At 73.9% G+C, this 86,806-nt stretch carries 67 protein-coding genes and 1 pseudogene (1 of these 68 cut by a window edge); 34 read left to right on the forward strand and 34 right to left on the reverse strand.

The features are described 5' to 3' along the window. Nucleotides 1–1,380: the 5' portion of a condensation domain-containing protein gene (locus ABZ861_RS21410; protein ID WP_361632370.1), read on the reverse strand. Its footprint begins 15 nt before the window's first position; the window shows 1,380 of its 1,395 coding nt (coding positions 1–1,380); the start codon lies at nt 1,378–1,380; its stop codon lies off the left edge, out of view. A gap of 180 nt (nt 1,381–1,560) precedes the next feature. Between ABZ861_RS21410 and ABZ861_RS21415 the strand changes: the two genes are divergently transcribed. From ABZ861_RS21415 to ABZ861_RS21425, 3 genes are all read left to right on the forward strand, one after another. Continuing rightward, nucleotides 1,561–2,799, forward strand: coding sequence for an acyl-CoA dehydrogenase family protein (locus ABZ861_RS21415; protein WP_361632372.1), 1,239 nt, complete (start codon nt 1,561–1,563; stop codon nt 2,797–2,799). A gap of 24 nt (nt 2,800–2,823) precedes the next feature. Then, a complete protein-coding gene (locus ABZ861_RS21420) occupies nt 2,824–4,209 on the forward strand; it encodes an FAD-binding protein (protein WP_361632374.1) in 1,386 nt (461 codons plus the stop codon). 170 nt (nt 4,210–4,379) lie between these two features. After that, nucleotides 4,380–4,739, forward strand: coding sequence for a YciI family protein (locus ABZ861_RS21425; RefSeq protein ID WP_361632510.1), 360 nt, complete (start codon nt 4,380–4,382; stop codon nt 4,737–4,739). 34 nt (nt 4,740–4,773) lie between these two features. Here the strand turns inward: ABZ861_RS21425 and ABZ861_RS21430 are convergent, their stop codons facing one another. From ABZ861_RS21430 to ABZ861_RS21455, 6 genes are all read right to left on the reverse strand, one after another. Beyond that, on the reverse strand, nt 4,774–6,024 hold the full coding sequence (locus ABZ861_RS21430; protein WP_361632512.1) for a DUF6596 domain-containing protein: 1,251 nt from the start codon (nt 6,022–6,024) through the stop codon (nt 4,774–4,776). A 176-nt stretch (nt 6,025–6,200) separates the two neighbouring features. After that, nucleotides 6,201–6,632, reverse strand: coding sequence for an SDR family oxidoreductase (locus tag ABZ861_RS21435; protein ID WP_361632376.1), 432 nt, complete (start codon nt 6,630–6,632; stop codon nt 6,201–6,203). Between the two features lie 74 nt (nt 6,633–6,706). After that, complete coding sequence (locus ABZ861_RS21440) at nt 6,707–7,075, reverse strand: YciI family protein (RefSeq protein WP_361632378.1); 369 nt, start codon at nt 7,073–7,075, stop codon at nt 6,707–6,709. A gap of 191 nt (nt 7,076–7,266) precedes the next feature. Further along, nucleotides 7,267–8,283, reverse strand: coding sequence for an alcohol dehydrogenase catalytic domain-containing protein (locus tag ABZ861_RS21445; protein ID WP_361632380.1), 1,017 nt, complete (start codon nt 8,281–8,283; stop codon nt 7,267–7,269). Beyond that, entirely contained in the window at nt 8,280–9,518 is a 1,239-nt protein-coding gene (locus ABZ861_RS21450) for a cytochrome P450 (protein WP_361632382.1), read from the reverse strand. The genes ABZ861_RS21445 and ABZ861_RS21450 overlap by 4 nt, the downstream gene beginning before the upstream one ends. 36 nt (nt 9,519–9,554) lie before the next feature. Then, nucleotides 9,555–10,730: an acyl-CoA dehydrogenase family protein gene (locus tag ABZ861_RS21455; RefSeq protein WP_361632384.1), complete on the reverse strand. Its 1,176-nt coding sequence runs from the start codon at nt 10,728–10,730 to the stop codon at nt 9,555–9,557. A gap of 193 nt (nt 10,731–10,923) precedes the next feature. Here ABZ861_RS21455 and ABZ861_RS21460 point away from each other — a divergent pair, with 193 nt between their 5' ends. From ABZ861_RS21460 to ABZ861_RS21475, 4 genes are all read left to right on the forward strand, one after another. Beyond that, entirely contained in the window at nt 10,924–11,340 is a 417-nt protein-coding gene (locus ABZ861_RS21460; protein ID WP_361632386.1) for an SgcJ/EcaC family oxidoreductase, read from the forward strand. Between the two features lie 43 nt (nt 11,341–11,383). Then, a complete protein-coding gene (locus tag ABZ861_RS21465; RefSeq protein WP_361632388.1) occupies nt 11,384–12,778 on the forward strand; it encodes an FAD-dependent oxidoreductase in 1,395 nt (464 codons plus the stop codon). A gap of 11 nt (nt 12,779–12,789) precedes the next feature. Continuing rightward, nucleotides 12,790–13,947, forward strand: a complete 1,158-nt coding sequence (locus ABZ861_RS21470; RefSeq protein WP_361632390.1) for an epoxide hydrolase family protein — start codon at nt 12,790–12,792, stop codon at nt 13,945–13,947. Nucleotides 13,948–14,053: 106 nt separating this feature from the next. After that, nucleotides 14,054–15,637 (forward strand): PQQ-binding-like beta-propeller repeat protein, encoded by a 1,584-nt coding sequence (locus ABZ861_RS21475; RefSeq protein WP_361632392.1) that lies wholly within the window; start codon nt 14,054–14,056, stop codon nt 15,635–15,637. A gap of 76 nt (nt 15,638–15,713) precedes the next feature. Here the strand turns inward: ABZ861_RS21475 and ABZ861_RS21480 are convergent, their stop codons facing one another. From ABZ861_RS21480 to ABZ861_RS21525, 10 genes are all read right to left on the reverse strand, one after another. Beyond that, complete coding sequence (locus tag ABZ861_RS21480; RefSeq protein ID WP_361632394.1) at nt 15,714–17,294, reverse strand: MFS transporter; 1,581 nt, start codon at nt 17,292–17,294, stop codon at nt 15,714–15,716. Nucleotides 17,295–17,445: 151 nt separating this feature from the next. After that, the gene (locus tag ABZ861_RS21485; RefSeq protein WP_361632396.1) at nt 17,446–18,855 is read right to left on the reverse strand and encodes a nucleotide pyrophosphatase/phosphodiesterase family protein; all 1,410 of its coding nucleotides are present in this window, start codon (nt 18,853–18,855) and stop codon (nt 17,446–17,448) included. Next, entirely contained in the window at nt 18,852–19,955 is a 1,104-nt protein-coding gene (gene eboE / locus ABZ861_RS21490) for a metabolite traffic protein EboE (RefSeq protein WP_361632398.1), read from the reverse strand. Before eboE ends, ABZ861_RS21485 begins: the two co-directional genes overlap by 4 nt. Then, on the reverse strand, nt 19,952–20,812 hold the full coding sequence (locus ABZ861_RS21495; protein ID WP_361632400.1) for a TatD family hydrolase: 861 nt from the start codon (nt 20,810–20,812) through the stop codon (nt 19,952–19,954). The genes eboE and ABZ861_RS21495 overlap by 4 nt, the downstream gene beginning before the upstream one ends. After that, entirely contained in the window at nt 20,809–21,438 is a 630-nt protein-coding gene (locus ABZ861_RS21500) for an EboA domain-containing protein (protein WP_361632402.1), read from the reverse strand. Before ABZ861_RS21500 ends, ABZ861_RS21495 begins: the two co-directional genes overlap by 4 nt. A gap of 2 nt (nt 21,439–21,440) precedes the next feature. Beyond that, complete coding sequence (locus tag ABZ861_RS21505) at nt 21,441–22,337, reverse strand: sugar phosphate isomerase/epimerase family protein (protein WP_361632404.1); 897 nt, start codon at nt 22,335–22,337, stop codon at nt 21,441–21,443. Beyond that, on the reverse strand, nt 22,334–23,236 hold the full coding sequence (locus ABZ861_RS21510; RefSeq protein WP_361632406.1) for an SCO3242 family prenyltransferase: 903 nt from the start codon (nt 23,234–23,236) through the stop codon (nt 22,334–22,336). The genes ABZ861_RS21505 and ABZ861_RS21510 overlap by 4 nt, the downstream gene beginning before the upstream one ends. Then, nucleotides 23,233–24,396, reverse strand: a complete 1,164-nt coding sequence (locus ABZ861_RS21515) for an inositol-3-phosphate synthase (RefSeq protein ID WP_361632408.1) — start codon at nt 24,394–24,396, stop codon at nt 23,233–23,235. The genes ABZ861_RS21510 and ABZ861_RS21515 overlap by 4 nt, the downstream gene beginning before the upstream one ends. Before the next feature lie 106 nt (nt 24,397–24,502). Further along, the gene (locus tag ABZ861_RS21520) at nt 24,503–25,783 is read right to left on the reverse strand and encodes a hypothetical protein (RefSeq protein WP_361632410.1); all 1,281 of its coding nucleotides are present in this window, start codon (nt 25,781–25,783) and stop codon (nt 24,503–24,505) included. A 23-nt stretch (nt 25,784–25,806) separates the two neighbouring features. Further along, entirely contained in the window at nt 25,807–27,030 is a 1,224-nt protein-coding gene (locus tag ABZ861_RS21525) for an LLM class flavin-dependent oxidoreductase (protein ID WP_361632412.1), read from the reverse strand. Between the two features lie 271 nt (nt 27,031–27,301). Between ABZ861_RS21525 and ABZ861_RS21530 the strand changes: the two genes are divergently transcribed. The 5 genes from ABZ861_RS21530 to ABZ861_RS21550 are packed head-to-tail and all read left to right on the forward strand — an operon-like array spanning nt 27,302 to nt 37,304. Beyond that, nucleotides 27,302–29,278, forward strand: a complete 1,977-nt coding sequence (locus tag ABZ861_RS21530) for a CRTAC1 family protein (RefSeq protein ID WP_361632414.1) — start codon at nt 27,302–27,304, stop codon at nt 29,276–29,278. Further along, nucleotides 29,275–30,294 (forward strand): hypothetical protein, encoded by a 1,020-nt coding sequence (locus tag ABZ861_RS21535; protein ID WP_361632415.1) that lies wholly within the window; start codon nt 29,275–29,277, stop codon nt 30,292–30,294. The genes ABZ861_RS21530 and ABZ861_RS21535 overlap by 4 nt, the downstream gene beginning before the upstream one ends. Then, nucleotides 30,291–36,194: a type I polyketide synthase gene (locus ABZ861_RS21540; protein ID WP_361632417.1), complete on the forward strand. Its 5,904-nt coding sequence runs from the start codon at nt 30,291–30,293 to the stop codon at nt 36,192–36,194. Before ABZ861_RS21535 ends, ABZ861_RS21540 begins: the two co-directional genes overlap by 4 nt. Continuing rightward, a complete protein-coding gene (locus tag ABZ861_RS21545; RefSeq protein WP_361632419.1) occupies nt 36,191–36,706 on the forward strand; it encodes an acyl-CoA thioesterase in 516 nt (171 codons plus the stop codon). Before ABZ861_RS21540 ends, ABZ861_RS21545 begins: the two co-directional genes overlap by 4 nt. Before the next feature lie 4 nt (nt 36,707–36,710). Further along, nucleotides 36,711–37,304 carry a flavin reductase family protein gene (locus ABZ861_RS21550; protein WP_361632421.1) on the forward strand — a complete coding sequence of 198 codons (594 nt, stop codon included), beginning with the start codon at nt 36,711–36,713 and terminating at the stop codon, nt 37,302–37,304. Nucleotides 37,305–37,453: 149 nt separating this feature from the next. Here the strand turns inward: ABZ861_RS21550 and ABZ861_RS21555 are convergent, their stop codons facing one another. Then, on the reverse strand, nt 37,454–38,122 hold the full coding sequence (locus tag ABZ861_RS21555) for a dihydrofolate reductase family protein (RefSeq protein ID WP_361632423.1): 669 nt from the start codon (nt 38,120–38,122) through the stop codon (nt 37,454–37,456). A 234-nt stretch (nt 38,123–38,356) separates the two neighbouring features. Continuing rightward, nucleotides 38,357–39,004 (reverse strand): TetR/AcrR family transcriptional regulator, encoded by a 648-nt coding sequence (locus tag ABZ861_RS21560; protein ID WP_361632425.1) that lies wholly within the window; start codon nt 39,002–39,004, stop codon nt 38,357–38,359. 78 nt (nt 39,005–39,082) lie between these two features. Between ABZ861_RS21560 and ABZ861_RS21565 the strand changes: the two genes are divergently transcribed. Further along, the gene (locus ABZ861_RS21565; protein WP_361632427.1) at nt 39,083–40,477 is read left to right on the forward strand and encodes a carotenoid oxygenase family protein; all 1,395 of its coding nucleotides are present in this window, start codon (nt 39,083–39,085) and stop codon (nt 40,475–40,477) included. 390 nt (nt 40,478–40,867) lie between these two features. On the opposite strand, the gene ABZ861_RS21570 is transcribed toward ABZ861_RS21565, so the two are convergent. Further along, nucleotides 40,868–42,118 (reverse strand): putative PEP-binding protein, encoded by a 1,251-nt coding sequence (locus ABZ861_RS21570; protein WP_361632429.1) that lies wholly within the window; start codon nt 42,116–42,118, stop codon nt 40,868–40,870. After that, a complete protein-coding gene (locus ABZ861_RS21575; protein WP_361632431.1) occupies nt 42,119–44,020 on the reverse strand; it encodes an FAD/NAD(P)-binding protein in 1,902 nt (633 codons plus the stop codon). Nucleotides 44,021–44,445: 425 nt separating this feature from the next. Between ABZ861_RS21575 and ABZ861_RS21580 the strand changes: the two genes are divergently transcribed. Together ABZ861_RS21580 and ABZ861_RS21585 are read left to right on the forward strand one after the other, a co-directional pair. Beyond that, on the forward strand, nt 44,446–44,874 hold the full coding sequence (locus tag ABZ861_RS21580) for a hypothetical protein (protein ID WP_361632433.1): 429 nt from the start codon (nt 44,446–44,448) through the stop codon (nt 44,872–44,874). Continuing rightward, entirely contained in the window at nt 44,871–45,899 is a 1,029-nt protein-coding gene (locus ABZ861_RS21585) for a DUF4407 domain-containing protein (RefSeq protein ID WP_361632435.1), read from the forward strand. Before ABZ861_RS21580 ends, ABZ861_RS21585 begins: the two co-directional genes overlap by 4 nt. Nucleotides 45,900–46,020: 121 nt before the next feature. On the opposite strand, the gene ABZ861_RS21590 is transcribed toward ABZ861_RS21585, so the two are convergent. Then, entirely contained in the window at nt 46,021–47,883 is a 1,863-nt protein-coding gene (locus ABZ861_RS21590; protein ID WP_361632514.1) for an ABC transporter ATP-binding protein, read from the reverse strand. A 919-nt stretch (nt 47,884–48,802) separates the two neighbouring features. On the opposite strand from ABZ861_RS21590, the gene ABZ861_RS21595 reads away from it, so the two are divergent. Together ABZ861_RS21595 and panD are read left to right on the forward strand one after the other, a co-directional pair. Continuing rightward, nucleotides 48,803–49,450 carry a hypothetical protein gene (locus ABZ861_RS21595; protein ID WP_361632437.1) on the forward strand — a complete coding sequence of 216 codons (648 nt, stop codon included), beginning with the start codon at nt 48,803–48,805 and terminating at the stop codon, nt 49,448–49,450. A 398-nt stretch (nt 49,451–49,848) separates the two neighbouring features. Continuing rightward, a complete protein-coding gene (gene panD, locus ABZ861_RS21600) occupies nt 49,849–50,268 on the forward strand; it encodes an aspartate 1-decarboxylase (protein WP_361632439.1) in 420 nt (139 codons plus the stop codon). A gap of 1,029 nt (nt 50,269–51,297) precedes the next feature. Here panD and gndA read toward each other — a convergent pair. Then, nucleotides 51,298–52,737 carry an NADP-dependent phosphogluconate dehydrogenase gene (gene gndA / locus ABZ861_RS21605; protein ID WP_361632441.1) on the reverse strand — a complete coding sequence of 480 codons (1,440 nt, stop codon included), beginning with the start codon at nt 52,735–52,737 and terminating at the stop codon, nt 51,298–51,300. 298 nt (nt 52,738–53,035) lie between these two features. On the opposite strand from gndA, the gene ABZ861_RS21610 reads away from it, so the two are divergent. Then, a complete protein-coding gene (locus ABZ861_RS21610; protein ID WP_361632443.1) occupies nt 53,036–54,328 on the forward strand; it encodes a transglycosylase family protein in 1,293 nt (430 codons plus the stop codon). Here ABZ861_RS21610 and ABZ861_RS21615 read toward each other — a convergent pair. Further along, a complete protein-coding gene (locus ABZ861_RS21615; protein WP_361632445.1) occupies nt 54,318–55,832 on the reverse strand; it encodes a DMT family transporter in 1,515 nt (504 codons plus the stop codon). The genes ABZ861_RS21610 and ABZ861_RS21615 overlap by 11 nt on opposite strands. A gap of 264 nt (nt 55,833–56,096) precedes the next feature. Here ABZ861_RS21615 and ABZ861_RS21620 point away from each other — a divergent pair, with 264 nt between their 5' ends. The 6 genes from ABZ861_RS21620 (at nt 56,097) to ABZ861_RS21645 (ending at nt 65,593) form a co-directional block, all read left to right on the forward strand. Next, the gene (locus ABZ861_RS21620; RefSeq protein WP_361632447.1) at nt 56,097–56,996 is read left to right on the forward strand and encodes a (2Fe-2S)-binding protein; all 900 of its coding nucleotides are present in this window, start codon (nt 56,097–56,099) and stop codon (nt 56,994–56,996) included. A 57-nt stretch (nt 56,997–57,053) separates the two neighbouring features. Beyond that, nucleotides 57,054–58,217 carry a glycogen synthase gene (gene glgA / locus ABZ861_RS21625; protein ID WP_361632449.1) on the forward strand — a complete coding sequence of 388 codons (1,164 nt, stop codon included), beginning with the start codon at nt 57,054–57,056 and terminating at the stop codon, nt 58,215–58,217. A 49-nt stretch (nt 58,218–58,266) separates the two neighbouring features. Further along, complete coding sequence (glgC, locus tag ABZ861_RS21630) at nt 58,267–59,487, forward strand: glucose-1-phosphate adenylyltransferase (RefSeq protein WP_361632451.1); 1,221 nt, start codon at nt 58,267–58,269, stop codon at nt 59,485–59,487. A gap of 281 nt (nt 59,488–59,768) precedes the next feature. After that, nucleotides 59,769–62,381 (forward strand): PA14 domain-containing protein, encoded by a 2,613-nt coding sequence (locus ABZ861_RS21635; protein ID WP_361632453.1) that lies wholly within the window; start codon nt 59,769–59,771, stop codon nt 62,379–62,381. Between the two features lie 269 nt (nt 62,382–62,650). After that, nucleotides 62,651–63,991, forward strand: a complete 1,341-nt coding sequence (locus tag ABZ861_RS21640; RefSeq protein WP_361632455.1) for a wax ester/triacylglycerol synthase family O-acyltransferase — start codon at nt 62,651–62,653, stop codon at nt 63,989–63,991. Between the two features lie 135 nt (nt 63,992–64,126). Beyond that, on the forward strand, nt 64,127–65,593 hold the full coding sequence (locus ABZ861_RS21645) for an SDR family NAD(P)-dependent oxidoreductase (protein WP_361632516.1): 1,467 nt from the start codon (nt 64,127–64,129) through the stop codon (nt 65,591–65,593). Nucleotides 65,594–65,652: 59 nt separating this feature from the next. Here the strand turns inward: ABZ861_RS21645 and ABZ861_RS21650 are convergent, their stop codons facing one another. Then, complete coding sequence (locus ABZ861_RS21650; protein WP_361632457.1) at nt 65,653–66,207, reverse strand: hypothetical protein; 555 nt, start codon at nt 66,205–66,207, stop codon at nt 65,653–65,655. Nucleotides 66,208–66,644: 437 nt separating this feature from the next. On the opposite strand from ABZ861_RS21650, the gene ABZ861_RS21655 reads away from it, so the two are divergent. Beyond that, on the forward strand, nt 66,645–66,818 hold the full coding sequence (locus tag ABZ861_RS21655; protein WP_361632459.1) for a hypothetical protein: 174 nt from the start codon (nt 66,645–66,647) through the stop codon (nt 66,816–66,818). A gap of 194 nt (nt 66,819–67,012) precedes the next feature. Here ABZ861_RS21655 and ABZ861_RS21660 read toward each other — a convergent pair whose 3' ends face one another. Next, nucleotides 67,013–68,356 carry an amidase family protein gene (locus tag ABZ861_RS21660; RefSeq protein WP_361632461.1) on the reverse strand — a complete coding sequence of 448 codons (1,344 nt, stop codon included), beginning with the start codon at nt 68,354–68,356 and terminating at the stop codon, nt 67,013–67,015. 250 nt (nt 68,357–68,606) lie between these two features. Here ABZ861_RS21660 and ABZ861_RS21665 point away from each other — a divergent pair, with 250 nt between their 5' ends. The 3 genes and pseudogenes from ABZ861_RS21665 to ABZ861_RS21675 form a co-directional block, all read left to right on the forward strand. Further along, entirely contained in the window at nt 68,607–68,858 is a 252-nt protein-coding gene (locus ABZ861_RS21665) for a hypothetical protein (protein ID WP_361632463.1), read from the forward strand. A 14-nt stretch (nt 68,859–68,872) separates the two neighbouring features. Next, nucleotides 68,873–70,084 carry an SPFH domain-containing protein gene (locus ABZ861_RS21670; RefSeq protein WP_361632465.1) on the forward strand — a complete coding sequence of 404 codons (1,212 nt, stop codon included), beginning with the start codon at nt 68,873–68,875 and terminating at the stop codon, nt 70,082–70,084. A 56-nt stretch (nt 70,085–70,140) separates the two neighbouring features. Further along, nucleotides 70,141–70,310, forward strand: a pseudogene (locus ABZ861_RS21675) (glycosyl hydrolase-related protein); the annotation flags it as partial. Nucleotides 70,311–70,389: 79 nt separating this feature from the next. Here the strand turns inward: ABZ861_RS21675 and ABZ861_RS21680 are convergent. Together ABZ861_RS21680 and ABZ861_RS21685 are read right to left on the reverse strand one after the other, a co-directional pair. Further along, complete coding sequence (locus ABZ861_RS21680; protein WP_361632467.1) at nt 70,390–70,797, reverse strand: DUF3224 domain-containing protein; 408 nt, start codon at nt 70,795–70,797, stop codon at nt 70,390–70,392. 41 nt (nt 70,798–70,838) lie between these two features. Further along, complete coding sequence (locus tag ABZ861_RS21685) at nt 70,839–72,263, reverse strand: lipase maturation factor family protein (protein WP_361632469.1); 1,425 nt, start codon at nt 72,261–72,263, stop codon at nt 70,839–70,841. A gap of 97 nt (nt 72,264–72,360) precedes the next feature. Between ABZ861_RS21685 and ABZ861_RS21690 the strand changes: the two genes are divergently transcribed. Then, on the forward strand, nt 72,361–74,454 hold the full coding sequence (locus ABZ861_RS21690) for a SpoIIE family protein phosphatase (RefSeq protein ID WP_361632472.1): 2,094 nt from the start codon (nt 72,361–72,363) through the stop codon (nt 74,452–74,454). A 52-nt stretch (nt 74,455–74,506) separates the two neighbouring features. Then, nucleotides 74,507–75,370 (forward strand): DNA-formamidopyrimidine glycosylase family protein, encoded by an 864-nt coding sequence (locus ABZ861_RS21695; RefSeq protein WP_361632474.1) that lies wholly within the window; start codon nt 74,507–74,509, stop codon nt 75,368–75,370. A 33-nt stretch (nt 75,371–75,403) separates the two neighbouring features. Here the strand turns inward: ABZ861_RS21695 and ABZ861_RS21700 are convergent, their stop codons facing one another. The 3 genes from ABZ861_RS21700 to ABZ861_RS21710 all read right to left on the reverse strand — a co-directional run bounded on the left by ABZ861_RS21700 (nt 75,404) and on the right by ABZ861_RS21710 (nt 77,649). Continuing rightward, nucleotides 75,404–76,054 carry a zf-HC2 domain-containing protein gene (locus tag ABZ861_RS21700; RefSeq protein WP_361632476.1) on the reverse strand — a complete coding sequence of 217 codons (651 nt, stop codon included), beginning with the start codon at nt 76,052–76,054 and terminating at the stop codon, nt 75,404–75,406. 391 nt (nt 76,055–76,445) lie between these two features. Beyond that, the gene (locus tag ABZ861_RS21705; RefSeq protein WP_361632478.1) at nt 76,446–76,955 is read right to left on the reverse strand and encodes a hypothetical protein; all 510 of its coding nucleotides are present in this window, start codon (nt 76,953–76,955) and stop codon (nt 76,446–76,448) included. Nucleotides 76,956–77,100: 145 nt separating this feature from the next. Beyond that, complete coding sequence (locus ABZ861_RS21710; protein ID WP_361632480.1) at nt 77,101–77,649, reverse strand: sigma-70 family RNA polymerase sigma factor; 549 nt, start codon at nt 77,647–77,649, stop codon at nt 77,101–77,103. A gap of 280 nt (nt 77,650–77,929) precedes the next feature. Between ABZ861_RS21710 and ABZ861_RS21715 the strand changes: the two genes are divergently transcribed. After that, nucleotides 77,930–79,171, forward strand: a complete 1,242-nt coding sequence (locus ABZ861_RS21715) for a CapA family protein (RefSeq protein WP_361632482.1) — start codon at nt 77,930–77,932, stop codon at nt 79,169–79,171. A 153-nt stretch (nt 79,172–79,324) separates the two neighbouring features. On the opposite strand, the gene ABZ861_RS21720 is transcribed toward ABZ861_RS21715, so the two are convergent. Both ABZ861_RS21720 and ABZ861_RS21725 read right to left on the reverse strand, forming a co-directional pair. Then, complete coding sequence (locus ABZ861_RS21720) at nt 79,325–79,483, reverse strand: hypothetical protein (RefSeq protein WP_361632484.1); 159 nt, start codon at nt 79,481–79,483, stop codon at nt 79,325–79,327. A 220-nt stretch (nt 79,484–79,703) separates the two neighbouring features. Then, nucleotides 79,704–80,192: a universal stress protein gene (locus ABZ861_RS21725; protein ID WP_361632486.1), complete on the reverse strand. Its 489-nt coding sequence runs from the start codon at nt 80,190–80,192 to the stop codon at nt 79,704–79,706. Nucleotides 80,193–80,305: 113 nt separating this feature from the next. Between ABZ861_RS21725 and lysX the strand changes: the two genes are divergently transcribed. Then, nucleotides 80,306–83,599 (forward strand): bifunctional lysylphosphatidylglycerol synthetase/lysine--tRNA ligase LysX, encoded by a 3,294-nt coding sequence (lysX, locus tag ABZ861_RS21730; RefSeq protein ID WP_361632488.1) that lies wholly within the window; start codon nt 80,306–80,308, stop codon nt 83,597–83,599. 92 nt (nt 83,600–83,691) lie between these two features. Beyond that, nucleotides 83,692–84,531: a polysaccharide deacetylase family protein gene (locus ABZ861_RS21735; protein ID WP_361632490.1), complete on the forward strand. Its 840-nt coding sequence runs from the start codon at nt 83,692–83,694 to the stop codon at nt 84,529–84,531. Between the two features lie 96 nt (nt 84,532–84,627). Here the strand turns inward: ABZ861_RS21735 and ABZ861_RS21740 are convergent, their stop codons facing one another. Then, a complete protein-coding gene (locus tag ABZ861_RS21740) occupies nt 84,628–85,332 on the reverse strand; it encodes a class F sortase (protein WP_361632492.1) in 705 nt (234 codons plus the stop codon). Between the two features lie 355 nt (nt 85,333–85,687). Between ABZ861_RS21740 and ABZ861_RS21745 the strand changes: the two genes are divergently transcribed. Next, nucleotides 85,688–86,806, forward strand: a 1,119-nt coding sequence (locus tag ABZ861_RS21745) for a hypothetical protein (RefSeq protein ID WP_361632494.1), incomplete at its 3' end; no start/stop codon positions are given.

Below are 86,806 nucleotides of genomic sequence, written 5' to 3' on the forward strand. Positions count from 1 at the left end.
CTCGTCCAGCCCCACCGGCGCGTCCGGTGCGGCGACGGCCTCGCCGAGCACCGCGCGGTACTCCTCCACCATCCCGGCCACCGAACTCATGTCGTACAGGTTGCTGTTGTACTGGACGCCTGCGACCACGTCGCCCGCCGGGTCGAGGTTGAGGGTCCACAGGGCGCCGTTCGGCACGTCCGAGCCCACCGGCTGGGAGTCCAGCCGGCGCCGTATCTCGGTGAACACGAGGTCGCCGATCTCCTCCCCGTCCAGCACGAAGGGGAACGGGAACACCTGGAACACGCAGGCGGCGCGGTCGTCCTCCGTCACCGGCCGCATCAACTCCGGTTCCTGCGCCAGGATGTGGACGAACGGGATGTCGTGCGAGTAGGCCGCCAGGCAGGTGGCCCGGACGCGGCTCACCACGTCCCGGAAGCTGCGGCATCCGGCCAGTTCGGTGCGCAGCGGCAGCAGGTTGAGGAACGGCCCGACCGTGTGCCGGAACTCGTCCTGGAGGCGCCCGGGGGAGAAGGTCGGCACCACTGTGTCGGTGCTCCCGGTGGTCCGCTGGATCATGAGCGCGAACGCCCCCATCAGCACCATGAACGGCGTGCAGCGCATCGACCTGGCCAGCTCCGCCGCTCGCGACACCACGGGGGCGTCGAGGGTGAACCGGTAGACCGCCGTGGACTCCGGCAGCCCCGCCGACTTCGGCCGGTCGGTGGGAACGGAGACGATCCGCGCGCCCGCCAGCCGCTCCCGCCAGAACGCGCGGGCGCGCGCGGCGTCGTCGCCGGCCGTGAACGCGCGCTGCCACGCGACGAAGTCGCGGTAGGGCGGGGCCGGCGGCGGCTCGGGCACGGCGTGGCCGCGCCGCGCGGCGTAGCACAGGGCCAGGTCGCGGACGATTCTCCGAACCGACCAGCCGTCGGCCGCGCTGTGGTGGACGATCAGGGCCAGCACCGCGTGCTCCTCGTCGAAGCGGACCAGCGTGGCCTTGATCAGGGGCAGCCGGTGCGCGCTGATCGTGCCGGACTCCACCTCCGTCAGCAGCGCCTGCGCGGCCCGCTCGCGGGCGCCGTCGTCGGCGGCGGACGCCTCCCGCACCTCCAGCCGCGCCCGCATCGGCGGCCGGACCTCCTGGTGCCATTCACCGGAGGCGCCCCGGACGACGACCGTGCGCAGCGCCTCGTGTCGCGCCACGACGTCGTCCAGCGCCTTTCGCAGGGTGTCCGGGTGCGCTTTCCCGCGCAGCCACCAGCCGTGGACGATGTGAAACCGCGGGCCGAACGGCCCCTCGTCATCACCCCTGTCATATCCGTAGAGGAATTCCTGATTGCAGGAAAGGGGAATCCTGTCGGCGGACGTGCCGACCGGTTTTCTGTCCTCAGCGCCCATGGGGACGGTGTCCTTCCGTCGAAGCGGCCGAACTCGTCGGGGAACCCTAGTCCCGCGCATTTCCGAGGGCTTCTTCCCGCATGCGGGCAATCTGGGAGATCCGCCGTCGGCCCCCGCCCGTCAGCATCGACGGACAGCCCATTCGCGTGCACGGCAGAACGGGTAAGGAGCTGCGCAGGAATGACGTCCGCCACGACTCGCGCCAGTGGACCGCCGACCGCGGCCGAACCGGACCTGACACCCGCAGAGGTCATCGCCAGGGCGGAGGCCCTCGCGCCGACGCTCGTGGACCGCCAGGCCGAGACCGAGCAGCGCACGTACTACGCCCCGGACACGCACGCGGCGTTCGCCGAGGCGGGCTTCTACCGGATCCTGGGGCCCCGGCGCTACGGCGGCCACGAGTTCGGCGTCGAGACCTTCCTCCGGGTCTCGCAGATCCTCGCCCGGGGCTGCCCCTCGACCGCGTGGATGTTCTGCCTCGGCGCCACGCACGCGCTGCCCGCCGCCGGTCTGTTCGGCGAACGCGCGCAGGCCGAACTCTTCGCCGCGGGCGACTTCATCTGCCCGGCGACCATCGTGCCGAGCGGCTCGGCCTCGCGGGCCCCGGACGGGAGCTGGGTGCTCAACGGCACCTGGAGATACTGCTCGGGCGCCCCCTACGCGACGCACTTCCTCGGCCACGTCCTCGTGCCCGGCGCGGAGGGCGAGGCGCCGGCGCCGATGCTCTTCGTCGCCCCGCGCGCCGAGTTCCGCCGACTGGACGACTGGGGCGGCCAACTGGGCCTCAAAGGCAGCGGATCGCACAGCATCGTGATCGAGAACGGCCGGATCCCGGAGCACTTCGCGCTCCCGGGCACGCATATGAGCGAGGTCGACACCGCGCAGGGCACCCCCGGCAGCCGGCTGCACGGCAATCCGGAGTACGGCGGCGGCCCCCTCAGCTTCATGCTGCTGGAGGTCGCCTCGCTCGCCGTCGGGATGGCGCAAGGGGCCCTCGACGCCTACGAGGAGCTGATGCGCGCCCGCACCACCCTGCTGCCCCCGGTCGTCACCCGCGCCGAGGACCCGGACTACCAGTTCTGGTACGGCGAGGCGGCCGGTCTCGTCGCGACGGCGGAGGCCGCCCTGCACCACGCCGTCCAGCAGTGGAGCCGCCTGTGCGCCGACGGGCCGGGCGCCTTCACCCGGGAGCACGACCTGCGCCTGGCCACGGTCTGCCGCGAGGTCCTTCGGCTGTGCTGGAGCGCCGTGGAGGGGCAGCTCTTCCCCACGGCCGGCTCCAGCGCGGTCCGCGGCGGCGAGCGGATCGAACGGGTCTGGCGCGATCTGTCCACCCTGCACAGCCATGCCGGGGTCGGCGTCCTGCTGCGATCGGTCACCACCCGCGAGCTGGCCCGTGTCCGGTTCGGCGTCGCGTAGCGCCCTGGCGAAGGAGCACACCGTATGACCGGGACCGAGGCGCGGGCGGTGCGGATCGCGCGGCCCCCCGAGGCGGAATACGCCGCGGCGACCGCGGTGTTCAACCTCGCGGCGCCGGTGCGGCCGGCCGCGGCGGTCACCGTCCGCACCGCCGACGAGGTCCGGGCCGCCGTCCGCCGCGCACGCGCGGACCGGCTGTGGGTCAGGCCGCACACCAGCGGCCACGCCTCCTCCTCGGCCCGTCCCATGCACGGCTCGCTGCTGGTGCGCACCGAGCCGTCGGGACCGGTCGAGGTCGACGCGGCGGCACGCGTCGCCCGGGTTCCGGCGGGGACCCGCTGGGCGGCGGTCGTCGAGGCGGCCGCCGCACACGGACTGGCCGCCGCGCACGGCACGTCGCCGACGGTCGGGGTGGTCGGCTACCTGCTGCGCGGCGGCGTCAGCGTGTACGGCCGGCACACGGGACTGGCCGCCAACGCCCTGCGGGCCGTCGAACTCGTCACGGCGGACGGCCTCACCTGCCGGGCGGACGCCGCCGCGGACCCGGAGCTGTTCTGGGCGCTGCGCGGCGGCGGGGGCGGCTTCGGCGTCGTCACGGCGGTCGAGATCGGCCTGTTCCCGGCCGCCCGGGTGATCGCCGGCGCCGCCTTCTGGCCCGCGGCGCACGGCCGGGAGCTGACGGCGCGGTGGACGCGGTGGACCCGTGACGCGCCCGGGACCGTCACCACGGCGCTGCGGGTGATGAACCTGCCCGCCGTGCCAGGCATCCCGCCCGAGCTGACCGGAGGCCCGGTGCTGTGCCTGACGGGCACGGTGCTCAGCCCCGCCGAGGACGACCTGGGCGCCGCGCGGCTGCGCGCCGAGGACCTGCTCGCGCCCCTGCGCGCCGTCGCCGCGCCGCTTCTCGACACCTGGCGCGAGGGCGCGCCGACCGCGGTGCCCCAGGCGCACATGGATCCCACCGAACCGGTGCCGGTCCTCGGCGACCACCTGCTGCTCTCCCCGCTCGGCCCGGACGGCGCCGAGGTCTTCCTCCAGTTGCTCGGCGAGGGCTCGGGCTCGCCGCTGGTGAACGCCGAACTGCGGCAGCTCGGCGGCGCGTTGGCGGTCCCGGCGCCGGACGGCGGCGCGCTGAGCCGCCTCGACGCGGCCTTCGCCTTCACGGCCGGCGGCCTGGCCGTCGACCCCGCCGCGCGCGCGGCGATACAGGCGCACTGCGCCAAAGTCCGCTCGGCGCTGGCTCCTTGGGACACCGGATGGACCGCGCCCACGCTGGTCGAACGCCTCGACCAGCCTCAGCGGCATCTGCCGCCCGAGACGGTCGCGCGGGTGGACGGCGTGCGCCGCCGGATCGACCCGGACGGCCTCTTCCGGCACGACGTCACGCCGGGCAGCTCGGCCAGGTACTGAAATGCACCCTGCGTACTGAAGATCGCCCCGCGTACTGAAGACCACCCCGCGTACGGAAAAGCACCCCGCGCCGACGGCTCGATGTCGAACGGCGGGATTCGGCGCCGACATGCCTGTGAGAGGGGCCCACTTCGGGCGTCCGCGACGTCAGGAGCGCAGGCGTGAAGTACATGCTGGTTCTGCACATGGACCCCGACGCGTGGGACGCGCTGCCGGACGCGGTCCGCGAGGAGTTCGTGCAGGAGCACCGCGCCTTCCACAAGACCCTCTCGGAAGAAGGGGAACTGGTGGCCGCGCACACCCTGGCCCACGTCTCGCAGAGCACCGTGGTCCGTGTGGCGGACGGCGTCGCCTTCGTGTCCGAAGGCCCGCTGGTGCCTTCCCGGGTGCAGTTGTCCGGCTTCTACCTGATCGACTGCGAGACCGACGAACGCGCCCACGAGCTGGCCGCCCTCGTGCCGGAGGCCCGCATGGACGGGCTGGGCGTCGAGGTGCGGCCCGTGATGCTGCCGTCCGGCATCGAGATGTGAACCGGCGGGCGCGCGTGCGCGCGGCGGCGGAGCGTCACTCGCCCGGCTCGCTCAAGCGGTCCGCCCGCGACTCCAGGAAGCGCTTCTCGGGAAGGCTCGCCGTGCGCCGTGCGGCCTTCCGGTAGCTCTCGCACGCCGCCGCGCGGTCGCCGGCCATCTCCAGCAGGTGCGCGCGCACCGCGTGCAGCCGGTGGTGGTCGGCGACCCGGTCGTCCTCGTCGAGCGGGCTGAGCAGGGCGAGACCGGCCCGCGGGCCGTGCGCCATGGCCGCCGCCACCGCGTGGTTCAGCGTGACCATCGGGTTCGGGGACACCTGTTCGAGGAGGTGGTAGAGGATGACGATCTGCCGCCAGTCCGTCTCCTCGGCGCTGGGCGCCTCGGCGTGCACCGCGGCGATGGCCGCCTGCAACTGGTACAGGCCCGTCGGCCCGCGGGTGAGCGCGTCGGCGGTCAGCTCGACGCCCTCCTTGAGGGCGACGGCGTCCCACCGCGTACGGTCCTGTTCGGCGAGCGGGACCAGGTTCCCGCCCTCGTCGGTGCGCGCCGGCCGGCGGGCGTCGGTGAGCAGCATGAGCGCGAGCAGCCCCGTCACCTCCGGGGAGTCGGGCATGGCCCGGCGCAGCGCGCGCGTCAGCCGGATCGCCTCCCGCGTCAGCTCGACCTGGTGCAGGTTCGCCCCGGAGGTGCTGGTGTACCCCTCGTTGAAGATCAGGTAGAGCACGTGCAGGACCACGGCGAGACGCTGCGGCCGGTCCTCGGGCGGCGGCAGTTCGAAGGTCGCGCCGACCGCCCTGATGCGCTGCTTCGCCCGGCTGATGCGCTGCGCCATCGTCGCCTCGGGCACCAGGAAGGCGCCTGCCACCTGGCTGGTCGTCAGGCCGCCGCACGCCCGCAGGGTCAGCGCCAACTGGGACGAGGGGGAAAGGCTCGGATGGCAGCACAGGAAGAGCAGGATGAGGGAGTCGTCCTGGTCCGACGGCGGCAGTCCGGCCGGCGCCGGCGCCGGCTCGTCCGCCCGTGCCATGGCCGCCACGGTCGCCTCCCTGCGGCGGCGGGCGATGTCGCTGCGGGCGCGGTCGGTGAGCCGGCGGTGCGCGACCCTGGTCAGCCAGCCGAGCGGGTTGTCGGGGAGGCCGTCCTCGCGCCACTGCACGATCGCGTCGAGCAACGCGTCCTGGGTGGCGTCCTCGCACTCCTCGAACCGTCCGTAACGGCGCACCAGCGTGCCCACCACCTGCGGGATGAGGCTCCGCAGGTGGGCGACGACCTCGCTGTCGTCCTTCACCGGCAGCCCCGGCGGCGCCTGCGGGGTGAGGAGCGCGGGCGCGGTGCGACGCTCATGCGGACGCGGACCACCCTCTGTGTCGTGCGCGCCGCCGACGGACTCGGCAGCCGGTGCCGACACCGTACCGCAGGGCAGGGGGCCGCTCCCGTGCGACGACCGCGAGCGGGCCGCGGAGGTCAATGGCGGTATTCGCCGCAGTCGACGTCGAGACAGCGACCGGTCACGACGCGCGCCAGGTGCGAGGCGAGGAAGATCACCGCGTCCGCGGTCTCCTCCGTGTGCTGCTCACGGAGCCGCCGCACGCCGGACTGCGCGAGACCGGGATGGACGACGTGCGCCTCGGCATGGAGTCTGCCGAACGAGCCGAGCGCGGCGGCGGCGAGCGCCTCGGCGGCGGCCGGATCGGTGATGTCGGTCGGGACCGCGAGCGCGCGGCTTCCGGTGCTCTCGACGGCCTTCGCCACCTCGTCCAGGTACGCGGACGTCCGTGCCGCGAGCACCACGTCGGCCCCGGACTCGGCGCACCGGAGGGCGAGTGTCCGGCCCAGACCCGAGCCCACCCCCGACACGACGACCACCTCGTCCCCAAGCAGCTCCGGAGCCTTCACGCGCACCTCCTCTCGACCGCCGGGGCGGGTTCGCGCGAGGCGGCCCGGGGGCCTGACGGCCCCCGGGCGGGGTGTCACGCGGAGGCGTCCTCGCTGAAGACGATCGGCCGTACCTCGATGCCCAGGCCCTCGACCGCGGCGTCCGGGATCATCGCGGCGATCTCGTGGGCCCGGTCCCGGTCCTTGACCTCGATGACGTAGTAGCCGCCCACGACCTCCTTGGACTCGGCGTAGGGGCCGTCGGTCACCGCGGGGACTCCGCCGCGGACGCTGACGACGGAGGACTGGTCGGCCCCGCCCAGCGCCGCCGTGCCGACGAACTCGCCCGACTCCTTGATCTTGGTCATGAACTCGCCGTGGCCCTGGAAGACGGCGTTGCGCTCCTCCTCGGACAGGGCGTCCAGGACCTCGGCGTTCGGGTACATCATGATCAGGTACTTCACGGTGCTGCTCCTCACGGGCGTGCGAGGGACGTCCAAGGCGTCCCTTCGCCTCTTCGTCGGCGCCGACGCTCCGCTCTCGACATCGGCGCGGAAGTTTTTCACCGCCGCCGAGCGCCGGGCAACGCCGCGGGCCCGGGAACCTGCCGTCGCCTCCGGTCGCTCCCCGTCGCCCGCCGGCCCCCTGGCCCGGGTCAGTAGGTCACCACCGCCCGGAACCGGACGTCGCCTGCCGCCGTCCTCGACACCGCCTCGGCGACGTCCTCCTTGGCGAACACCTCGTGCACCGGGGTGACGGCTCCCCTCGCCACCAGGTCCAGAGCCTCGGTCAGATAGCGCAGGCCGTCGTGCGTGGCGCCGATGACCTGCTGGCGCATCGACCAGAACGCGGACGCCGGACCGACGGTGAACGAGTCGTTCGGGTCGATGGCGGCCAGGACGATCCGGCCCCCGGGCAGCAGCCCCTGGAGGGCGTCCGCGGCGGACCGGTAGGAGATGCCCGTCACCAGGACGACGTCGGCGCCGCCCGCCTCGCGCAGCTCGGTCCCGTTCGCGACGACGGCGCGGGCGCCGAGCCCGAGCGCCAGCTCGTGCTTGTCGGGCGAGCCGGTGATCGCCACCGTGTCGAATCCGCAGGCCCGCGAGTACTGGACGGCCATGTGCCCCAGCCCGCCGACGCCCAGCACGGCGACGCGTTCACCGGGCTGCGGCCGCGCCGCGCGCAGGGCGCTCCACGCGGTGTAGCCCGCGCACAGGACGGGAGCGGCCGTCGTGTAGTCCAGACCGTCCGGCAGCAGCACCGTGCTCGCCGCCTTGACGCACACGTACTCGGCGTGGCCGCCCTGGGTGTTCAGCCCGGTCATCACCGACTCGGCGCAGTTCATCCCCGACTGCCCGGTGAGCGGAAGGTTGCGCCGGCAGTAGCCGCACCGCCCGCAGGTCTCCTGCACCCAGGTCGTGCCCACCCGGTCCCCGACCCGCCGGCCCGTCACGCCGGGGCCCAGCGCCACGACCTCGCCGGCGGCCTCGTGCCCGGTGATCGCGGGGCTGAAGGACGGAAAGGGGAAGACGCCCTGCGCGGTCCACACGTCGTTGTGGCAGACGCCGCAGGCCCGCACCCGCACCAGGACCTCGCCCGGCCCTGGTTCGGGCGTCGGGACGTCACGGATCTCCCAGGGCGCCTTCGGCGCCGCGATGACGGCGGCCTTCATCCCCGGTCGTCCTTCGGCGCCAGGCGCACGGGCAGGCTCTCCACCCCGTTCATGATGAACGTGCTCTGCGGTTTGAGCTGCTCGGGGCGCACGGCCAGCGCCATCTCCGGGAAGCGCGCGAAGAGGGCGGGCAGCGCGATCCGCAGCTCGGCGCGGGCCAGCGGCATGCCGATGCAGCGGTAGACGCCGGACCCGAACGCGAGGTGGCTCTTGTCCTCCCGGGACAGCTCGAACCGGTCGGCGTCGGCGCCGTGCACCTCGGGGTCACGACCGGTGGCGGCAAACCCGATCAGCACCGGCTCGCCCCGCCGGACGGTCACGCCGCCGACCTCCACGTCCTCCGTGGCGAACCGGAACGGCAGGTGCGCCACCGGCGCCTCGGCGCGCAGCGTCTCCTCGATCACGTCGTCCCACCCGGCGTGTCCGGCCCGTACCCGCTCGTACTGCTCGGGGTGGGTCAGGAGGGCGAGGACCGCGTTGCCGATGAGGTTCATCACCGGTTCCGTGCCGGTCGCCAGCATCAGGTGCAGGGTGCCCACCAGCTCGGACGGGGTCAGCCTGCTTCCGTCCGTCTCCTGGGCGGCGACCAGGTCGCTGGTGAGGTCGTCGCCCGGCGTCCTGCGCTTGCGTTCGACGAAGTCGTGCATCTGCCGGTGCCAGCGTTCCACGTTCGCCGCCGCCTCCTCGGCGCCGGTGGTCGTGTCGACGTTCACCTCGCCGCCGCGCAGCAGGTCGGCGCGCTCCTCGGGCTCGACGCCGAAGAGGTCGCAGATGACCCGGGCCGGGAGGGGGTGGGCGAACCGCTTCTTGAGGTCCACCGCTTCGCCCGGCGCCGCGGCGGCCAGCTCGTCCAGCAGCTCCGCGGCGGCCTGTTCGATCACCGGGCGCATGGCCTCGACCCGGCGCGGGGTGAACGCCTTCGCCGTCAGCCGCCGCAGCCTGCTGTGGTCGGCGCCGTGCGCCGTGGTCAGGTTGTCCATCAGCACCCACCCGATGAGCGGGAAGTCCGCGCCGATCTCCCCGTCGACGAAGGCGGGCCAGTGCTTGCGGGGGTCCTTCGAGAACCGGGTGTCGCCCAGGACGCTCAGGGCGGCCTCGTAGCCGGTCACCGACCAGGCCCGCACCGAGCCGGGGAGTTCGATCCGGGACACGGGGCCGCGGCGGCGCAGCGCGGCGAGTTCGGCGTGGATGTCCGCGCCGGTGCGGTCGATGACGATCGGGGGTTGGTCTGTCACTAGGGCCTCCGGATGGGGGAGCGGGCCCCCGGCTGTCTACAGGTAGAGGGTGTTGGGCTCGAGGCCGCAGACGATGCGCCCGTACAGCTCGAAGTTGGTGTCGGGGTGCAGGATCGCGTGCAGGTTCAGCGTCTGCACGTCGCGTTCGATGCGCTGGATCGGGACGTCGGTGAACACCGAGGAGCCGCCGCTCGCGCCGTTGAGGACGTCCACGGCCTCCTTGGCGCGCACGCAGGTCGCGCCCAGGTCGAGCCGGACGCGGGCGCGCTCCTCCAGCGTCCACGGCGTGCCGTCCAGGGCGTGCGCGTCGATCAGGTCCGCGGCGCGCAGGGCGTGGAACTCGGCCTCGTCGATCCCGGTGACGGCCTTGGCCACCTGAAGGTGGGTGAGGGGCGCCTCGCTCTGGTTCTCGTAGGCGGTATAGGTGATCTTCCGGCCGGGCAGCCGCTCCAGGAAGGCGTCCTTCGCCGCCTTGGCCAGGCCGAGGGCCGGCGCGGAGATCGTGGCGCAGGCGGTGGGCATGAACGGGGCGTTGAAGACGGGGGAGTCGGCGTTCGCCCGGGAGCGGTGCACCCCTTGCAGGACCGGCCCCATCGGCAGCACGCGCGCCTCGGGCACGAACACGTCGCGGGCCACGGTGGAGACGCTCCCCGAGCCGCGCAGACCGGCCGTGTGCCAGTCGTCGACGATCTCCAGGTCCGCGGTCGGCACGGCTGCCATGACCGGCTGCGGACCGTCGGGGGACATCAATACCGCCGCGTTGGTGTCCCACGAGCTGTGCAGCACGCCGGAGTTGAATCCCCACTTGCCGTTGAGCAGCACACCGCCGTCGACCGGGACGGCGGTGGCGGTCGGGCTGAGGATCCCGGACACCCGGACGCCGGGCTGCGCGAACACCTCGTCCTGGACCTCGTCCGGGAACAGCCCGGCCATCCAGGTGCTGATCGCGAAGACCGACATGACCCAGGCGGTCGACCCGTCGCCCCGGCCCAGCTCGGCGATCACCTCGACCACCGTCCGCATGTCGCACTCGTAGCCGCCGTAGCGGGTGGGGACCCGCAGGTTCAGCAGCCCGGACTCGGTCAGCGCGTCGACGACCTCGTCCGGGAGGCGCCGGTTCTCCTCCTCCCAGAGGGCGTTCTTGCGCAGCAGCGGCGCCAGTTCCGACGCCCGGCCGACGAGTTCGCGACGGGACGGGATCTTGTGGGTCATCAGCTCTCCTCCGGTACGCGGCGGCCGGGTGATCGGCCTCGTCGAGGCTTGCACCGGACCGGGCCGCTTTCATCTCCGCGATTGCGGTGCGACGCGGGCGGTCGGCGGGCGCAATCGTGGAGATGCGACGCCGCGACGACGCGTGTGAGCCTGACCGACGTCAAGAGCCCGACCCGCTGGCGAAGGAGAGGCCATGCCTTCCACCCCGTCGTTGGACACCGACGAGACCGCGGCGCTGCGTGCCGTGCCGACGCGCATCGTCGAGGCGTGGGCACAGCACGACGCGGACCGGTTCGCGGAGACCTTCACCGAGCACGCGACGCTGATCCTGCCCGGCGACGTCTTCCTGACCAGCCGTGAGGAGATCCGGTCCTATATGAGCCGGGCCTTCACCGGCCCGCTCAAGGGGACCCGTGTGACCGGCGTGCCGCTGACGGTCAGGCCGCTCGCGGCCGATGTCGCCGCGGTCGTCACCAAGGGAGGAGTGCTGGCCCCCGGTGAGCGGGAGCCGAGCGGGGAGCGCGTGATCCGGGCCACCTGGATCCTGGTGCGGGAGGGGACCGACTGGCGCATCGCCTCCTACCAGAACACCCCGGTGGGCGCGGCGTGATCCGGCCCGCGGCGACGGCCGCACGCAGTGGAGGGCGCCGACGATGGGCCGTGTAGGCGAGCGCGCGATAGTGCTCGGCGGCAGCATGGCGGGGCTGCTGGCCGCCGCCGTGCTGGCCGAGTCGTACGCGGAGGTCCTGGTCGTCGACCGGGACGCACTCGACGGCGTCGCCACGGCACGCCGCGGCGTCCCGCACGGCCGCCACGCGCACGGACTGGTGGCCCGCGGACAGCAGATCTTCGAGGCGCTCTTCCCCGGCCTGACCGAGGAACTGCGCGCGGCGGGCGTCCGGCCCGGTGACTTCGGCAGCGCCATCCGCTGGTACTTCAACGGCCGCAGGCTCGCCACCGGCGACACGGGACTGCTGTCGGTCCCCGCGACGCGGCCGGTGCTGGAGTACCACGTCCGGCGCCGCGTGCAGGCCGTGCCCGGCGTGACCTTCCTGGAGCGGTACGACATCCTCGGCCTGGAGACCGACGGCGACCGCCGCCGGGTCACCGGCGTCCGCGTGCAGCCCCAGGACGGCGACGCCGCCCCGGAGGTCCTGGCCGCGGACCTGGTCGTCGACGTCACCGGACGCGGCTCGCGCACCCCGGTGTGGCTGGACGAACTCGGCTACCGGCGGCCGGAGGAGAGCCGGATCAAGATCGATCTGGCCTACACCACCCGGCACTTCGCGCTGGACGCCGACCCGTTCGGCGACGAACTGGCGATCATCCCGGTGGCGACCCCGTCGCATCCGCGCGGCGCCTTCTTCTACCGGCTGCCCGGCGACGACGGCCAGGTGCAGCTCTCGCTCACCGGCATCCTCGGCGACCATCCGCCGGCCGACCTCGACGGATTCCTCGCCTACACCCGGTCGTTGCCGGTGTCGGACGTCTACGAAGCCGTCCGGCGGGCTGCGCCGACGCTGGACTCGGGGACGTTCAAGTTCCCCGCCAGCGTGCGGCGCCACTACGAGCGGCTCACCGAGTTCCCGGCCGGCTACCTGGTGATGGGCGACGCCGTGTGCAGCTTCAACCCGGTCTACGGACAGGGGATGACGGTCGCCGCCCTCGAAGCCCTGGCGCTGCGGGAGCAGTTGAGGACCGGCGCCCCGCCGGACTTCCGGCGCTTCTTCCAGCGGGTCGCCGCCGCCGTCGACTCGCCCTGGGAGTTCGCCGCGGGCGCCGACCTCGGCTACCCGGGCGTCCAGGGACGTCGAACGCCCCAGGTCCGGATCGCCAACGCCTACGTGAACAAGCTGCACAAGGCCGCCACGCACGACCCCGAACTCACCTCCGCCTTCATCCGCGCCGCCGGCCTGATCGAGCCCCCCTCCTCGCTGATGAGGCCAGGCACGATGGCACGGGTGCTGCGGCACTCCTTCCGCCGCCCGGCCGGCGCCGTCGCCGCCGCCGGTTCCGAGCGGCCCGAGCCCGTGCGACGGCCCAGTTGAGAGGCATCGACATGCGTCCCTTCCGTATCGACGTCCCCCAGGAGGCCCTGGACGACCTGGAGCGCAGGCTCGCCGCCACCCGGTGGCCGGACGAGCTGCCGGGCGTCGGCTGGGACCGCGGAGTCCCCCTCGGCTACCTGAAGGAGCTGGCCGGCTACTGGCAGACCGGCTTCTCCTGGCGCCTGGTCGAGAAGCGCCTCAACTCGCTGCCCCAGTACCTCACCGAGGTCGACGGAGTGGACGTCCACTTCCTGCACGTCCGCTCGCCCGAGCCGGACGCCATGCCGATGGTCCTCACGCACGGCTGGCCCGGCTCGGTGGCCGAGTTCCTCGACGTGATCGCGCCGCTGACCGACCCCCGCGCGCACGGCGGGGACCCCGCCGACGCGTTCCACCTGGTCATCCCCTCATTGCCCGGCTACGGCTTCTCCGGTCACCCCGAGGAGACCGGCTGGGACACCGAACGGGTCGGCCGGGCCTGGGCGGAACTGATGCGCGGGCTCGGCTACCGGCGCTATCTCGTGCAGGGCGGGGACTGGGGCATGCCGGTGTCGCTGCGGACCGCGCTCGCCGACCCCGCACACGTCGCGGGCGTCCACCTCAACATGTTCGTCACCGTGCCGCCCCAGGACCCGGCCGAGCTGAGCCGGCTCGACGCCGCCGACCTGGCCCGGCTGGAGTTCGCGGCCGGGTTCGAGCAGGACGGCGCCGGCTGGCGGAAGATCCAGTCCACCCGCCCGCAGACCCTCGCCTACGCACTCACCGACTCGCCCGTCGGCCAACTCGCCTGGATCGCGGAGAAGTTCCGGGAGTGGACGGGCGGCGGCCCGCAGGCCGAGATCCCGGTGAGCCGTGACTGGCTGCTGACGAACGTCGCCCTCTACTGGTTCACTTCGTCCGCGGGCTCCAGCGCCCAGCTCTACTATGAGTCCAACCGGTTGGACGCCGAGTTCCTGCGGACCTGGACGGGACCGTGGCCCCTCGCCATGCCCGTCGGGGTGGCGTCCTTCCCGCACGACGCGGTACGGCCGGTGCGCCGCTGGGCGGAGCGGCTGCTGCCGACCCTGGCCCACTGGTCCGAGTTCGACAGGGGCGGCCACTTCGCCGCCCTGGAACAGCCCGATCTGTTCGTCGCGGACGTCAGGACGTTCGCGCGGACGCTGCGATGACCCAGACCGTCTGCCGGCGGCGCCGGCAGCCGGATCGAGCGGCCCGGATCCGCGAACCGCTGCCGGGCGACGACGAGATGAGGCCGGATTGACAGTCGACGCGACAGTGCGCTTACCGGCGGCCCGCCCCGGGAGGCGAAGAGTCCGGATCGCTCTGGCCGGGCTGGCCGCGCTCGGCATGCTCGCCGCCGGACGCGGCGAAGTGCACGCCTCCACGGCGGCGCCCGCGGACGCCGGGGCACGGGGACGGGCGGGGGCGACCGACTGGCCCAGCGCCAACGGCGACCTCCTCAACACCCGGGCCGCCACCCGGACGCCGATCGACGCGAAGACCGTCCACCGCCTGAAGGTCAAGTGGCGGCTGCCGTTGAAGGGCAAGCCGACCTTCGCGGGCGTCATGGCGTCCAACCCGATCGTGGTGGGTCCGACCGTCTACGTCATCGACCTGGACTCCCACGTCTACGCCGTGGACAAGGAGACCGGCGAGATCCGCTGGCAGCACGCGTTCGACGATCCCAGCGTGGGGCCGAACGGCATCTCGTACAGCCGCGGGAGGCTCTTCGGCACCACCTTCACCGGCGCCTTCGCCCTGGACGCCCGTACCGGCCGGACCCTGTGGTCCAGGCGACTGGTGGAGCCGGACAAGGGCGGAGTCGACGTCGCCCCGCAGATCTACGGGAGCACCGTCCTGGTGAGCACGGAGCCGTCGATCTTCGGCCAGTACGTGCCGGGGTCGATGGGCACCGTCTGGGCCCTGGACACCGCCACCGGAAAGCCCCGGTGGACGTTCAACACCGTCAAGGACGGCTATCTGTGGGGCCACCCGGAGATCAACTCCGGCGGCGGCCTCTGGTACCCGCCGGCCGTCGACGGCCGCGGCCGGGTCTTCCTGTCGGTGGCCAACCCGGCGCCCACGCCCGGCACCCCCGACTACCCCAACGGCAGCAGCCGGCCGGGCCCGAACCTCTACACCGGCTCCCTGGTCGCGCTGGACGGCAGGACCGGCAAGCTCCTCTGGTACCGGCAGGCCCTCCCGCACGACATACGGGACTACGACCTCCAGGACTCGGCGATCGTCACTGCCGTGCCGATCCACGGCGTGCGGACCGAGATCGTGATCGTGGCGGGCAAGATGGGCAAGGTCTTCGCCTACCGCGCCGACGACGGTCAGCCGCTGTGGACCCGCCCGGTCGGACGGCACCAGAACGACGAGGGCCCGCTGCCCGAGAAGCCGGTCACCATCTACCCGGGCGTGCTCGGAGGGGTGGAGACCCCGATGGCCGCCGCGCGGGGAACGGTCTTCGTGCCCTGGGTCGACCTCCCGTCCGAGATGAGCGCCAGCGGCGGGATGAGCTACCCCGGGACCGACCAGGGCAGGGGAGGTCTCGCGGCGATCGACACGCGGACCGGGGGAGTGCGCTGGCAGCGGCGACTGCCGCAGATGGCGCTCGGCGCCGCGACGGTGGCCAACGACACGGTGATCACCAGTAGTTTCGACGGCCGGCTCTTCGCCTTCGACACCCGCACGGGCAGAACCCTGTGGACGGCGACCGCACCGGCCGGCGTCAACGCGCCGCCCGCCGTCAGCGGCGACATGCTGCTGGTGGGCGCGGGCGTCGCCGGAGCCTCGGACGACTCCCAGCCCCAGCTCGTCGCCTACGAGCTGGCGGGCGGCGGCTCACACGGGTGACGAGGCCCGCGCGTCGCACGCGACGGCCCCGGACCGTGTCGCGGTCCGGGGCCGTCGCATGCGACGCGCGCGGGAGTCACACCGCCGCGGCGGCGCTCTCCTCCCCCTGCTCGGCGCCGGACTGCTGCTGCCCGGTCGGCGGAACGTGCCGCAGGAGGGCGGTCACCAGGATCGCCACGGCCGACAGCAGCACGGCCGCGATGGCGACCACGACGTGCAACTCCGTGGTGAACGCGGCACGGGCGGCGTGCAGGACGGCGTCGCCCGTCGCGCCGGGCAGGCGGCGCGCCGCCTGCCCGGCGCTCGCCAGCGAGTCCTTCGCGGACCGCGCGGCGGACCCGGGGAGCCCCGGCGCGAGGGAGATCGTGCCGCGGTAGACCGCCGTCCCGATGCTGCCGAGCGCCGCGATGCCCAGGGCGAACCCCAGTTGACCGCTGGTCTCGTTGAGGGCCGCCGCGGATCCGGCCTTCTCCTGCGGCGCGGAGCCGATCACCAGGCCGATGCCGAGGGTGACCATGGGACCCGCGCCGAGGTAGATCACGGCGAAGCCGATGGCCAGCAGCGCCGGGCTGCCGCCGGCCCGGACCTGGGTGATCAGGACCATGCCTGCGATGCACAGGAGCAGACCGCAGCCGATGAGGTACGCGGGACGGAAACGCTGCCCGAGCCGGGGGGAGAGGACGAAGCTGACGGTGTTGGCGGCGATCGCCGGCAGCATCCACACGCCGGCGCTCAGCGGACTGCGCCCGTAGAGGAGCTGGAGCGTCTGGGTGACGAAGTACATGACCGCTCCGGTGAGCATGGTGCCCAGGAACAGGCTGATCAGGGCGGCCGAGAACTGCCGCCTGGAGAACAGGCTGAGGTCCAGGAGCGGGTCGGTCAGCCGGTGCTGGCGCCGCACGAAGACGACGCCGAGGCCGACCCCGACCACCACGGCGGCCAGGGGCGCGAGGTGCCATCCCGTCCGGGCGAACTCCTTGACGCCCCAGATCGTCAGGAGGACGGCGGCCAGGGACTCCACCACACTGACGAAGTCGAGACGGCCGGGCTGCTCGGCGCGGTACTCCGGCAGCAGCAGCGGCCCGAGGAGCAGCAGCAGGACCAGCGCGGGAATGCCGACCAGGAAGGCCGAGCCCCACCAGAACCGGGCGAGCATGGCGCCGCCGACGAGCGGGCCGACGATGGCGCCGACGGAGAAGCACGCCCCCCAGATCCCGATCGCCGTGCCCCGCTGCCGGTCGTCCCGGAACATCGTGGAGATCAGGGACAGGGTCGACGGCGCCAGCGTGGCCCCGGCGACCCCCATCACGGCGCGGGCCACGATGAGCATCATCGGGCTGGTGGCGTAGGCGGCGCCCACGGACGCGCAGCCGAAGGCCGCGGCGCCGATCAGCAGCAGTCGGCGCCGGCCGAACCGGTCGCCCAGGTTGCCCATGGTGATGAGCATCCCGGCGAGGACGAAGGGATAGATGTCGCTGACCCAGAGCTGCTCGACGCTGTTCGCGTGCAGGGCGGACGACAGCCGGGGCAGGGCGAGCAGCATGACGTACACGTCGACCGAGACCAGAAGCGTCGGCAGCGCGAGCACGGCCAGGCCGGTCCATTCCCGTCGGCCGGCGCGCGCCGTCGGCTCGATCGGCGTCACGGCGGAGTTCATGAAGGTCCTTTCCGATGGATGACGGACGGCACTCGGACGCCCTCGGACCCGCTACGTCGGAACCGGTGGGCGGTTCTCGACATCCGCGGGCGTGTGCGGGCGATGCGCCGTGACCTGCCCGCGTCGCCCGGCCGGCGTCCGCCGGGCCGCCTCACGGTCTTGGGGCACGCCCGAGGCCCTCCGCACCGTGCAACCGCAGCAGCAGGTCCGGGACGGCGACGGCGCGCACGGCGCCGCCGGACGTGAGAGCGGGCCGCCAGTCGGCTTCGGAGCAGATCACCATCGGGCCGTCGGACGGCGCGTCCGGAAGCCGCCCGTGCGAGCCGCGCACGCACGACGGGTCGAGCGGTGCCGCGTCCATGACGTAGCGCAGACCGAGCTTCTTGCGGGCCAGCCCGAGCGCCGCCTTGGCCTTCGCCAGCCGGTCCGCGGGGTCGAAGAACAGCTCGGCCGGGTCGTATCCCGGCTTCCGGTGGATCTCGACCGAGCGGGCGAAGTCGGGCGCGCGGGCGTCGTCCAGCCAGTAGTAGTACGTGAACCAGGCGTCGGGCGCCGCCACCGCCACCAGCTCGCCGGAGCGGGGATGGTCGAGGCCGTACCGGGCCTGTTCCGCCCGGCCCAGCACCTCCGCCACGCCGGGCAGCTCCTTGACCAGGTCGCGCACCTTCGGCACGTCCGCCGGGTCGGCGACGTAGACGTGCGCGATCTGGTGGTCGGCGACGGCGAAGGCCCGCGAGGTCCACGGGTCCAGGTACTCCATCCCGGCCTGCTCGTACACCTCCAGCAGGCCGTCGCGGCGCAGCGCGCGGTTCAGGTCCACCGGGCGGTCGACCGGGGTGATGCCGTACTCGCTGAGCGCGACCACGGCCGCCCCGTCCTCCTCGGCCTGCTCCAGCAGCGGCGCCAGCTCCGCGTCGACGGCCCGTGCGGCGGTCCGGGCCTGCGGCGAGTCCGGGCCGAACCGCTGGAGGTCGTAGTCGAGATGCGGTACGTAGACGAGCAGCAGGTCGGGGCGCTCGGCGCGCAGGATGCGGCGGGCCGCCGCGATGATCCACCGGCTGGACGCCAGGCCGGCCGTCGGGCCCCAGTACTGGAACAGCGGGAAGGGGCCCAGCTCCGCAGAGAGCCGGTCGTGCAGGGCGGGCGGCCGGGTGTAGCAGTCGGGCGACTTGCGCCCGTCCGCGTGGTAGACCGGGCGCGGCGTCACCAGGACGTCGGTGGCGGCGCCCATGGCGTACCACCAGCACACGTTGGCGACGCGGTAGCCAGGGCGCCGGGCCCGCGCGGCGTCCCACACCTTCGGGCCCCGCACCAGCCGGTCGTGCTGGCGCCAGAAGTGGATCTCGCCCAGCTCGCGGAAGTACCAGCCGTTGCCGACGACGCCGTGGTGGACGGGCAGCCGCCCGGTCAGGAGGGTGGACTGCACGCTGCACGTCACCGCGGGAAGCACGGTGCTCAGCGGGGCGCAGCCGCCCCGTGCGGCGAGGCGGGACAGGTGCGGCATGAACGGCAGCAGACGGGGCGTCAGGCCGACCACGTCCACGAGCACCACGGGTCTCACGCCGCTCCCTCCTGGAGCGGCAGCTCGTTCTCCGCCCAGCGCAGTTCGGCGGCGATGCCGGCCACCGGATCGGCGGCCCGGGGCAGCACCTGCCACGTGTACGTCTCCACCTCGACCACGGGCCGGTCGCGCACGGCCGCCACGGCCCGGCGCAGCACGTCGGTGGTGGCGCGCAGGGGGCCCGCGGGCGCGGAGTGCAGCGGGACGTGGAAGTGCACCCGCCAGGGCCCGAGGCCCGGCAGCCGGTCGAGCGCTTCGGGAAGGTCGTCGGCCGCGAGCACCCGGCCGTCCGCGGTCCGCTCCCGTACCTGGTGCAGATAGCGGGGCTCGGCGTACGCGGCGAGCAGCCGGCGGGCGCGCGGGTCCCGGGGATCGTCGACGTGCAGCGCCGCGGACGCCTGGATCTTCACCACCGAGAGGCCGGCTCGCTCGACCGAGGCGACAGCCTCCTCCGGCTCGGCGAAGGAGACGGCCAGGTGCGCGGTGTCCAGACAGAGGCCGACGACCTCGGCGTCCACTCGCGGGGCCAGCCAGCGCACGGCGTCGGCGACGGTGTCCAGGACGCAGCCCGGTTCCGGCTCGACCGCCAGCCGCAGCGGGCGCCCCGCGCGCGCGGACGCCTCGCGCAGCGCGCCGGCGGTCCACCGCAAGGCCGACCGGGCGGCCTCGTCGTCGGCCGCCGACCAGGGGCTGCGCCAGCCGAGCGGCAGGGTCGACAGGCTTCCGCTGCCGGCGTCGTCGGGCAGCAGCCCGGCCAGCACGTGCGCGCAGTCGGCGGTGTAACGGGCTCGGGCCGGATCGGTCCAGTCCGGGCGGTACACCGCGTGCTTGACGACCTTCCGGTGGAAGCCGCCGTACGGGAAGGCGTTCAGGGTGAGCACGGACAGGCCGCGCGCGTCGAGTTCGCGGCGCAGACGGCGCAACGCCGCGGGGTCCGCGGCCAGTTCCGCGGCGGCTTCCGCGGCGAGCCACAGCCCGAGGCCGAGCGCGTCGCGCCCGAGCCGCTCGCGCACCGGGACCGCGTAGGCGTCGAGCTGGCCCAGCACGCCCGCCACGTCCTCCGCCGGGTGGACGTTGGTGCAGTAGCACAGCCCGTTCACGACTGGCCGCGCAGCACGGAGTTGCCCTGGAACACGGCGTCCTGCGCGTCGCTCCCGTGCTCCGCGTCGAGCATCAGACGCCCGCTGCGTCCGTAGAACGCCACCGGGTTGCGCCACAGCACCGTGTCGACGTCGGCCTCGCCGAATCCCGCCTCCAGCATCGCGAGCGCGACCCGCCGGGTCGCCAGCGGGTCCGAACGCCCCCAGTCGGCCGCCGAGTTGACCAGCATCCTTGCCGTTCCGTACTCCTTGAGCACGGCCACCGTCCGGTGGGCGTCCATCTTGGTGTCGGGATAGACGGAGAAGCCCGCCCAGCAGCCGGAGTCGGCGACCATCCGCACGGTCACCTCGTTCAGGTGGTCCACCAGCACGGCGCCGGGATCGATGCCGGACTCCCGGATCACGTCCAGGCTGCGGCGCGCGCCGGAGCGCTTGTCCCGGTGCGGGGTGTGCACCAGGGCGGGCAGGGAGTGCTCGACGGCCAGCTCCAACTGGCGGGCGAACGCCTCGTCCTCGGCCGCGGTCATCGCGTCGTACCCGATCTCCCCGACCGCGACCACGCCGTTCTTGCCCAGGTAGCGCGGCAGTACGTCCAGTGCCTCGGCGCAGCGCGGGTCGTTCGCCTCCTTCGGGTTCAGGGCGATCGCGCAGTTGTGGCTGACGCCGAACTGCGAGGCCCGGAAGCGCTCCCAGCCGATGAGACCGTCGAAGTAGTCGACGAAGGACGCCAGTCCGGTGCGGGGCTGACCGAGCCAGAAGGCCGGCTCGACCACGGCGCGGACACCGGCCGCGTGCATGTTCTGGTAGTCGTCCGTGGTGCGGGAGGTCATGTGGATATGGGGGTCGAAGATCCTCATCGGCGGTCGTCCTCTCCTCGGGAGGGCGCCGGTGCGGGGAGCGGGCCGGCGCCGAGCAGCGTGCGAAGGTCCGGGCCGATCTCCCGCCCCGCGGCGCGGCGCTCCTCGGCCAGGTCGCGGGCCATCCGCAGCAGTTCGGGATCGCGGCGCCGCTCCAGCCCCGCCACCGCCGCCAGCGGCACGCCCAGGAACAGGCACTTCAGCACCCCGTGCCGCCAGGCAGGCTGGTCCAGGCGGGCGGCGGAGAACGGGCCCATCGCCGCCGCCACCAGCCGCGGGTCGTTGCTCCGCAGACCGTCGGCGACCAGCGTGAGACCGAGCGGCGCCGAGGACGCGGGCAGCACGGTCAGCGCGCGCAGCACTCCGCGCCGTTCGGCGTCGTCGCCGTGCCGGTAGAGCCGCTCCGTCCCGGCCGCCAGCTCCGCTTCGGGCAGCATCTCGGCGAGGACCGCGAGCAGCCGGGCCCGGATCCGGTCGTCGGCGGTGCCGTGGATCAGCGCGTCGCGATCACTGCCGCGCCCCGCCGGCGGCCTTCCGGCCAGCGCGAACTCCTGGTGCACGGCCTGGGGACGTTCCCGCACGCGCTGTTCGGCGGCCGTGAGCCGGTCGTCCCGGTCGGGTGCCATGGCTAGCTGTCCCCCCTCACGGCCGGCGCGGGCGTGCCGCCGGGCGAGGCCGCCCGGCCTGACGGGACTCGCCGGGCGGCGTGCAGCGCCGCCAGAGCCTTCGCGGCGGTCCGCGGCGCCGCGTGGCTGTGCCGCGGCAGTTCCACGGCGGCGACGCCGCGGTATCCGCTCTCGTCGAGCGCGGCCAGCGTGCCGGGCAGGTCGAGCGCGCCCTGCCCGAACTCCAGGTGCTCGTGCACCCCCGGCAGCATGTCGTCGAGCTGCACGTTGAACAGCAGCCCCCCGGCCCGGCGCACGCACTGCGCGGCGTCGACCGGCTCCACGGCGACGCAGTGCCCCACGTCCAGGGTGACGCCCAGCGGCTCGGGCGCCCCGAGGAAACGGCGCAGGGCGAGCGCCTCGCCGAGACGCTGGACCGCCATGCCGGGCTCGGGCTCCAGGGCGAGCCGGACGCCGCGCCGTCCCGCCTCAGCCAGCACCGGGTCCAGATGGGCGGCGATCCGGTCGCGGTTGGTCCGGCCGGACACGCCCGGTTCGCCCACGCCGGACCAGAAGGACACGCAGGTGGCGCCGAGCGCCTCGGCCACCCGGACGGCGCGCAGGAGGAAGTCGGTCCGCGGCCGGGCCGACTCCGAGACCAGGGTGGGATGGTGCTTGCGGAACGGGTCGAGCAGATAGCGCGCGCCCGTCTCCACCGCGCAGCGCAGCCCCGAGGCGGCCAGCAGCGCGGCCAGGCCGTCCGTCCGCCGGACCAGGCCGGGTGCGAAGGGGTCGAGATGGCAGTGGTCGAGGGTGAGGCCGATCGCGGTGTACCCCAGGTCGGCGATGACCCGCAGCGCGTCCGGCAGCCGGTGGTCGGAGAACCCGTTGGTGCCGTAGCCCAGGTCGAAGGCGCTCATGTGGGACTCCGCTCGCTGGACAGCCGACGGATCAGCGGCAGCGCGCTCAGCACCAGCGCGGCCTCGGCGAGCCGTCCGGAGCGGGCGGCGAGCCCGGCCTGGAGCGGCGCCATCCCCTGGATCCCGGCCACGGTGGCCGCCCGGACGGCGTCCGGCGCCAGCAGCCCGGCCCCGGCGTCTCGCGCGGTGGCCGCGGTCAGTTGAGCCGCACCCGTGGCGCCCGCGTAGACCGCGGCACAGACGACGGCCCCCGTCCGATGCCGTCGGGAGGGCGTCGGACCGAGGCAGGTCAGGGCCGTGGCGACGGCGGTGGCGGCCAGCGCCGTCCCGGCGTCGGAGCGTCGCCCGCCCCTTACCTCGCCCCGGGACTGAGCCGTCACGCCGAAGGTGTGCACGGCCAGCGCCAGCGCCGGGGTCCGGGCCGACGCCGCCCGACCGGCGCCCGCGCCGAGCAGGACGTCGAGCCCGCGGCAGACCGCCATGCCCAGCGGCGCCGCCCGCGTCGGTTTCAGCACGGTGTCATACGCCCCGATCGCCCCGGCCAGCGCCGCCGCCACGGTCAGCGCGTCGCGTCCCCCGGCGTACGCGGCCAGCGCGAGCCCGGCGCCGCCGAGCGCCGCGGCCGCGGTCAGGGCCGCCCACGGCGCGATCCGGCCCGAGGGGACGGGACGCTCGGGGCGCTCCTCGGCGTCCGCCGTCCGGTCGGCCCAGTCGTTCAGGGCCATGCCCGCCCCGTACAGCGCGGCCGAGGCGAGCGGCAGCGCCGACCGCCGCCCCCGCAGCGGTCGCCCGGCGGCGGCCGCCCCGGCCACCGTGTCGCCGAGCACGGTCAGGACGGCGGGACCGCGGACGAGTTCCAGCCAGTCGCCCAGCCGTCGCCCCGGCCTGTGCGCGGTCACCGGGACACCGTCGTGCGCCGGGCCCAGGCGATCAGGTCCTGCTCCTGCTGGGCGAGCCGGTGCTCGTCGCTGCCGAGCGGGTCCTTGAAGAAGAAGGCGAGCGCGCCCAGCGGTCCGCGCTCGCCCGCGGCGTGCGCACCGGCCGTGAGACGCGCGAGGTCCAGGACCAGCGGCGCGGCCAGCGCGGAGTCGTGGCCCTGCCAGGTGAGCTGGAGGCTCATCCGGGCGCCGAGGAAGCCCTCGAACGACACGTGGTCCCAGGCCACCTTGCGCTCGCCGAGATCGGGCACGTAGTCGATGTGCAGCGGCGCGTCGGCCGTGCCGCCGAGCAGCGCCTGAAGCCCGCGGGACTTGGACGCCAGCTTGCTCTCCGCCCGGTCGCCCCGGCCGAGGTTGGCGCCGTCGCCGCCGCCGAGCAGATTAGTGCCCGCCCACGACCGCACCCGCAGTCCGCGGGCCACGAACATCGGCGCCAGCACACTGCGCAGAAGCGTCTCGCCGGTCTTGCCGTCGCTGCCTGCGTAGGGCAGCCCCCGGCGTCCGGCCAGCTCGGCGACGGCCGGGACGCGCAGACCGGGGGAGGGGGTGAAGTCGACGAAGGGGCAGCCGGCGAGGAAGGCCGCGTAGGCGGCCAGCGCGCCAGCCGGGAGGACCCGGCGCCCGGGGGAGCGCAGGGCACGGTCGAGGGCGTCGAGGTCCCCGTGCTCGGGAGACGGCTGGAGCGGGGGCTCGGTGCTGGAGACGTTGACGACCACGACCCGTTCCAGATCGCCCCGGGTCCGGAACTCCTCGATGTCCCCGGCCAGCCGCTCGACGGCGTCGATCTGCGCGACGGCGCCGTCCTCGGGATCGTGTCCGGGACGGATCGCGCGGTCCGCCGCGTCGAGTTCGTCGCCCACCGCCTGCGGAAGCCAGGGCGGCAGCACGCCGGCGGCGCTCAGCTCCTCGGCCCGTTTGCGCAGGGGGGTGCGGACGACGTCGTGGCCGCCGACCACCAGCTCCGGCCAGTCGGGGAACGTGGCCGGGTCCAGATCCAGGCGTTCGCTGACGCTGCCGGTGGACGGGGTCAGCCCCGCCCGGAGCGCGGCCAGACCGCAGACGGCCGTCGTGGCCACCGACCCCCTGCCGCCGATCAGCCATAGACCGGTTCTGCCTCGCATCGCGCGACTTCCTTTCCCCACCGGGTGCGTTCGACGTCCTACAGGTCGTGGCCTCGGGCCGTGCCGTGCGAGCGGCGCCGGGCGGACTGACGCGCCGTTCACCGCGCTAGTCGGCGCCGCCCCGGTCCCAGTCCTCCCAGCGCAGCAGGCGGCCGCTCCCGGCCTTCGCCTCGACGCCGTGGCCGGACATCTCGAACTCGCCGAAGTCCAGGACGTACAACGCCGGATCGCCGGGCGCGAACCCGACGTCGATGGGGCGGTGCAGGGGCGGTTCGCCGGGCAGGACGTGCGTGGTCCAGTCGGCCGGGTCGACCCTCAGCAGGCACCGGCCCAGGCACGGGCCGCCCGGCGGAAGCGTCATCGGAGCCTCGTCGCCGAACAGGGTGACCACCATCTGTCCGGCGAGCGGGGAACCGGCCGGGGCGACCGCGAACTTCGTCGCCGCGACATGGGCCTCGAAGTCCAGCACGGACCGCTCCGGCGGCGGCAGTTCGTCGTGGTTGGCCAGCAGGAACGTCGGCTGGGGGCCGCGCTCCGGCTTGAACGCCGGGTCGGTCACCGGGACGCCGCCGATGAAGTCCGGCCATCCGTACCAGGCGCCCTCGCGGACTTCGAAGAGCAGGTCGGGCGCGTTGCCGACCGGTCGGCTGCCCCGGTCGTCCGCCCCCTGGTCCACCGCGATCAGGCGGCCGTCGGGCAGGAACCCGAGCCCGAACGCGTTGCGCATCCCCCAGGCCACCAGCTCCAGGCCGCCGCCGTCCAGATCGCAGCGCATGACGGCCGCGGTGCAGGGCAGTTCGGCCCGGATCCGCTGGCCGGCCCGGGTGGCGGCGCCGAACGGGGCGAACGCGCCGGTGACGGCCCGCGCGTCCGGTGAACTGGACAGCGGGTCCCGGGTGGTGACGTTGACGCCGGTCAACTCCACGTCCAGGCCCGGCAGGTCGTACCGGTGCGGGAGCCGGCCCAGCCAGCCCAGCTCGTAGGAGTCCAGCCCGATGACGCCCAGGTTGGACATGGCGCCCTGAGCGAAGTACAGCTTGCCGTCGGGACCGGCCACCGCCATGTCGACGTGGTAGTTGCCGGGGCCGGGCAGGCCGTCGACGACGACGGCGCGCCGTCCGTCCGGACCGATCCTGGTGATGCGGCCCGCGCCGCCCTCGGACGCGTACAGGAAGCCCTGGTGCCACAGGAGCCCGGTCACCGGCCCCGCCAGGTCGTCGGCGACCAGCCGGCGGCCGGCGCCGTCCGTGCTCATGCGCCAGATCCGTCCGCGCGGGTCGGCGCCGCCGAACGGCAGCCCCGCCTCGGCCACGTACAGACCGTCGTCGTCGAAGGCCAGACTGGTCGGGAAGTCCAGCCCGTCGGCCACTGCGGTGGGTGAAGACACGGAAGCCCCCTCGGAGCACGGCCTCAGCGGGCGTCCGGCACGGTCGTCGCGGACCTCGCGGCGGAGAAGAGGTCGGGCGCGACGTCCTCGGCCATCGCCTTCGCCGTCTGCCAGCCGATCTCGTGCGTGTTGCCCACGCCGCCGCACAGCAGCACGAACCGCCGGAACCCGGCCGCGAGCAGCGCGTCCAGCTTGCCCCGGACCGTCTCGACCGACCCGACGAGGGCGAAGGGATTCTCCAGATAGGAATCCGCCGACGCCTCGAAAACACCCTGAACGCCGGTGTCCCCCTCCTTGGCGAGCGTTTCCAGCGAGCTTTCGTCCGGATGAGCCCCGGCGAGCCGCGCGAGATGCCCGGAAGCCGCTTCGACGTGTGACGCGAAACCGTCGCGCACCAATTCGGCGGCTTCCCGGTCGGTGTCCGCGACGACGGTGAAGCAGCTCGCCGCTGTATTGGCCATGGATAATTCGTGGCCGTTCTCCCGGCCGATCTCGATATACCGGTCGAGGCGCCCGACCATTTCGTTCACGCCGACTTTGGACATTCCGCCGGCGGCCGGATCCAGATTCAGCCCGGTGAACACGTTCCAGCCGCGGCGGGCCGCGGCGGCCAGGGATCCGTCCGTCTCCGCGGCCACCCACAGGGGCACGCGCCGCTGCACCGGACGGGGCCACACGGTGATCTTCGCGGTCTCGACGTCCTGCGCGAACGGCGCCGTCGCCGGCGTCAGATCGTCCTTCGCCACCGGGCAGTCGATCTCGTTGAGCGTGCCGTCGACCAGGTCCGCCGCGTGCTCGAAGGCGGCCCGGTCGCCGCGCCGGCCGAGCCCCACCTCCAGTCGGCCCCCGGAGAGCACGTCGATCATGGCGAACTGCTCGGCCAGATGCATCGGACGGTGCAGCAGAGCGAGGTTCACGCCGGAGACGATCCGGGCCCGCTTCGTCCGTGCGGCGAGCGCGGCCAGCATGATGTTGGGATGAGTGACCAGAGAGGACGGGCCGAAATGCTCCGGCATGCTGAGACCGGAGTAGCCGAGCCCCTCCGCCTCGACGCAGTGGTCGAGATAACTCTCGTAGATCTGGGCCCCGAGTTTCGCGTCCCATTTCTCCGGGTCCCGTGATCCCGGCGGCGCGTACGTGAGGTTGTCCCAGTAGATGAACTTGGCGAGGTCCGAGTCGTCGCTCAGGCTGCTCATGCCGTCGATGCCCCTCTGTTCACGGTAAGGCCCGTCCTGGACGACGCTCAACCTATCCGGGCGGTGCGGACGCGACATCTTCCGTATTGCCCAGGAGAACGCGCCGCCGGGGAAGACGCCGGGACGCCGGAAATCCGGACCGGGCACCTTCGAAGAACCGGACGGGTGCCGGAAATCCCACCATGGTTCGGCGCGCACTCGTCACCCGGAGGGCCCGGGGGCCGGCGTCCCGCGCTCCGCGCGGCCGGTCGGGTGAAGGGGTTCTGGAAGGCCATGCGCTCCAGTGCCCGCGACCACGCGCCGAGACGAGAGAGGGGACACCGTGGCATTTCGCAGGCGCATCCGCAGACTGGTGCCGGGGCTGGTGACGGTCCTGGTCGCCGGGGCGCTGTTCTTCGCCACCCGGGCCTCGGTCGCTGTCGCCGACGGGGCCGAGGTCGCCAAGGGCTATCGCTTCAAGGAGATGCCCATCGCCATGCCGCCGGGCTACGACGCGCTGCCCAAGAAGACCGTGCGCACCGTCAACCCGGCCTACCAGAAGATCCGTTCCTGGATCTCGTCGGTGGGCGCGAGCATCGCGGTCAACGACGTCACCGGACACGGGCTGGCCGACGGCATGTGCGTCGTCGACACCCGGACCAACCGGATCGTCGTCACCTACACCCCCACCGCCCGGACGGCGGACCGCTTCACGCCGTTCTCGCTCGACGCCGCCCCGCTGCCCGTCGACGACACCATGGCGCCGACCGGCTGCACCTTCGGCGACTTCAACGGCGACGGCGCCACCGACATCCTGGCCACGTACTGGGGGCGCACCCCGATCCTGTTCATGGCCCGCGCCGGCGCGAAGACGCCCTCGCCGGACGCCTACCGCCCCGCCGAGCTGCTGCCCTCGGAGTCGAAGGACGGCAAGTACCACGGCCCGCGCTGGAACACCGACGCGGCCTACGTCGGCGACCTCGACGGCGACGGCCACCCGGACATCGTCATCGGCGACTACTTCCCGGACTCCGACGTCCTCGACCCGCACGGGCTGAACAACGTCGTCATGAACAACTCCCTCTCCAACTCCCGCAACGCGGGCGGCGACCACGTACTGCGCTGGACCGGCTCCACCGGCGGGAACGACCCCACCGCCTCCTACACGGAGGAGAAGAAGGCGATCCCGTACGACGTCGCCACCGGCTGGACCCTCGCGATCTCGGGCGCCGACCTCACCGGCGACTCGCTGCCCGAGCTGTACGTCGCCAACGACTTCGGCCACGACCACCTGCTGTACAACCGCTCGACGCCCGGCACGATCCGGCTGACCGTGGCCACCGGCGAGCGCACCGCCACGACGCCCAAGTCCTTCGTCCTCGGAAACGGCTCGTTCAAGGGCATGGGCGCCGACTTCGGCGACCTGGACGGCAGCGGCAAGTACGACATCGTGGTCAGCAACATCACCGCCGCCTGGGGGCTGGAGGAGTCCAACTTCCTGTGGAAGAACCAGGCGAAGGACGAGACGGAGATGCGCTCCGCACTCGCCTCCGGCGTGGCCCCGTTCACCCAGAAGGCCCAGGAGTACGGGATGGCGTGGACCGGCTGGGACTGGGACGTCAAGATGGGCGACTTCCACAACGACGGCCACCAGGCGGTCGTGCAGACCGACGGCTTCGTCAAGGGGAAGACCGACCGCTGGCCCTGGCTGCAGGAGATGGCCATGACCAACGACGACCTGCTGTCCAACCCCGCCATGTGGCCGCACATCCAGCCCGGCGACGACGTCGCCGGCAGCGACGCCCTCGCCTTCTACGTCCGCACTCCGAGCGGCAAGTACACGAACATCAGCGAGCGGCTCGGCCTGGCCGTCAAGACGCCCACCCGGGCGGTGGCCACCGGCGACACCACCGGGACCGGGCGCCTCGACTTCGCCGTCGCACGGCAGTGGGGCCCGCCCGCCTTCTACGCCAACACCTCGCCCGACCTCGGCGCTCACCTGACCCTGCACCTGTTGCGGCCCGCCGCGCACGGCGCCAAGGGCGGCCTGAGCGCCGCCGGTTCCCCCGCCTACGACGCCTCCGTCCGCGCGACCACGCCCGACGGCGTGCAGGTCGCCCAGCTCGACGGCGGCGGAGGCCACGGAGGCTTCCGCAGTTTCGACGTCCGCTTCGGCCTCGGCCGCCACAGCGGCCCCGTGACGCTCGACCTGCGCTGGCGCGACGCCGACGGCGGCCCGCACCAGCAGACCCTGCGTCTCGACCCCGGCGCCCACACCCTGATGCTCGCCGGCGACGTCCAGGAGGTGACGAGCCGATGACCGCGACGGTCACCAACCCCGCGGCGGGTCAGGCGGCGCAGCCCGCCGCGACTCCCCCCGCAGGCAAACCCGACGCGCGCTACCTCGCGCTGCGCAACTTCGCGATCTCCATCAGCGTGCTCAACGTCTTCGGCTACACCCTGCTCGGCTTCGAGCAGCCGTGGCTGTGGCCCCTCGTCTGCGTGCTCACCGGCTACACCACGGAGATCGTCCTGGAGACGGTCAGCGCCTGGGCGCAGGAGCGGGCCCCCCGCTTCCTCGGCAGGGGCGCGCGGGGCGTCTACGAGTTCCTGCTCCCCTCGCACATCACCTCGCTCGCCGTCTCCATGCTCACCTACGGCAACGACCGGCTGTGGCCGATCCTGTTCGGCGTGGTCGTCGGCGTCGGCGGCAAACACGCCCTGCAAGCGCCGGTCAACGGCAGGATGCGGCACTTCATGAACCCGTCGAACCTGGGCATCACGGTGACCCTCCTGTGCTTCGGGTCGTGGTTCAGCATCGCGCCGCCCTACCAGTTCACGGAGAACGCCAACACCTTCTTCCGCGTGGGCATCCCCCTGATCATCGCCACCGCCGGCACCGTCATCAACGGCGTGCTGACCAAACGCGTGCTGCTGATCCTCGGCTGGCTCGGCGGATTCGTCATCCAGGCCGTGATCCGCCACTTCGTCTGGGGAGTCGCCGTCTTCTCGGCGCTCGGCCCGATGAGCGGAGTCGCCTTCGTGCTCTTCACCAACTACATGATCAGCGACCCGGGGACCACGCCCGCCAGGGGACGCAACCAGTTCATGTTCGGCGCGTCGGTGGCCACGACGTACGGCGTGCTGATGCTCTTCAACGTCGTCTACACCCTGTTCTTCGCGACGTCGATCGTGTGCGCCGTGCGCGGCGCGGGCTGGTGGGTCGCCCACCTGACCGCACGACGCAAGGAGCGGGCCGCGGCCGCGGAGGCCGACGCCGGGAGCCCGGCCGCGCACGGCGCCGGCCGGCAGGACCCGGGGGCGGTGACGGCATGAGCGAGCAGCGTCCGCGCATCGCCGTCGTCGGCATGGCCTGCCGCTATCCCGACGCCGACACCCCCGAACGGCTGTGGCAGAACGTCCTCGCCGGACGGCGCGCCTTCCGCCGCATACCGGACGAACGGCTGCGCGCCGAGGACTACTACTCGCCGGACCCCGCCGCTCCGGACCGCCACTACGCGCGCAAGGCCGCGGTCCTGGAAGGCTTCGCGTTCGACCGGGTCAAGCACCGGATCGCGGGCTCCACCTTCCGCGCCACGGACATGACGCACTGGCTGGCCCTGGACACCGTCTCCCGGGCGCTGGAGGACGCCGGGTTCCCCGACGGGAGCGGACTGCCCTTGGCCACCACCGGGGCGATCATCGGCAACAGCCTCACCGGCGAGTTCAGCCGCGCCAGCCTGATGCGCCTGCGCTGGCCCTACGTGCGCCGCACGGTCGGGACGGCGCTGCGCGAGCAGGGCTGGGAGGACTCCGCGCTGGCCTCGTTCCTCGGCGACCTGGAACAGCGCTTCAAGGCCCCCTTCGCGCCCGTCGACGAGGACAGCCTGGCGGGCGCCCTCGCCAACACCATCGCCGGCCGCATCTGCAACCACTTCGACCTGGGCGGCGGCGGGTTCACCGTGGACGGCGCCTGCTCGTCCTCGCTGCTGTCCGTGGCGACCGCGTGCAACGCGCTGGCGTCCGGCGAGCTGGACGTCGCCCTCGCGGGCGGCGTGGACCTCAGCATCGATCCGCTGGAGATGGTCGGCTTCGCCAAGACCGGCGCGCTGGCGACCGGCGAGATGCGCGTCTACGACAAGGGCTCCAACGGCTTCTGGCCCGGCGAGGGCTGCGGCGTCGTGGTGCTGATGCGGGACCGGGACGCCACCGCGCAGGGCCGCTTCCGCTACGCCACGGTGGCGGGCTGGGGCTGGTCCTCCGACGGCCGCGGCGGCATCACCCGCCCCGAGGCCGGCGGCCACCGCCTGGCCATCGAACGCGCCTACCGGGCCGCCGGATTCGGCATCGACACCGTGCCCTACCTGGAGGGCCACGGCACCGGGACAGCGGTCGGCGACGCCACCGAACTGCGCGCCTTCTCCGAGGCCCGCCGCGCCGCCGACCCGGACGCCCCGCCCGCGGCCATCTCCACGGTCAAGGGCAACTTCGGCCACACCAAGGCCGCGGCGGGCGTCGCGGGCCTGCTGAAGGCCGTGCTCGTGGTCCGCCACCAGATCGTCCCCCCGGCCACCGGCAACCGCGACCCGCACCCCCAGCTCACCGGCGAACGGCCGGCCTTGCGGATCCCCACCCAGGCCGAACCGTGGCCCGAGGGCGCGGCCGTACGGGCCGGGGTGTCCTCGATGGGCTTCGGCGGGATCAACGCGCACATCGTCGTCGAGCACGCCGACGGCGTCCGCCGCACGGCCGTGCCCCGGGCGGCCGTCCGCCTGGTGCGTTCCCGGCAGGACTGCGAGCTGCTGCTCGTCGACGCCGACGACGCCGTCGCGCTGGCGGAGCGCCTGACTCGGCTCGCGGCCCTGTCCGGCCGCCTCTCCTACGCCGAACTGGGCGATCTCGCCGCCGCCCTCGAATCCGACCTGGCGGGCCGCCAGGTCCGCGCCGCCGTCGTCGCCTCCTCCCCGGAGCAGGCCGAGAAGCGCTTCGCCGACCTGCTCCTGCGCGTCGACGGCGGCGCACGCTCCGTCCTCGACCCGGCGGCCGGCCTCTTCCTCGGCGCCCGGAGGAACGGGCCCCCGCCCCGCATCGGGTTCCTCTTCCCCGGCCAGGGCGCCGGCAGCCGCGCCGACGGAGGCGCCCTGCGGGCCCGCTTCGCGGCGGTGGACGAGCTGTACCGAAGCCAGGGGCTGCCGGTCGACGGCGACCAGACGGCGACCGAGGCGGCCCAGCCCCGGATCGTCACGGCCTCGGCCGCCGGACTGCGGACGTTGGAGGCGCTCGGCGTCGAAGCCGTGTCCGCGGCCGGCCACAGCCTGGGCGAGCTGACGGCGCTGCACTGGGCCGGGGCCATGGACGAGACGGGACTGCTGCGCACGGCCGCGCTGCGCGGCCGGGTGATGGCGACGGCGAGCGAGGGCGGCGGCGCCATGGCGGCCGTCGCCGCCGGACCCGCCGCGGTGACACCGCTGCTGGACGGCGAGCCGGTGTCGATCGCCGGATACAACAGTCCGCGCCAGACCGTCGTCACCGGACCGGCCGAGGCCGTCGACCGGGTCAGCTCGCGGGCCGCGGCCCAGGGGCTCGGCGCGCAGCGGATCAACGTCTCGCACGCCTTCCATTCCCCCGCCGTCGCACCGGCGGCGCGCGCCCTCGCCGACCGTCTCGCAGAGGAGCGGTTCGGCCCGCTCACCCGGCGGGTCGTCTCGACGGTCACCGGCGGCCCGCTCGAGAGGGACGCCGACGTGGCCGAGCTGCTGACCCGTCAGGTGCTGGCGCCCGTACGGTTCACCGAGGCGGTCGCCGGGGTGGCCGCCGAGAGCGACCTGCTGCTGGAGGTCGGCCCCGGGCGCGTGCTGAGCGGCCTCGCCGCGGAGACGGCCGACGTGCCGGCCATCGCTCTGGAGACCGGCGGCACGTCCCTGGCCGGGCTGTTCCACGGCGTGGCGGCGGCCTGGACGCTCGGCGCCCCGGTGCGCCACAGGGAGCTGTTCCGGGACCGCTTCACCCGGCCGCTGCCGCTGGACAAGCAGTTCCGCTTCCTGGCCAGCCCGTGCGAGTCCGCCCCGGTGACCGACCTGCCGTTCGCGGCGGGCGCCGACGCCCAGGCGGACGGCGCCGCAGCGGCGGACGGAGTCGCGGCGGCGCACCCCGCCGCGGCGCCGTCGGGCGCGGTCCCGGACGGCGGCAAGGACAGCCTCGACGTCCTGATGCGGCTCGCCGCGACCCGCGCCGAGCTGCCGCCCGGCGCCCTCACACCGGACACCAACCCGCTGGACGAACTCCACCTCAGCTCGATCACGGTCGGTCAGATCATGAACGAGGCGGCCCGGGAACTGGGCGTCGACGCCCCCGCCACGACCTCCGCGTTCGCCACCTCCACACTGGCCGAACTGGCCGGACTGCTGGACGAGCTGTCCGGCACGGCGCTGCCGTCCGACGCCGGGCGCCCGGCAGCGGCGGCGGGCGTGGCCCCGTGGGTGCGCGCGTTCGCGGTCGACCTGGTCGCAACCGAGACCCCGGCGGCCCCCGAGGGCGCCGCCGCGGCCGCGGACCGCGACGCGCACTGGTCTGTGTTCGCGTCCGACCGGCACGCGCTGGCCGATCCGCTCGCGGCGGCCCTGCGGGACGCCGGGCTCGGCGGCGGTGTGCTGCTCTGCCTGCCCGCCGACTGCGACGAGGAGCACGCCGCGCTGATGCTCTCCGCGGCCCGCGCCGCCCTGCACCCCACCGCCCCCGCCGCCCGGTTCGTCGCGGTCGGCGACCGGCGCGGCGCCGCCGGTCTGGCCAAGACGCTCCACCTGGAGGCGCCCGCCGTCGCTGCCACGGTCGTCACGGCGCCGCTCAACGGGGACGTCGAGGGGCTGATCCCCCGCATCGTCGCGGACGTCGCGGCGACCAGCGGGTTCAGCGAGGTGCACTACGGCGCCGACGGCGTGCGCCGGGTCCCCGTCCTGCGGGTCCTGCCCGCCGCCCCGCCCGACGCCGAGAAGACCGAACCCGGGGCCCCGCTGCCGCTGACGGCCGGCGACGTGATCGCGGTCACCGGCGGCGGCAAGGGCATCACCGCGGAATGCGCGCTCGTCCTGGCCCGCGAGTCCGGCTGCGCCGTCGGCCTGCTCGGCCGCGGGGACCCCGAGACCGACCGCGACCTCGCGGCCAACCTCGGCAGGATGGCCGCCGCGGGCGTCCGCTTCCACTACGCCCGCGCCGACGTCACCTCGCCCGGCGACGTCAAGGCCGCCGTACAGGAGATCCGCGACCGGCTCGGACCCGTCACCGCCGTGCTGCACGGCGCGGGCCGCAACGAGCCCCGCGCGCTGGCCGACCTCGACGAGGCGTCGTTCCGCCGCACCCTCGCCGTCAAGGTCGCCGGACTCGAAGCGGTCCTGGCCGCGGTCGACCCGGCCGAGCTGCGCCTCGTCGTCGCGTTCGGCAGCATCATCGGCCGTGCCGGACTGCGCGGCGAGGGCGACTACGCCACCGCCAACGACTGGCTGACGGAGCGCGTGCGACGGCTGCGTCAGGACCTGCCGGACTGCCGGTGCGTCGCGCTGGAGTGGTCGGTGTGGTCGGGCACCGGCATGGGCGCGCGGCTGGGCGTGCTGGAATCTCTCCTACGGGAGGGCATCGAGCCGATCCCCGTCGACGAGGGCGTCGCCATGCTCCGCCGCGTCCTGGCCGACCCCGGCGCCCCGGACACCCTGGTCGTGATGGGCCGCGCCGGCGGTCTGCCGACCCTCGCCCTGGAGGAGCGGGAACTGCCGCTGCTGCGCTTCGTGGAACGCGTACGGGCGCACTACCCGGGCGTCGAACTCGTCGCCGACGCGGAGCTGTCCGCCGTCAGCGACCCCTACCTCGCCGACCACCTCCTGGACGGCGCCCTGCTGCTGCCCGCGGTGCTCGGCATGGAGGCCATGGCGCAGGCAGCCGCCGCCCTCACCGGGCGCACGGGCGCCGACGCGGCGCCGGTCCTGGAGGACGCCGAGTTCCTGCGCCCGGTGGCCGTGCCCCCGGACGGCACGACCACCGTCCGGACAGCCGTGCTCGCGACCGGCCACGACACCGTCCGCGCGGTGATCCGCAGCAGCGAGACCGACTTCCGCGCCGACCACTTCCGCGCCGTCCTGCGCTACGCGCCCCGCTCCCGGACGCCGGACCGGTCCGCACCGCCCGCGGGCGTCGCCCCGGCGCTGGACCCGGCGCGCGACATGTACGGCCCGGTGCTGTTCCAGGGCGCCCGCTTCCAGCGCCTGACGGGCTACCGGCGGCTGGCCGCCAAGGAGTGCGTCGCGGACGTCACCACGTCCGCGACCGCGCCCTGGTTCGCGGGCTACCTGCCCGACGACCTGGTGCTGGCCGACCCGGGGACCCGCGACGCGCTGATGCACTCCATCCAGGCGTGCGTGCCGGACGCCACGCTGCTCCCGGTGGGCGTCGAGCGCCTGCACCTCGCCGACCCGTCCGCCGAGACCCGCGCCGACGGCGTCGTCCTGCACGCCGTCGAGCGCTCCCGCGACGGCGACTCATACGTCTACGACCTCGACGTGCGCGATGCGAGCGGCACGCTCGTCGAGCGCTGGACGGGCCTGGAACTGCGCGCGGTGCGCAAGCTGGACGGCTACGGGCCGTGGGAGCCCGCGCTGCTCGGCCCCTACCTGGAGCGGCGTGCCGAGGAGGTGCTGGCCGAGCCGGTGCGGATCGCCGTCCACCCGGACGGCCCGGACGCCGACGGCGCCCCGGGCGCCCGTCGCGCCCGGACCGCCCACGCCGTCGGACAGGCCCTCGGACGCCCGGTGACCCTCCGGCACCGGCCGGACGGCCGCCCCGAGGCAGACGGAGGCCCCTGCGTCTCCGCCTCGCACGGCGCCGGGGTGACCCTGGCCGTGGCCGGGCCGCGACCGGTCGCCTGCGATGTGCAGAGCGTCGCGGAACGCGCGCCGGACGAGTGGGAGGGACTGCTGGGCGCCGGCGGCGTCGCGCTCGCCCGGCTGATCGCCGCCGAGCACGGCGAGGAGCTGTCGCTCGCCGCGAGCCGTGTGTGGGGCGCCGCCGAGTGCCTGCGCAAGGCGGGCAGGGCACGCGTGGAACTGACGGCGGACGGCCGCCCAGGGGCCCCGGACCGGTGGGTGGTGCTGCGGCACGGCGACGACCGGATCGCCACCGTGCCGGCCCTGCTGCACGGCACGCCCCGGCCGGCGCTGTTCGCGGTGCTGGCACAGGAGGGAGAGAGGTGAGGGACGCGGGACGGCCGTACTACGAACTGCGCCATCTGGTCGGCTTCGAGGAGACCAACCTGGTGGGCAACGTCTACTACGTGAACTACGTGCGCTGGCAGGGTCGTTGCCGGGAGATGTTCCTGCGTGAGCACGCCCCGGCGGTGCTGGACGACATCCGGGCCGACCTGAAGCTGTTCACGCTCTCGGTGGGATGCGAGTTCTTCGCCGAGATCACCGCGTTCGACGAACTGTCCGTCCGCATGCGGCTGGAGGACCTCACGCAGACCCAGATCGGATTCGCCTTCGACTACGTGCGGCTGCGCCGCGCGGAAGGCGGGGACGGGCGCCCCGCGGCGGAGGATCTCGTGGCGCGAGGCCGGCAACGGGTGGCGTGCATGCGCGGGCCCAACAACGACACCCGGCCGACCCGGGTCCCCGAGGCGCTGCGCCGGGCGCTGGAGCCGTACGGGCTCGCGCGGCCGGGCGCCGGAGCCGCCGGGAAGCTCGCGGCGGCGAAGGGAGGGGAGTGACATCATGGCGGACAGCTCTGGGGGCGGCATGCGCCCGCCCGCGCTCGACACGGCGCCCGGCCTCGACACGGCGCCCGCGCTCGACGTGTCGCCGGGCCTGCTGAAGGACGACTGCCGCGCACTGCGCCGCGTGCTCGGGTCCTTCGCGACCGGCGTCACCGTCCTGACGGCCGGCCGGGAGACCCCGAGGGGGATGACGGCCAACTCGTTCGCCTCCGTCTCGCTCGACCCGCCGCTGGTGCTGGTGTGCGTGCTGCGCACCGCCGCGCTGCATCACCAGATGCTGGACGAGAAGGCGTTCGCGGTCTCCGTCCTCTCGGCGGACCAAGAGCCGCTGGCCCGCAGGTTCGCGAACCGTTCCCGGCCGCGCGGCCCGCGGGAGTTCGAGGCGGTCGACGTCGAGCCGGGCCGTTACACCGGCGCGCCGATCGTGTCGGGCGCGCTGGCCTGGCTGGAGTGCGGACTGCGGGCCGTGTACGACGGCGGAGACCACTCGATCATGGTGGGCGCGGTGCTCGACGCGGGCGGCGGGCCGGGCGGGGACGCCCTGCTGTTCTACGGAGGCGGCTTCCACGGGCTGACGCCCTCCACCGTCTGAGCCGGGGGCGACGGGAGGGAGGGGGAGCGGGGGACCCGGGGGAGCGGGGCCGGGGGCGCCGTCGACGGCGCCCCCAGCCCCGGTCGTGCCCGTCCCGTCCCGTCCCGGCGGGCGGTCTCGGCCGGGACGGCCGCTGTGCGGCGTGCGGGTCACCGCCTCCAGAACAGCAGGTGGGTGACGCCGCTGACACTGGGCGCCGACTCGATGTGGAAGCGGTCCTCCAGTTCCTCGGGAGTCTTCCAGAGCTGTTCGCCCCGGCCCAGATCGATGGGAGCGACGGCGATGTGCATCGTGTCGACCAGGTCGGCTTCGAGGAACTCCCGGACCGTGGCGACTCCGCCGCCGAGGCGCACGTCCTGGCCGTTCGCCGCCTCCTTGGCGAGGGCCAGCGCCTCGGCCGGCTTCGCCTCGATGAAGTGGAACGTGGTGTCGGCCAGGGTCAGGGACGGGCGCGGATAGTGGGTGAGCACGAAGACCGGGGTGTGGAACGGCGGGTTGTCGCCCCACCAGCCCTGCCACTCGTGGTCCTTCCACGGGCCGCGCTGCGGGCCGAACTTGTTGCGCCCCATGATCTCCGCCCCCCTGTTGCGGGCGTGGTCGCGGGTCAGGTAGTCGTCCAGTCCCCGGGTGCCGCCGGGGTCGGTGCGGTTGATCCAGCTAGCGGTGGCGCCCGCCCACGAGAAGAGGGAACCGGGGTCCGCGTGGCCGAACGGCCGCTCCAGGCTCTGGCCCTCGCCGGAGCCGAACCCGTCGCGTGACACGTTGAAGCACTGCACGCGCAGCAACTGCGGCCCGCCCGCCCCTCCGGCCGCCGTCACCGGCCCCGGCGCCCTCTCCGGACCGGCGGGGGCGGAGGCCGACGCGGACGGCCGCGAAGGCGAAGAATCGCTCAAAGTACCCATATCGGCACCAACGACTATATCTCGCTCAGGTAACTGCGGCGTTCGCGTGATTCCGCGCACCGGCCGGTCGCGGCGGCTGCCGGGCGGGGCATCCCCCTTCGGCCGCCTGACTATCCGGCGATACGGCTATCCGATCACCCGATCACCCGGTCATCCCGTTTCGAGAGGGACGCCAAGGCGCTCCAGTGAGCGCCGGGCTTCCGAGGGAGTGTCGCCGGCGCCCACCAGCAGCCCGTGCACCTGCGCGGCGAAGCAGCGCCCGGCGTCGTAGGGCGGGACGAGGAAACCGCCCAGTTCCAGGGTGACCGCCCCGTGCAGCGCGATCCACATCTGATGGGCGACCAGCCGTGCGTCGCCCTCGCGGAAGCGGCCCGCCGCCATGGCCGCCGTCACCGCTCGCACCACCGGCTCCAGGGTGTAACGCCCGTACTGCCGGTCCTCGTCGGTGAGGCTGAACCCGCCGAGTCCCGCCCCGCCGAACATGACCCCGTACAGATGGCGGTGCTCCAGCGCGTTGCCGTGGTAAGCGAGTCCCAGCGCCGCGACGTCGGTCACCGGGTCGCCGCTCGGGCTGACCGCGCTCATCCGCCGGTCGAGCAGGGCGAAGCCCTCGTGGACCATCGCCCGGACGAGATCGTCCATGCCGCCGAAGTGGGTGTAGACGGCGGTGGTCGAGGAGCCCACCGCCGAGGCGAGCCGACGGGTGGTCAGCGCCTGCGGCCCCTCCTCGGCCAGCAGCCGCGCGGCGGCCTCCACGAGATCGTCCCGGAGCCGGGGATTCGCCTGACGTGGGCTCACCCTTGACGTCCCTTCGGTCGTCCGTCACCCTGTAGGGAAACGATGTTACATAACATTGATACGCTTCATGAGGCGGACATGATGATCGCACCGAAATGCGCGTCGGCCACCCTCTCCGCCGGATCCCCGGTCACCCGCGAGACAGTCGTCCTCGCGCCCCCCGTGCGCGGCGCGCTCCCGCCCGAGCTGGACGGCACGTTCCTCCTCATCGGCCCCAACCGCCTCCCGCAACCGCCGACCCGGCGTCCGGCGGCCGATGCGCCGCCGTGGACCGGGCGCCCCCGGGACGAGCACTTCTTCGCCGGGGACGGCATGGTGCACGCGCTGCGCCTGCGCGAGGGCCGGTGCGAGGAGTACCGCAACCGGTGGCTGCGCACCGACCGGGCCGCCCGCATCCTCGGCGAACTGCCCGCCCCCGGCCCCCGGCACGGCCCGAACGACAACGCCAACGCCAACATCGTCCGGCACGCCGGCCGGACCCTCGCCCTCGGCGACGGCGGCCCACGCCCCCTGGAGATCGACGCCGCCCTCGACACCGTCGCCCGGGTGGACTTCGACGGCACGCTGCGCGGCGGCTTCGCGGCGCACCCGCAGCACGACCCCGTCACCGGCGAACTCCACGCGATCACCATGACCCCGGAACCGCCGTACGCCGCCTACCTCGTGGTCGACGTCGACGGACGGGTGCGCCGCTCGGTCCCGGTGCCGCTCAAGCAGCCGGTGATGCTGCACGCGTTCTCCCTGACCGAGCACTACGCCCTGGTCTACGACCTCCCGGTGGTGTTCAGCCCCGCCGCCGCGGCGGCGGGCTCGCGCGTCCCGTACGTCTGGGACGACGGCCACGGCGCCCGCCTCGGCCTGCTGCCGCGCGAAGGCGGCGCCGACGACATCCTGTGGGTCGAGGTGTCCCCGTGCTTCGTCTTCCATCCCGTCAACGCCTACGAGACGGGCCGTCACATCGTCGTGGACGTCGTCCGCCACCCCCGCGTCTTCGACCGGTACCCCTCCAGCCCCGGCGAGACGCCGCCCGCCCTGGTCCGCTGGACCGTGGACGCGGCCGCCGGAACCGTCCAGGAGGAGGAACTGTGCGACATAGTCCAGGAGTTCCCCGTGATCGACGACCGGGTGCGCGGCGCCCGGCACCGCTTCGCGTTCACCACGGCCCTCGACCCCGCGGGCGGAGAGCTGCTGGGCGGCCCGGCCCTGCTGCGCCACGACCTCGCCGCCGGCCGCACCGACGCGCACCGGCTGCCCCCCGGCCGGACCGCCGGGCAGGCCGTCTTCGTCCCCCGCGAGCCGCACGCGCCCGAAGGCGACGGCTGGCTGCTGAGCATGGTCGCCGACGAGCGGACCGGACACGGTGAGCTGACGGTCGTCGACACCGCCGACTTCACCGGCCCCCCGGCGGCCGCGGTGCCCCTGCCGGTCCGGGTCCCGCACGGCTTCCACGCGACGTGGACGGACGGCGCCTGACCGCTTCGGCGGCGCGAGGCCGTTCTCCGGTGCGGGTGCGGGTGCGGGTGCGGGTGCGGGTGCGGGTGGGGGCGCAGGCAGCCGTGCGCACCCGCCGTTGACCTTGCGGCCCGGCAGTCCCGGCGGCCCCGGACGCGCGGCGGGTGCGCCGCCCGCGCGGCAGGTCCATGCCGTACGGGCCCGGCGGCCCGGCGGCCCGTACCGCTCCGTCTCCGCCGCCCGGACCCGCGGCTTCCGCCGCACGGACTGCTGGCGCCGATCCGGGGGACGCCGTCCCGAAGGGCGTACGCGCCCACCTTCCTGAGCGCCGACAGACGAGGGACGTCCCGTGTGGCCGGACCCGCCTGGCGGCGCGGCGCGCCGGAGCGGCCCGTGCCAGACCAACCCGAGTCAGGGACCGGCCCCGCGTCGGCCCTCCGGAAGCGGCAGACGCGCAGTCGACAGAATGATCTGCTGGAGTTCGGCGGTGCACATCATGTAGCCGTCGGGGGCGGGGAGACGTTCCACGTAGTGGGCCAGGTCCGCCGCCAGCGAGAAGACCCGTACGGGAGTGCCCGCGGCGCGTGCGGACTCCACCACCCGGCGCACGCCGTCCAGGACGGCCGGGTGCCGGGTGCTGTAGGACCCGGCCACCAGGTGATTGCCCCGGTCCGCGGCGAGATAGAACTGCACCAGATCCTTGAGGCCGACGAACAACTCGCTGGCGCCCGCGGCGCACATCGCCGGCACGGAGTGCACCGCGGACGGCGTCTCGACGAACGCGGACAGCGGCGACGCGTGGGGCAGGCGGAGGTGGTCCCTGAGCCGGGTGAACTCGACCTCGTCGTTGACGAACGGCACCGACAGCTCGACCCGGCGGGCCGCGTCGCCCAGCCGCTCCCGCAGGAGCGCCAGCAGGGCGTGCAGGGCGTCGCGGTAGGCCGTCGAGCCGAGCAGCCAGCGAGCGCCGTGCAGTCCCATCTCGGGATTCGGCTCGGTCACGACGGGTGCCGACTCGGTCACCCCGGACGCGTGGTCGGACCGCAGATCGAGCAGCCGCAGCACGACCCGCTGGCCGGGCAGGAGCGCCTCCACGAAGCGGGCCAACCGGTCCGCGACGGCCCGCGCGTAGGCGGCGATGCCGTCCGGGCCGCCGGCGAGCGCGTCGAGCGGGCTCAGGCCCAGCGCCAGGCACAGGAACTCCTCGCGGATGAAGAACGACTCCACCCGCCCGGCCTCTGGACCGCAGGAGTTGATCGCGGTGATGTCCTGAAGGTCGGCGATGACCGCGCACGCCGAGCCGAGAGCGTCCAGCACGGTCCCGCCTCCGGCCTGCGCCGTGAAGCCGTCCGGCTCGATGACGATCGACGCGCTCTCCAGGTGCACGGTGACCTCGCCGACCAGAGCGGCGAGGTCCGCCTCGTCCACGCGGAGCACGGGGATTCCCCGCCCGCGGCACAGGGACTGCATGTGGCCGGTGAGGCCGCCCGCACCGCAGACGACCGCCCGCGAGGCCACGATCGCGTCGTAGAGACCCGCCTCCAGAGCGGGGGTGACGAGGATGGACCCCTCGCGTGGGCTCCTCGTGCGGTTGCACCGCCCTCGCAGGACGTTCTCGGCGCCGCCAGCCAGGAGGAATCCCTGGATCCGTCGTCCGTTCACCTAGCCCTCCGGATCGTCGGCCTTCGCCAGCCCCAGTCGCCGCCGCAACTCCCTCGGCGTCACCGAGACGTCGGTGAGGCGTCGTACCGCCGCCCTGGTGACGGCCGTCCTCAGCAGACGGTCGTACCGGGCGGCGTCCGCGGGAAGGGGCGGCCGGCCTGGCAGGGAGCGAAGACAGGCGTCCAGACGGGAGTCGAGCACCTCTCGTTCGCTCCGGGCGCGTGCGGCCAGCCTCCGCACCTCCAGGGCAACAGCCTCCTCCGTCCCGGGCCGGGCGGCTTCCTCCCCCTTGCTGACGTAGATCCCGCACGTGCCCTCCGCGTCCGAGACCTCCGCCAGATCGTCCGCCCGGGTCTCGCAGCGCTCGATCACATGGGCCGCGACCGCGACGGAGTGGTTCTTGATGGCGGCCAGATTGAACGTGAACGCGCCGGTCCGGCCGTTGCGCACGATCTCGTCGCCCTCCCGCAGCGCCCCGATCGCCGAGAGCGCCACGACCGGACGGCCCGCCGCGTCCAGCAGCGTGCCGTCGCCGTCGACTTCAAGGCCGCGCCCGGTGCGTCGGTGCGGCGCCGCGACACCCCGCCGCAGGAGGTTCCGCCACAGCGGCTGCCTCACCTTGGCGTAGTCCGACTCCCTGCCGAAGGGGGACACCACGAGATCGGCCTCGATGGCGGCCGTCCCCTCCCGGCCCTCGACCGACACGACCAGCCGACCGGACGGCGCGGGGGTGACCGCCGAGACCTTTCCGGTGACCAGCCGCACCGATCCGTCCCGCGCCCGTGACGCGCGTTCGATGACCGCCATCGTGTACTCCATGGCGCCCACCCGCAACGCGGCGATCGCCGTGCTGAACTCCGTGAGCAACGACCGTAGTTCCGGAGTGGGGATGCGTTCGATCACCGCGGGGGCGTAGGGCTCCCACGCCTTGGACACGCGCTCCGCGATCACCCCCGCACTGACGTCGGGATGCTCGCGCGCGACCTGTGCGCACGCGGTGTCCCACTCCGTCCTGAGCCTGGCCAGGAAGTCCTCGCGGTCGCGGAAGGGCGCCAACAGCGTGGCCGGGCAAGGGAGTCGCAGGACCCCGTGCTCATGCCCGCCGGGGTAGGTCCGGAAGACGGTCCCGGACCGGGATATCAGGTGGATCCTGCCGGTGTGCCCCCGGCGCAGCAGCAGGCCGGCCGAGTCGTACGCGCTCAGCACGGATCCCACGATCGCCACGGTCGCCTCGGACGGCAACTCCATGAGCCGGCGGACGCCGTCAGCGGAGTACGGGTGGCGCACGAAGCTCCGGTGGCCGGCGACCTCGGCGGAGAAGGCGGGGCGCGCGAGTTCCAGACCGGTGGCGAGGACGACGTGGTCGGCGCTGACCGTCGTCGTGCCCGGCAGCGGCCCCGGCCGCAGCCCGTCGAGACCGTGCGCGGACAGCCGCCGCACCGTCACCTCGGCGCCCGACGAGCCTGCTTCCACGTCGAGCGCCTCGCCGTCCGCCTCGACGAGATCGACGCCCGGATACGCCTGCTTGCGTGCCTCGGCCAGCCGCTCGGCGAGGTAGTCCTGGAAGATGCGCCGGGGCGCCGGACCGTGCTCGACGAACGTCGTCCCCGCCCACGGCTGCGGCCAGTCCCGGCGGTCGGCCTCCCGGTCGGCCCAGCGGACGAAGTCCAGCACGTCCTCCCGGAACAACGACATCCGGCCCGCCTGGATGTTGAACACGTGCTCCCACGGATTGCCGTCCCGGTGGTAGGCGACTCCGGCGGACCGGTAGTCGGCGCGCCGTTCGAGCAGCACGACTTCGAGCGGTCGGCGGGCGAAGCACAGCAACCGGATCGCCGTGGCGGTGCCCCCCAGACCCGCCCCGACGACGAGCACTCTGGGACGCGCGCCCGTTCGACTCATGTGTCCTCTCCGATGATCGACAGGCGCCGGGCGCCGCGGTGCCGCCTCCCGACGCACGGACGTGGCGCACACGGTCGGCGATACGCCGATCCGTCTGCCGCCTGGGCTGACGACACATCAGACTAATGCGACGGGAGTGCGCATCCACGAAGTTGACCGACCGACTGGAAACGTGACCGAAAAGCGGGACGCGGGACCGTAGGCGGCGGTTGAGGCGTCCGAGGCGGCTGGCGCCGCGGTGCGGTCGGCGAACTCGCTCGCGCGCTCGGCCGCCGTCGCCGTACGCAGGCCGGGCAGCCAGCCGTACGACGCGGTCGCTTGAGGTGCGGGAGACGGTGCTTTCCGCCAGAACGACCCTAGGTTTCCCCTATCGTTGGGATACTGGGCCGTCATCACGATCCGGTCAGCGCCTGGAAGCGAAGCACATGGACTGGTTGATCGCGGCAGCCTACGGCGCAGTCGGCGGTTTCTTGGTGGAGCTGATCGTGTCGTTCGGTCACCTGACCGACTGGCAGTCCGCGCGCCGCCGGGCCCGGCTCGCGGGCCGCCGTCAGATGCCGGCCCTCACCAAGTACGTCGATCCCGTGGCCGATCCGCTGGTGGCCGCGAGCCGGGTGATCCTCGGAGCGGGCGGCGGCTTCGTCTTCCACGCCCAGGTGACCGGGGCCGCCGCGGCGATCACCGTCGGGGCGTGCGCTCCAGCGCTGCTGCGGCAGATGTCGAGCGCCCGCACCGTGCAGCACATGCTGTCCGTGCAGAGCGCCGATCGGCAGGGCGCTCCGGCTCGGCCGCGTCCACAGCGTGCTGCGGCCCCCGCCCGGGGTCTCCTGGTGAGCGAGGAGGAGAACCTGTGAGGCACGCGGATCTCGCCGGGCGTTACTGGCGTTCGCTCACGGGTCGGGGGGTGCGGGACGCGGCGTCGCCGCGAGACTGGCAGGGGCATCCGCTCTGGCGGCGCTACCTCGCTTCGCTGGTCGACCTGCCCCTGGCGTCGTTCGAGGAAGAGCCTGGGCGCAGTGCGGTGGCGGTCAGCCCGCTGGCGGAGGGGGACACGGCCGGCGGCTCGCAGGCGTACGGGGACACGGCCGGCGGCTCGCGGGCCTACGGCCGTGGCTCGAGGGCGGCGCGCTGGCTCCGGAAGAGCGTGGGAGTCGACGAGGATCTGCTCAAGTGGGTCCCGGCGGAACGGCCGATGTTCACGCGCCTGGGCGCGGGCGTGCTGGCGACCGCCGCACTCGGCGGATGCGCGATCTGGGCCGGGCTGGGCGTGACGTCCGGGGTGAACGGCTGGCTGCGCGCGCTCCTCTCCGTGGCGTGGGCGGTGGTCGCCTTCAGCCTGGACTGCTGGCTCATGGCGCGGATCGCCTCTGGGGGCGTGCGCCGCAACCTCGGCCGCATCGCGTTGACGCTCTCTTTCGCGTCCGTCCAGGCGTTCTTTCTGAGCGGGATGCTTCTTCTGCGCGTCTTCGACACGAACATCAGTGTGCAGGCCGCGGATTTCCGGATGACGCGACGTCACCCGTTGGGTTTCATCGAGTCCATGGAGGCCCTCCGGGCGCTGTACAGCGGTGACCCCTCGGTGCATGCGGCGGCTTGGGCCGTCCAACTCCTCTTCGTCGTCGCCTCCTTCCTGCCCGTCCTGATCCGGCTGATCGGCGGCGAGTCCCCGTACGACCGGCTTGCGCGGCTGCGTGGGGAGCGTGCTGAAAAGCTGCTGCATCAGTCCACGCACATGGTCGACGCCGCTGGGGAGTTGAACAGACTGGCGGTGCAACTCCTAGAGGCACAGGAGGAGCTGGAGGCGACGAAGGCCAGGCTGCGGGAGACGGAGCGAAGGCTGGCCACGGCGACGACCGAGACCGGCAGACGCACATCATGAGGGACGTCTGACCGCTCCGGATCCCGCCGTGCCCGCACCTCTTGCGGATCATGCAGGCCCGGCGCCGTCACGCATACGAGGGCGACGGCGGGGGCGGTTCGAGCGGCGGCGCCGGGGCCGCTCATGCGGGCGTCTCGCGCATCGCGCCGCCGGGCTCGGAAGTGATCTGGTAGGACAGCAACTGCTGGAAGAGGCCCGGCTGTCGAGAGAGCTGGGCGTAGGTGCCCTCCTGGACGATCCTGCCGTCGTCGAGCACCACGACGCGGTCGGCGATGGCGACGTTGGCGATGCGGTGGGTCACCAGCAGCACCGCCCGGTCCTGGGCGAGGGTCCGCAGCCGCTGGAAGATCCGGTACTCGGCGCGGGGATCCAGGTTCGCCGTCGGCTCGTCGAGGACCAGCAGACCGGCCTGGCGGAAGAACGCCCTCGCCAGAGCGACGCGCTGCCACTGCCCGCCGCTGAGCTCCTCCCCGTTGAGCCACTCACGGGCCAGGAGGGTGTCCAGACCGGCGCCGAGCTTGTCGACGACTTCGTCGGCGTCGGCCGCCTCGCACGCCTCGCGGACCGCCGCGTCGCCGCGCGCGGAGGGCTGTCCCTGGGTCACGTTCTCGCGCACGGTCAGCGGCCAGTGCGCGTAGTCCTGCGGCACGAGGGCGACCTGCTGCCACAGCGCCTGCGGGTCGCAGTCGCCGGTGGGGACGCCGTCCCACAGCACCTGCCCGCCCGTGGGCAGGTAGAGGCCGCTGACCAGCTTCGACAGCGTCGACTTGCCCGAGCCGTTGAAGCCCACCAGCGCGGTGACCTCGCCCCTGCGCAAGGTGAGGGAGACGTCGGACAGCGCGTCGCGGTCCTTGCCAGCGTAGCGGTGGGCGACCGACCTGACCTCGATCGTCTCCGGCGGCTCAGGGCGGTGCGGACCCCGGCGCATGCGGAAGCCCCCGGCCTTGTCCAGGAAGCCGCTCCAGTCGTCCATGTACAGCCCGGTCCGCACGGCACGCGCACCCACGGCCACCAGACCGCGGACCGACGTGCCCACCGTCTGCAGGGCGAAGACGGCCGTCCCGGCATGCCCGACGGTGATACGGCCGGTCGCGAGCAGCCACACGACCGCCGCCCACACCACCGCCGACCCCAGCCCCCCGCACACCGCGCCGACCAGGGACATCCGGGCGCCCTTGTCGGCCGCGGCCCGGTCCTCGCGGTTGATCCGGGCGACCGTGTGCCGATACCGGCCGGACAGGAAACCGGCCATGGTGCCGGCCCGGATCTGGTCGGCGGCGTCCTTGGTGTAGATGTGCCAGCGCAGCACCGACAGCATCCGGTTGTCGCCGTTGCTGCGGAGGTTCGCCAGGTACCGGACGCGCGCGGCGCTCACCTGGGCCACGGCCTGCGGCACGCTGGCGGCGACGAGGAGCGGGAGAAGGACCCAGTGCACGCCGGTCAGCACGACCGCCCCGGCGAGGAAACCGGCGCCCGAGGCGATCAGGTCCTGGCCCTCGTTGATCAGGTCGCCGGTGACCTGGGCGCCGCGGTCGGCGGCTTCCCGGTCGCGGTTGAAGTCGGGGTCGTCGTAGGCGCACAGCTCGACCTCGGCGCAGCCGGTCAGCAGCATCTGCTCGGCCTCGCGGGACATCAGCGGGCCCAGCCGGGAGGACAGCCAGTTGACGGTGATGCCGAGGAGCGCGCGCACGCCGGCGGCGCCGGCGAGCAGGGCGACGGAGGGCCACGCCTGAAGGAGCCGGTGATAGACGTCTCCGTTGCGCAGCAGGGCGGTCAGGGCGCCGGCGATGGCGACCAGGCCCAGGGCCTGCATCACGCCGGTGACGGTCTGGCACAGCAGGAGGCCGACGGTCGCTCGCCGGTCGACGCGCCAGGCGAGGGCCAGCGAGCGGCGCACCAGTTGCGGCAGGCGGCGGGCCATGTCGCGCATCCGGATCGAGCGGCCGGCCGCCTCGCGGCTGCCGGTCAGGTCGACGTACCGCATCTGCGTCTCGGGAGCGGGCGATGTGCCGTCCGGCGCGGGCGTGGGCGATGTGCCGTCCGGTGAGGGCGCGGACGGTCCGGCGGGCGGTGCGGAGGGGGACGTCGCGGGGGTGGTGCGCGGTCCCGGAACGCTCTCGGCTAATGCCTCGGTGGGCTCACTCATGCTGTCCACCCCGTATTCGGACGTGCTGAGCTGAGCGTGCCGTCAACGCCGTGCGTGATCACGCCGGGCCGCTGTTCGATTCTGGGATGCTGCTGCGAGGGGGCAGGGGTGGGATGCATGGCGTGTCCTCCGTATGGGCGTCGGTGTGGCACTGATGCTCTAGAAACGCGCCGGAACTGGTCCCGTCACGGCCCGATCGGCACGTATCTGTTGAACAAGTGTTCCCATGTCAGCGGCGGAGCGGGCGGGCTCTGGGCGGTCGCGGCTCAAACTCGTTCGATCGGGGCGCTTCACTCCTTCAGGGGGTGAGCCCTCTCACCGAGCGGTCGGGTGCCTTCGCTCTCCACCGCCCTCCAGACCGTCCGAGTGACGGTGATCACGGACGTGCTTCGGAGGGTGCTCCGTAGGCTCTCCGGGGCGGGCAAGAAGTGCATGTCCAGTGGTGCGTAAACCGAATGCGTGCCCACGCGATGTAGGCAGTACCGGGGAGCCCCGCGGCTGTGATCCACCAGGCCCAGCCCGTCCCGCAGCCCACACCGGGCTCGATCCCGGGTCCGTACCCCGGAGCAGCCGACCAGCCGGGCCTGGGCACTGTGCCGCTGACGACACAGGGAGTGAATCAGTGGCCGCTGCTGGTGCCGATCGCGGTCGTCGGACTGCCCGAGGGCGCCGGCGGGGCCGGTGGCGGTGTCGGTGAGTGCGCGGGTCGCGGCTAGGATCTTCGCCCTGGCCGCGTGAGGGGAAGGCGAAACGGGTCATGAACCCACTGGACATGCTGATCCGGCAGTATGCGGCTCCCGTCATGAAGGCGGCGGGATTCACCAAGAAGGGCCGGAAATTCCGGCTGACGGCGCCGAATGGGGATTGCGCGCTGCTGGAGTTCGACACTCATGCGGTCGATCCGGAGAAATTCGTCTTCGACGTGACTTTCTTCATGGTCCCCCTGTCGCACTGGGAATTCACGTACCGCCAGTACCGCCAGTCTGATGAAATGCACGCGCCGGACGCCAGCGGAGCCCTGGCGAGATGTCCGGTGATGCCGCCCCCCGACGTCGCCTGGTGGCCGGACGAGGGAATGCCGTTCCGGTCGCGTTGGGCGTTCTCGGAACCGGAGACGCGTGATGTGTGCGGGCAGCGGTTGGCGCGGGTGCTGGCCGACGAGGCCATTCCACGGGTGGTGCGCCTCCTGGATCGCAGGGCGCTGTTGGAGGAGATCCTGACTGCCCCGGACGGCGACCTGATGCGCATCAGGAGCCGGCGCATGACCGAGATCATCTTGCGCATCGACGACGATCCGGTCGCGGACCTGACCGCTCTGCTGGACGGCACCGAGGTCAATGACTGGGACAAACCGATCATCATCTGGGCGCGGGAACGGCTCTCCCAGCGAGCGGCCGAAGAGTAGCGATTGCTCCATCCCGTGGCCCGTAGGCGCCCTCGTTCCCACGGGCTATCGGCCTCTGGGGCGCACATGCTTGCCCCCGCTGTTGGTCCTTCCCGGTGCCTAGGACGAGGCGGGCAGGTGGGGGGAGGTGAGTACGAGGGTGTCGCCGCCGCGCTCGACCAGCAGCCTCGCTGTAGTACTCATGGTGCCGGTGACGTACACATGGGCCTTCCTCGCCCGCACGGTGCCCCGCAGGGCCGCCTGGGCGCGGCGGCGTTCGGCTGTGCCGTCCGCGACGTCGCCGGTGTGGCGGAACGGCGGGAGCGGTCGAGCGGACCGTGGATGTGACGGGACTGTAGGGTGGGCGAAGCCCTTGACCTGCACAAAGCAGGCAGGGAGCCGTCTTCCGGGAGTTCAGAATGCTGCGCACCATGTTCAAGTCCAAGATCCACCGTGCCACCGTCACGCACGCTGACCTGCACTATGTGGGATCGGTGACCATCGACGCCGATCTGCTCGACGCCGCCGATCTGCTGCCCGGCGAACTGGTCCACATCGTCGACGTCACCAACGGCGCCCGGCTGGAGACCTACGTCATCGAGGGCGAGCGCGGCTCCGGGGTGGTCGGCGTCAACGGGGCGGCGGCGCACCTCGTCCACCCCGGCGACCTCGTGATCATCATCAGCTACGCCCAGGTCACCGACGCCGAGGCGCGGGCGATGAAGCCGCGGGTCGTGCACGTGGACTCCGGGAACCGGATCGTGGAACTGGGGGCCGACCCCTCCGCCCCGGTGCCGGGCACCGACCAGGAGCGCAGCCCGGGGGCCGTGCCGGCGTGACGCCCACGAGCCCCGGAGCGAGCCACGACGAGGGGAGCGGGTCGACGAACCGCGTCGCGATCCGCGACGACCGGCCAGCCGTCTCCGGGCAGCGGCCGTGAACCGCGCGAACGGCACCGGAGGCGCCCCTGCGCTCGCGCTGCTGCACACCTCGCCCCGGACGCGACCGTTGCGCACGCGGTGCGCGCGTAGGCCGGGCCCGAGCGTCGGCCCCGGCCGACCCCGGAAGATCGGGGAGACGCTCCCCAGGGTGACTGGCCGCGCGGGCGACGGGTAGGCGGGGGGAGTAGTTCAGAGCCCATGTCGATCGGCCGGCCGGAGGACGCCATGACGAACCCGTATCCCGACCCGGTGCCCCCGCCGCCCACGCCGGGGCCCGACCCCCAGCACCCCGACCCCCGCCCGGATCCGGTGCCGTCGCCGGAACCGGCCCCCTCGCCCCCGGCCCCCGGGCCGCCCCCGCCCGGCCCCGGACCGATGCCATCGCCGGGCCCGTCGCCCACCCCGCCGCCGAGCCCCACGCCCGAGCCGTCGCCGTCCCCGATTCCCCCGGGCCCGGAGCCGGTGCCGAGCCCCGAACCGGGACCGCCCCTTTCCTGACGGCGAGGCGAACATCCTGATAGCAGCGCGGCCACGCTGACAGCGGGTTGCGAACTGCTGGCGGCGGGGCGACGAACGGCCTCCGGTCCGAAAAGCCGGCCGGGGCCGGAGACCGCTCGTCACCCCGTGCGCGGACGGCAAGAGCGTATGCGGCCTGCGGCCCCCGGAATGCGGGGACGCAGGCCGCTCGTCACGGTCATGGAGCGCAGGCGTCCCCGCCAGCACCGTCCGGCCGCGCCATGCCGCGCCCCCGCCGTCTCAGAGCGGAGACGCCTGCGCCGTCACGGCGCCGCCGCGCCCAAGCCGTCAACGCTCAGACGCGCCCGCGCCGCCACCCCACCGGTCAGACGCGCCCCTGCCGTCACCTCACCTCCGCGCCCCCGCCGTCACGGCGCCCGCCGCGCCCCCGCCCTCACCTCACCCCCGCACCTACGCCGTCACCTCCGACCGGTCACCGCCCCACAGCGTGTGGAACGCGCCGTCCCGGTCCACCCGGCGGTAGGTGTGGGCGCCGAAGAAGTCGCGCTGGCCCTGGGTGAGGGCGGCCGGCAGGCGTTCGGCGCGCAGGGCGTCGTAGTAGGCGAGGGCCGCCGCGAAGCCGGGAGCGGGCACCCCCTCGCGCACCGCGGCGATGACCACCTCGCGCCAGTCGTCCTGCGCCTCCCCGATCTCCCGCGCGAAAGTCTCGTCGGACAGCAGGCTCGGCAGGTCGGGCCGGGCGTCGTAGGCGGCGCGGATGCGGTCCAGGAAGGCGGCGCGGATGATGCAGCCGCCGCGCCAGATGGAGGCGACGTCGCCCAGGTCGATGTCCCAGTCGTACTCCTCGCCGCCCGCAGCGATCTCGTGGAAGCCCTGCGTGTACGAGACGATCTTCGAGGCGTACAGCGCCTGCTCCACCCGGTCCGCGAAGGCGGCCGCCTCCGCCTCCGGCAGCGCCGTCGGCTTCGGGCCCGGCAGTCCCCGCGAGGCCTCGCGCAGCTCCGCGTGGCCGGACAGCGAGCGGGCGAAGACCGCTTCGGCGATGCCCGAGACCGGCACGCCCAGATCGAGGGCGATCTGCACCGTCCAGCGCCCGGTGCCCTTCTGCTCGGCCTGGTCCGTCACCACGTCCACGAACGGTTTGCCGGTCGCCTCGTCCACATGGGACAGCACCTCGGCGGTGATCTCGATCAGGTACGAGTCCAGCCGCCCGGTGTTCCAGGTGCGGAAGATCTCCGCGATCTGCGCGGGGGAGTAGCCGGCCACCTCGCGCAGCAACTGGTACGCCTCGCCGATGAGCTGCATGTCGGCGTACTCGATGCCGTTGTGCACCATCTTCACGAAGTGGCCCGCGCCGTCCGGCCCGATGTGCGTGACGCAGGGGGCGCCGTCGTCCGCCTTCGCGGCGATCTTCTCCAGCATCGGGCCCAGCGAGTCGTACGACTCGGTCGAGCCGCCGGGCATGATGCTCGGCCCGTGCAGCGCGCCCTCCTCGCCGCCGGAGATGCCCGTGCCCACGAAGTGGATGCCCTGCTCGCGCAGCTCGCGCTCGCGGCGCCGGGTGTCCGCGAAGTGCGCGTTGCCACCGTCGATGATCATGTCGCCGGGTTCCAGCAGCGGGGCGAACTCCTGGATCACGGCATCGGTGGGCTCACCCGCCTTCACCATGACGACCAGGCGGCGGGGCCGCTCCAGCGCCGCCACGAAGTCCTTGGCGGTCTCGGTGGCGACGAAGTCGCCCTCGTCGCCGAACTGCTCCACCAGGTCGTGCGTCCGCGCCGCCGTCCGGTTGTGCAACGCGACCGTGTAGCCGTTGCGCGCGAAGTTCCTGGCGAGGTTGCGGCCCATCACCGCGAGCCCGGTGACGCCGATCTGGGCTGTAGTGCTCATACCGCCTGCTCCTCGGAAATCCGATCCAGTAGATCGTCGGGTGGTGCCCGTACGACCGTCCTGACGTGCCGCTACGGCCACCGCACATCTGGCGACGGTCCGCCGCGCGGGTCGCGTCAGGACGCCCTCCATACGTACCTCACCGCTCCGCGACCTCAGCGGCGACACGGCCGATCTTCGCCAACGGAAGTCCCTTATCGGTCACTTGGGAAGCGCAAGCGGCTGATAGCCGCCTTGTCATGGCTCGTTCGGGACGTTTACTTTTGCGGCTCCTGACGCATGGCGAAGGGCTCTACTCATGGCCGCACGCGGCCGGCACCGCCGGTATCAGCCGAACAGGATCAACCGCGCCTCGCTCACCGTCACGGCGGGTGGCGCCGGCATGGCCATCCCGCTCATCGGCGCGGGTGTCGCGCACGCGGCGGACGCCTCCACCTGGAACAAGGTGGCCGCATGCGAGTCGAGCGGCAACTGGAGCATCAACACGGGCAACGGCTTCTTCGGGGGACTCCAGTTCACCCGGTCCACCTGGGACGCGTACGGCGGGACGCGCTACGCGCCGCGGGCCGACCTGGCCACCAGGGGCGAGCAGATCGCCGTCGCCGAGAAGGTGCTCAGCGGCCAGGGCCCAGGCGCCTGGCCGGTGTGCTCGGTGCGGGCCGGCCTCACCCGCGGCGGCGGCTCCGGCGTCCATCCGGACGGCACGGCGGTCACCGCTGTGCGGAGCCGTGACGCCGAGGGCGCGCGGACGTCCAAGAGCAAGGCGAAGCACAGGAGTTCGCTCCGGGACGTCCTGCCGCAGACCACGCCGCAGTCCCGGGCGGGCAAAGCCGAGATGTACACGGTGCTGCGCGGCGACACCCTCTCCGGGATCGCCGACGACCGTCATGTCCACGGCGGATGGCACCAGTTGTACGCGGTCAACCGCACGGTCATCGGCGACGACCCCGACCTCATCCTGCCGGGGCAGCGGCTCTCGCTGCACACGACCGGCGCCGCGCCCACGACGCACCCGCCGCACACCACCCATCCGCCCCACACCACGCACGCACCCCATACCACTCATACGCCCCATACCACGCATGCGCCGCACACCACGCACACCACGCATGCGCCGCACGAGAAGCACGTCGCGCGGACGGACCGCCAGGAGACCAGTCGGTCCTCCAGACCCCACACCGCCTCGCACACCCTCGTGGCGCCGGTGCACGGACCGATCGGCACCGGATACCACGTGGCCGGCTCACTGTGGTCCAAGGGCTACCACACGGGCGTCGACTTCGTGGTGCCCACCGGCACGTCCGTGCACGCCGCCGGAGAGGGCATGGTGGTCAGCGCCGGCTGGGGCGGGGCCTACGGCTACCAGGTGGTGATCCGGCACGCCGGGGGCCGCTACACCCAGTACGCGCACCTGTCGGCGATCTCCGTGCGGTCCGGGCAGACGGTCGCCGCCGGGCAGCGCATAGGGCGTTCGGGCTCCACCGGCAACGTCACCGGGCCGCACCTGCACTTCGAGGTGCGGACGGGACCCGCCTTCGGCTCGGACGTCGACCCGATCGCCTACCTCCGGGCCGGCGGCGTCACGATCTGACCCGCGCCCGCACCCTTACCCGGCGCCGGCCGTCAACCGGCGCCGGGAGGTACGGCACGCTCGGCGAAGGACCACCGCCGATCACGCCTCCGCCGAAGGCTCCTGCGTGCCACACCCCGTAGCTCAGCGTCCCTTCGGGCAGCACCTCGCCGTGGAACGCCCTCACGACGAACGCGTCCCCGACGAACCCGCTGCCACCGGACCCACCGCCGGACGCCCCACGTCCGATCCACGACACGGCCGGTTCAGCGGCGGATCCGGCGGCGAACGCCCTCTCCCGCACCACGGCTGCGCCGGACACGGACCGCGCCACATCCGCGGCGGACACGGACCGCACCGCATCCGCGGCGGACACGGACCGCGCCACATCCGCGGCGGACACGGACCGCACCGCATCCGCGGCGGACACGGACCGCACCACAGCCGCAGCGGACACGGACCGCCGCACCGCCGCGGCGTCCGTCGGCCGCTCCCCGGACGGAGCGGTGAGGCGCCGCTCCAGCCCCGTAGGAGAGGCGGCCCCCTCCGCGTGCCCGGCCCCCTGGGACCCTCCCGAGTCGCCGGTGATCGCGGACGCACTCCGCGCGTAAGCCGCTCCCGCGGACTCCGGCGACACGCGGGGAGCGGGCACGGCGGCCACGGCCGCCTCCGGCGCCGCCTTCTCGGGCGCGGGCGTGAGGCGTTCGGTGGTCAGCAGGACCAGGCCGCCCGTGGCCACCGCGCCGCAGCCGAGGGCGAGCACCGTGCCCGCGCTGCCGTGGCGGAACGACTCGCCGAGCAGCGTGACGCCGATGGCGGCCGCCACCACCGGGTTCAGCACCGTCAGCGTCGCCAGCGGCGCCGCCAGGCCGCCGCCGCGGTAGGACGCCTGCGACAGCGCCGTGCCCGCCGCGGCCAGCACGGCGATCACCGCGAAGGACGGCACGTCCGCCGCGGTGAGCCCGTCGGTCCAGTCGACCGCCACCGTCTTGGTGAACACCGAGGAGACGCCGAAGGCGACGCCCGAGCCGGTGGCGAGCAGCACGCTGCGGACCGCTGGGCGCCGGTGCGCGGCCCGGCCTGCGACGGCCAGCGCCGCCACCGCTGTGCCGGCGACCGCCGCCAGGCCCAGCCGCTGCGCGGCGCCCGGCGACTGCGCGGGGGAGGCGCCCACCAGCGCCAGCAGACCGGCGAGACCCGCCGACGCCGTGATCGCGCCCCGCCACGCCGCGGCGCCCGCCCGGCGACCGGCGAACAACGCGGCCATGGGCAGCGCGAAGACGATGGTCAGCGCGCCCAGCGGCTGCACCAGGCTGAGCGGCCCGCAGGCCAGCGCCACCACGTGCAACAGCGCCCCGGCGCCGTTCAGCGCGATCGCCGCCCACCAGACCGGGCGGCGCAGCGTCGCGAACCGCCGCGCGGAAGCGGACGAGGACACCGCGACCCGCTGCTGCACGATCGCGCCGCCGGCGTAGGCGACGGCGGACACGAGCGACACCAGTACGGACAGCGTGAGGGCGCTCATCGGCGGCCTCCGCGCGGGAGACGGGCCCGGCGGGCCCGGTGCGACGAACGGTCGGCTTCCATGGTCCACCAGCCTGCCGTGCCGATCTCTTCCCGTCGTCGTCCTCTGAGTCCGCAATGGCTCATCCCGCCGACGGAGCACGCCCCGCGCCCCCTCCTCCCCGAGACGGGCGACACTGGTCCGTTCGCGCCTCCGCCCCCTGGTGGGACCCCTTAGGGGTCTGGGCTTTCCGCAGGTCCAGGACACCTGGTACGACTGCTCCTCGTGCACCTCGACGCCCGGCTCACCGCCCTCCACGCCCTCGGCGGCTTCTTCGTCCTGCGCACCGGCGCACCGCCGCACGGCCCGCTGCCCTCCCTCGCACAGGCGTACGGAATCGAGTCCGTCGACGGCGGGGACGGAGGCGACGGCGGGGACGAAGGCGACGGCGGGGACGGAGGGGACGGCGCGCAAGATCCGAGCGGCGACGACGCGCAAGCCCCGGGCGGCGACGACGCGCAAGCCCTGGGAGACGACGACGCGCAAGCCCCGGGCGGCACCGTACCCGCCAGCGCCGCGTCCGACCCCCTGACCGTGCGCGTCGGCCGGGTCGCCGAGGGCGTCCGCGCCTGCGAACCGCGCGTCGCCGCCTCGATCGCTCAGCAGGGGCTGGCGGCCCGGCTCTGGTCGGCCGCGCTCGGCTGCGCCGTCCTGTACGGACGAGTCCCCGACCTGGACGCGCGCCTGCTGCGCTGGGACCCCGCCGGCAGCGCCCCCGGCGAGCTGTGGCTCACCGAGGTGCGCGCGCTGCCCGCCGACCCGGGCACGATCGCTGACCTCGTCCTGCGCGGCCACGTCGAGCCGCTGGCCGCCGCGCTGCACGCCCGCCACCGTCTCGCCCCGGCCCTCGCGCGGGGCAACGCGGCCTCCGCGCTGGCGGGCACGGCACGCCAACTGGTCCGATGGGCGCGCGAGAACGGCCGCCCCCGGGTCGCCGCGCACGCCCGCGAGCTGACCCTGCGGCTGCTCGCCGACCCCGCGCTCGCCGGAACCGGCGCCTTCGGCGGGGCCGGATTCCGCCGGCGGAGCTGCTGCCTGTACTACCGCGTCCCCGGCGGCGGCGTCTGCGGTGACTGTTGCTTCACACGAGCCCCGCGCTCTTCCCTCGGCGCCGTATCTGAGTGACCATGAAAGCGACCGCCCGGAGACGAGCGGCGGACCGACGGGAACAGGGAGTCGCGGGTGCGAGTGGGACTGCTGACCCGGGAGTACCCGCCGGACGTGTACGGCGGCGCGGGCGTGCACGTCGAGTTCCTGGCCAGGGAGCTGCGGCCGCTGGTCGACCTGGAGGTGCACTGCTGGGGCGAGGCGTCCTCGGCGGACAAGGCGGCCGACGTGCTGCGCCACCGCCCCTGGTCCGCGCTGGACGGCGCCAACGACGCCCTGCGCACCTTCTCCGTCGACCTCGCCATGGCCGCCGCCCTGAAGGGCCGCGACCTGCTCCACTCGCACACCTGGTACGCCAACCTCGCCGGTCACCTCGGCAAGCTCCTGCACGGGGCGCCGCACGTGGTGACCGCGCACTCGCTGGAGCCGCTGCGCCCCTGGAAAGCCGAACAGCTCGGCGGCGGCTACGCGCTGTCCAGTTGGGCCGAGCGCACGGCGTTCGAGGCGGCGGACGCCGTGGTCGCCGTCTCCGGGGCCATGCGCGAGGACGTCCTCGGCTGCTATCCGGCTCTCGACCCGGCCCGGGTGCACGTGATCCACAACGGCATCGACACCGCCCTGTACCGGCCCGACCCCGGCACGGACGCCCTGACCCGCCTGGGCCTGGACCCGGACCGGCCCTACGTGCTGTTCGTCGGCCGCATCACCCGCCAGAAGGGCGTGCCGCACCTGCTGCGCGCGGTGCGGGACATCGACCCGGCGGCGCAGGTCGTGCTGTGCGCGGGCGCGCCCGACACGCCCGCGATCGACCGGGAGTTCCGCGACCTGTACCAGGAGCTGAGCCGCTCCCGGGAGGGCGTGCACTGGATCGAGCGGATGCTGCCGCGCCCCGACGTGATCCAGCTCCTCACCCATGCCGCGGTCTTCGCCTGCCCCTCGGTGTATGAGCCGCTCGGCATCGTCAACCTGGAGGCGATGGCCTGCGGCACGCCCGTGGTGGCGTCCCGGGTGGGCGGCATCCCCGAGGTGGTCGAGGACGGCGTGACCGGGGTACTCGTCGACGTGGACGACGACTTCGAGGCGGGGCTCGCCCGCGCCCTGGACGCGGTGCTGGCCGATCCCGCGGCGGCGCGCGCCATGGGCGAGGCCGGTCGGCGGCGCGCCGTGGCGGAGTTCGGCTGGGACGCGATCGCCCGGCGCACCGTGCGGCTGTACGAGGAGATCCTCCAGCAGGCTTAGTCCTCCCTGCTCAGGGCAGGAGTGGTTCAACTGGGTGAGGGGAGCGGCCATGCGTCGTGGTGGACCTTCGGTCCTCGGGATCGTCCTGGCGGGCGGAGAGGGCAAACGCCTGATGCCCCTGACCACGGACCGCGCCAAGCCCGCGGTCACCTTCGGCGGAACGTACCGCCTGGTCGACTTCGTGCTGTCCAACCTCGTCAACGGCGACATCCTGCGCGTGTGCGTGCTGACCCAGTACAAGTCGCACTCGCTGGACCGGCACATCACCACGACCTGGCGGATGTCCAGCCTGCTCGGGAACTACATCACGCCGGTTCCCGCGCAGCAGCGCCTCGGCCCGCGCTGGTACCTGGGCAGCGCGGACGCGATCCTCCAGTCGCTCAACCTGATCCACGACGAACAGCCCGAGTACGTCGCGGTCTTCGGCGCGGACCACGTCTACCGGATGGACCCGCGCCAGATGCTCCGCCAGCACATCGAGAGCGGCGCCGGGGTGACGGTGGCCGGCATCCGGGTGCCGCGCTCGGAGTCGTCCTCGTTCGGCGTGATCACGCCGGGCTCGGACGGGCAGACCGTCGAGAGCTTCCTGGAGAAGCCCGCGGATCCGCCCGGCCTGGCCGACGCCCCGGACAGCGTCTTCGCCTCCATGGGCAATTACATATTCACCACCAAAGTGCTGGTCGAGTCCCTGCTCCGGGACGCCGAGGACGAGAACTCGGTGCACGACATGGGCGGCTCGATCCTGCCCCAGCTCACCGACCGCGGCGAGGCCCAGCTCTACGACTTCAGCGCCAGCCATGTGCCCGGCGAGACCAGCCGCGACCAGGGTTACTGGCGGGACGTGGGCACGCTGGACGCGTACTACGACGCGCACATGGACCTGATCGCCGAGCGCCCCGCCTTCAACCTCTACAACCGCGACTGGCCGATCTACACCCACTCGGGCCAGCTCTCGCCGGCCCGGTTCAACGCCGGCGGCATAGCGGGGGAGTCGATCATCAGCGCGGGCTGTCTGATCCGCGGCCAGGTCACCCGTTCCATCCTCTCCCCGGGCGTCCGGGTGGACCCGGGCGCCGTCGTCCAGGGCTCGGTCCTGCACGACAACGTGCGCATCGGCCGCGGCGCGGTGGTGCGCGGGGCGGTCCTGGACAAGAACGTCGACGTGCCGCCCGGCGCGACGATCGGCGTCAACCCCGAGCGCGACGCCGAGCTGTACACCGTCTCCAAGGGCGGCGTGATCGCCCTGGGCAAGGGCCAGCGCGTGTCCTAGGACGTGTTACCGGAGTCCCGTCTGCCCGGCGGGCGGACGACGCTCCTTTCGAGACACGCCCCAGGCGTCTGCGATGACCGCTCCGGCGACCGGCGGCGGTGCGCGCTGTCCGAGTCCGGACCCTCCCTTACCGGTTCCTTGTCATGTCCCTGGACGGGCGCGGGATTCCGTGTTGTCATGCCGTCGGCTGCCTTTGACAACGTTGTAACGCACCAGAACGCACAATCCCGCACGCAGGCAGCGGACAGGACCCGCCAGTTTCCCTCCCGGCAGGAGGATCCGTGCGCATCAGCCGTATCCGAGACCGATTCGCGGTGCTGCTCGCCGCGGCGCTCGGTCTCGCCGCGTTCACCGCGCCGCCCGGCGCGAGCGCCGCCCCACAGAAGCCCGTGGCCGTCCACGGCCTCAAGGGCGAGTACTACACCCAGTCCGCCCCCGGGGCCTTCGACTTCCACGAGCTGAAGGCCACCGGGTTCGACCCGAACCTCGACTTCGACGACCTCGAACCCCGACTGTCCTTCGCCACCGGGCAGTCGGACGACGTCAGCGTCCGCTGGACCGGCCGGATCGTCCCCGGGCACACCGGCGCCCACACCTTCTCCCTCAGCGCCGACAACGGCTTCCGCCTCTGGGTCGGCGGGCAGCTCGCCATCGACCACTGGGTCGACGACTGGGACAACGAACAGACCTCCGCGCCGATCGAGTTGACGGCCGGTCAGCCCTACGACTTCAAGGTCGAGTACTTCGAGCACTTCGGCGGCTCGAACATCCACCTGCGCTGGACCGAGCCCGGCGGCAGCAAGGAACCCGTCCCGCAGTCGGCGTTCCGCCTGCCCGACGGCTACGCCTACGACGGCGCGACATCGACCACCGTCCTCGGCGACGGCCGCACCCTCAGAATGGACTTCGCGCAGCCGCTCGCGGCCCCGCCCGCCGGTCTCACCGACCACTTCCGGGCCGTGATCGGCGGCGCCGCCTGGCCGCTGGGCGCCGCCCGGCGCGATCCGGCCGATCACCGCGCCCTCCTGGTCGCCCTGCGGCAGCCGGTCGTCGGCGACAAGACCGGCACCGGACGCGGCGCCGTCGACCTCCGCTACGACGGCCAAGGCGGCCTCGCCGGGACCGACGGTCACCAGGTCGGGGCGTTCTGGAGCGGCGGCCCCAACCATTCCACACACGAACTGCGCACCAAGTGGGCCGATCAAGTCGGGCCCGGTAACGCGCTGCCCGAGTACCCGCGCCCACAGCTCACCCGCCCCGACTGGCGTAACCTCAACGGCCGTTGGCAGTTCGCCGCAGGCCACGCCGGAGAGCGGCCGCCCGTCGGCCGCGACCTGCCCGAGCGCATCCTCGTCCCGTACCCGGTGGAGTCCCAGCTCTCCGGCGTCGAACGCCACGAGGACCGCATGTGGTACCGCCGCACCTTCACCGTCCCCGCAGGCTGGCACGTCGGCCACGGCAAGCGCCTGCGGCTGAACTTCGGCGCCGTCGACTGGAAGGCCGAGGTCTACGTCAACGGCGTCCGGGTCGCCGCGCACCAGGGCGGCTACGACAAGTTCAGCGCGGACGTCACCGCCGCGCTCAAGCCCGGACGCGCCCAGGAGCTGATCGTCGGCGTCTACGACCCGACCGACGCGGCGGACGGCGAGAACCCGCCGCTGGGCAAGCAGCGCCTGGACCCGAGCGGCATCTGGTACACGCCCACGTCGGGCATCTGGCAGACCGTCTGGATGGAACCGGTCGCCGCCGACCACGTGGACTCCCTCAAGCTCACCCCGGACGCCGCGCACGGCCGCCTCACCGTGCAGGCCAGGGGCGTGCGGCCCGGCCTCCCGGTCGCGGTGACGGCGTACGACGGCAAGCACGCGGTGGCCGCGGCGCACGGCCGCACCGGGAGCCCGCTCACGCTGACGATCCGCCGCCCGCGCCTGTGGTCGCCCGACGACCCGTTCCTGTACGGCCTGAAGGTGCGGGTCGGCGCGGACGAGGTCGGCAGCTACGCGGGCCTGCGCTCGGTCTCCGTCCAGCAGGTGAACGGCGTCCCGCGCACGATGCTCAACGGCAAGCCCGTCTTCATGATGGCCACCCTCGACCAGGGCTTCTGGCCCGACGGCCTGTACACCGCCCCCACCGACGAGGCGCTGGCCTACGACCTGAAGACGCACAAGCGGCTCGGCTTCAACGCCGTGCGCAAGCACATCAAGGTCGAGCCCGACCGCTGGTTCTACTGGGCCGACCGGCTGGGCCTGATGGTCTGGCAGGACATGCCCGCCATGACCGCCGGGGTGAACCCGTCCCCGGCCGCCCGCGCCGAGTACGAGCGGGAGATGAAGCAGATCATCGACGAGCACGTCAGCAGCCCCTCGGTGGTCATGTGGGTGACCTTCAACGAGGGCTGGGGCCAGTACGACGAGACGCGGATCGCCCAGCAGGCCAAGGGATGGGACCCCACCCGGCTGGTCAACGGCATGTCGGGCCTCAACCTGGGCGCCGACGGCGGCGCCGGCGACATCATGGACGAGCACGGATACCCCTCTCCCGCCCTGCCGCCTCACCCGGACGGCAAGCGGGCCCTGGTCAGCGGCGAGTACGGCGGGCTCGGCCTGGCGGTGCCCGGCCACGCCTGGCCGGTGCAGCAGAGCTACGTCGACGTCGACCCGGCCGCGTACACCGACGACTACCTCGCCAAGCTGGACGAGGTGCGGGCGCTGGCGTGCCGGGGGAGCAACGGCGCGGTCTACACCCAGATCAGCGACGTGGAGGGCGAGCTGAACGGGCTGCTCACCTACGACCGGCGGGTCCTCAAGCCGGACGCCGCCCGTGTGAAGGCCGCTCAGCAGGCGCTGATCCGCGACGCGTCGCAGGCGACGCCCGCAGGATGCCCGGCGGGCTGACCCGCGCCCGTGCCCATGCGGCGACGCCTCCGCCAGAGGCGTCGCCGCAGGGGTGGGATCAGGCGCCTGGTCCCGCGCGCGGCCGGGGCGACGGCCGGACGGGGTCAAAGAGCACTCCAAAGGCCGCTAAAACCGCATGTGTCCCGCCCTGCCCGACCGTGGTGGGCCGTAAAGTGGAGTTGACTGAGCGTAGCCCAATCGTATGTGAACGTAATATGTGGCACGCGGTCGACTTGCAGGCTCACCCACCGTCGATGCGAGGCACGCCGTTGACTTCTGACCCGCTCGCTCCCCTCGACCTGGCCTTCTGGAACATCGAGTCCGCCGACCATCCGATGCACCTGGGCGCCCTCGGCGTCTTCGCGGTCCCCGCGCCGACCGCCGTGGAGGACGCAGCCGACCTGCTCGCCTCCCGCGCCGCCGCGGTGCCCGGACTGCGCATGCGCATCCGCGACCAGTGGCGCCCCGCCCGGGTGCTGAGCCGCCCGCTCGGCTTCGGCGGCGCCGCCCGCGAGACGGCCCCCTGCTTCGACCCGCTCGACCACGTGCGGCTGCACGCGCCCGTCGCCGACTTCCACGCCGCCTCCGGCCGCCTCATGCAGCGCCCGCTGGAGCGCAACCGGCCGCCGTGGGAGGCCCACGTGCTGCCGGGCGCGGACGGCGACTCCTTCGCCGTGCTGTTCAAGTTCCACCACGCCCTCGCTGACGGACTGCGCGCCCTGACCCTCGCCGCCGGCCTGCTCGACCCGGTGGACCTGCCCGAACGGCGCCCGCGTCCGGCCGCGCCGCCGCACGGCCTGCTGCCCGACGTGCGCCGGCTGCCCGGAGCGCTGCGCGGCGCCCTCTCCGACGTGGGCCGGGCCCTGGACATCGGCGCCTCGGTCGCCCGCACCTCCCTGGTCAGCCGCTCCACGCCCGCCCTCGTCGCCGAGCCCACCGGCACCCGCCGCACCGCAGGCGTGGTCGTCGACATCGACGACGTGCACCTGGTGCGCAAGGCCGTCGGCGGCACCGTCAACGACGTGCTGATCGCGGTCGTCGCGGGCGCCCTGCGCCGCTGGCTGGAGGAGCGCGGCGACTCCACGAAGGGCGTCGCGCCGCGCGCCCTGATCCCCGTCTCCCGGCGTCGTCCGCGCACCGCGAACCCCCAGGGCAACCGGCTCTCCGGCTACCTGATGGAGCTGCCCGTCGACGTCGCCGACCCGCTGCGCCGGCTGGCCGCCGTCCGCACCGCCATGGACCGCAACAAGGACGCCGGACCCAACCGCGGCGCGGGCGCCGTCGCCCTGCTGGCCGACCACGTGCCCGCCCTCGGCCACCGCCTGGGCGGCCCGCTGGTCAGCGGGGCCGCCCGGCTGTGGTTCGACATCCTGGTCACCAGCGTCCCGCTGCCCGGTTTCGGCCTGCGGCTCGGCGGCCATCCGCTCACCGAGGTCTACCCCTTCGCCCCGCTCGCCCGCGGCCAGTCCCTCGCCGTCGCCGTCTCCACCTACCGCGGCCGGGTCCATTACGGCCTGGTCGCCGACGCCCGCGCCGTGCCGGACCTCGGCCGGCTGGCCCGCGCCCTCTCCGAGGAGGTGGAGACGCTGATCACGGTCTGCGGACCTTGACCCGCGGGCGTTTGGCTGAGCGACGCGTCGCTGCCGTAAACTCCCCCGTTCGACAGCGGGCGCCCGTCGGAGCGCCGCGAGAGCGACCAGGGAAACGGCAGCGCGATGACGGTGACAGACGACGCCACGACGGCCATGGACGAGGCGGCGCCCGCGCCGGGCGGCGACCCCGGGCACGGGCCCGGCATCGCCCCCGAGCGCCTCGCCGTGTGCCTCGACGTGCTCCGCGAACTGGACGGAATCGACGTCGACCACCCGGACGCGGTCGCCGTGCGCCGCGCCACCTCGCACCTGTACCGCGTGGTCAAGCAGCGGCGCCGCCAGGAGCGCCGGGCCGCCAAGACCGCCCACGACCGCTCCGTCACCGAGGCCACCGCCACCGGCTCCGCGCAGCGCATCGACGACGAGACGGAGGGCGTCCTGCCGTCCTCCCTCACCGGGGAGGGGCAGATCGCGGGCGTTCTGCGGCGCCCGCGCTCGTGCTACGTCTGCAAGCAGCGCTACATCGAGGTCGACTACTTCTACCACCAGCTCTGCCAGACCTGCGCGGCCGAGAACCGGGCCCGCCGCGACGCCCGCGCCGACCTGACCGGCAAGCGCGCGCTGCTCACCGGCGGCCGGGCCAAGATCGGCATGTACATCGCGCTCCGACTGCTGCGCGACGGCGCGCACACCACGATCACCACCCGGTTCCCCCACGACGCCGTCCGCCGCTTCAAGGCCCAGCCGGACAGCGACGCGTGGATCCACCGTCTGAAGATCGTCGGCATCGACCTGCGCGACCCGGCCCAGGTGGTCGCCCTCGCCGACTCGGTGGCCGCCCAGGGGCCGCTGGACATCCTGATCAACAACGCCGCGCAGACCGTCCGCCGCTCCCCGCAGGCGTACAGCGAGCTGACCGCCGCCGAGTCGGCGCCGCTGCCCGCCGGTGAGCTGCCCGCGTCCGAGGTCATCGGCGCCTTCGGCTCCGGCGCGGTCACCGCGCTGCCCGCGGCGGGCGCCGGTGTGCTCAGCGCCCAGGACGTCACCGACCTCGCCCTGGTGTCGGGCTCGGCGTCCCTGGAGCGGATCGCGGCGGGCACGGCCATCGACGCCGGCGGCCTGGTCCCGGACCTGCACGACACCAACAGTTGGATCCAGACGGTCGACGAGGTCACCCCGGTGGAGCTGCTGGAGGTCCAGCTCTGCAACTCCACGGCGCCGTTCATCCTGATCAGCCGACTGCGCCCGGCGATGGCGGCCGCCTCCGGGCGCGCCTACATCGTCAACGTCTCCGCCATGGAAGGCGTCTTCGCGCGCGGCTACAAGGGCGCGGGCCACCCGCACACCAACATGGCCAAGGCCGCCCTGAACATGCTCACGCGCACCAGCGCCCAGGAGATGTACGAGCAGGACCGCATCCTCATGACCGCCGTGGACACCGGCTGGATCACCGACGAGCGGCCGCACCCCGACAAGGTCCGGCTGGCCGAGGCCGGCTTCCACGCCCCGCTCGACCTGGTCGACGGCGCCGCCCGGGTCTACGACCCCATCGTGCGCGGCGAGGCGGGGGAGGACCTCTACGGCGTCTTCCTGAAGGACTACGCGCCGGGCAAGTGGTGACCGCGCCCCGCCCGGCCTGACGTCAGGCCGGTCGGCGGTCAGGTCGGTCGAGGGTCAGGTCAGTCGACGGCGCCCAGCGGGGAGCGGCGGGCGGCGACCAGCTCCAGCAGCGTCCGCCAGTCCTCCAGGACCCCGGCGCCGGGGCCGTCGGCACGGCGGGCCTCCTCGTACGCCTGGCCCAGCGTCAGGGCGTCCTCGTCGGGCGGCGGCGCCGTCCGGCCGCCGTCGCCCGCCTGCTCGCGCACCAGACCGGCGACGCGCTCGCCCAGCAGGGCCCGCACCGCCCCGGCCGCGCGGGCCGCGCCCGAGGACCCGGCGGCGTCCGCGCGCACCGGGCCGAGGAGCCCGGCGACGCCCAGGACGAGGCCCGCCACCTGAAGCTCCTTGTCGGCCGGACGGCGTCGGCGCAGCAGCGCGGCGGTGCGCAGGGCGCGCTCGAGAAGATCGGCGCGACCGGCGGGATCGGTGCGATCAGCGGGGTCGGGGCGGTCGGTGGGGTCGGTGCGGTCGGTGGGGTCTTCGCGGTCAGCACGGCCGCCGCAGGCGTCCGGCGCGGCGGCGCCCCGGCAGGCGTACAGCAGGTCCATCAGCTCCGCGACACTGCGCAGCTCCATGCGTCGGTCCTTCCGCGAGACAGCCGTTGCCCCCCGGCAGCAGAGCACGGCGGGCTTGCGCCGCGGCCAACGGGGCTTGAACGGTGCGGCGTAGCCCGAACGGGTGAATCTCGCCTCGCACTCGATGTGACGGATCGGCGGGTGGCTAATCTTGTGAACACGCTTGACTTCAGATGGTTACCAGCTTTTTGCGTCCCTATCGAGCGCGGGTCCGCTCATTTGGTTAATCTGGAGTAGACGGACAGCTCGACCGGGTTTCATCCACACCCACGGTCCGTCCCGGGGCGAGGGGCCTACCACGGCCCGCTCGGACCTCAGTCGCCGGCGCCACCGCGTCCGACCTGCCTTTCGACCCACCTTCGAGCGGGTTTCAGGCGCCGGAACGCAGAGTGGGTTCCGGCCTCCCCCGAGGGTGACCGACACATAAGGAGTGCGCGGTGACACCGGACAAGACGAGCAGCGAGCAGCCTTCCCTGGACCATGTCGAGCGCGGCAGGCGACGCCACGGGGATCTCGGCATCCTCGACGTGTGGGCCCGCTCGGCCCCCATCCGCCTGGCGGGCTACGAGGACGACCTCGCCGAGCCGCACATCCTGCCCAGCGTGGACTGACCCCCGTAGAACCCGGGGCTCCCGCCCGGATCCGGTCGCCTCCGAACGGCAAAAGGCGGCCCGGGTCCCACGGTCGTACCTCAACGGGGCACCGGTCAGCGGGAGTTCGCGTTGACGCACGCACGGTGTCCTCCTCGGCCCGGTCCGCCTCGGGCCGACGCTCCGTGCCGTGGGTCAGCGCGACCCGCGTGGCGCTATCGCGGGTCGGTCGTGCGCCGCCACGGACGGGCGCGCTCGATCTGCCCGGCCAGGTCCAGCAGCATGCCCTCCGAGCCGGGGCGGCCGACGAGTTGCACGGCGCAGGGAGCGCCGGGCGGCAGCGTGCCCAGCGGCACCGCCATCGCGGGCCAGCCGGTCAGGTTCCACGGCGGCGTCATCGGCGAATAGGCGCTGCACGACAGCACGTTGCGCAGCCAGCCCCGCTCGTGCCAGGGCCCGGCTTTCGGGGCGCGGCGGGCCAGCGCGGCGGTGAGCAGCACATCGTGCTCGGCGAAGAACGGCGCCAGCCGCTCGCGCAGCCGCTCCCGCGCGTCGCCGGTGCGCACGCCCGGCGCGAACCGGCGTCCCACGGCGGCGTGCACCCGGGTGCGCCGGGCCAGCCGCCGGGGGTCCAGACCGGCCGCGTCCACGGCCGTGCCGGCCGTCCAGTGCCGCAGCGCCGTCACCCCCAGCGACGCCGGGTACGGCGGATCGGCGCGGCGCACACGGTGACCGGCCGCGCCGAGCAGCGCCGCCGCCTCGCGCACGGCCAGGGCGTAGGGCCGGCTCACCAGAGTCCCGGCCAGCGGGCTGCGCACGGACACGGCGACCGTGCGCGGCCGGACCGGCGCTTCGCTCGGGATCCCGCCGCCCGCCAGCACCGAGAGCACCAGGCGGGCGTCCTCGACCGTGGTGGCCAGCGGCCCGTTCTCCGCCATGCCGAACCAGTCGCCGTCCCCGATCCCCGCGGGGACCGTCCCGTGACCCGGTTTGATCGTGACCAGGCCGCAGTTGGCGGCGGGGATGCGCAGCGAGCCCATCCCGTCGTTGCCCAGCGCGATCGGCGCCATCCCGGCGGCCACGGCGGCCGCGCTGCCGCCCGACGACCCTCCCGCCGTGCGCGCGGTGTCCCACGGATTGCGGACCACGCCGTGCACGCCCTCGGTGGTGCCGAAGACGCACAGCTCGGGCACGTGGGTCAGCCCGAGCACCACCGCGCCCGCCGCTCGCAGCCGGGCCACGGCGACGTGGTCCCGCTCGGCCGGCGCGTCCGGAGTCGCTGCCGAGCCGACGCGGGTGGACTCGCCGCGCACCGCGAGGTTGTCCTTGACGGCCACCGGCACGCCCGCGAGGGGCAGTTCGGTCAGGTCGGAGCGGTCGGCGACCTCGTCGGCCTCGGCGAGCGCCGCCGCCGCGCGGACGGTCCGGAAGGCGCCGATCCGGCCGTCGACGCGGGCTATGCGGTCCAGATGGGCGGCCACCGCCTCGCGCGGCGTGGCCCGCTTGTCGCGTACGGCGGCGGCGATCTCGGCGGCACTGCGGCCGACCCAGTCAGTCACGGGCGCTCCTCGACGGCGGACGGGCGGCGCGCGCAGGTCCCGGCGGGGCCTCGCTCGCGGTCATGGCGCGCTGGCGCGGGCGGACGCGAGGGCGCAGGGAGAACTGTGCCCGGCGCGGGCGGCGGCGTCGAGAGGGTCGCGCGCCGGGGAAGAGGGCCGCCGCGAACGGGACCGGACGCGGCGTAGGCACTCCGACCTGGGGGGTCTAAGGTCAGAAGAACAGGGCGAATACGAGGGGAAGTAGTCGGCAATGGCGCAAGACGAGGCCGTGATCGGCTGCACGGGGGAGCTTCTCATCGGCACGCGCGGATCCGCCGGCCCCGGCGAGATCCTGGTGCGGGTCAGAGGCGGTTCCGAAACCTTCCTCGCCTGGTCGCAGGAACCGTTGCCGATCGGTGCGACGGTCCTCGTGGTGGAGTCCCGCGGACGCCGTGAGGTCGACGTCATCGAGTGGGGCGATCCCCTGGACCGGCTGCGCGGCGATGCGGCAGACGCAGGCTAAGGAGAGACGAGAAGATGTTCGGTTACCGCGTTCCCGCCCCCGATGAGGCGATGCTGATCTCGGGCGGCAGGCGGGGACTGGGGGGCGCGCCGTTCCGGGTGGTGACGGGGCACGGCAAGTTCGTGCTGCCCGTTTTCCGCAAAGTCCGCTTCCTCACCCTGTCGATGTGCGAGTCCGAGGTCGTCGAGACCTGCGTGACGAAGCAGGGCATCGCGCTGCACGTGCGCGCCGTCATCGCGTTCAAGGTCGGCAACGACACCGAGAGCATCATCAACGCCGGGCAGCGCTTTCTGTCCGACCAGGATCAGATGTCGGTCCTGACCGGGCGGATCTTCGCCGGGCACCTGCGCGCCATCATCGGCTCGATGACGGTGGAGGAGATCGTCACCGAGCGGCAGAAGCTCGCCGCCGAGGTGCTCGACACCTCCAAGACGGAGATGGCCAAGATCGGTCTGATCGTGGACTCGTTGCAGATCCAGTCCATCGACGACGGCGACACCGGCTACATCGACGCCATGTCCGCCCCGCACAAGGCGGCCATCCAGCGCCAGGCCCAGATCGCCCAGGCACAGGCCAACCAGGCCGCCGCCGAGGCGGAGCAGGAGGCGGCGCGCCGCCAGGCCGAGTACGCCCGGCAGACCGCCGTGGTCAAGGCGGAGTACTCCGCCGAGGTGGACCGGGCCCAGGCGCACGCGTCCCAGGCCGGTCCGCTGGCGCAGGCGCACGCCCAGCAGGAGGTGCTCGCCGCGCAGACCGAACTGGCCCAGCGGCAGGCGAAGCTGCGCCAGCAGGAGCTGGTGGCCGAGGTCGTCAAGCCCGCCGAGGCGGACGCCGAGCGGGTCAGGATCCTCGCCGCCGCCGAGGCCCAGCGCATGAAGATCCAGGCCGAGGCCGCGGCGTCGTACGACCGGGTCGCGCTCGACCGGATGCTGATCGACCAGCTTCCGCAGATCGTCAAGGAGGCGGCCGGAGGACTGGCCGGCGCCAACGTCAACGTCCTCAACGGCGCGGACGGCCTCGGCGAGATCGCGGCGGGCCTGGTCGCCCAGGGCCTGACGATCCTGGACTCGGTCCGCCAGAACCTCAGCGGCCAGAACGGCCAGAGCGCTCAGGGCGGCCAGGGGTCCGGCGAGGGCCGGTCCGGGCAGGGGAACGGCCGCCTGGAGATCCAGGGCCCGGACGCGGCCTCGTCCGGCGGCGCCGGCCCGCGCCCGCACACACCGTGACGTGAGGCGCCGGGCGGGGCGCCGGGCCAGAGTGTCGGCGCCCCGCCGCGGACCGTGGAGGCCGCGCTCGGGCCACGCTGACGCCGAGCTTCACCGTCGCGCGCGGGCCACGGTGACGGACCTGCTGGAGCGGCCCGTGACCGGCGCCCCGGAGCGCGACGGCGACCGCATCGCGCTGCGGCTGCGGCCGTTCGAACTGATGACGCGGCGGCTGCGGCGCGGCTGAGCACGGGGCGCGCGGTCGGCGCGGCGCCCGTCGTGTCATCTGCGTCCCCGCGCCGCGCCGCGCCCGCCCGTATATCCGCTCAGTCCAGCTCGTAGTCGAACCAGATCCGGTGCGTGCCGTCGGCGTCGATCGCCAGGCCGCCGGTGCCCCGGATTCCGGTCAGCTCGCCGGTGCCGCTGGCGGGGACGACGGTGAAGAAGTCGATGCTGCGGTCGTCGCCGGTCGTGGTGCCGGAGTGGGCGAAGTTGAAGGCGCCGCGCCGGTCGTGGAGGGCGCCGTCGAACGACTCCATGGCCACGTAGGTGCCCACCTCGGACTCTTGGTCGTAGGCGGCGGTGAACAGGGTGGCGGAGCGGCCGGTGATCTCGCCCTCGAAGCGCTTCTCCAGGGTGGCCACGCCGACCGGGAGGCCGGTGCGGACGTCGGGGTCCGGCCTCAGCTCGGTCGGCGTGAAGGACTTCACGGTGAACGTGCCCTTAGCTCTCATGCGCCCGACTGTAGGGGAGGGGTCTGACAGAGACGCTCCCGTCACGGCCTCCCGGCGCGCTCCGCGAGCCGGGTCGGCGCCAGGAAGTCCCGCACGTACGCGCGGTCCCAGCAGGCGCCGGTCTCGCGCAGCTCCCGCGCGGTGGTGTAGCGGTAGCGGTACAGCCGGGCGCGGACGTAGCGCGGCGGGCGGTCCGCGGGGAAGGGCGAGCGGCGCAGCAGCCGCAGGGTGTCGCGGTCGTTCTCCAGGAGCCGTTCCACGAAGACGCCGAACCAGCCGCCCGCGTACGCCGGGGACAGCGCGACGAACCACATCAGCCAGTCCAGGCGCAGGTGGTACGGCGCGAACTGGCGCGGCCACCGCCTCAGATCGCCGGGCTTGCCCTTGAACTCGTAGGCCCGCCAGTCCGAGTCCTCCCGTGCCGGGTCGTCCCAGGTCCCCTCCAGCACCACCTCGTGGCGGACCCTGCTCACGCTGCCGAACGCCCCGTAGGCGTTGACCAGGTGCAGCGGGTCGAAGGAGCGGTTCATGACCTGGCGACGGGAGATCATGTTCAGCACGGGCCGGTAGCTGAGGACCGCCAGCAGCGCGCAGACGGCCAGCACGACGACCTCGTACCACAGCGGGGCGGCGGGCCCCGGCGAGGGCGCGCTCCCCGGCCACCGGACCGCCGACAGGGCCAGCACGATCGTGATCCAGTTCAGCCAGGCGAAGTTGCCCGACAGCACCAGCCACACCTGGGTCAGGATCATGACCGCGGCCCCTGCCGTGGCGATCGGCTGCGGGGTGAACAGCAGGAACGGCACGAGCAGTTGCGTGACGTGGTTGGCGGCCGCCTCGACCCGGTGCAGCGGGGCCGGCAGACGGTGGAAGAACCAGCTCAGCGGGCCCGGCATCGGCTGCGTCTCGTGGTGGTAGTCCAGGCAGGTCAGCTTCCGCCAGCAGGCGTCCCCGCGCAGCTTGATCAGCCCCGCACCGAACTCGACCCGGAACAGGATCCAGCGCAGCAGGAACAGCACGACCACGGGCGGGGCCACCGTGGCGTTGCCCAGGAACACCGCGAGGAACCCCGTCTCCAGCAGCAGCGACTCCCAGCCGAAGCCGTACCAGGTCTGTCCCACGTTCACGATGGACAGGTACAGCGCCCAGGGGGCCAGCCACAGCAGCATGCCGCCCCACAGCGGCAGCAGGCCGTCGAGCCCCGCGAGCAGCGCCGCGGACACCGCGCACCCGGTCCAGGCGACCGCCGCGAAAAGGCGGTCGGAGTAGCGCAGGTGGAACAGGCTCGGCGCCCGCCGGAACGGCACCCGCGCGACGTACCGGGGGATCGGCAGCATCCCGCGCTCGCCCAGCAGCGCCCGGAACTGGAGGGCCGCCGTCAGGAACGCCATCACGTACAGCGCGGCCAGCGCCCGCTGGAAGACCAGCCGGCTCAGCCAGCAGTCCGCTGCGGCGAACCATCCCATGGCCGTGCACGCTCCCGTCGTCCGGACACACCTCGTCGGGCTCCGCTTACCCCGCTCCCGGCTCGAAGAATCCGACAAATCCTGGCAAGGTGGCCCCATGGCTGAACGGGGAGCGCACGTCCTGTCACCCCCGGACGACTGGCCCGCACACCCGGACCTCATCCTGGCGCTCAACCGCATGGGCAGCTTCGACTGGGACCTGGACACCGGTCTGCTCAGCATGGACGCCCAGGCGCACCAGATCTTCGACCTGCGCCCCGAGGAGTTCGACGGCCGTCCCGACAGCGTGGCCCCCCGGATCACCGGCGGCGAAGGCCAGCGCTTGGACGCCCTGCTGGCCCGCGCGATCAAGGACGGCAGCGAGAACTACGGCACCTACATCCGGCTGCGCCGCCGCGACGGCGCCCTGCGCTGGGCCCACACCCAGGGCTACATCCGCCGGGACGAGACCGGCCGCCCGCGCCGGATCATCGGCATCGTGCGGGACGCCACCGAGGAACTCGACGACAGCGCCGGACTCCGGGAGCGCGTCGCCCGGGACGCCGCCCGGCGCGAGCAGACCAACGTCGTCCAGGCTGCCACCGCCGCCCTCGCCCACGCGCGCACCGTCCAGGACGTCATCGACGTCGTCAAGGACAGCCACGGACTGCCGCTGCTCGGCTCCACCAGCCTGGTCCTCGGCCTGCTGGAGGCCGACCGCATCCGGCTGGTCGCCGAAGGGCCGGAGGAGTCCTCCGTGCCCGGCACCCACGTCACCCGGCTCGACGACCCCTACCCGATGAGCGAGGCGGTGCGCACCCTCAGCCCCCGCTTCATCGAGTCCCCGGAGGACTTCGCCGAGCGCTACCCCATCCTGTGGCCGCACATCATCGGCCTGGACATCACCTCGGCCGCCTATCTGCCGCTGATCGCGCAGGCGCGCCCGATCGGCGGCATGGGCCTGCTCTACAGCGGCCGCCACGGCTTCACGCCCGAGGAGCGCAACATTCTCGTCGCGCTCGGCAGCAGCATCGCGCAGAGCCTCCAGCGGGCGATGCTCTACGACCAGGAGAAGGACCTCGCCCAAGGGCTCCAGCAGGCCATGCTGCCGCGCACCATCCCCAGCGTGCCCGGCGCCGACATCGCCGTGCGCTACCGCTCCGGCTACGCGGGCGGCTCCCTGGGCCGGGACATCGGCGGCGACTGGTACGACCTGATCCCGCTGCCGGGCGGCCGGGTCGGCGCCGTCATCGGCGACGTCCAGGGCCACGACACGCACGCCGCCGCCGTCATGGGCCAGCTCCGCATCGTGCTGCGCGCCTACGCGGCCGAGGGCCACCCCCCGGCCACCGTGATGGCCCGCGCCTCGATCTTCCTGCGCGAGCTGGACACCGACCGCTTCGCGACCTGCCTGTACGCGGAGGCCGACCTGTCCACCGGCGTCGTCCAAGTGGTCCGCGCCGGACACATCGACCCGCTGGTGCGGGAGGGCGACGGCGTCTGCCGCCGTGTCACCGTCGAGGGCGGTCTGCCGCTCGGCCTGTCCGCGGAGTTCGGCGGCCTGGAGTACCCCGTCGGCACGCTGGAGCTGGACCCCGGACACTCCCTGGTGCTGTGCACCGACGGCCTGGTCGAACAGCCCGGCGCCGACCTCGACGACGGGATACGCGCCCTGCGCGACGCCGTCGCCGCGGGGCCCGCGGACGTGCGCGAGCTGGCCGACCTGCTGATCGGGATGGCCGAGGAGCGCGGCGGCGACGACGACGTGGCGCTGCTGGTGCTGCGCCGCCGCGCGCTGACCGAGCGCCGGCCCGTCGGCCGGATCCGGCAGCACGTGGCGCCGGGGGACCCGGAGGCGCTGACCGGCGCCCGGCACCGGATCGGCTCGGCGGTCCGCACCTGGGGCGCCCGGGAGCGCTCCGACGAGATCGAACTGGTGGCCGACGAGCTGATCACCAACGCCCTGATGCACACCGAGGGGGCCGCGATCGTCACCCTCCGGGTGCTCAGCGGCGCCGACCGGCGGCTGCGGGTGGAGGTGGAGGACGCCTCCAGCGCCCTGCCCCGCCGCCGCGAGCCGGGGGAGCAGTGCGTCTCCGGCCGCGGGCTGCTGCTCGTCGACCGGCTCGCCGACGTCTGGGGCGTGGAGGCCCGGGGCGGCGGCAAGTGCCTGTGGTGCGAGTTCGTGGTCCCCGTTCCCGCGACCGGCTGACCCCCCGCCGCCACCGCGTGGCACTCCCGGCTGCGGGTGGCACTCTGGACTCATGCCGGAACTGCCCGAGGTGGAAGCGCTCAAGGACTTCCTGACCGAGAACCTGGTCGGCCACGAGATCGTCCGGGTCCTGCCCGCGGCCGTCAGCGTCCTGAAGACCTACGACCCTCCCCCCGGCGCGCTCGAGGGCCGCGAGGTGACCGCGGTGCACCGCTACGGCAAGTTCCTCGACCTCCAGACCGGCGCCGGCCCGCACCTCGTCACCCATCTGGCGCGCGCCGGATGGCTCCAGTGGCGGGACCGGCTGCCCGACGGGCCGCCCCGGCCGGGGAAGGGGCCGCTGGCGCTGCGGGTCGCGCTGGAGAACGGCGCGGGCTTCGACCTCACCGAGGCCGGCACGCAGAAGCGGCTCGCGGTGTACGTCGTGCGGGACCCGCACGAGGTGCCGGGCGTGGCCCGGCTCGGCCCCGACCCGCTGGCCGCCGACTTCGACGAGGAGCGGTTCGCCGCGCTGCTGGCGGGCGAGCGGCGCCAGCTCAAGGGCGCGCTGCGCGACCAGAGCCTGATCGCGGGCGTGGGCAACGCCTACAGCGACGAGATCCTGCACGCGGCCGGGATGTCCCCGTTCAGGCTCGCCGCCTCGCTGGCGCCGGAGGAGGTCAGCCGGCTGTACGCGGCGCTGCGGACCACGCTGACCGAGGCGGTCGAGCGTTCTCGCGGGGTGGCGGCCGGGCGGCTGAAGTCGGAGAAGAAGAGCGGGCTGCGGGTGCACGGCCGCACCGGCGAGCCCTGCCCGGTGTGCGGCGACGTCATCCGCGAGGTCTCCTTCAGCGACTCCTCGCTCCAGTACTGCCCGACCTGCCAGACGGGCGGCAAGCCGCTGGCCGACCGGAGACTGTCCCGGCTGCTCAAGTAGCCGGGGCCGCGGCCCTGCGCCGGGCGGGGGCCGTCAGGGGCGGCCGAGCGTGACCAGGCGGCGCCCGTCCGCCGTGCGCACCTCGAAGCGGGTGATCTCCGCGGGGTGCAGCGCGGTGCCGCCCGACATGGTGCCGGGCGCGTCGCCGTGCTCGCGGACGGTCCAGTTGGTCACCGTCTGCTCCGAGCCGTCGCGGCCCACGGCGACCAGCCGGCAGGCGTACGATCCGGCCGCGTCCTTGACCCGCAGCCGCACCTCGCTGCCCCAGCCGACGTCCGCCGCCCTGACCTCCGCCCACACGCCGGTCGACGCGTCGGTCGCGGTGAGCCGCACGGATCCGTCTCCCTGCCGGGCGACGACCGCGCCGGCCGGTCCGCCCACCGCGAGCACCGCGGAGGCGGCCAGCCCGTAGATCAGCCGCCGCCGTCCGGCCCGGCGGCGGTGGGACACCTCGCGCAGCAGCCGCTCCAACAGCCGCGGGCCGGGCTGGGCCGCGGGGTGCACCGAGCGGGGGGTGGCCCGCCGGTACAGCAGCAACTGCCGCGTCGCGGGCCCGAACCCGGTGACGTGCGCCGCGCAGCGAGGACACTCCATGAGGTGGTCCTCGAAGCGGAAGGCGTCCGCCTCGTCCAGCACGCCGAGCGCGTAGGCGCCGGCGTCGCGATGCCGTTCCAGGAACCTCATGCCGAATCCTCGTGCCGTTGAGTGCGGGTGGGGTTACTCCTTGCTCCCACCCGTACGCACCCGGCCGCCGAATCACTCAAGCGGCGCAGCGAATCGTCCTCAACGCGTTCGGAGCGGCCGGGACCGCGGATTGGTCGGAATCCAGTCCGGCGCCGGCCACCGCCGAGAAGCCCGGAACGGGACCGCCGCCGACCCCGCCCGCAGCCCCGCCCGGCACCCGATCGGAGCACGTCCGCAGCCCAGTCCCAAGGCCGCCCGCAGCACCGCCGGGTGCGATCGGAGCGCGTCCGCAATCCCGGCCGGAGCCCGCTCGCAGCCCCGGCCGAAGCCGCCCGCAGCCCGCCCGCAGCCCCGGACAGAGGCCGTCAGACGGCGGCAGAGGCGGACGCCGTCAGAACAGGTGGATGGCGAGGTGGCCGAGCGGCAGGCCGAGCTGCCAGGCGGGCGTCCACACCTGCGGCCCCTCGTCCTCGCTCAGCGCCCCCGCGCGGCCCGGCACCGCGTCCAGGTCGGGCGCGAGCAGCTCGGTCTCCTCCAGCCAGCGCCAGGCCGCCTCGGCCAGCGCCAGGTCCGGGCAGGGGACGCCGCGCGCGCAGGCGTCGGCGGCGAGGTCGGCCATCCGCTCGCGGACCCAGTCCTCCCACGGCCTGTCGTACGCCGTCAGCGACATCCAGGTCTCCAGTTGCGACACCACCCGGATGCCCGACAGCTCGCCGCCGGTGTCGGAGAGGAAGACGGTCAGCGCCAGCGCGTCCCGCCCGGCCCGGAACTCCACCGAGGCCGGCGGCATCAGATCGCCGGAGCGCAGCAGTTCGTCCGCGATGTACTCCGCGTACAACCAGGCCATGGGGACGGCGAGTCCGCCGTCGTCGTCCGCGGTCTCGTGACCTCTGTGCAGCATCCCTTCCTGCCTTCCTCCGGTGCCTGCGCGTCGCCCTGCTCCGACTCTCGGGACGGGCCCGTCCAGAACACGCGTGAGGACAGCCGATTACTCAACGGTGGTCCACAGCAAGGCGCTTTACGGAGGCTTGACCAGAGGCCCGGTTTCAGCGCAGGTCGGCCGCGTAACCCGGAAGCACCCGGCGCAGGGCGCGCAGCGCGTAGTACGCGCGGGATTTCACGGTACCGGGCGGTATGCCCAGGATCTCGGCGGTCTCCGCCACACTGGCCCCCTGGAAGTACACCAGCACCAGGACGTCGCGGTGCCGCGGAGTGAGAGTCCGCACCGCCTCGCGCACGTCGAGCACCGCGGCGGACCGCTCGGCGTGGTCGGCGATCACCCGTGTGCTCTCCAGGACCGCGTCCCCGACCTCCGGCGGCCTGGCCTGGCGGGCGCGCCGCGCGTCGATGGCGAGCCGCCGCGCGACCGTCAGCAGCCAGGGACGCACCGAGGCGAAGGCGTCGGCGCGCAGCGCCTCGGGGTGCTGCCAGGCGCGGACCAGCGTCTCCTGGAGCAGGTCCTCGGCGCGCTGCCGGTCGCCGTCGCACAGCCGCAGCAGCAGGGCGAACAGCGGCCGCGCGTGGTCGCGTTGCAGCGCGGCCATCTCGTGCTCGGCGGTCTTCGTGGCGTGCGGGAGGGCGGTTGCGGCCGTCATGGTCGTATGGCAGCGCAGGCGGCCCGCGCCGGGACAGGGCGCGCGCACCGCCGTGCGGCGGGCGGTCGACGGCGTCGACGAACGGTGCGACGAACGGTCCGTCAGCTCCCCTCCGCCCCGTCAGTCCCCCGGCGTCCCGTGCGCCTCGCGAACCCCGCGCGAGGGGGCGGACGGGTCGCGCCGCCCGCCGGACGGGCTAACCAGGGGGTCCGGTCCGTTTGCGAGGGGCGCCGACTTCGTACATATTTCATGCCTATCTGACTGCCGGTGAGGTAAATCGATGATCGCACGCAGACGCCAGGCGGCCCTGGTCCTGACGGCCCTCCTCGCCGCGGGCGCGGCCTGCCGGGTCGACCACCGCACGCAGACAGCCGCCCCCGCGGGGAATCCGGCGCCGACCGCCCGGCGGGCGGCCGGCCCCTTCACGCTCGTCGCCTCCGGCGGCATCCTGCCGGACGGCTCGGTCCTCGACCGGGCCAAGTTCGACGCGGACGGCTCCGGCCACGACTTCCGGCCCATGCTGGCGGGCGTCGCGCCGGTCGTCTCGCGCGCCGACCTGGCGCTGTGCCACCTGGACACCGCGCAGGGCCCGGACGGCGCGTACACCGGAGCGCCCCTCTACAAGTCCCCGCCGCAGCTCGCCCAGGCGCTCGCCGCGACCGGCTACGACGGCTGCGCGACCGCCTCCGCGCACGCCCTGGACGACGGCGCCGACGGCGTCCGGCGCACCCTGGACACCCTCGACCGCACCGGCCTGCGGCACGCCGGGACGGCCCGCGGCGCGGCGGAGATGCGCGGCGCGCTGCTGCCCGCGGGCGGGGCGCTCGTCGCCTGCCTCTCCTACGCCTCCGCGTCGAACCAGCCGCTTCCGGCCGGGCAGCCCTGGGCGCTGAACCCGATCGACGCCGACCGGATCGTCGCCGACGCCCGCGCCGCCCGGCAGGCGGGCGCCGACGTGGTCGTGGTGTCCCTGGACTGGGGCCGGGAGCGGCAGGACGCGCCCGACCAGGGGCAACTGGACCTGGCCCAGCGGCTGACCGCCGCCCGCACCGGCGACCGCCCCGACGTCGACCTGATCCTCGGCACCCGCACCCGGGGCCCGCTGCCCTACGAGAAGGTCAACGGCACCTGGGTGGCGTACGGGCTCGGCGACCAGATCGGCGGCGGGGCGGACGCCGGCGCTGCGGACGGCGGCGCGGCGGACGGCGACGGAACGGACGGCGACGGTGCGGACGGCGACGGTGCGGACGGCGGGGCGGCGGGCGCCGGACGGCAGGACCCGCGCGCCCGGCAGAGCACCCTCGCCCGCTTCACCTTCGCCCCGCCCGCCCGGCCGGGGGGACGCTGGGAGGTGAGCAGGGCCGAGTTCGTCCCCGAGATGTACGACGTCGACGCGGGCCGGGTGGTGGACGTCGGGGCGGCCATCGCCGGGGGCGCCGACCTCCAGTCCGTGCGCGACGCCATCCGCACGGCCGTACTGGCCCGGGGCGCGGACCGGGACGGGCTCACGATGAGCGGGTGACCGGGGTGACCCGGTCACCCCGGTCACTCGGGTGGCCGAGCCGCCGTGAGCGGTGCGGCCGGGCGGGCGCGGCGGCGCGGGCGCCGCGGGCGGCGCGCGCCGCGCCCCCAGCTCTCCGTCAGCTCCACGGTCAGTCCCCGGTCGGCCCCACGGTCAGTCCCCGGCCTGCCGGCCGCCGGTCAGTGCCGAACGCTGGCAGGAGCAGCCGAAGTAGATCGCGCAGCCGATCAGGAACCACACGGCGAACCGCACCTGGTCATGCGCCTCACCTCTTCGCGGACGGCGGACGGCGGACGGCTGACGGCGGATCATGATCCCCACCCCCGCCGGACGCGGAAGACGCCACGCACGACCGGACGGCCCGCCGCGGCGGCCCGAGGCAGGATCTTGACAAGCCGGACCTTGAGGAGCCGGACCGGGGCCAGACGCTGAGAAACCGGACCTTGAGGAGCCGAACCGGGGCCAGACCTTGAGAAACCTGCCCTTGAGGAGCCGGACCTTGAGGAACCGGGCGCCCCCGGACCCCGCGCCCCTACGGCACCACCGTCACCGGCCACCGCCCGGCCTTGACCAGCCGCACGGCCACCGAGCCGACGATCCGGTGCCCGGCCTGCTCGGAGGCGCCCACGACCACCGCGTCCGCCCTCAGCTCGTCGGCCGCCCGCACCAGGCCGCCGTACGGGTCGCCGCGGAAGGTGTGGAACTCCCAGCGGACCTCGTATATCCCCTTCAGCCGCTCGGCGGCCTCCCGGATCTGCCGTACCAGGCCCTCGGCGATCTCGTCGGTCACCTCGGCCACCGGCGCCCCCATCGCCGTGCCCGCCGTCATCACCGGCTGCACGTACACCAGAGCCAGCAGGGAGTTCTGGCGCCGCGCCAGACCGCCGGCGTAGGCGGCCGCCCGCATCGAGGTGTCCGAGCCGTCCACCCCGGCCACGATCACCTTCGGGCCGTCCGTGCCGCGCTCGAACACATGGGCGTGCCGCTCGTGCTCCCCGCGCTCTTCGTGCTGTTCCGTCACGCTCGTGAGGCTATCGGACGACGTGGCGGCCGTTCCTCGGCAGGGCGGTCCCGACGGGCGCGCCGGGCGCGCTGTTCCTAGAGTCGAACCATGCGAGCCACCCCCTCACAGCCATGACCGCCGCCGCACCGCCCCGGCGCGCCGCGGACCCCGCGCGGGCGCACGGCGGCGGCTTCCTCGGCAAGGTGCCCGAAGGCTTCGCCGTCTTCTTCGGCGCCCTGGCCCTGCTCTGCGCCCTGCTCGACCTCATCGCCCCGCTGCGCGACCTGCTCCGCCCCGTCGTCCGCTTCCTGGACGAGCTGCTGGTCCCGGTCAGCGCCAACCTCGCCTACGCCGCCTTCCTGTTCCTGCTGGCCGGCGCCACCGCCGCCCGCAAGAAGGTCGCCTGGTGGCTCGTGGTGGTCTACCTGGGCCTGGTGCTCCTCGGCGACGCCCTCGGCCTGGTGCTCGGCCCGTTCGCGGTGTCGCTGGCCTCGCTCGTCCTGTGCGGCCTGGCGCTGCTCCTGCTGGTCGCCGCCCGCGGGGAGTTCTACGCGGCCTCCCGCCGCGGCGCCGTGTGGCGCGCGCTGGCCGTCCTGGTCGCCTGGCTCGTCGTGGCGGTCCTGGCGGGCTGGGGCCTGGTCGCGCTCCTGCCCGGCACGCTGCCGCCGGACGAGTGCCTGGCCTGGTCCGCCGACCGGGTGCTGGGCGGACTGGCCTCCGCCCGCGACTTCGACGGCCGCCCGCCCCGCGCGGTCACCTTCCTGCTCGGCCTGTTCGGCGCGCTCGCCCTGCTCAACGCCGCCGCCACGCTGTTCCGCTCGCAGCGGCTGGAAGCCGCCCTGCACGGCGACGAGGAACCTCGCATCCGCGCCCTGCTCAGGGCCTACGGCGAGGACGACTCCCTCGGCTACTTCGCGACCCGCCGCGACAAGGCCGTCGTGTTCTCGCCCAGCGGCAAGGCCGCCGTCACCTACCGCGTCGAAGCCGGCGTGTGCCTGGCCAGCGGCGACCCCGTCGGCGACCGGGAGGCGTGGCCGCACGCCCTCGCCGCCTGGCTGGAGGCGGCCCGCCGCCACGCCTGGACGCCCGCCGTGATGGGCGCCTCCGAGGACGGCGCCCGCGCCTACGTCCGCGCCGGACTCGGCGCCCTGCAACTCGGCGACGAGGCGATCGTGCACACGGCCGGCTTCGACCTCGACGGACGGGACATGAGGGTGATCCGGCAGGCGGTGCACCGGGTCCGCCGCACCGGCGCCGTCTGCCGGGTCCGCCGGCACGCCGAGCTGGCCCCCGAGGAGATGGCCGAGGTGATCGACAAGGCCGACGCCTGGCGCGACACCGAGACCGAACGCGGCTTCTCCATGGCTCTGGACCGCCTCGGCGACCCCGCCGACGGCGACTGCCTGCTCGTCGAGGCGCTCGACCGGGACGGCACGCTCCTCGCCCTGCTCTCCTTCGTGCCCTGGGGCCGCGACGGGGTGTCCCTGGACCTGATGCGCCGCGACCGCACGGCGCCCAACGGCATCATGGAGTTCATGGTCGCCGACCTGTGCGCGGCGGCCCCGCGGCTGGGCGTGCGCCGGATCTCGCTCAACTTCGCCGTGTTCCGCTCGGTGTTCGAGGAGGGCGCCCGCATCGGTGCCGGCCCGGTGCTGCGCCTGTGGCGCCGGCTGCTGCTGTTCTTCTCCCGCTGGTGGCAGCTCGAAGCCCTCTACCGGTCCAACGCCAAGTACCGCCCCCAGTGGTATCCGCGCTACCTCTGCTACGGCGATCCCGCCTCCCTCGCCCGCATCGGCGTCGCCTCCGCCATCGCCGAGGGCTTCCTCTCCCCGCCCGCCCCGCCGTGGCTGCGCAGGCTGCGCGGCCGCGCGCACGCCCGGCCCGGACCGCGGCCCGCCACCACCGAGGGCCTGCCCCCGCTGACCGCGCTCGGCCTCGACGGCGCCGAGCGGGCCGCGGCGGCGGACCCGCTCGCCGGGCTGCCCGAACAGGTCCGCGTCCGCCACGCCCGGCTGGACCGGCTGCGCGCCGAGGGCGTCGACCCCTACCCGGTCGGCGTACCGGCCCGGACCCGCACCCTCGCCGAGGTCCGCTCTGAGGCGCGTCCGGGCGAGCAGGTCACCGTCGCCGGACGGATCATGCTGGTCCGCGACTTCGGCGGCGTCGTCTTCGCCGTGCTGCGCGACTTCTCCGGCGACCACCAGATCGCCCTCACCCGGGACGGCGCGGGACAGGCCGCGCTGGACCGCTTCACCGCCGACACCGACATCGGCGACCACATCACCGCCACCGGCCGCGTGGGCGCCAGCGACACCGGCGAGCCGACCGTCTACGCCGCCGACTGGCGTCTGCTCGGCAAATGCCTGCGCCCGCTGCCCGACAAGCGCCGGGGCCTGGCCGACCCCGAGGCCCGGGTGCGGATGCGCCATCTCGACCTGATCGCGAGCCCCGAGGCCCGCGCCGTCGTGCGCACCCGCTCGACCGCCGTCCAGGCGCTGCGCCAGGGCCTGCTGGAGCGCGGGTTCCTGGAAGTCGAGACGCCGATGCTCCAGCAGGTCCACGGCGGCGCCAACGCCCGCCCGTTCACCACCCACATCAACGCTTACGACCTCGACCTGTACCTGCGCATCGCCCCCGAGCTGTACCTCAAGCGGCTGTGCGTCGGCGGCCTGGAGAAGGTCTTCGAGATGGGCCGCACCTTCCGCAACGAGGGCGTCTCCCACAAGCACAACCCCGAGTTCACGATGCTGGAGGCGTACCAGGCGTACGCCGACTACCACGTGATGCTCGACCTCACCCGCGAACTGGTCCAGGGCGCCGCCGCCGCGGCGTTCGGCCGTCCCGTCGTGCACCGGGACGGCCAGGAGTACGACATCTCGGGGCCCTGGCCGGTCAAGACCGTGCACGAGGCGATCTCGCAGGCGCTGGGGGAGGAGATCGGCCCCGGCGACGACCTGGCGACGCTGCGCCGGCACTGCGACCGCGCCGCGGTGCCGTACACCCCGGACGACGGCCCCGGCGAGGTCGTGCTGGAGATGTACGAGCGGCTGGTGGAGGAGCGGACCGGGCCGCCCACGTTCTACAAGGACTTCCCGACCGAGGTCTCCCCCCTCACCCGGCAGCACCGCACCGACCCGCGGCTCGCCGAACGCTGGGACCTGGTCGCCTTCGGCACCGAACTCGGGACCGCTTACTCGGAGTTGACCGACCCGGTGGAGCAGCGCCGCCGCCTCGCCGCGCAGTCCCTGCTCGCCGCAGGCGGCGACCCGGAGGCGATGGAACTCGACGAGGACTTCCTCGACGCCCTGGAGTACGCCATGCCGCCCACCGGCGGACTCGGCATCGGCGTGGACCGGCTCGTCATGTTCCTCACCGGACTGACGATTCGTGAGACCCTGCCGTTCCCTCTGGTGCGGCGCCGCTGAGGGGGCGCGCGCCGGGGCGGCGCGCTGGGCCGGGCGGGTGCTTTCGCGCCGCCGTGCCGGTGCGGCGGGGGCCGTCCGGTCACTGATGAGTCATGCAGAAGGATCAGTTGCTCACGCGGCGGCGCGCGTTGCTCGCCGGTGTCGCCGCCCTCGGGGCGGCGGGCGCGGCCGGCACGGCCGGCCTCCTGCTCTCCGACGGCTCGTCAGGCGCCCCGGCGCCGCCCGCGGCAGGCCCCCCGGCACGCAGCCCCCTGCGCTCCTCCGCCTTCCGCATCGCGCCGATGACCGGAGACGCCGCGCTGCCCGCCCGCCCCCTGCCGCTCGCGGTGCGGCGCGCGCCGATCCTGCGCTTCTCCGTCAGCGGCGACACGATGCTGCTGACGTTCGACGACGGGCCCAGCCCGCAGTACACCCCGCAGGTCTTGGACATCCTGGCGCGACACGACGTCCAGGCGACCTTCATGGTCTGCGGCGGGATGGCCGACAAGAGCCGAGACCTGGTGGCCCGGATGGCCGACGAGGGCCACGTCGTCGGCAACCACACCTGGAGCCACCCGCTGCTCACCCACCGCACCCGCGGTGTGATCCGCGACGAGATCGAGCGCACGAGCGACCTCATCGAGAAGGTGTACGGCGAGCGCCCCCTGTGGTTCCGGGCGCCCTACGGGGCCTGGAACCGCGACGTCTTCCAGATCAACGCCGAGCTGGGCATGGAGCCGCTGGCCTGGAGCGTCGACAGCATGGACTGGACCACTCCCGGGACCGACGCCATCGTGCGCCGGGTGCTGCGCGGCGCCGCCCCCGGCGTCGTGGTGCTGCACCACGACGCCGGGGGAGACCGCTCGCAGACCGTGCGGGCCCTGCGCACCTATCTGCCCACGCTGCTGGACAAGGGCTACCGCTTCACCGTGCCGCGCCGCCAGTACGGCTGACCCGGGCACTCCGGCTGTCCCGGTCGCCCCGGGCTGACCCGGCCGCCCCGGACGGCGTCGCCGCCCCGCCGCCGGGGCGGCCGCCGGGCGGCGTGCTCAACGGGCCTGAATCAGGCGGGCGAAGACGACGACGTTGCCCTGGTAGCCGGTCTGCTTGGTGTAACCGCCGCCGCAGGTGATGACCCGCAGCTCGGGGGTCCCCTTCGACCCGTAGACGCGGTCGCCGGGGAAGTCGCTCTTCTGGAACACCTCGACCCCGTACACCTCGAAGACGGCCGTGCGTCCGTCCTGGCGGTGGATCTCGACGTGATTGCCCTTCTTCAGGGCGCCGAGGCCGTAGAACACCGCGGGCCCCGCCGTGTTGTCCACGTGGCCGACGACCACCGCGGTGCCCTTCTCCCCGGGGGTGACGGCGCCGCTGAACCAGCCCGCGAGGTTCGGGTCGTTCGGCGGCGGCGCGGCCACCCACCCGTCCGGGTCCACGCCGACCGGCGTGACGGGCGCGTCGACCTGGATGACGGGGATCTTCACCCGGTCCGGCGCCGAGAACGGCATCGCCGGAACCCCGACTGGCGCCCCGCCGGAAGCAGCGCCGGGCGAGGCGCTGGGCAGGAGAGGGCCGACGTCCGGCGCGGCGGCCTTGGCCGGCTGGGGCGGGCCGACGTCGAACTCCCCCGAGCCGTTGCGGATGAGGGCGAGTCCGGTGAGCAGCACCAGCGCTATCACACCCCACGGGGCCCGTTTCCTCCGCGCGACCCGTTCCTCCTCCTCGGCCAGGCCGGACAGCCCGCTCATCGACATTCGCCATCCCCTCTCGACGCGGCCGTCGCCTCGTCATTCGCGCGTACGGAAAACGCTAAGTCGCGGGCGCGCAACCGGCGACGGGACGCGGGCGAACGGGTGCCGACTCCTTCTGGTGCGCCATCCGAGGCGGTCCGGTCGGTGCGCCATCCGAGACGGTCCGGAAGAGGGTTTTCTGACGGCCCGTGACCTGCGGGAACGAGCGACAGTGTGAATTCCCCCGGGGTTCTTGATCACCAGGACGGACGAGCCCCGAAATGCGGCGTCGGCACGGGCATCCGAGGGTTTTTGCGGGAGGTGCTTTCTCGCCGATCGACCGGGCACGGGTCCCGGGGCGCCTTCCGCGGAGGATCACATGCGCACTCCTCGTACCCCCTTGGCGGTATTGGTCGCCGCCGTCGCCGCGGTCGGGCTGGCCGCCCCCGGGGCGGTGGCCAAGGGCGGCGACACCCCGGGCGCCAACCCCGGCGCGGGCCAGCTCGGCGGGATCGGCAACGGCCAGTTCGGCGTCCCAGGTGTCGGCGGCGTCCCAGGTGTCGGCGGTGTCGGCGGTGTTCCCGGTGTAGGCGGTGTCGGCGGCTTCGGAGGTGTCGGCGGCGTCGGGGGGGTGGGTGGAGTCGGCGTTTTCGCGGGCGGGGGCGGCCCCGGGTACGGCGGCCCGTTCTTCGGCCCGGGGAACGGCTTCGGTTACGGCCCCGGGGGTCCCGGCTACGGCTACGGCTACGGCAACGGTCCGGGCTGGGGTCCCGGATTCGGCTACGGAAACGGACCCGGCCGCGGGCCCGGCAACGGCTTCGGAAACGGCCGCGGCCACCGGAACTCCGGCGGGCGGGGCAACGGCGACAACGGCCAGGGGAACTGGCCCGACAACGGCGGCGGGGGCGGCCGCGGCAACGGCGGCGGCGGGGGCGGGCACGGCGACGGCGACGGCGACGGCGGCGGGGGCGGGGGCGGGCGCGGCAACGGCGGCGACGTCCAGGTGCTGCCCAGCACGATCGCCCCCGGCGGCCAGTTGACCGTGACGGTCTACGGGTGCCGCAGCGGCACGGTCTCCTCGCCCGTGTTCGACACCGTGCCGCTGCGCGCCGACGGCGGGTCGGGCGACACGGCGAGGGCCGTCGCCGTGATTCGTGCGGACGCGCAGCCCGGGACGTACGACATCACCGTCCGCTGCGACGGCCGCACCCAGACCCGCCGGGCGAGCTTCACGGTCGTCGGCGGCGTCCGCGGCGGGCTGGGGGGCGGCACGACCACCGGCGCCACCCCGACCGACATGGCCATCGGCGGCGGGCTGCTGGCGACCGGCGGCGTGCTCGGCTGCCAGTTTGTCGGCGTTCTTGCGGGCGGCGGCGATCTCCTTGGGCTCCTCCGCGGCCGGGTCGAGGGCGGGCGGCGCCAAACTGCTCCACAGGACCATATTCACGTATGCGAACCAATTTGCATACGTAAGGGTTGTGTGTGCCCCCAACGGGAT

Origin of the sequence: Streptomyces sp. NPDC046985, from assembly GCF_040644415.1 — a bacterium.
Lineage (GTDB): Bacteria > Actinomycetota > Actinomycetes > Streptomycetales > Streptomycetaceae > Streptomyces.

Excerpts from the sequence above, each read along its gene's own strand:
- ABZ861_RS21415 (WP_361632372.1), top strand. The coding sequence starts at position 1,561 with ATGACGTCCGCCACGACTCGCGCCAGTGGACCGCCGACCGCGGCCGAA.
- ABZ861_RS21420 (WP_361632374.1), top strand. The coding sequence starts at position 2,824 with ATGACCGGGACCGAGGCGCGGGCGGTGCGGATCGCGCGGCCCCCCGAG.
- ABZ861_RS21425 (WP_361632510.1), top strand. The coding sequence starts at position 4,380 with ATGCTGGTTCTGCACATGGACCCCGACGCGTGGGACGCGCTGCCGGAC.
- ABZ861_RS21445 (WP_361632380.1), bottom strand. The coding sequence starts at position 8,283 with ATGAAGGCCGCCGTCATCGCGGCGCCGAAGGCGCCCTGGGAGATCCGT.
- ABZ861_RS21455 (WP_361632384.1), bottom strand. The coding sequence starts at position 10,730 with ATGACCCACAAGATCCCGTCCCGTCGCGAACTCGTCGGCCGGGCGTCG.
- ABZ861_RS21460 (WP_361632386.1), top strand. The coding sequence starts at position 10,924 with ATGCCTTCCACCCCGTCGTTGGACACCGACGAGACCGCGGCGCTGCGT.
- ABZ861_RS21465 (WP_361632388.1), top strand. The coding sequence starts at position 11,384 with ATGGGCCGTGTAGGCGAGCGCGCGATAGTGCTCGGCGGCAGCATGGCG.
- ABZ861_RS21470 (WP_361632390.1), top strand. The coding sequence starts at position 12,790 with ATGCGTCCCTTCCGTATCGACGTCCCCCAGGAGGCCCTGGACGACCTG.
- ABZ861_RS21480 (WP_361632394.1), bottom strand. The coding sequence starts at position 17,294 with ATGAACTCCGCCGTGACGCCGATCGAGCCGACGGCGCGCGCCGGCCGA.
- ABZ861_RS21495 (WP_361632400.1), bottom strand. The coding sequence starts at position 20,812 with ATGAGGATCTTCGACCCCCATATCCACATGACCTCCCGCACCACGGAC.
- ABZ861_RS21500 (WP_361632402.1), bottom strand. The coding sequence starts at position 21,438 with ATGGCACCCGACCGGGACGACCGGCTCACGGCCGCCGAACAGCGCGTG.
- ABZ861_RS21505 (WP_361632404.1), bottom strand. The coding sequence starts at position 22,337 with ATGAGCGCCTTCGACCTGGGCTACGGCACCAACGGGTTCTCCGACCAC.
- ABZ861_RS21515 (WP_361632408.1), bottom strand. The coding sequence starts at position 24,396 with ATGCGAGGCAGAACCGGTCTATGGCTGATCGGCGGCAGGGGGTCGGTG.
- ABZ861_RS21535 (WP_361632415.1), top strand. The coding sequence starts at position 29,275 with ATGACCGCGACGGTCACCAACCCCGCGGCGGGTCAGGCGGCGCAGCCC.
- ABZ861_RS21540 (WP_361632417.1), top strand. The coding sequence starts at position 30,291 with ATGAGCGAGCAGCGTCCGCGCATCGCCGTCGTCGGCATGGCCTGCCGC.
- ABZ861_RS21550 (WP_361632421.1), top strand. The coding sequence starts at position 36,711 with ATGGCGGACAGCTCTGGGGGCGGCATGCGCCCGCCCGCGCTCGACACG.
- ABZ861_RS21565 (WP_361632427.1), top strand. The coding sequence starts at position 39,083 with ATGATGATCGCACCGAAATGCGCGTCGGCCACCCTCTCCGCCGGATCC.
- ABZ861_RS21575 (WP_361632431.1), bottom strand. The coding sequence starts at position 44,020 with ATGAGTCGAACGGGCGCGCGTCCCAGAGTGCTCGTCGTCGGGGCGGGT.
- ABZ861_RS21580 (WP_361632433.1), top strand. The coding sequence starts at position 44,446 with ATGGACTGGTTGATCGCGGCAGCCTACGGCGCAGTCGGCGGTTTCTTG.
- ABZ861_RS21590 (WP_361632514.1), bottom strand. The coding sequence starts at position 47,883 with ATGCGGTACGTCGACCTGACCGGCAGCCGCGAGGCGGCCGGCCGCTCG.
- ABZ861_RS21595 (WP_361632437.1), top strand. The coding sequence starts at position 48,803 with ATGAACCCACTGGACATGCTGATCCGGCAGTATGCGGCTCCCGTCATG.
- panD (WP_361632439.1), top strand. The coding sequence starts at position 49,849 with ATGCTGCGCACCATGTTCAAGTCCAAGATCCACCGTGCCACCGTCACG.
- gndA (WP_361632441.1), bottom strand. The coding sequence starts at position 52,737 with ATGAGCACTACAGCCCAGATCGGCGTCACCGGGCTCGCGGTGATGGGC.
- ABZ861_RS21610 (WP_361632443.1), top strand. The coding sequence starts at position 53,036 with ATGGCCGCACGCGGCCGGCACCGCCGGTATCAGCCGAACAGGATCAAC.
- ABZ861_RS21615 (WP_361632445.1), bottom strand. The coding sequence starts at position 55,832 with ATGAGCGCCCTCACGCTGTCCGTACTGGTGTCGCTCGTGTCCGCCGTC.
- glgC (WP_361632451.1), top strand. The coding sequence starts at position 58,267 with ATGCGTCGTGGTGGACCTTCGGTCCTCGGGATCGTCCTGGCGGGCGGA.
- ABZ861_RS21645 (WP_361632516.1), top strand. The coding sequence starts at position 64,127 with ATGGACGAGGCGGCGCCCGCGCCGGGCGGCGACCCCGGGCACGGGCCC.
- ABZ861_RS21650 (WP_361632457.1), bottom strand. The coding sequence starts at position 66,207 with ATGGAGCTGCGCAGTGTCGCGGAGCTGATGGACCTGCTGTACGCCTGC.
- ABZ861_RS21665 (WP_361632463.1), top strand. The coding sequence starts at position 68,607 with ATGGCGCAAGACGAGGCCGTGATCGGCTGCACGGGGGAGCTTCTCATC.
- ABZ861_RS21670 (WP_361632465.1), top strand. The coding sequence starts at position 68,873 with ATGTTCGGTTACCGCGTTCCCGCCCCCGATGAGGCGATGCTGATCTCG.
- ABZ861_RS21680 (WP_361632467.1), bottom strand. The coding sequence starts at position 70,797 with ATGAGAGCTAAGGGCACGTTCACCGTGAAGTCCTTCACGCCGACCGAG.
- ABZ861_RS21685 (WP_361632469.1), bottom strand. The coding sequence starts at position 72,263 with ATGGGATGGTTCGCCGCAGCGGACTGCTGGCTGAGCCGGCTGGTCTTC.
- ABZ861_RS21690 (WP_361632472.1), top strand. The coding sequence starts at position 72,361 with ATGGCTGAACGGGGAGCGCACGTCCTGTCACCCCCGGACGACTGGCCC.
- ABZ861_RS21695 (WP_361632474.1), top strand. The coding sequence starts at position 74,507 with ATGCCGGAACTGCCCGAGGTGGAAGCGCTCAAGGACTTCCTGACCGAG.
- ABZ861_RS21700 (WP_361632476.1), bottom strand. The coding sequence starts at position 76,054 with ATGAGGTTCCTGGAACGGCATCGCGACGCCGGCGCCTACGCGCTCGGC.
- ABZ861_RS21705 (WP_361632478.1), bottom strand. The coding sequence starts at position 76,955 with ATGCTGCACAGAGGTCACGAGACCGCGGACGACGACGGCGGACTCGCC.
- ABZ861_RS21710 (WP_361632480.1), bottom strand. The coding sequence starts at position 77,649 with ATGACGGCCGCAACCGCCCTCCCGCACGCCACGAAGACCGCCGAGCAC.
- ABZ861_RS21715 (WP_361632482.1), top strand. The coding sequence starts at position 77,930 with ATGATCGCACGCAGACGCCAGGCGGCCCTGGTCCTGACGGCCCTCCTC.
- ABZ861_RS21720 (WP_361632484.1), bottom strand. The coding sequence starts at position 79,483 with ATGATCCGCCGTCAGCCGTCCGCCGTCCGCCGTCCGCGAAGAGGTGAG.
- lysX (WP_361632488.1), top strand. The coding sequence starts at position 80,306 with ATGACCGCCGCCGCACCGCCCCGGCGCGCCGCGGACCCCGCGCGGGCG.
- ABZ861_RS21735 (WP_361632490.1), top strand. The coding sequence starts at position 83,692 with ATGCAGAAGGATCAGTTGCTCACGCGGCGGCGCGCGTTGCTCGCCGGT.
- ABZ861_RS21740 (WP_361632492.1), bottom strand. The coding sequence starts at position 85,332 with ATGTCGATGAGCGGGCTGTCCGGCCTGGCCGAGGAGGAGGAACGGGTC.